General features: G+C 72.1%; 107 protein-coding genes. 64 read left to right on the top strand and 43 right to left on the bottom strand.

Annotation, left to right across the window (positions count from 1 at the left end):
* The first annotated feature begins 233 nt into the window (after nt 1–233).
* The 5 genes from CRP29_RS13315 to CRP29_RS13295 all read left to right on the top strand — a co-directional run bounded on the left by CRP29_RS13315 (nt 234) and on the right by CRP29_RS13295 (nt 3,859).
* Nucleotides 234–569, top strand: coding sequence for a hypothetical protein (locus CRP29_RS13315; protein WP_137160525.1), 336 nt, complete (start codon nt 234–236; stop codon nt 567–569).
* A 787-nt stretch (nt 570–1,356) separates the two neighbouring features.
* Nucleotides 1,357–1,989 (top strand): DUF305 domain-containing protein, encoded by a 633-nt coding sequence (locus tag CRP29_RS13310; RefSeq protein WP_097195480.1) that lies wholly within the window; start codon nt 1,357–1,359, stop codon nt 1,987–1,989.
* Nucleotides 1,901–3,043: a F510_1955 family glycosylhydrolase gene (locus CRP29_RS23715; RefSeq protein ID WP_342745227.1), complete on the top strand. Its 1,143-nt coding sequence runs from the start codon at nt 1,901–1,903 to the stop codon at nt 3,041–3,043. Before CRP29_RS13310 ends, CRP29_RS23715 begins: the two co-directional genes overlap by 89 nt.
* A 176-nt stretch (nt 3,044–3,219) precedes the next feature.
* Nucleotides 3,220–3,525: a metal-sensitive transcriptional regulator gene (locus CRP29_RS13300; RefSeq protein ID WP_097195479.1), complete on the top strand. Its 306-nt coding sequence runs from the start codon at nt 3,220–3,222 to the stop codon at nt 3,523–3,525.
* 67 nt (nt 3,526–3,592) lie between these two features.
* Complete coding sequence (locus CRP29_RS13295) at nt 3,593–3,859, top strand: heavy-metal-associated domain-containing protein (protein ID WP_097195478.1); 267 nt, start codon at nt 3,593–3,595, stop codon at nt 3,857–3,859.
* Between the two features lie 118 nt (nt 3,860–3,977).
* On the opposite strand, the gene CRP29_RS22770 is transcribed toward CRP29_RS13295, so the two are convergent.
* On the bottom strand, nt 3,978–4,277 hold the full coding sequence (locus CRP29_RS22770; RefSeq protein WP_176522908.1) for a hypothetical protein: 300 nt from the start codon (nt 4,275–4,277) through the stop codon (nt 3,978–3,980).
* A gap of 42 nt (nt 4,278–4,319) precedes the next feature.
* Between CRP29_RS22770 and CRP29_RS13290 the strand changes: the two genes are divergently transcribed.
* The 3 genes from CRP29_RS13290 to CRP29_RS22765 all read left to right on the top strand — a co-directional run bounded on the left by CRP29_RS13290 (nt 4,320) and on the right by CRP29_RS22765 (nt 7,032).
* A complete protein-coding gene (locus tag CRP29_RS13290) occupies nt 4,320–6,335 on the top strand; it encodes a heavy metal translocating P-type ATPase (RefSeq protein WP_217991581.1) in 2,016 nt (671 codons plus the stop codon).
* A 114-nt stretch (nt 6,336–6,449) separates the two neighbouring features.
* Nucleotides 6,450–6,623, top strand: coding sequence for a CsbD family protein (locus tag CRP29_RS13285; RefSeq protein ID WP_097195477.1), 174 nt, complete (start codon nt 6,450–6,452; stop codon nt 6,621–6,623).
* Between the two features lie 253 nt (nt 6,624–6,876).
* The gene (locus CRP29_RS22765; RefSeq protein ID WP_176522951.1) at nt 6,877–7,032 is read left to right on the top strand and encodes a hypothetical protein; all 156 of its coding nucleotides are present in this window, start codon (nt 6,877–6,879) and stop codon (nt 7,030–7,032) included.
* A gap of 63 nt (nt 7,033–7,095) precedes the next feature.
* On the opposite strand, the gene CRP29_RS13280 is transcribed toward CRP29_RS22765, so the two are convergent.
* The 4 genes from CRP29_RS13280 to CRP29_RS13265 form a co-directional block, all read right to left on the bottom strand.
* A complete protein-coding gene (locus tag CRP29_RS13280; RefSeq protein ID WP_097195476.1) occupies nt 7,096–7,503 on the bottom strand; it encodes a YkvA family protein in 408 nt (135 codons plus the stop codon).
* Nucleotides 7,504–7,532: 29 nt separating this feature from the next.
* The gene (locus CRP29_RS13275) at nt 7,533–8,480 is read right to left on the bottom strand and encodes a cation diffusion facilitator family transporter (RefSeq protein WP_245852770.1); all 948 of its coding nucleotides are present in this window, start codon (nt 8,478–8,480) and stop codon (nt 7,533–7,535) included.
* 215 nt (nt 8,481–8,695) lie between these two features.
* Nucleotides 8,696–9,100, bottom strand: coding sequence for an ArsR/SmtB family transcription factor (locus CRP29_RS13270; RefSeq protein ID WP_097195474.1), 405 nt, complete (start codon nt 9,098–9,100; stop codon nt 8,696–8,698).
* Nucleotides 9,101–9,218: 118 nt separating this feature from the next.
* Nucleotides 9,219–9,578: an ArsR/SmtB family transcription factor gene (locus tag CRP29_RS13265; protein WP_097195580.1), complete on the bottom strand. Its 360-nt coding sequence runs from the start codon at nt 9,576–9,578 to the stop codon at nt 9,219–9,221.
* 179 nt (nt 9,579–9,757) lie between these two features.
* Here CRP29_RS13265 and CRP29_RS13260 point away from each other — a divergent pair, with 179 nt between their 5' ends.
* Complete coding sequence (locus tag CRP29_RS13260; protein WP_097195579.1) at nt 9,758–11,701, top strand: heavy metal translocating P-type ATPase; 1,944 nt, start codon at nt 9,758–9,760, stop codon at nt 11,699–11,701.
* A gap of 181 nt (nt 11,702–11,882) precedes the next feature.
* Here CRP29_RS13260 and CRP29_RS13255 read toward each other — a convergent pair whose 3' ends face one another.
* Nucleotides 11,883–13,244, bottom strand: a complete 1,362-nt coding sequence (locus tag CRP29_RS13255) for a sensor histidine kinase (RefSeq protein ID WP_097195473.1) — start codon at nt 13,242–13,244, stop codon at nt 11,883–11,885.
* Entirely contained in the window at nt 13,241–13,915 is a 675-nt protein-coding gene (locus CRP29_RS13250) for a response regulator transcription factor (protein ID WP_097195472.1), read from the bottom strand. The genes CRP29_RS13255 and CRP29_RS13250 overlap by 4 nt, the downstream gene beginning before the upstream one ends.
* Nucleotides 13,916–14,006: 91 nt before the next feature.
* Between CRP29_RS13250 and CRP29_RS13245 the strand changes: the two genes are divergently transcribed.
* The 4 genes from CRP29_RS13245 to CRP29_RS13230 all read left to right on the top strand — a co-directional run bounded on the left by CRP29_RS13245 (nt 14,007) and on the right by CRP29_RS13230 (nt 17,606).
* Nucleotides 14,007–14,828 (top strand): COG4705 family protein, encoded by an 822-nt coding sequence (locus tag CRP29_RS13245; protein ID WP_097195471.1) that lies wholly within the window; start codon nt 14,007–14,009, stop codon nt 14,826–14,828.
* 210 nt (nt 14,829–15,038) lie between these two features.
* Entirely contained in the window at nt 15,039–16,295 is a 1,257-nt protein-coding gene (locus CRP29_RS13240; RefSeq protein WP_176522950.1) for a ferredoxin reductase family protein, read from the top strand.
* 7 nt (nt 16,296–16,302) lie between these two features.
* Nucleotides 16,303–16,746 carry an FMN-binding protein gene (locus CRP29_RS13235; protein ID WP_097195469.1) on the top strand — a complete coding sequence of 148 codons (444 nt, stop codon included), beginning with the start codon at nt 16,303–16,305 and terminating at the stop codon, nt 16,744–16,746.
* An 83-nt stretch (nt 16,747–16,829) separates the two neighbouring features.
* Nucleotides 16,830–17,606: an FAD:protein FMN transferase gene (locus CRP29_RS13230; protein WP_176522949.1), complete on the top strand. Its 777-nt coding sequence runs from the start codon at nt 16,830–16,832 to the stop codon at nt 17,604–17,606.
* A gap of 208 nt (nt 17,607–17,814) precedes the next feature.
* On the opposite strand, the gene CRP29_RS13225 is transcribed toward CRP29_RS13230, so the two are convergent.
* The gene (locus CRP29_RS13225; RefSeq protein ID WP_245852769.1) at nt 17,815–18,195 is read right to left on the bottom strand and encodes a response regulator; all 381 of its coding nucleotides are present in this window, start codon (nt 18,193–18,195) and stop codon (nt 17,815–17,817) included.
* Nucleotides 18,196–18,641: 446 nt separating this feature from the next.
* On the opposite strand from CRP29_RS13225, the gene CRP29_RS13220 reads away from it, so the two are divergent.
* The 5 genes from CRP29_RS13220 to CRP29_RS13200 all read left to right on the top strand — a co-directional run bounded on the left by CRP29_RS13220 (nt 18,642) and on the right by CRP29_RS13200 (nt 23,304).
* Nucleotides 18,642–19,280 carry a phosphatase PAP2 family protein gene (locus CRP29_RS13220; RefSeq protein WP_176522947.1) on the top strand — a complete coding sequence of 213 codons (639 nt, stop codon included), beginning with the start codon at nt 18,642–18,644 and terminating at the stop codon, nt 19,278–19,280.
* Nucleotides 19,281–19,414: 134 nt separating this feature from the next.
* Nucleotides 19,415–20,077, top strand: coding sequence for a response regulator transcription factor (locus CRP29_RS13215; RefSeq protein WP_245852768.1), 663 nt, complete (start codon nt 19,415–19,417; stop codon nt 20,075–20,077).
* Nucleotides 20,070–21,515: a sensor histidine kinase gene (locus CRP29_RS13210; RefSeq protein WP_101541093.1), complete on the top strand. Its 1,446-nt coding sequence runs from the start codon at nt 20,070–20,072 to the stop codon at nt 21,513–21,515. The genes CRP29_RS13215 and CRP29_RS13210 overlap by 8 nt, the downstream gene beginning before the upstream one ends.
* A 253-nt stretch (nt 21,516–21,768) precedes the next feature.
* Nucleotides 21,769–22,329 (top strand): PepSY domain-containing protein, encoded by a 561-nt coding sequence (locus CRP29_RS23580; protein ID WP_097195464.1) that lies wholly within the window; start codon nt 21,769–21,771, stop codon nt 22,327–22,329.
* Between the two features lie 219 nt (nt 22,330–22,548).
* Nucleotides 22,549–23,304 (top strand): ABC transporter permease, encoded by a 756-nt coding sequence (locus tag CRP29_RS13200; RefSeq protein ID WP_217991597.1) that lies wholly within the window; start codon nt 22,549–22,551, stop codon nt 23,302–23,304.
* Between the two features lie 223 nt (nt 23,305–23,527).
* Here CRP29_RS13200 and CRP29_RS13195 read toward each other — a convergent pair whose 3' ends face one another.
* Together CRP29_RS13195 and CRP29_RS13190 are read right to left on the bottom strand one after the other, a co-directional pair.
* Nucleotides 23,528–23,812 (bottom strand): hypothetical protein, encoded by a 285-nt coding sequence (locus CRP29_RS13195; protein ID WP_097195462.1) that lies wholly within the window; start codon nt 23,810–23,812, stop codon nt 23,528–23,530.
* A gap of 328 nt (nt 23,813–24,140) precedes the next feature.
* On the bottom strand, nt 24,141–24,647 hold the full coding sequence (locus CRP29_RS13190; RefSeq protein WP_281256803.1) for a DedA family protein: 507 nt from the start codon (nt 24,645–24,647) through the stop codon (nt 24,141–24,143).
* 497 nt (nt 24,648–25,144) lie between these two features.
* On the opposite strand from CRP29_RS13190, the gene CRP29_RS13185 reads away from it, so the two are divergent.
* The 3 genes from CRP29_RS13185 to crcB all read left to right on the top strand — a co-directional run bounded on the left by CRP29_RS13185 (nt 25,145) and on the right by crcB (nt 27,734).
* Nucleotides 25,145–26,056: a metallophosphoesterase family protein gene (locus CRP29_RS13185; protein WP_097195461.1), complete on the top strand. Its 912-nt coding sequence runs from the start codon at nt 25,145–25,147 to the stop codon at nt 26,054–26,056.
* Between the two features lie 896 nt (nt 26,057–26,952).
* Nucleotides 26,953–27,372, top strand: coding sequence for a fluoride efflux transporter FluC (locus CRP29_RS13180; RefSeq protein WP_097195460.1), 420 nt, complete (start codon nt 26,953–26,955; stop codon nt 27,370–27,372).
* Nucleotides 27,369–27,734, top strand: a complete 366-nt coding sequence (gene crcB / locus CRP29_RS13175; RefSeq protein ID WP_097195459.1) for a fluoride efflux transporter CrcB — start codon at nt 27,369–27,371, stop codon at nt 27,732–27,734. Before CRP29_RS13180 ends, crcB begins: the two co-directional genes overlap by 4 nt.
* A gap of 82 nt (nt 27,735–27,816) precedes the next feature.
* On the opposite strand, the gene CRP29_RS13170 is transcribed toward crcB, so the two are convergent.
* From CRP29_RS13170 to CRP29_RS13130, 8 genes are all read right to left on the bottom strand, one after another.
* Nucleotides 27,817–28,878, bottom strand: a complete 1,062-nt coding sequence (locus CRP29_RS13170; protein ID WP_097195458.1) for a helix-turn-helix domain-containing protein — start codon at nt 28,876–28,878, stop codon at nt 27,817–27,819.
* Entirely contained in the window at nt 28,875–29,270 is a 396-nt protein-coding gene (locus tag CRP29_RS13165) for a hypothetical protein (RefSeq protein ID WP_097195457.1), read from the bottom strand. The genes CRP29_RS13170 and CRP29_RS13165 overlap by 4 nt, the downstream gene beginning before the upstream one ends.
* A gap of 360 nt (nt 29,271–29,630) precedes the next feature.
* Nucleotides 29,631–30,407, bottom strand: coding sequence for a sulfite exporter TauE/SafE family protein (locus CRP29_RS13160; protein ID WP_097195456.1), 777 nt, complete (start codon nt 30,405–30,407; stop codon nt 29,631–29,633).
* A gap of 243 nt (nt 30,408–30,650) precedes the next feature.
* Complete coding sequence (locus tag CRP29_RS13150) at nt 30,651–32,810, bottom strand: MMPL family transporter (protein WP_097195454.1); 2,160 nt, start codon at nt 32,808–32,810, stop codon at nt 30,651–30,653.
* Between the two features lie 53 nt (nt 32,811–32,863).
* Nucleotides 32,864–34,243: an MBL fold metallo-hydrolase gene (locus tag CRP29_RS13145; RefSeq protein WP_097195453.1), complete on the bottom strand. Its 1,380-nt coding sequence runs from the start codon at nt 34,241–34,243 to the stop codon at nt 32,864–32,866.
* A gap of 58 nt (nt 34,244–34,301) precedes the next feature.
* Nucleotides 34,302–34,607 (bottom strand): rhodanese-like domain-containing protein, encoded by a 306-nt coding sequence (locus CRP29_RS13140; RefSeq protein ID WP_097195452.1) that lies wholly within the window; start codon nt 34,605–34,607, stop codon nt 34,302–34,304.
* Nucleotides 34,608–34,628: 21 nt separating this feature from the next.
* The gene (locus CRP29_RS13135; protein WP_097195577.1) at nt 34,629–34,895 is read right to left on the bottom strand and encodes a metal-sensitive transcriptional regulator; all 267 of its coding nucleotides are present in this window, start codon (nt 34,893–34,895) and stop codon (nt 34,629–34,631) included.
* Between the two features lie 104 nt (nt 34,896–34,999).
* Nucleotides 35,000–35,413: an ArsR/SmtB family transcription factor gene (locus CRP29_RS13130; RefSeq protein ID WP_097195451.1), complete on the bottom strand. Its 414-nt coding sequence runs from the start codon at nt 35,411–35,413 to the stop codon at nt 35,000–35,002.
* Between the two features lie 132 nt (nt 35,414–35,545).
* On the opposite strand from CRP29_RS13130, the gene arsB reads away from it, so the two are divergent.
* The 4 genes from arsB to CRP29_RS13110 are packed head-to-tail and all read left to right on the top strand — an operon-like array spanning nt 35,546 to nt 38,251.
* Nucleotides 35,546–36,670, top strand: a complete 1,125-nt coding sequence (gene arsB / locus CRP29_RS13125; protein ID WP_097195450.1) for an ACR3 family arsenite efflux transporter — start codon at nt 35,546–35,548, stop codon at nt 36,668–36,670.
* Entirely contained in the window at nt 36,667–37,320 is a 654-nt protein-coding gene (locus CRP29_RS13120) for an arsenate reductase ArsC (RefSeq protein WP_097195449.1), read from the top strand. Before arsB ends, CRP29_RS13120 begins: the two co-directional genes overlap by 4 nt.
* A 14-nt stretch (nt 37,321–37,334) precedes the next feature.
* Entirely contained in the window at nt 37,335–37,769 is a 435-nt protein-coding gene (locus CRP29_RS13115) for an arsenate reductase ArsC (RefSeq protein ID WP_097195448.1), read from the top strand.
* Complete coding sequence (locus tag CRP29_RS13110; protein WP_097195447.1) at nt 37,769–38,251, top strand: arsenate-mycothiol transferase ArsC; 483 nt, start codon at nt 37,769–37,771, stop codon at nt 38,249–38,251. The genes CRP29_RS13115 and CRP29_RS13110 overlap by 1 nt, the downstream gene beginning before the upstream one ends.
* Here the strand turns inward: CRP29_RS13110 and CRP29_RS13105 are convergent.
* Both CRP29_RS13105 and CRP29_RS13100 read right to left on the bottom strand, forming a co-directional pair.
* Nucleotides 38,216–39,553 carry an MFS transporter gene (locus CRP29_RS13105; protein ID WP_097195576.1) on the bottom strand — a complete coding sequence of 446 codons (1,338 nt, stop codon included), beginning with the start codon at nt 39,551–39,553 and terminating at the stop codon, nt 38,216–38,218. The genes CRP29_RS13110 and CRP29_RS13105 overlap by 36 nt on opposite strands.
* Nucleotides 39,554–39,593: 40 nt before the next feature.
* Complete coding sequence (locus CRP29_RS13100) at nt 39,594–41,117, bottom strand: FAD-dependent oxidoreductase (protein ID WP_097195446.1); 1,524 nt, start codon at nt 41,115–41,117, stop codon at nt 39,594–39,596.
* Between the two features lie 384 nt (nt 41,118–41,501).
* Between CRP29_RS13100 and CRP29_RS13095 the strand changes: the two genes are divergently transcribed.
* Complete coding sequence (locus tag CRP29_RS13095; RefSeq protein ID WP_097195445.1) at nt 41,502–41,858, top strand: ArsR/SmtB family transcription factor; 357 nt, start codon at nt 41,502–41,504, stop codon at nt 41,856–41,858.
* Between the two features lie 585 nt (nt 41,859–42,443).
* Here CRP29_RS13095 and CRP29_RS13090 read toward each other — a convergent pair.
* Together CRP29_RS13090 and CRP29_RS13085 are read right to left on the bottom strand one after the other, a co-directional pair.
* On the bottom strand, nt 42,444–43,019 hold the full coding sequence (locus CRP29_RS13090) for an RES family NAD+ phosphorylase (RefSeq protein WP_176522945.1): 576 nt from the start codon (nt 43,017–43,019) through the stop codon (nt 42,444–42,446).
* Between the two features lie 2 nt (nt 43,020–43,021).
* Nucleotides 43,022–43,414 (bottom strand): antitoxin Xre/MbcA/ParS toxin-binding domain-containing protein, encoded by a 393-nt coding sequence (locus tag CRP29_RS13085; RefSeq protein WP_097195443.1) that lies wholly within the window; start codon nt 43,412–43,414, stop codon nt 43,022–43,024.
* Between the two features lie 145 nt (nt 43,415–43,559).
* Here CRP29_RS13085 and CRP29_RS13080 point away from each other — a divergent pair, with 145 nt between their 5' ends.
* The 3 genes from CRP29_RS13080 to CRP29_RS13070 all read left to right on the top strand — a co-directional run bounded on the left by CRP29_RS13080 (nt 43,560) and on the right by CRP29_RS13070 (nt 46,262).
* Entirely contained in the window at nt 43,560–44,795 is a 1,236-nt protein-coding gene (locus tag CRP29_RS13080) for a hypothetical protein (protein WP_097195442.1), read from the top strand.
* A gap of 17 nt (nt 44,796–44,812) precedes the next feature.
* Nucleotides 44,813–45,043, top strand: a complete 231-nt coding sequence (locus CRP29_RS13075; protein WP_097195441.1) for a DUF2188 domain-containing protein — start codon at nt 44,813–44,815, stop codon at nt 45,041–45,043.
* Nucleotides 45,044–46,001: 958 nt separating this feature from the next.
* Nucleotides 46,002–46,262: a hypothetical protein gene (locus CRP29_RS13070; protein WP_217991579.1), complete on the top strand. Its 261-nt coding sequence runs from the start codon at nt 46,002–46,004 to the stop codon at nt 46,260–46,262.
* Here the strand turns inward: CRP29_RS13070 and CRP29_RS13065 are convergent.
* The 4 genes from CRP29_RS13065 to CRP29_RS13050 all read right to left on the bottom strand — a co-directional run bounded on the left by CRP29_RS13065 (nt 46,259) and on the right by CRP29_RS13050 (nt 51,061).
* The gene (locus tag CRP29_RS13065) at nt 46,259–47,182 is read right to left on the bottom strand and encodes a tyrosine-type recombinase/integrase (protein WP_097195439.1); all 924 of its coding nucleotides are present in this window, start codon (nt 47,180–47,182) and stop codon (nt 46,259–46,261) included. The two genes, CRP29_RS13070 and CRP29_RS13065, sit on opposite strands and share 4 nt — an antisense overlap.
* Nucleotides 47,183–47,231: 49 nt before the next feature.
* Entirely contained in the window at nt 47,232–48,305 is a 1,074-nt protein-coding gene (locus tag CRP29_RS13060; protein WP_097195438.1) for a DNA polymerase domain-containing protein, read from the bottom strand.
* A 37-nt stretch (nt 48,306–48,342) separates the two neighbouring features.
* Nucleotides 48,343–49,917 (bottom strand): alpha/beta hydrolase, encoded by a 1,575-nt coding sequence (locus CRP29_RS13055; RefSeq protein WP_097195575.1) that lies wholly within the window; start codon nt 49,915–49,917, stop codon nt 48,343–48,345.
* Between the two features lie 70 nt (nt 49,918–49,987).
* Entirely contained in the window at nt 49,988–51,061 is a 1,074-nt protein-coding gene (locus CRP29_RS13050; protein WP_097195437.1) for an ATP-dependent DNA ligase, read from the bottom strand.
* 103 nt (nt 51,062–51,164) lie between these two features.
* On the opposite strand from CRP29_RS13050, the gene CRP29_RS13045 reads away from it, so the two are divergent.
* A complete protein-coding gene (locus CRP29_RS13045; protein WP_097195436.1) occupies nt 51,165–51,506 on the top strand; it encodes a GYD domain-containing protein in 342 nt (113 codons plus the stop codon).
* On the opposite strand, the gene CRP29_RS13040 is transcribed toward CRP29_RS13045, so the two are convergent.
* The 3 genes from CRP29_RS13040 to treZ all read right to left on the bottom strand — a co-directional run bounded on the left by CRP29_RS13040 (nt 51,503) and on the right by treZ (nt 54,677).
* Complete coding sequence (locus tag CRP29_RS13040) at nt 51,503–52,105, bottom strand: NUDIX hydrolase (RefSeq protein ID WP_097195435.1); 603 nt, start codon at nt 52,103–52,105, stop codon at nt 51,503–51,505. The genes CRP29_RS13045 and CRP29_RS13040 overlap by 4 nt on opposite strands.
* Before the next feature lie 87 nt (nt 52,106–52,192).
* Nucleotides 52,193–52,924 (bottom strand): dihydrofolate reductase family protein, encoded by a 732-nt coding sequence (locus tag CRP29_RS13035; protein ID WP_097195434.1) that lies wholly within the window; start codon nt 52,922–52,924, stop codon nt 52,193–52,195.
* Between the two features lies 1 nt (nt 52,925).
* Nucleotides 52,926–54,677 (bottom strand): malto-oligosyltrehalose trehalohydrolase, encoded by a 1,752-nt coding sequence (gene treZ / locus CRP29_RS13030; RefSeq protein ID WP_097195433.1) that lies wholly within the window; start codon nt 54,675–54,677, stop codon nt 52,926–52,928.
* Nucleotides 54,678–54,810: 133 nt separating this feature from the next.
* Between treZ and CRP29_RS13025 the strand changes: the two genes are divergently transcribed.
* On the top strand, nt 54,811–55,443 hold the full coding sequence (locus tag CRP29_RS13025) for a ribonuclease FAU-1 family protein (protein WP_097195432.1): 633 nt from the start codon (nt 54,811–54,813) through the stop codon (nt 55,441–55,443).
* On the opposite strand, the gene CRP29_RS13020 is transcribed toward CRP29_RS13025, so the two are convergent.
* The 3 genes from CRP29_RS13020 to glgX all read right to left on the bottom strand — a co-directional run bounded on the left by CRP29_RS13020 (nt 55,430) and on the right by glgX (nt 60,864).
* Nucleotides 55,430–56,302, bottom strand: a complete 873-nt coding sequence (locus tag CRP29_RS13020; protein ID WP_097195431.1) for an MOSC domain-containing protein — start codon at nt 56,300–56,302, stop codon at nt 55,430–55,432. The genes CRP29_RS13025 and CRP29_RS13020 overlap by 14 nt on opposite strands.
* 87 nt (nt 56,303–56,389) lie before the next feature.
* On the bottom strand, nt 56,390–58,756 hold the full coding sequence (gene treY / locus CRP29_RS13015; protein WP_097195430.1) for a malto-oligosyltrehalose synthase: 2,367 nt from the start codon (nt 58,754–58,756) through the stop codon (nt 56,390–56,392).
* A complete protein-coding gene (gene glgX, locus CRP29_RS13010; protein WP_097195429.1) occupies nt 58,753–60,864 on the bottom strand; it encodes a glycogen debranching protein GlgX in 2,112 nt (703 codons plus the stop codon). Before glgX ends, treY begins: the two co-directional genes overlap by 4 nt.
* A gap of 428 nt (nt 60,865–61,292) precedes the next feature.
* Between glgX and uvrB the strand changes: the two genes are divergently transcribed.
* The 8 genes from uvrB (at nt 61,293) to CRP29_RS12970 (ending at nt 71,449) form a co-directional block, all read left to right on the top strand.
* A complete protein-coding gene (gene uvrB / locus CRP29_RS13005) occupies nt 61,293–63,410 on the top strand; it encodes an excinuclease ABC subunit UvrB (RefSeq protein WP_097195428.1) in 2,118 nt (705 codons plus the stop codon).
* A 16-nt stretch (nt 63,411–63,426) separates the two neighbouring features.
* Nucleotides 63,427–64,845, top strand: a complete 1,419-nt coding sequence (locus tag CRP29_RS13000; protein ID WP_097195427.1) for an alpha/beta hydrolase domain-containing protein — start codon at nt 63,427–63,429, stop codon at nt 64,843–64,845.
* Nucleotides 64,846–65,080: 235 nt separating this feature from the next.
* Nucleotides 65,081–66,094 carry a TerC family protein gene (locus CRP29_RS12995; RefSeq protein ID WP_097195426.1) on the top strand — a complete coding sequence of 338 codons (1,014 nt, stop codon included), beginning with the start codon at nt 65,081–65,083 and terminating at the stop codon, nt 66,092–66,094.
* Complete coding sequence (locus CRP29_RS12990) at nt 66,091–66,579, top strand: hypothetical protein (protein ID WP_097195425.1); 489 nt, start codon at nt 66,091–66,093, stop codon at nt 66,577–66,579. The genes CRP29_RS12995 and CRP29_RS12990 overlap by 4 nt, the downstream gene beginning before the upstream one ends.
* Nucleotides 66,580–66,590: 11 nt before the next feature.
* On the top strand, nt 66,591–67,685 hold the full coding sequence (locus CRP29_RS12985) for a TerC family protein (RefSeq protein ID WP_097195424.1): 1,095 nt from the start codon (nt 66,591–66,593) through the stop codon (nt 67,683–67,685).
* Nucleotides 67,686–67,730: 45 nt separating this feature from the next.
* Nucleotides 67,731–69,053, top strand: a complete 1,323-nt coding sequence (locus tag CRP29_RS12980; protein ID WP_097195423.1) for an MFS transporter — start codon at nt 67,731–67,733, stop codon at nt 69,051–69,053.
* A gap of 52 nt (nt 69,054–69,105) precedes the next feature.
* Nucleotides 69,106–71,112 carry a S9 family peptidase gene (locus CRP29_RS12975; RefSeq protein ID WP_097195422.1) on the top strand — a complete coding sequence of 669 codons (2,007 nt, stop codon included), beginning with the start codon at nt 69,106–69,108 and terminating at the stop codon, nt 71,110–71,112.
* 37 nt (nt 71,113–71,149) lie between these two features.
* Nucleotides 71,150–71,449: a hypothetical protein gene (locus CRP29_RS12970; protein WP_097195421.1), complete on the top strand. Its 300-nt coding sequence runs from the start codon at nt 71,150–71,152 to the stop codon at nt 71,447–71,449.
* 9 nt (nt 71,450–71,458) lie between these two features.
* Here the strand turns inward: CRP29_RS12970 and CRP29_RS12965 are convergent, their stop codons facing one another.
* A complete protein-coding gene (locus tag CRP29_RS12965; RefSeq protein ID WP_097195420.1) occupies nt 71,459–72,121 on the bottom strand; it encodes an MBL fold metallo-hydrolase in 663 nt (220 codons plus the stop codon).
* Between the two features lie 49 nt (nt 72,122–72,170).
* Here CRP29_RS12965 and CRP29_RS12960 point away from each other — a divergent pair, with 49 nt between their 5' ends.
* From CRP29_RS12960 to CRP29_RS12895, 14 genes are all read left to right on the top strand, one after another.
* Nucleotides 72,171–73,685 carry an amidase gene (locus CRP29_RS12960; protein ID WP_097195419.1) on the top strand — a complete coding sequence of 505 codons (1,515 nt, stop codon included), beginning with the start codon at nt 72,171–72,173 and terminating at the stop codon, nt 73,683–73,685.
* A gap of 151 nt (nt 73,686–73,836) precedes the next feature.
* Nucleotides 73,837–76,728: an excinuclease ABC subunit UvrA gene (gene uvrA / locus CRP29_RS12955; RefSeq protein ID WP_097195418.1), complete on the top strand. Its 2,892-nt coding sequence runs from the start codon at nt 73,837–73,839 to the stop codon at nt 76,726–76,728.
* Nucleotides 76,729–76,824: 96 nt separating this feature from the next.
* On the top strand, nt 76,825–77,559 hold the full coding sequence (locus CRP29_RS12950) for an SDR family NAD(P)-dependent oxidoreductase (RefSeq protein ID WP_097195417.1): 735 nt from the start codon (nt 76,825–76,827) through the stop codon (nt 77,557–77,559).
* Nucleotides 77,560–77,711: 152 nt separating this feature from the next.
* Nucleotides 77,712–78,020: a hypothetical protein gene (locus CRP29_RS12945; RefSeq protein ID WP_097195574.1), complete on the top strand. Its 309-nt coding sequence runs from the start codon at nt 77,712–77,714 to the stop codon at nt 78,018–78,020.
* 138 nt (nt 78,021–78,158) lie between these two features.
* Nucleotides 78,159–80,219: an excinuclease ABC subunit UvrC gene (uvrC, locus tag CRP29_RS12940; RefSeq protein ID WP_097195416.1), complete on the top strand. Its 2,061-nt coding sequence runs from the start codon at nt 78,159–78,161 to the stop codon at nt 80,217–80,219.
* Nucleotides 80,216–81,172, top strand: coding sequence for an RNase adapter RapZ (rapZ, locus tag CRP29_RS12935; protein ID WP_245852767.1), 957 nt, complete (start codon nt 80,216–80,218; stop codon nt 81,170–81,172). Before uvrC ends, rapZ begins: the two co-directional genes overlap by 4 nt.
* A complete protein-coding gene (locus CRP29_RS12930) occupies nt 81,172–82,143 on the top strand; it encodes a gluconeogenesis factor YvcK family protein (RefSeq protein ID WP_217991578.1) in 972 nt (323 codons plus the stop codon). Before rapZ ends, CRP29_RS12930 begins: the two co-directional genes overlap by 1 nt.
* A 139-nt stretch (nt 82,144–82,282) precedes the next feature.
* Nucleotides 82,283–83,257, top strand: coding sequence for a DNA-binding protein WhiA (gene whiA, locus CRP29_RS12925; protein ID WP_304457087.1), 975 nt, complete (start codon nt 82,283–82,285; stop codon nt 83,255–83,257).
* A 203-nt stretch (nt 83,258–83,460) separates the two neighbouring features.
* Nucleotides 83,461–84,465: a type I glyceraldehyde-3-phosphate dehydrogenase gene (gene gap / locus CRP29_RS12920; protein ID WP_097195415.1), complete on the top strand. Its 1,005-nt coding sequence runs from the start codon at nt 83,461–83,463 to the stop codon at nt 84,463–84,465.
* 2 nt (nt 84,466–84,467) lie between these two features.
* The gene (locus CRP29_RS12915) at nt 84,468–85,661 is read left to right on the top strand and encodes a phosphoglycerate kinase (protein WP_097195414.1); all 1,194 of its coding nucleotides are present in this window, start codon (nt 84,468–84,470) and stop codon (nt 85,659–85,661) included.
* Between the two features lie 15 nt (nt 85,662–85,676).
* On the top strand, nt 85,677–86,504 hold the full coding sequence (gene tpiA / locus CRP29_RS12910) for a triose-phosphate isomerase (protein ID WP_097195413.1): 828 nt from the start codon (nt 85,677–85,679) through the stop codon (nt 86,502–86,504).
* A 52-nt stretch (nt 86,505–86,556) separates the two neighbouring features.
* Nucleotides 86,557–88,350, top strand: a complete 1,794-nt coding sequence (locus CRP29_RS12905; RefSeq protein WP_097195412.1) for an ABC transporter substrate-binding protein — start codon at nt 86,557–86,559, stop codon at nt 88,348–88,350.
* A gap of 90 nt (nt 88,351–88,440) precedes the next feature.
* Entirely contained in the window at nt 88,441–88,674 is a 234-nt protein-coding gene (gene secG, locus CRP29_RS12900) for a preprotein translocase subunit SecG (RefSeq protein WP_097195411.1), read from the top strand.
* Between the two features lie 120 nt (nt 88,675–88,794).
* Nucleotides 88,795–89,136 (top strand): RNA polymerase-binding protein RbpA, encoded by a 342-nt coding sequence (locus CRP29_RS12895; RefSeq protein WP_097195410.1) that lies wholly within the window; start codon nt 88,795–88,797, stop codon nt 89,134–89,136.
* Nucleotides 89,137–89,139: 3 nt separating this feature from the next.
* Here CRP29_RS12895 and CRP29_RS12890 read toward each other — a convergent pair whose 3' ends face one another.
* From CRP29_RS12890 to tkt, 7 genes are all read right to left on the bottom strand, one after another.
* Nucleotides 89,140–89,331: a hypothetical protein gene (locus CRP29_RS12890; protein WP_097195409.1), complete on the bottom strand. Its 192-nt coding sequence runs from the start codon at nt 89,329–89,331 to the stop codon at nt 89,140–89,142.
* A 165-nt stretch (nt 89,332–89,496) separates the two neighbouring features.
* Nucleotides 89,497–90,309, bottom strand: a complete 813-nt coding sequence (gene pgl / locus CRP29_RS12885; RefSeq protein WP_097195408.1) for a 6-phosphogluconolactonase — start codon at nt 90,307–90,309, stop codon at nt 89,497–89,499.
* Complete coding sequence (locus CRP29_RS12880; RefSeq protein WP_097195407.1) at nt 90,306–91,343, bottom strand: glucose-6-phosphate dehydrogenase assembly protein OpcA; 1,038 nt, start codon at nt 91,341–91,343, stop codon at nt 90,306–90,308. Before CRP29_RS12880 ends, pgl begins: the two co-directional genes overlap by 4 nt.
* Before the next feature lie 64 nt (nt 91,344–91,407).
* The gene (gene zwf / locus CRP29_RS12875; RefSeq protein ID WP_097195406.1) at nt 91,408–92,925 is read right to left on the bottom strand and encodes a glucose-6-phosphate dehydrogenase; all 1,518 of its coding nucleotides are present in this window, start codon (nt 92,923–92,925) and stop codon (nt 91,408–91,410) included.
* Nucleotides 92,926–92,978: 53 nt separating this feature from the next.
* Nucleotides 92,979–94,583 carry a glucose-6-phosphate isomerase gene (locus CRP29_RS12870; protein ID WP_097195405.1) on the bottom strand — a complete coding sequence of 535 codons (1,605 nt, stop codon included), beginning with the start codon at nt 94,581–94,583 and terminating at the stop codon, nt 92,979–92,981.
* Nucleotides 94,580–95,686: a transaldolase gene (tal, locus tag CRP29_RS12865; protein ID WP_097195404.1), complete on the bottom strand. Its 1,107-nt coding sequence runs from the start codon at nt 95,684–95,686 to the stop codon at nt 94,580–94,582. The genes CRP29_RS12870 and tal overlap by 4 nt, the downstream gene beginning before the upstream one ends.
* A gap of 55 nt (nt 95,687–95,741) precedes the next feature.
* Nucleotides 95,742–97,976, bottom strand: coding sequence for a transketolase (gene tkt, locus CRP29_RS12860; protein ID WP_097195403.1), 2,235 nt, complete (start codon nt 97,974–97,976; stop codon nt 95,742–95,744).
* Nucleotides 97,977–98,314: 338 nt separating this feature from the next.
* Between tkt and CRP29_RS12855 the strand changes: the two genes are divergently transcribed.
* Together CRP29_RS12855 and CRP29_RS12850 are read left to right on the top strand one after the other, a co-directional pair.
* The gene (locus CRP29_RS12855) at nt 98,315–99,271 is read left to right on the top strand and encodes a heme o synthase (protein WP_097195402.1); all 957 of its coding nucleotides are present in this window, start codon (nt 98,315–98,317) and stop codon (nt 99,269–99,271) included.
* A gap of 7 nt (nt 99,272–99,278) precedes the next feature.
* Entirely contained in the window at nt 99,279–99,563 is a 285-nt protein-coding gene (locus CRP29_RS12850; protein WP_097195401.1) for a hypothetical protein, read from the top strand.
* 65 nt (nt 99,564–99,628) lie between these two features.
* On the opposite strand, the gene CRP29_RS12845 is transcribed toward CRP29_RS12850, so the two are convergent.
* On the bottom strand, nt 99,629–100,573 hold the full coding sequence (locus CRP29_RS12845; RefSeq protein ID WP_097195400.1) for a COX15/CtaA family protein: 945 nt from the start codon (nt 100,571–100,573) through the stop codon (nt 99,629–99,631).
* Between the two features lie 154 nt (nt 100,574–100,727).
* Here CRP29_RS12845 and CRP29_RS12840 point away from each other — a divergent pair, with 154 nt between their 5' ends.
* Genes CRP29_RS12840 through CRP29_RS12805 form a run of 8 tightly spaced genes read left to right on the top strand, consistent with a single transcriptional unit; the run spans nt 100,728 to nt 107,708 of the window.
* Nucleotides 100,728–101,546: a helix-turn-helix transcriptional regulator gene (locus CRP29_RS12840; protein WP_245852766.1), complete on the top strand. Its 819-nt coding sequence runs from the start codon at nt 100,728–100,730 to the stop codon at nt 101,544–101,546.
* Entirely contained in the window at nt 101,543–102,982 is a 1,440-nt protein-coding gene (sufB, locus tag CRP29_RS12835; RefSeq protein WP_097195398.1) for a Fe-S cluster assembly protein SufB, read from the top strand. The genes CRP29_RS12840 and sufB overlap by 4 nt, the downstream gene beginning before the upstream one ends.
* A complete protein-coding gene (sufD, locus tag CRP29_RS12830) occupies nt 102,982–104,313 on the top strand; it encodes a Fe-S cluster assembly protein SufD (RefSeq protein WP_217991577.1) in 1,332 nt (443 codons plus the stop codon). The genes sufB and sufD overlap by 1 nt, the downstream gene beginning before the upstream one ends.
* Before the next feature lie 2 nt (nt 104,314–104,315).
* Nucleotides 104,316–104,684, top strand: a complete 369-nt coding sequence (locus tag CRP29_RS12825) for a Rieske (2Fe-2S) protein (RefSeq protein ID WP_097195397.1) — start codon at nt 104,316–104,318, stop codon at nt 104,682–104,684.
* 13 nt (nt 104,685–104,697) lie between these two features.
* On the top strand, nt 104,698–105,486 hold the full coding sequence (gene sufC / locus CRP29_RS12820) for a Fe-S cluster assembly ATPase SufC (protein WP_097195396.1): 789 nt from the start codon (nt 104,698–104,700) through the stop codon (nt 105,484–105,486).
* The gene (locus CRP29_RS12815; protein WP_097195395.1) at nt 105,483–106,793 is read left to right on the top strand and encodes a cysteine desulfurase; all 1,311 of its coding nucleotides are present in this window, start codon (nt 105,483–105,485) and stop codon (nt 106,791–106,793) included. Before sufC ends, CRP29_RS12815 begins: the two co-directional genes overlap by 4 nt.
* A 10-nt stretch (nt 106,794–106,803) precedes the next feature.
* Nucleotides 106,804–107,313 (top strand): Fe-S cluster assembly sulfur transfer protein SufU, encoded by a 510-nt coding sequence (gene sufU / locus CRP29_RS12810; RefSeq protein WP_097195394.1) that lies wholly within the window; start codon nt 106,804–106,806, stop codon nt 107,311–107,313.
* Complete coding sequence (locus CRP29_RS12805; protein ID WP_091763705.1) at nt 107,310–107,708, top strand: metal-sulfur cluster assembly factor; 399 nt, start codon at nt 107,310–107,312, stop codon at nt 107,706–107,708. Before sufU ends, CRP29_RS12805 begins: the two co-directional genes overlap by 4 nt.
* Nucleotides 107,709–107,775: 67 nt before the next feature.
* Here CRP29_RS12805 and CRP29_RS12800 read toward each other — a convergent pair whose 3' ends face one another.
* Nucleotides 107,776–109,581, bottom strand: coding sequence for an SCO7613 C-terminal domain-containing membrane protein (locus CRP29_RS12800; RefSeq protein ID WP_097195393.1), 1,806 nt, complete (start codon nt 109,579–109,581; stop codon nt 107,776–107,778).
* A gap of 66 nt (nt 109,582–109,647) precedes the next feature.
* Nucleotides 109,648–111,846 carry a DUF2157 domain-containing protein gene (locus CRP29_RS12795; protein ID WP_097195392.1) on the bottom strand — a complete coding sequence of 733 codons (2,199 nt, stop codon included), beginning with the start codon at nt 111,844–111,846 and terminating at the stop codon, nt 109,648–109,650.
* Nucleotides 111,847–111,976: 130 nt separating this feature from the next.
* On the opposite strand from CRP29_RS12795, the gene CRP29_RS12790 reads away from it, so the two are divergent.
* Nucleotides 111,977–113,578, top strand: a complete 1,602-nt coding sequence (locus CRP29_RS12790; protein WP_097195391.1) for an ABC-F family ATP-binding cassette domain-containing protein — start codon at nt 111,977–111,979, stop codon at nt 113,576–113,578.
* Nucleotides 113,579–113,737: the final 159 nt, after the last annotated feature.

Genomic DNA, 113,737 nt, shown 5'->3' with positions numbered 1-113,737 from the left:
AGGATCGCGACGGGCAGCAAGACGTCGAGCCTCGCCGGTGACGCCCGCGAGCGCTCCGCCGTCGGCGACGGAGCGCAACTATTACCGCAGATGCATGAGGTGTGTCAGGTAGGAGGGGGTGGGGTGACGCCTGCTCCGGTCGTCGGGCGGTTGGGGTGACGCTCGCGTCGGAGCCGTGTCATGAGGCCGTGTGACGATCCGGCGGTCGATCAGCTGAACGAGCGGAGGAAGCGGTGGCCAGAACGGTGAGTCGGCAGGCGGCGGCGTTGACGAAGGCCCGGGAGCGACGACGGGCGCTGGACGCCGCCCGCGATGAACACGACCGTCGGGTCGAGGAGGCGACGGCGGACGCGCTGGTGGCCCTGGAGGCGCGAAGCGAGGCCGAGCAGGCCTTGGCGGCAGCGACGGCGGCGCTCGGCGAGACGCTGCGCTTGTTGCTCGCTGAGGACGTGCCCGCAGAGCGGGCGGCCGCCCTACTGGAGCTGGACACCGCCGAGGTTCGGCGGCTGACGAAGGCGACTGAACGGCTGGCGACCGCTCCGGCGGAACGAGTGGGACAGGGATTCTGAGTGGCGCAGAGGCAGCCAAAGTGACTCCGGTGGGCCGCCTGATGAGCGGTCGAGGACTCGCTCGCCGTGCCGCTACACGCCCGGTTCGCGGCCGGGCTGCCACCGAAGACCTTGCCCAGCGTGCCGGCGTGCGCTCGGGCCGACCGCATCCGATGTGACGGTCAGCGGAGTCGTGGCGGTTCGAAGCGGCGCAACCCGGAGGCGGCTGTCAGACCCTAAGCGGCCTAGTAGCCTGAGCCCAGTCGTTGGGGGGTGGTATGTCGGCGCGACGCATGTGGGCGCTGCTACTGCTCGCTGCTGTCTTCAGCATGCACGGGGTCCAGTGCATGGCGACCGACGTCGCCGGTCACGGGATGACCGAAGCAGGACCCGTCCCGTCTGCTCTGTCCGCGCAGGCGGCGGAAATCGACTCAGCTCTCGCCGCCGCACCTCACCTGTCGCCCGCGACGATGTCTGCTGCAATGACGATCGCCGTCGCCGCCGATCTCTCCGCGGACGGTTCTCCGCCCCACGGCTCGGCCTTGATGGCGGTCTGTCTGGCCGTGGTCCTCACCGGCGTGAGTGCGCTGGCTGCTGCAGCGCTGATCGGTCGAGCATCGACATCGAGCGTTCGCGCTCGGCTCCTTGTCCGTTGTGGCACACCGGGTGGTCGAGGGTCCCTCGACCACCGGACTTGTCCGCTCTCTGTCTTCTGCGGATCTAGGCCGAATGCTCTGACCCGACTCCGCCCATGGCTCAGTCGGGTCCTACGCGCACGCCTAAGACCTACAACCGCAGGAGAATTCTGATGACTCGCAAGACCGCACGACTCGTCCGCCTGGCCGGCGGACTCATGGCAGGAACCGTCGTTCTCGCCGGCTGCTCCGGTGGGAGCAGTGACACCAGCGCCGACAGCGGTGCCGAGCGCAGTGCCAGCGCCACCAGCTCCGCCAGCGCGACCACCTACAACGAGGCCGACGTCGCGTTCGTCCAGGGCATGCTCCCGCACCATGAGGGGGCCCTGCGCATGGCTCAGCTCGCCGATGGTCGGGCCGCGGACCCGAGGGTGATCGATCTGGCGGATCGCATCGAGGAGGCGCAGGGGCCGGAGATCGAGACGATGACCGGCTGGCTTCAGGAGTGGGGCGAGCCGCTGCCCGATGAGGACATGGGCGGCATGGATCACGGCTCCGGTGGCATGGACATGGAAGGGATGTCCGAGGAAGACATGACGGCGCTGGACTCTTCTTCCGGCGCCGAGTTCGATCGCATGTTCCTGGAGATGATGATTCCGCACCACCAGGGCGCGGTGGAGATGGCCGAGACGGAAATCGCCGAGGGTTCCGATCAGGATGCCGTCGAGATGGCTCGGGAGATCGTCGAGTCTCAGACGGCTGAGATCGAGGAGATGCAGACGCTGCTGGCCGAGTTGGACGGCTGACGCCGCGACGGGTGGCGCTGTTCCGGCTGCGGGACAGCGCCACTCGTCGACAGCTCTGCGCGCTCCAGGCCACCGGGCCGGAGCGCTCCCTCGCCGTCAGCCTCTCCGTCTCGAAGGACCACCCCATGCGCGCTGGCCTGCGTCGCCCAGCTACATCGGTTCATGCGTCTCGCCGTCTCGCGATGGCTCCCGTCCGTGGGATCGCGGGAGCGATTTCTGTGGCGGCCGCCTCCGCGCTGCTCGTCGCGGTTGCACCTCCTCGTCCGCGCAGTCGGAACCCGAGGCAGCTGGAGCAACGGTCGGCATGCTGCCGTCGAGCCACATCCACGGTGTCGCGATCGACCCAGCTGACGGACAACTGCTCCTGGCCACGCATGACGGGCTTTTCGAAGTGGGCGACGACGGAGAGTCGACCCATATTGGGCCGGTCATCGACCTGATGGGCTTCGCTGTCCGCGGACCGGGGCACTTCCTCGCCTCCGGGCATCCCGGACCGGACGTGGACCTGCCAGAGCCGGTCGGGCTGATCGAGTCGACGGACGGCGGCCGGACGTGGGAACCGCGATCCCGGCAGGGCGAGTCCGACTTCCATGCGTTGACGGTCAGCGACGCGGGGGTCCTCGGTTACGACGGCTCCCTCGTGCGTAGCGCCGACGGCGACGAGTGGGAGCAACTACTGATACCGGCAGCTCCGGCAATACTCGCCGCGGCCCCCGACGGGCGGACGATTCTCGCCACGACTGAACAGGGTCTCCTCACCTCCGTCGATGGCGGCAGCTCCTGGGTCCGGAACGACGGGGCGCCGCTCCTCCAGGTGGTCGACTGGGCTGACGACGGCTTGAACGTCGCGGGGGTGGACCCGTCCGGTTCGGTGTGGACGAGCTCGGACGGAGCCGTGACCTGGCAGGCGGGGCCCAGGCTGGGATCACCCCCGCAGGCAGTGGCGGCGACCTCCTCGGCGGGGGGCTCGCTGCGGATCGCCGTCGTCACGACCACGGCGCTGATGGAGTCGCACGACGGCGGACTCACGTTCGATGTCGTCCTGGGGGAGTGAGCCATGAAGGGGCGCCATGCGCCTTGCGCGTGGCCGGGCAGGCCCCCGGTTCCGTGCCGCCCGGATCCTGCTCGAGGAGGTGCTGAGAGGGCCTTGCGCTCTAACCCCCAGGGGGTATAGCGTCAGGCTTGCAGATACCGGTAGGGGGTATTTGCGAAGCGTGCAGGAGGACGACCATGGACCGCGCAGATGCCGGCAGTTCGCACGGCTACATCCAGCGCCAGGACGACTACCTCAAGCGCCTTCGCCGGATCGAAGGACAGGTTCGAGGCCTCCATCGCATGGTCGAGGAGGAGCAGTACTGCATCGACATCCTCACGCAGGTGTCGGCGACCACGAAGGCTCTCCAATCAGTCGCGCTCGGACTGCTCGAGGAGCACATGAGCCACTGCGTTGTGCGGGCGGCCGCAGCCGGCGGCGCCGAAGCCGACGAGAAGATCCGCGAGGCGACCGAGGCCATCGCCCGTCTGGTCCGCTCCTGAGACGGAACCACCCGAACCAGCACCCACGGCAATGCACGCCCACAAGGAATCGAAAGGACCACCCGAGATGAGCACCGCCACGTACAAGGTCGTCGGCATGACCTGCGGCCACTGCGTCAACTCCGTGACCGAAGAGGTCGGCCAGGTTCCCGGCGTCACCGACGTCAACGTCGACCTCGCCACCGGTGGACTCACCGTCAGCACGGTGGCCGATGTGGACGACGGTGCCGTGCGCGCTGCCGTCGAAGAGGCCGGCTATCAGGTGGCCGAGCCGGCCAACCTGCTCGCAGGGGCCAGTGGCCAGACGTCCGGGTGCGGCTGCGGCTGCAGCTGACAGTCTGCGCTCGGAAGGCGCGGTCGCGGGGCACCGCCAGGGTCGCCGGCGGAACCGCCACCGGCCGTCCCCCTGGAACCTCGGCAGCACCCCTAGCCGGATAGTCGGCACGGGGGGCTCATCGGATCGAAGACTCTCGACGCGAAGGTGCAAGGTCATGTCTGATCGCACGAGCCGTTCTGGTCACCAGCACTCGGGGCACGGGGATGAAGCCATGCCGGGAGTCGATCACGGATCCACCCACGGGCAGGGCATGCCGGACGCGGCCGACGCGGACGTCGTCGGTTCGGAAGTCGAGGATCCACTGAGCGCAGCGGCCGGGCACACCGGCGACGCTCACGGCGATATGCCTGCCGGGCACGAAGGCGGGCATGAAGGCGGGCACGGGGACCACGGCGACACAGGCGGTGGCGGGCACGGCGGGCACGGTGGACACGGCGGCGCCCACGACCACGTGGCGATGTTCCGGCGGTTGTTCTGGATCATGCTGGCGCTCGCGGTGCCGACGGTGCTGCTCAGCGACATGTTCGCCTCGATCGTCGGCTACTCCCTGCCCGACGTCCCCGGCCTGACGTGGGTCGCCCCGGTGCTGGGCACGGTGATGTACGTCTGGGGCGGGCGCCCGTTCCTCACCGGCGCCGTCGGGGAGATCCGGGCCCGCAAGCCCGGGATGATGCTGCTGATCGGCATGGCGATCACGGTGGCCTTCGTCGCGTCCTTGGGTGCCAGCCTGGGCGTGCTCTCCCACGAGCTGGACTTCTGGTGGGAACTCGCACTGCTGATCGTGATCATGTTGCTCGGGCACTGGCTCGAGATGCGCTCGTTGGCGCAGACCTCCTCCGCGCTGGACTCGCTGGCCGCGCTGTTGCCCGACGAGGCGGAGAAGGTCGAGGGCGACCGCGTCGTGACCGTCTCCCCGGCCGAGCTGGTCACCGGCGACGTGGTCGTCGTCCGGCCGGGCGGGCGCGTGCCGGCCGACGGCGAGGTCGTCGAGGGCACCGCCGACGTCGACGAGTCGATGATCACCGGCGAGTCGAAGCCGGTTCGTCGGGCTCCGGGCGACTCGGTGGTGGCCGGCACGGTGGCCACCGACACCGCGATCCGGGTGCGGGTCACCGCCGTGGGGGAGGACACCGCACTGGCGGGCATCCAGCGACTGGTCGCCGAGGCGCAGTCCTCCTCGACGCGTGCGCAACTGCTGGCGGACAAGGCTGCCGGATGGCTGTTCTGGTACGCCGTGGTGGCGGCGGTGATCACCGCGGTCGTCTGGTCGGCCTTCGGGGCTCCGGAGAGCGCGCTGGTCCGGGTCATCACCGTGCTGGTCATCGCCTGCCCGCACGCGCTGGGCCTGGCGATCCCCCTGGTCGTGTCCATCTCGACCGAGCGCGCCGCCAAGGGCGGTGTGCTGGTCAAGGACCGCGCGGCGCTGGAGCGGATGCGCACCATCGACACCGTGCTGTTCGACAAGACCGGGACGCTGACCAGGGGTGAGCCGGCGCTGAACCACATCGCCACCACCGGCGCCCCCGAGGACGAGGTGCTGGCACTGGCCGCCGCGGCGGAGGCCGACAGCGAGCACCCGCTGGCCCGGGCCATCGTCGCCGCAGCGCGGCACCGCGGGCTGAGCATCCAGTCGGCCACCGACTTCCGGGCGTCGGCCGCCGTCGGGGTGACCGCCACCGTCGACGGTCGCACCGTGGCCGTCGGCGGCCCGCACCTGCTGACCGAGCACCACCTGCCGTCGTTGCCCGCCGCGGAGCCGTGGGTCGAGGCCGGGGCGACCGTGCTGCACGTCCTCGTCGAGGGAAGTGTCGTCGGGGCGCTGGCGCTGGCCGACGAGATCCGTGAGGAGTCCCGGGAGGCGGTCGACGCCCTGCACCGCCTCGGCGTCGAGGTCGTGATGATCACCGGGGACGCCGAGCCGGTCGCCCGGTCCGTGGCCGCCGAGTTGGGCATCGACCAGGTGTTCGCCGGCGTGCGGCCGGAGAACAAGAGCGAGAAGGTCGCCGCGCTGCAGCACCAGGGTCGTGCGGTCGCCATGGTCGGCGACGGCGTCAACGACGCTCCCGCCCTGGCGCAGGCCGACGTCGGCATCGCGATCGGCGCCGGCACCGACGTCGCGATCGCCTCCGCTGGGGTCATCCTGGCGTCCGACGATCCCCGTTCGGTGCTCTCGGTGATCCAGCTGTCCCGGGCCGGCTACCGGAAGATGCAGCAGAACCTGTGGTGGGCGGCCGGCTACAACCTCGCTGCCGTTCCGCTGGCCGCAGGCGTGCTCGCCCCGGTCGGTTTCGTCCTCCCGATGGAGGTCGGCGCGATCCTCATGTCGCTGTCCACCGTCGTCGTCGCCCTCAACGCCCAACTGCTGCGGCGCCTCGACCTGAGCCCCGCGGCGAGCGTGGCCGCGGCCGGGACGGGTGGGTCGCCGCGCCGGGAGGCGGCTGCCAAGGAGCCGGCCGCACTCGGAGGTCGCTGATCTGTTTCTTGCAGTGGCCTACTCATCCAGGGCCCCATCGGGACTTCTTTACGCCCGCATGACGATCCGGGGCATGCGGGTTGGCGGCCCCGCCCCCCGGGGTACGCATTGCCCATGAGTGGAATGGACAAGGCGAAGAACAAGATCGAGGAGCTCGGCGGTCAGGGTAAGGAGGCTGCCGGAAAGGCCACCGACGACAAGGACCTGAAGGCTGAAGGCGAAGCGGATCAGGCGAGCGGAAACCTGAAGCAGGCCGGCGAGAAGGTCAAGGACGTCTTCAAGTCCTAGTCCGTGGTGGCCAGCGGCGCCGCGGCCTGTCGGGGGTGCCGTCTTTTGGAGGACGGCGGTCCGTCGTGCTCGACTTCTCTGGGCAGGATGCCCGGCTGTAGGCGGCTCCCGAGGTTCGCGGCCGCGTCGTCGCGTGACCTCGTGGCGCACCGAGGGACTCTCGCGTGACGATCCGGTCAAGATCACGGGGAGATGTGAGTGACGCGGCGAACGCGAGCATCAGCTCCAGAACTACTCCGAAAGGAAGATCAACATGCTCGGCTTCATCGCGCTACTCCTCGTCATCTGGCTGGCCGTCGCGATCATCGGCGCTGTGGTTGAGGGTTTCCTCTGGCTACTTGTCGTCGGCGTCGTTCTGTTCGTGGCCACCGCTGCCTTCGGCTGGGTCAAGCGGCGCACCTCCGTGTGATCCCCGCCCTAGTCTGCGGCGGGCACCCGGCCCGATTCCGCTGGCAATAGGTGAGGCGATGCTTCACATGGGCAGTCGGGTGGCCCGACGCAGGGCGGCCAGGCCGCCAGGCGTGCCAGGCCAGTTCCGGATGAGCGCGTCCGGGCCCGCTCGCCGGACGACAGAGCGAAGCACCATTGCTACGACAATCGCGTCATCGGCGTAGCCGAGCACCGGGATGAAGTCCGGTACGAGGTCTATCGGTAGGGCCAAGTAGCCCAGCAGCAGCCAGAGCCGTATCCGGACTCCGCGCGGCAGGCCGGCGTCGCTGGCCAACCGGCGTAGCAGTCGCAGGACGTCGGGGAGCAACCGCAGCAACTCGCGCAGCCGCCGGTCCTCCGGGCGGGTGGACCACAGGACGGCGACGAGGACCAGCCAGCACAGCACCAGGCCGCCCAGACCTCCGATCAACGCCCATGCCCAACCTGGCATCCCCGACTCCCCTCAGCCCCTCCGCGCGGTCAGGTGCCTGGGGCGCCGGCGACCGTTGGAGACGCCCGATGGTGGGCCAGCGCCGCGTGGTGATCCTGTCCGCCGTGGTCGAGCGGGCTGACGTGCACGGTGGCGTCGACCAGGCGGGGAACGTCGTGCAGCAGTCGGTGGTGGACGTCGACGGCGATCGCGTGGCCCTCGACGACGCCGATCGCCGGATCGACGAGCACGGCGGCTTCGGCCCGGATGCGATGCCCGGTCCAGCGCAGGCGCAGGCGCTCGATGCCCAGCACCCCGGGGGTGGCGGTGATGCTGGTCTCGGCGGCGTCGACGAGCTCGGGCTCGACGGCGTCCATCAGTCGCCGGTAAATCTCGGTCGCCGCGCCCTTGAGCACGAACAGGATCGCCACGGTGATGCCGAGGCCGACGAGTGGGTCGGCCAAGGGGAACCCAGCGAGAACACCCAGGGCGCCGAGCACGACGGCGAGCGAGGTGAATCCGTCGGTGCGGGCGTGCAGGCCATCGGCGACCAGCGCCGCGGAGCCGATCTTCCGGCCGACGCGGATCCGGTAAAGCGCGACGAGTTCGTTGCCGGCGGCGCCGATGAGGCCGGCCGCGATGACGACGCCGACGTTGCTGATCGGCTGCGGGTCGAGCAGTCGCCGGACGGACTCGTAGCCGGCAACCACAGCGGACACGGCGATCATGACGACGATGAAGACGCCGGCGAGGTCTTCCGCGCGGTCGTAGCCGTAGGTGTAGCGGCGAGAGGCCGCGCGACGACCGAGGACGAAAGCGATCCACAACGGGACGGCGGTCAGCGCGTCGGAGAAGTTGTGGATCGTGTCGGCCAACAGGGCCACCGACCCGGTGAAGAACACGACGACCGCCTGGGCCAGCGCGGTGACCAGTAGTGCGACCAAGCTGATCTTCAGCGCACGCACACCCTCCTTGCTGGCCTCCAGCGCGGAGTCCACCGAGTCAGCCGAGTCGTGGCTGTGCGGCCGGAAGACCGTCCGGAGCAGTCCCTTCAGTCCTCGCGGGTGGTCATGTCCATGCGAATCGTGCCCGTGCCCGTCGCCGTGGCCGTGGTCGTGGTCGTGGGACGCGTGGCCCGGCAGGTCGTCGTGGTCGTGCCCGGAGGGGCGGCCCCGCTCGGGTTCGTGAGCGTGACTGGGCTGGCTGGGAGAAATCATGGCGTGTCCACCCCGGTTGCGGAGCTCGGCTGCGGGAGGACGGTGACGCCTGCGTCGGCACGGTGGTGCTCGGGGATTCCGGTGCTCGCGTGTTCGGCGTTGTCGAGCGCATCGGTGACGAGCCGCGCGATGTGCTCGTTCTCCAGGCGGTAGTGGATCTGCGTGCCTTCCCGACGGGTGCGCACCAGTCGGCTCATGCGGAGTTTTGCCAGATGCTGGGAGACCGACGCCGGGAGCTTCCCGACCTCGGCGGCCAGCTCGTTGACCGACAACTCCCGGTCGATGAGTGCCCAGAGGAGCTGGATGCGTGTGGCGTCGGCCAGCATGCGGAAGACCTCGACGGCGAGATCGACCTGGTCGTCCGGGAGCGGACTACGTAAAGACCGATTACCTGCATCCATACGCGGATAGTAGACGACGCATCCCGCCGGAGTTGCTGACGCAAGGGCGGTAGGCCGAAGGCTGATTCCCGTGGACGCTCGGTCGGTAGGTCGCCGGTCTGCGTGTCGCAGGCGGAGGTCAGTCCGCGTCCGTCTGCCGGTCGGGGGCGCCCAGGCGGAGGTGCTCGGCGTGGTACACCGCCTCGTCCAAGAGTTGGGCGACGTGGTCGTCATAGAGGGCGTAGGAAATGTTGCGGCCCTCGCGTCGACTGTCGACCAGCCCCAGGTGGCGCAGCAGGCGCAGCTGCTGGGAGACCGCCGACTGCTCCATGCCGACGGCGGCAGTGAGCTCACTGACCGTCGCCGGACCTTCTCGCAGTCGGCTCAGGATGAGCAGTCGACTTGGAGTGGCCAGCGCCTGCAGCGTCTCCGCCACCGTCTTTGCCGCTGCCAGGTCCAGGCGAGCGGCTCGTCCGCGGCCATCAACCTCGTGCCCCATGGAGCCACTGTAGAGCCGACGCATGAACACCTGTTCATCTGTGCCTACAGTGGGACGAACTCATCCCTCTGACCCCGGGAGCTCCGGTGTCCTCCACCCTGTCCAGCCCGCCCCGGGATGTGGCTCGCGCGACCCCCGCAGGCCGGAACTCGCGCGCACAGCTGTGGGGTGTGCTGTCCATGGCCGAGGTGCGCTGGGCCGCCGCGGCGGCGGCGTTGTTCGCACTCGGTGGAGCGTTCCAGCTCGCCGGGGCGCCTCCGGTCGTCTGGTGGACCTTGTACCTGGCCTGCTACGTCACCGGAGGCTGGGAGCCCGCGTTGGCCGGGCTGCGGGCGCTGCGGGAGAAGACACTCGACGTCGACCTGCTGATGATCGTCGCCGCGCTGGCCGCCGCCGCGATCGGGCAGGTGTTCGACGGGGCGCTGCTGATCGTCATCTTCGCCACGTCGGGCGCGCTGGAGGCATTCGTGACCCGGCGGACCGCCGATTCGGTGCGTGCGCTGCTCGACCTGGCGCCGGAGCGGGCCACCCGGCTGGACGGCGCAGACTGCGAGGAGATCGTGGACACCGCCGAGCTCGCCGTCGGTGACGTGGTCCTGGTCCGTCCCGGCGAGCGGGTCGGTGCCGACGGCGAAGTGCTCGAGGGTGTCAGCGAGGTCGACCAGGCATCCATCACCGGCGAGCCGCTGCCGGTCCTCAAGGAGTCAGGCGACCGGGTCTTCGCCGGCACCCTCAACGGAACCGGGGCCCTGCGGATCCGCGTCGACCGGGCCGCTGCGGACTCCGTGGTCGCCCGGATCGTCACCATGGTCGAGGAGGCGTCGGCGACCAAGGCCCGGACCCAGCTGTTCATCGAGAAGGTCGAGCAGCGCTACTCGGTGGGCATCGTCGTCGCGACCCTGGCGCTGGTCGGTATCCCGCTGGCGGCCGGGGCCGCGTTCGAGCCGACCCTTCTGCGGGCGATGACGTTCATGATCGTCGCCTCTCCCTGCGCGGTGGTCCTGGCCACCATGCCGCCGCTCCTGTCGGCGATCGCCAACGCAGGCCGCCATGGGTTGCTGGTCAAGTCCGCGGTGGTGATGGAGAAGTTCCGCGAGATCACGATCGTCGCCTTCGACAAGACCGGCACCCTCACGGAGGGGACGCCGCGGGTCGCCGAGATCCGGCTCCTGCCCGGAACAGGCCTCGACGCCGACGAGCTGCTGGCTCTGGCTGCCGCGGCCGAGCGCCCGAGTGAGCACCCGCTGGCCCGCGCGGTGGTGGCTGCCGCAGCCGAGCGCCGGCTCGAGCTGGCCCACGCCCAGGAGTTCTCGTCCGCGCCTGGACGCGGCGTCACCGCCACCGTGGACCGCCAGGTCGTCCGGGTCGGTTCCCCGGCGCTGCTGCGGGATTCGCCGGCTCCCGGCGGGGGAGGGGACCCGGCGTGGGCGACCGTCACCGAGCTGGAGGCGGCCGGACGCACCGCCGTCGTCGTACTCGTCGACGACCGGGCGGTCGGGGTCCTCGGTCTGGCCGACCGGCTTCGGCCCGACGCGCAGGCGACCGTCCGGGCGCTGACCGCGTTGACCGGCGCCACGCCGGTGCTCCTCACCGGCGACAACCCGGGCGCCGCTCGCCGGCTGGCCGAGGAGGTCGGGATCACCGATGTTCGCGCCGGGTTGCTTCCGGCCGACAAGGTGGCCGAGGTCCAGGCGCTGCAGGCGGCCGGGCACCGGGTCCTGCTCGTGGGTGACGGCGTCAACGACGCCCCGGCCATGGCCACGGCCGACCTCGGCGTGGCGATGGGTCGCCACGGCTCGGACCTCGCCCTGGAGACCGCCGACGCCATCGTCGTCCGCGACGAGCTGGCCATCCTGCCGAAGATCATCGATCTGTCCGGCCGGGCGCACCGCGTGGTCAAGGCCAACCTGATCATTGCCGCAACCGTCATCACGGTCCTGGTCACGTGGGACCTCCTGTGGCTCCTTCCGCTGCCACTCGGTGTCGCCGGACATGAGGGCTCCACCGTGCTCGTCGGCCTCAATGGACTTCGCCTCCTGCCTGCCGCAGCGTGGCGGCGGGCCGGGCGCGATGCGGCTGCTACGCCTCTGACAACGCAGCCGGTGCTGGACGGGCGGACGTGATGGCCCACCGCAAGCGCGTCAGCTGCTGTCGCTCGACCCCGCGCTGCGTCGGCTGCCCGGTCCTGCGGCTGCGAGCCGACCGTCGGCGCCAGACGCCGTCGGGAACGACCGCGCGCAGCATTGGGCCACCGTCCGCGAAGGGTTCTAGGGCTGAGGAACGGTGACTCCTGGCACGGCCGGGTTAGCCCGGTGGAAAAGTCAGCCTGACCTGGCCGCCCGACGCGGAGGCCGTCGCCTGGGCCGTGCCCCCGGCGGCAACCACAAGCCGTCGGACGAGCGCGAGCCCGAGTCCGGCGCCCGGGTGACCATCTCCAGCATCACCGCGGAACCCCGGTTCGAAGGCCCGCTCGGCGATCTCTTCGGTCATCCCGGGACCGTCGTCGATCACGGTGACGGCGATCCGACCCTGCTCGCGTGAACCGTGGATGGTCACCTGAGTTCGGGCGTACCGGATGGCGTTGTCGACCACCGGTGCCAGTGCGCGTTCGAGTACGTCGCCGTCGACACCCACGATGAGACCGGCCGGGCAGTCGACGACGACCGGCGTCCCGTCGCCCAGCCTGTCGAGTTCTGTGAGCCGGACGAGGATCTCATCGAGCCGGGACCGCGCGTCGTCCAGTGAGTTCATACTCCGCGCGGCCGTCATCATGGTGTCCAAGATCGACCGCATCGACCGCGTCGACCGGTCGATCGCGAGGTGGGCGGTCTGGAGCGCCGTGGCATCGCGCGGCTGCGCGATGAGAAGGTCGACCTCTGCCTGAATTCGGGCCAACGGCGTGCGCAGTTCGTGGGAAAGTTCTTCCGAGAATCGCTGCTCGTGGCGAATGACCGCGGCGAGCCGATCCAGAAGCTGATCGAGAGTCTCGGCCAGTTCGGCGAGCTCGGCCGGGCGTGGTTCAGATCCGAACCGGCGCTCTACGTCTTCGGCGCTCCATCGTCCGGCCTGCACGCTCATCTGCTGGACCGGTCGCAGCGCACGAGTCACGTTGGCGCGCAGCACGACGTGCACGATCACCATCAGTACGACCGCTACCCCGACGCTGCCCAGCAGGGCGAGCCGCTGCACCTGGTCGTAGGGGGACATGGACGAGCTAGTGACCACGGCGGCCACCTGCTGACCGTTCTCGATCACCGGCAGGCACAACAGGCGCAATGACTCCCCGGCCTCCAGGTCCCGGGTCCCGGCACAGGCTCGGGAAAGGCCGGCGGCCTCCGCATCGAGCGCTGGGCTGCTGCCCGGCGGGCGTTCCACGATCGAGCCGTCGCCGGTGAAGATCCACGTGCCGACGTCCAGGGCCCGATCGTCCCGGGTCTCCAACACCGACACCTTGCCGTCGACGGCGACCTCGACGGTGAGGGCGGTGGCCTCCGCCCTGGCGCGAAGAACATCGTCGGCCTGGGCGGCGAGCCCTCGAGCGAGCAGGATGTTGGCGCCCACGGCGAGCAGTACCACCCACAGCGCCACCACGAGGGAGGCCGACCAGGCCAGTCGGCTGCGCAGGCTGGTGCGCCCGGACGGGCGCAGCCACCCCAGCCACGTCATACGAACGTGTATCCCACGCCGTGTGCGGTCTGGATCGAGCGACCCTCACCCGCAGCGTCGACCTTCCGGCGCAGCCGCGCGACGTACTGATCCAAGGTGTTGTCCGCGACGCGGGCGCCGTCCGGCCAGCCGGCGGCCAGTAGCTCCCGCCGGCGAACGACCTCGCCCGGGCGGCCCATCAACGCCGCCAGCACGCGGAACTCCGTGGGGGTCAGTCGCTGTGTGCCGGCCGGCCCCAGCAACGCATGGGAGACCGGGTCCAGGGACAACCCGCCCGCGCCGGTCGTCGCCGGTGCGGACCGTCGCAGCGCGACCCGTAGGCGAGCCACCAGCTCGCTGACGTGGAACGGCTTGGCCAGGTAGTCGTCGGCGCCAGCGGCGAAGCCCGACAGCACGTCGTGCAACTGGTCCCGCGCGGTTAGGAAGAGCACCGGGCTCGTCACCCCCCGTGCCCGCAGGGCCTGGCAGACGTCCCGGCCGTCAGAATCGGGCAGTCCGATGTCGAGCACGACGGCGTCGAAGGGCTGCCGCTGCACCGCGGCCAGAGCCCCAGCCCCGTCGCCAGCCGTCACCACGGTCAGCCCATGCTCACGAAGGCCACGAGCCACCAGGTCGCGGAGCTGAAGGTCGTCCTCCACGACGAGGACACAGACCTGGCCGGCGACGGGCACGACGCCATGATGGCCCTACTGCTTCCGATGGCCTCGAATTGTGGGGTAGCTGTTCAGGTCGTGTGCAGGAGCGCGGCGCGACGCTGCGCCCATGGACACCACCCGAGCTTCCTCTCAGACAGCACGCACGCTGCTCAACAAGGTCCCCGAGGTCACCATCTGGTTCTGGGTGATCAAAATCCTCGCGACGACGGTGGGGGAGACCGCAGCCGACTATCTCAACGTCACGCTCGGCTTCGGCCTGACCGGAACGACCGTCGTCGTCGGCGCGGTCTTCCTCGTCGTGCTGGGATACCAGTTTCGTGCCCCGCGCTACGTGCCCCCGCTGTACTGGGCGACCGTTGTCCTGATCAGCGTCGTCGGCACGCTGATCACCGACAACCTCACCGACAACCTCGGGGTGCCGCTGGAGGTCACCACGGCGGCGTTCGCTGTCGCGCTCGCTGCCGTCTTCGCCGCCTGGTACTCGGTGGAGAAGACGCTGTCGATCCACAGTGTCGTCACCCGTCGACGCGAGGCCTTCTACTGGCTGGCCATCCTGGTCACCTTCGCGCTCGGCACCGCTGCCGGTGACCTGGTCGCCGAGCGGCTGGGTGTCGGATTCTGGTTGTCAGCGCTGCTGTTCGCCGTCCTGATCGGGGCCGTCGCGGCCAGCCACCTGGTGTTCAGGGCGAACGCCGTCCTTGCCTTCTGGATCGCCTACGTGCTCACCCGGCCTCTGGGCGCCTCGCTGGGTGACGGCTTCTCCCAGCCGACGGCTGACGGCGGCCTGGGGATGGGGACGACGCTGACCAGCGTGGTGTTCCTCGCCGCCATTCTGGCGGTTGTGTCGTATCTGGCTGTGAGCAAGCGTGACCAGCTCCCCCCGGTGGACGTGGACGAACTGGCAGTCGAGTCCGGCCGGCGCCGCTGACCCGGGTTGTTCTCAGCGGATCCTCAGCGTCGCGTGCACACCATGTCGTCACCACCGGGCCCCAGACGGTTCTCCTAGGAGCAGGGCATGGCAGCAGCGACCGTATCTGCCGGACCCCGGATCACAGTCGTGTCCGGTGGGAGTCCAGCGGGCCTGCGGCAATGGCCCGCTGGACTTCTTCTTCTCCTCTGGGGCGCGAACCTGGGCGCCGTGGCCGCGCTAGGGGTGGCCCGGCTGCCGGTCGACCTGCAGCTCCCCGGCGGCCTGGCCACCTGGGCAGGGCGGATGACCGGGCTTCTCGCCGAGGTGCTGGTCCTCGGCATGGTGCTGCTCGCTGCCCGTATCCCGTGGCTGGAGAAGGGAGTCGGCCAGGACCGCTTGCTGCGCTGGCACCGGAGGCTCGCACCGACCGCCCTGGTGGCGCTCGTCGCCCATCCGCTGCTGCTGGCCCTTGGCTACGGCCGCGGTCTCGGGGGCTGGTGGCCGGCGTTGTTGTCGCTGGGCAGCACGACGCTGGACGCGGTCGCCGGAACAGCGCTGTTCCTGGTCGCTGCGCTCACCTCGGTCCGCTTCGTCCGTCGTCGCCTGCCTTACGAGGGGTGGCACCTGCTGCACCTGATGACCTACGCGGCCGTGTTGCTCGCCTTCGCTCACCAGCTCTCGGCCGGGTCGACCGTCCTGCAGGGCGCGCTGGTGCGCGGGTGGTGGACCGCTCAGCTCGTTCTTGTGCTCACCGCGGCCACCGTCTTCCGGGCCGGGCTGCCGGTGCTGCGATCGGCGCGGCATGGCCTGCGCGTCACAGGGGTGCGTCGGGAGAGCCGCGATGTCGTCACTGTCACCGTGGCCGGCCGCGACTTGGGCCGCCTGACCGCCCGCGGGGGACAGTTCCTCGTCTGGCGGTTCGTGGACACCAGGCACTGGTGGCGCGCGCATCCCTTCAGCCTGTCCGCGGCCCCGACGGGCAAGCAGCTCCGGCTCACCGCGCGCGAGATCGGCGACGGCACACGCGCTCTCGCCCGGCTCCGGCCCGGCACCCGCGTGCTGGTCGAAGGCCCATACGGCGTCCTCACCGCCGCCGCCCGGACCCGGGACCGCGTGCTGCTGATCGGTGCCGGTCTCGGCATCGCGCCGATCCGCGCGCTGCTGGAGGACCTGCCCCCGTATGTCGATGCCGTCGTGGTCAACCGCGCCTCCACGCCCGTGGACGCGGTGCACCAGGGCGAACTCAATGCCTTGGCTGACTCGCGGCCCGCGACGACGGTGCACCTGGTAACCGGGTCCCGCAGTGCCGCCGATGACCCGGCCGGCCCGCTCGGCGCCTGGCAGCTCCGGGCACTCGTGCCCGACTTGGCCACCCGTGACGTCTACCTCTGCGGGCCCCCCGGCTTGACCGCCCAACTGCTCAGCACGCTGCGGCAGCTCGGCGTCCCCGCGGGCCAGATCCACGCCGAATCCTTCTCCCTGTGAGGAACTCATGATCCGACCTCTCGTCCTGACCATCACCGGCGCCGCGATCGGGCTGGCCGCCGTGCTCCCTCTGGCCCGCACCCAGATCGAAGCCGTCACCGCCGACGTCGGTGTCCAGGTCAGCCCCGTACCCGGCCAGAGCGGTAGCGCCTCCGGCTCGACCCAGGTGACCGCGACCGGCCCGACCATCGGTACCCGCTACGGGCCGGTCCAGGTGAAGGTCACGGTGACCGGCACCAAGCTCACAGCCGCCACCGCCGTACAGCTACCAGACGGCGACGGCGAGTCCCGGCAAATCAGCGCGGCAGCCGGTCCCCGCCTGGACGCCGCCGCCGTGGCCGCGCAGGACGCCGGCATCGACACGGTGTCCGGCGCCTCCTACACCAGCGCCGGGTACCGGCGCAGCCTTCAGGCGGCGCTGGACATGGCCCGCTCGGCGGCGACCCCGTGACCGGGAGGGCCGTCAAGCTCGGTCCCGCCTTTCCCGGCACTGTCACCGGACGGATGCACGTTGAAGCGGTCATGGGGACCGCGGTGACCATCGACATCCGCGATTCCCGGATCACCAAGTCGGTCCTGGACCGTGCGCTGTGCGCCGCGGTCCGTGTCCTCTACGAGGCGGACCGCACCTTCTCCACCTACGACCCCGGCAGCTGCGTCAGTCTCCTCAGGCGGGGAGAGGTCACAGCCGAGCAGTGCCCTGAGGTGGTCAGCAGGGTGCTGGACCTGTGTGCCACGGCGTGGAAGCACTCCGATGGGTGGTTCGACCCCTGGGCCATGCCAGGCGGCCTGGACCCGACCGGACTGGTCAAGGGTTGGGCTGGGCATCGTGCCCTACGCACCCTGGTCGATCACGGGGTTCGCCACGCCGTCGTCAACGCCGGCGGGGACCTCGTCGTGACCGGGAACGCTTCGGGGCGTGTCGACGGCTCCGGCTGGCGCATCGGCGTCATCGACCCTCAGAATCCGGGCCGCGTACTGGAGACGATCTCCGCCACCGACGTGGGCGTTGCCACCTCGGGCGCGTACGAACGCGGGCCACTCGGCTTCGACCCTCACGCCCAGCGCCCCGCCCAGCGTCTCGCGTCCGCCACGGTGATCGCCCTGGATCTGGCCCTCGCCGACGCGTACGCGACCGCCGCCGTGGCCCAGGGGCCGGCCGCCCTGGGCTGGTTGGCGCCACTGCCTGGTGTCCGCGCCGTGCTCGTTACGCATGACGGAACCGTGTTTCGCACCCGCCCGGTCGAGGGGCAGAGCGGTCGACCCGGTCCACCGCTCCGGGTCAGCCCCGCCGTCGTCAGGAGCCGGTGACGGTCGTCAGCAAACCCCTTAGCCAGGACGGCAGATAACGGCTGAACCGACGCAAGCTCATGACTGTCGTGGTCCAGGTGACGAGAGACGTCAGCGGACTCAGCAACCCGATTCTGACTGTCATTCACCAGTCCGGTGGTCCGGTGGTCCGCGTCACCGCCACGCCGAAAGGCAACAGTTCGGTCAGGACTGCGAAGCGTCCAGGGCGTTACGCGGAGCCCGGCCAGGCAGACCCGCCGGAGTGGACGCGTTGGACCGCGCGGATCAAATCGGTCCCGCGGCATCCTTTGGCCAGGAAGCCGGTCGCGCCTGCGGCACGCGCGGCCTGGACGACGCTGTACCGGACGTCTCCACTGAACATGAGCACCGTGAGACCGGGGTGTCGCTCCGTCAGCAGCCGCGTTGCCTCCAGCCCGGACATGGCAGGCATGGTCACATCCATCAGAACGACGTTCGGTCGCAGCTGCTCGACCAGGTCGAGGGCCTCACGTCCATCGGTTGCCTGACCGACGACGGACATGCCATCCACGGTGTTGAGCAGTTCGGACACCGCCGTACGAACGAGAAGGTGGTCGTCGGCGACCAGCACGCGTATGGACGGTTTCACGGGTGATTCGCCCCTTCCGAGTCGGCTGCTTGGCGATCCTCCGCGCGGCCGCTGAGCGGAAGCTGAGAGGGCCCTGCTCGGGGTCGATCGCCGAGAAATGTCCTCAGCGCCTCCTCAGCGAACGTCCGACACGGTGGGCTCCGTCATCGGCACATGTCGCGATCGCGAGGAGGTGCCGCCCATGAACGCAAAGTCGAACGGTCGGGTGCGGGCATGACCGGTGTGGAGAGCATCGTGCCGGGGTTGCCGCCGGCGCTGGCCGGTTCGGAGCAGGTTCCGGCGGTAGGCGTGAGCACTGCGGGGACGGCATGAGCGGGCTCGCGACGCCAGTGGCTCACCGCGTCTCTGCGGCCGAGCCCTCCGGCCGAGGACCGGCGACGCCACGGCTTGCCGGAGCGGCAGCCCTCGGAGCGTCGGCTGGGGCGCTGTTGACCTGGTGGCTGGTGGCGACGCAAGTATGGGTCGGGCGGTGGGACGCCGTCGTGCTTCACGAGGCGGCAGCCGAGCGGCTGCCGTGGTTGACCCCGATCGCCCTCCGGTTCACCGATCTCGCCGGCACGACAATTCTTCCCGTCCTCGTGGGCGCAGCGGTGACCGTGCTGGCGGCGGTCCGCAGAATCCGTGCGGCCGCCGCTCTGACCGTCGCCCTGGTGGGATCGGCCGTCGTAGTCTTCGGAATGAAGCTGCTCGTGGCCCGGCCCCGTCCACCCGTGTCCCTGATGGCTGGGCCCGTGGAGCAGAGTTTCTCCTTCCCGTCCGGGCACACGACAACGGCCACCGCCGTGCTGATCGTGGGAGCGGCCCTCATCGCCCGGGCAGCGCACCGGCCCGCCGTCCGAATCGCGGCCTGGTCGGCAGCAGTCGCGGGGGTGGCAGGAGTGGCCGCCTCACGGGTGTACCTGGGTTACCACTGGCTGACCGATGTGATCGCAGCGACATTGCTCGGGGCCGCGGTTGCGGCGATGACCCTGCTGCTGCTTCCACGCCGACCTGCTGACGAGTATCGGCAGTGGGCCCGCTGTCGGACCACCGAACCGGACTACCGCCGGACCAGGCCAGCGCCATGAGCAATGCTTCGACGCGCAGGCTGCCACGGCGCCACGTGTCGCCGAGAGGGAACTGATCACGGCTCTCAGCCGACCCTCAGGAAAGGCCGGTCACACTGCACCGAACAGGGAGTGTGGAAATGAGAGTGCTGTTGGTGGAGGACGAGGTCCGCCTGGCCGAGAACGTCCGCCGCGGACTGAGTGCTGAGGGATTCGTCGTCGACGTGGTGCACAACGGCACGGATGGCCTCTTCAACGCCGAGGTCAACAGTTACGACGTCGTCGTGCTCGACATCATGCTGCCGGGACTCAACGGCTACGAGGTGTGCCGGCGCATGCGCGCTTCGGGTGTCTGGACCCCGGTGCTGATGCTGACGGCCAAGGACGGTGAGTACGACCAGACGGACGCCTTCGACCTGGGGGCCGACGACTACCTCACCAAGCCGTTCTCGTTCCTGGTGCTGGTCGCGCGCCTTCGGGCACTGATCCGTCGAGGCGCCCCGGTTCGCCCGGCTGTTCTGGCCGCCGGTGACCTGACCCTCGATCCGGCCACGCGCACGGTGCGCCGTGCGGAGGAGGAGATCACCCTGACGCCGCGTGAGTTCGGGCTCCTGCACTTCCTGATGAGGCACCGTGGCGACGTGGTCTCCAAGCCCGACATCCTCGAGTCGGTGTGGGATGCCAACTACGAGGGTGACGACAACGTGGTGGAGGTCTACATCGGCTATCTGCGGCGAAAGATCGACCAGCCGTTCGGGCGGCATGCGATCGAGACGATCCGCGGGGCGGGCTACCGGCTGGCGGCCGGGGGTGGGTGAGGCGGTCCCCAAGCCCGGCTGGCGGGCGGCGCTCGGTCGGTTCGGTGGGGTGCGGGTCCGGGCCGCGTTGGCGGCCACGATCGTGGTGGCTCTCATCCTGGCCGTGGCCGCCGTCGCGTTCGTGGTGCTGCAGCGCCGGCAACTCGAGTCGACCCTGAGCGATGTCGCGGCGCAGGAAGCCGCGGCGGTGGCCTCCGACGTCGCGACCAACGGCGCTGCGGCGGCCGCACCGACGCCGGCAGGGGGTAGTGAGCGCGCCCTGTTCCAGGTGGTCTCCGCTGACGGAGTCGTCGTTGCGTCGAGCCCCGCCATCTCAGGTGAACCGCCGGTGGTCGGTGCCCGCCCGGCCCCCGGGGAGACCGTCGCCCTTCGCGCGGACTCCTTGCCGATCGAGGAGGATGAGCCCTTCGCGGTCGTGGTGCTCGGCGTCACCGGCCCGGACGGCGACGCGGTGGTCATCAGCGCGCAGAGCCTGGAGAGCGCTGAGCGGGCCACCGACGTGCTGGTCGGCCTCCTGGCTCTGGGGTACCCGGTCCTGCTCGTCCTCGTCGCGGGCACCTCGTACTGGCTGACCGGCCGGGCACTGGCCCCCGTCGAGGCTATGCGCCGTCGGGTTGCCGGGATCACGGCCACGGATCCGTCCGCTCGGGTGCCGGTACCTCCGTCGCGGGACGAGGTCGCCCAGCTGGCTACGACCATGAACGCCATGCTCGAACGGCTCGCGACGGCGGCCGAGGCGCAGCGGCGGTTCGTCGCCGACGCCTCCCACGAACTGCGCAGCCCGCTGGCAACCATTCGTGCCGCGCACGAGATCGCCGCGGTTCACCCCGACGCCAGCGACTGGTCGACCGTCAACACCGACGTGCTGTTGGAGGTGGCGCGCCTGGAGCGGCTCGTGGACGATCTGCTCTTCCTGGCCCGGTCCGACGAGAGGGGTCTGCATCCGCAATCGGAGGACGTTGATCTCGACGACCTGGTGAGCGCTGAGGCCGGTCGGCTGCGCCGCACCACCGGCCTGCGGGTCACGGTCCATGCGGCGCCCGTGCGGGTCGTCGGAGACCGGCACCAGCTCAGCCGCGCGCTACGAAATCTCGTCGACAACGCGGCGAGACACGCCACCAGCAGCGTGGAGCTCCGAACCGACGGGCGTACGGGCCGCGCGCTCATCGATGTCGTCGACGACGGGCCGGGCGTCCCGGCCGCGGAGCGGGAGCGGATCTTCGAGCGGTTCGTTCGCCTGGACGCCAGCCGTCAGCGTCCTGCCGGGGGCGCCGGTCTGGGCCTGGCGATCTCCCGGGAGGTCGCCCGTGCCCATGGTGGCGAGCTGTCCGCCCTCGAGCACGCCGGGGGCGCGCATCTCCAGCTGCGCCTGCCCCTGCCGGCGGAGCCCTCTTTCCCCACTGGTCGGCCCGGGATCGACGAGGACGACGTCGGCTGACGAAGCCGGGCCCTTGGAGCTGACTTCGTGGGGCGGCCCGGCGATCGTCCATGGAGAACTGGGCCGGATGTCCGGCGCGCGGAAGGCCGGGTCCCGGTCATGACCGGGACCCGCGGCCACGGGATCGGCCGCCGCGTTCGCGCTGGTGAGCCGCTTGTGAGGGCTCTCAACTGTTCTCAGGGTCTCCACAGCAGCCGAGTCGCACTGTGAGTGCATCGGCGCCACCCCGGCGCCCTGTCACACAGGAGGACACATGAACCTCAACATGGACAAGCGCAAGCTGGCGGCGGCCGGTCTGCTCACCGCCGTCCTGATCGGTGGCGGTGCGTCGATCGCCGCTGCCTCGGACAACGGCTCCGCACCGGCGACCAGCTCCGCGGTCGGACAGGAGGAGCCCGACGGCGAAACCAACGACGGTCCCGACGGCGGTCCGGGCAGCGAGCAGGAGGACCAGGACCCGGCGTTCACGGGCAGCGTGGCCGCGCCGGCGGAGACCGAGCAGGCCGACGGGCAGGAGAGCTCGGGCAGTGAGGACCAGGAGCAGGCGTCGCTGCAGGCACTGGCCACGCTGACCCCCCAGCAGGCCGAGCAGGCCGCGCTGGCGGCAGTTCCGGGCACGGTGGCCGAGACCGACCTGGACAACGAGAACGGGTTCGTGGTCTACAGCGTGGAGGTCAACGGCGCTGACGGCACGGTCACCGAGGTGGTCATCGATGCCGGCAACGGCGACGTCCTGGCTCAGCAGGCCCAGGACGCCGGCGACCCGGCCGACGGCGCCGACCAGCCCGAGGGTCCGAACGACGTGCAGGACTGATCGGATCTCTTCCCACTGGACCACGGCGGCCCCCGAGCGCTCGGCGCTCGGGGGCCGCCGTGCGTCCGCTTCATGTCCCGCAGGAAGCTCTGCGACGGGTGGGGCCCGACCTCCGCTTCCGGATGGAGCCTGGGCTGTGCTCGTGGTCGGGGTGAACGGTGCCACCGTTGAGCGGCTGGCTCGAGCGGAGCTGCCGGTAGCAGGAACAGGGAGTCGACGATCGTCACGCTGAGCTGGGCACTCGGGGCTGTCCTGCTGATCCTGGTCGCGGGCGCGGCTACGGCCGCCGCGCTTTCCGGCCTCGGCCAGACCCGGCCCATCGTGGTCGCTGCTGCTCGAGCGGTGCTCCAACTGGCCGCCGTGTCCGCCGTCCTGGTCGCTGTCGTCCGCTCCTTGTGGCTCTCGGCCGTCTTCGTCTTGGTCATGCTCACCGTTGCCGCAGTCACGTCCGCCCGGCGGGTGACTGGGACCCGGCTGCGGTCGCCGGGGGGAACCTCCAGCGCTGTGACGATCGTCCTGCCGATCAGCGCTGGAGCCCTGCCCGTCGTTGGGCTGGTGGTGGCCACCGGAACTGTGCCTCTGGCTGGGGAAGCCCTCATCCCGATCGGTGGAATTCTCATCGGCGGCGCGATGACTGCCACCTCGCTGGCAGGACGCCGGCTGTTCGACGAGCTCCAGCAACGCCGGGGCGAGGTCGAGGCTGCCCTCGCACTCGGGTTTCTGCCCCGCGATGCCGTCCTCGAGGTGGTGCGTCCGGCCGCTGCTACCGCACTGGTCCCTGCGCTCGACCAGACCCGCACCGTCGGACTGGTGACCCTGCCCGGCGCCTACGTCGGTGTCCTCCTCGGCGGAGGAAGCGCGGTTCAGGCCGGCGCCGCCCAATTGCTCGTCCTCGTAGGGCTGCTCCTGGCGGAGATCGTCGCCATCTGGGTCGTCACCGAGCAGGTCGCTCGCGGGCATCTTCACCGGCTATGAAGAGTGATATGCGCGCCCCTTCCGGAAGGACGGGGTCGGATGGCACCGCGGAAAGAGTCATGAGGGCGCGGTCAGGCGTCTACCAGCCCACCCCAGAATGGCGCCGTGGCAACGCACTTGAGTCTTGCCCGCTGGCACATGCGTTCGCTGGCGTTGATTGATGCATCCGCGCGGGGCATCGCGGCGCGCTGAGGCGACAAAGAGGGCCGCCAGACCCAGGGGCTCAGGAAGTTGGGCGGCGCACGATGATCTCGCGTTGGCGGCAGCGACCGTAGTACCGGAAATACAGCGATTGGGTTCCCGCCAAGTGGCTGACCGCCCGGTTGGCCGCCTCCTCGTCTGGGACGCGGATCCAGACTGCTGAGCACCCGTCGTGGGCGTATCGCACGTAGAGGTTGGTGCTTTCCTGGTCGGCGGTCAGGGCGCGTGCCATGCGTCGGAGCATGCCGTGCTGCGCCGTGTAGCACTGGTAGTCATAGAGGATTTGCTCACCGGTGTAGACCCTCACGGCCTGCCTGCTGAACCCGGCTCCTCGCAGGGCGGTGACCGCTCGGCCAGCGTGGTCTGCATCCTTCAGGACAGCAAGTAGGAGGCCTCGGGGGCTCGAGAACCAAGGGGGGAGCGAAGGAGTTGGGGTTTGCCCGACGGATGGTCGTGACCACGCTGCTAGAAATCAACGGTCAGCCCTCCCCGACGATCGGAGTTGCGGTTTCTTGTCTCGTCACGGTTCCAGGCGCTAGCTGAGACCCCGATGAGAACGCGTCGGGCGATTCGCTGATCGCGGGCAGTCGCGACGTGTGGGGCCGAAGAGATCCCTACCGATACCCATTGTTCGGTCACTGGGGAGTAGGTCGGCGGGTGCGGAGCCGGCGGACGACGATGACGACAAGGGCCAGGCCGATGAGACCGATGGCGGCATTGTTGATGTAGCTGCTGTACGCGCCGATCTGCTGCCACCGGCTGCCGAGCGCGTATCCGAGCAGGACGAACAGTGAGTTCCACAGGGCACTACCGATGGTCGTGTACAGGGTGAACTTCAGTAGCGGCATGCGTTCGACGCCGGCCGGGATGCTGATGAGGCTGCGTACGACGGGTACGAACCGGCCGATCAGGACCGCTTGCCCACCGCGACGGGCGAACCAGCGCTCAGCCCGCTGGACGTCGTCGATCGAGATCAGCGGTAGTCGATCGGCCACTCGGAGCAGTCGCTGCCGGCCGAAGACCGCGCCCAGTGCGTAGAGCACCAGCGCGCCGGCCACCGAACCTGCCGTGGCCCAGACGATCACCGCCACGACACTGAGTTGACCTTGTCCAGCAAGGAATCCCGCCAGAGGCAGCACCACTTCGCTCGGGATGGGGGGGGAAGAGGTTCTCCAGCGCGACGATCGCGCCGACACCCGGGCCTCCCAGACTGGTCATGGTGTCGGCGGCCCATCCCGCGAGACCGGTGAGGTTGTCGCTGCTGGACCCGGAAGTGGCCTGTACCAGCACAGTCATGCGCCCATCTCCTTGTCGGCTCGCGTGCGCCGGACTCATCTGCTTCTAGGTCGTCATTCGCAGTCCGCCGTGGAGAGCGCTGGATGCATGCTCAAGCTGCCGCAGTGCACCTGAGAGCTCGCTGAGAGCCATGGGGCGTTCCTCGGCCGCGGAGGGCTGCCTTTCGCGCCAGCTCCGGGGGCTGACCTCTCATCGCACGTCCCCACCGACCGGATCTCCCGGTGCCGGCACTCCGCTCGACGGGCACTACTGATGGAGCGCTTCGCCAAGGGACGGATGTGTACCGAGCGACCCGGACGGCGTCCTCAGCGCGCTCTCAGCGGCGGTCGAGGAGGCTGCTCCCATGAGTCGTCGACGCGCCAGCGGCATCGTCGGCCTCCTGGTGGTCCTCGGTCTCGTCGGATACCTGCTGGTGTCCCCGCCGTCGGCCCTGACGGCCCTGCTCACCGGGGACCGCCCGTCGGCCATCGCCGGCCAGGAGGTCCCGGCGATCGAAGGAGCACCCGACGTCCGCATCGCTGTAGCGGGGGACACCGGGACCGGCACCGCCGCCGAGGAAGCCACCGCCCAGCGCATGGCGGCGGAGAGTCAGCAGCGGCCCTACGACGCGCTGTTGCTGCTCGGTGACCTGATTTACGACGTCGGCGACGCCACGCTCGTCGACCGGGTGGTCACCGAGCCGTTTTCGCCAGTTCTGGACGGCGGCGCGCAGCTGCTTCCGGTGCTCGGGAACCACGACTACGGCAGTGGGGAGCAGCAGCAGATCCTGACCGCTCTCGGCGCTGATGCCCCCTGGTACGCGGCACAGGTCGGGTCGGTGCGGATCCTGGTTCTGGACTCCAACCGGGTAGGAGACCCTCAGCAGACGCAGTGGCTCCGGGAGACGCTCGCCGCTCCGCAGGCGGCCGGAACCTGGACCGTTGCCGCCATGCACCATCCTGCCTACTCCGCTGGCCACCACGGATCCGACTTGTCAGTGCGCGAGGCATGGGGCCCCCTGTTCGCGGACGCCGGAGTTCCGCTGGTACTGGCCGGCCACGACCACGACTATCAGCGCTCGACACCGCAGGACGGGGTGACCTACGTCGTCTCAGGAGCCGGCGCCTCGACGCGCCGCGTGGGGCACGAGGACTTCACCGCGGTCAGCAGCGCAACGCTTCATTACCTGGATCTCCTCGCCTACGACGACCACCTCGTCGGCCGGGCCATCGACCAGCAAGGCAACCTCCTCGACTCCTTCACCATCACGCGGTAGGAGATGGACGCTCTCTTGTCTTGCCGGTGTTTGAGCAGATTTGGACAGGTCGCCGGTGAAGCCGTCACTCACCGACAACATCCCTCAGTTGCGAAAGTGATTATTGGGTTGGGAGATCGGTAGCGGGCAAGCCGTGCATCGTGGCATTACGTGACTCACCACGCCGGAGCTGGACGACGTGCGCAGGGCTGCCACCGCCCCGCGCATGCCCGCCGATCCCGCGTAGCTGCACATCCTGTGGGCGCGCATGCGGGGGCGAGTCGTCCGCCGCGTCCCTCACCTGCCTGCGGGCGTCACGCCGACTGTCGTGAGTCAGCACGTCTCCAAGCTGCGCTTGGCCAGTCTTGTCGCGAACAGACGGGGAGGGACGTTCGTCTTCTGCACACTGGCCGTCACCACATCGGTGAACTCGTCCGGCAGGCGCTCACCCAGGCGACCATGAAGCCAGCCTGACTGAGGCTCATCAGCAGGCTTCGGCGCACGTCCCGGGTGCGGCCGCGGCACGATCGCGTCGCCGACCCCGGTGCGGCCGCGGTCCGCACCGTCGGCACGGTATGCAACACGTCCTGAAGGGCGTCGTCGAGGTTCCATGGACAGCCGCGACACGAGCGGCAGTCGTTGCAGTCTGGGCGGTCGGACTTGCCACCGTAATTTCGATAGTGGGCGCCTGCCCAGCCACCTCAGCGTCATAGTGTTCGGTCGGCTGGAGCGGCGCCCCCTGCTGCCGGTGCGCCGCTGCTCCGGCCGACCCTCAGGTTCGTCTGCGCCGCCGCACGCTGGAACGGGGAGGGAGTGGGCTGATGAGTACTGAAGGGCCGGCGTCGACACGACCAGTTGATTCCGACGTTGATCTTCACGTTGACGAGCAGCAGCGACCGAAGATTTGGGATCCGGCCGTGCTGGCCACCATCGCGGCGGGCGGAGTGCTGGGTGCAGAGGCGCGCTACGGGCTGACGGTGGCCCTACCGCATCAATCGGGGCAGTGGCCGTGGGCGACGTGGCTAGTCAACATCAGCGGCTGCTTCCTCATCGGGGTTTTGATGGTCGTGATCATCGACGTGATGACGCCGCATCGGCTGGTCCGTCCGTTCCTCGGGGTCGGCGTTCTCGGTGGGTTCACGACCTTCTCCACAGCGATGGTCGACGTCCAGCAGTTGGCGCTTGCCGGCCACGGCGCCACCGCGTTGGGCTATATGGCGGCCACCGTTCTCGCCGCCGTCATCGCGACCTTCCTCGGCGCGCACGCGACCCGCATATGCGCACGGTGGGGACGGAGTCAGACGCGAACGGTCCGTACCTCCGATGGTGCTCAATGATTGTGCTCTGGGTGGCCCTGGGTGCCGCTGTCGGCGCTCCGGCCCGATACCTCACCGACCGGGCGGTGCAGACCCGGCACGACAGCGTGTTCCCGTGGGGGACGCTCGCTGTGAACGTCGTCGGCTCGTTCATCCTTGGAGGGCTCGCCGCGTTGGGCAGTCACGTCTCCCCGGCGGTCAGCGCTCTGATCGGCGTGGGCTTCTGCGGTGCGCTCACCACATACAGCACCTTCAGCTACGAGGTGCTGCGACTGCTGGAGGAGCATGCTCGCTTCTACGCCCTGGCCAACGTGCTGGTGAGCCTGCTCGCCGGTTTCGGCGCCGTCGCCCTCGGGTGGTCCGTCGCCTCCTGGCTCGCCTGACCGGCGGCGGTGAGACCCGATCGGCTCGAGCACGCCCTGACGATGTAGCCAATCCGGATACCGATGCGCGACAGCGTGGCGTTTATGCGGCGTTGATGGACGCACGCCGGCGGGAGATCGTGCGTTTGGTGGTGGCGAGCTGTTGGGCGATGTCACGAATGGACTTGCCGCGCTCGGTGAGGCGCCGGACGACCTCGTCCTGCTCAGCAACGGTGAGGTGTTCGAGGCGGACGCCGTCGCCGGCGAGAGCGCGCTCGATGGCGATTTCGTCGATGTTGTCGGTCGTCACTGCGTGCTCAGTGAGCTGGGGGTCTGGGTCGGCGTCGATGTCGTCCCAGGCCAGCGGCGGCAGCCAGCCGCGTTCCGCGGCGAAGGCCCGGGCGGCGTCGACGACGGCGCGCTGGTCCTCGGTGGACTGCGGTGGGCGCAGGTCCCACAGCTGTTCGTAGAGGGCGCTGACGTCCCGCGCGGTCTGTGCGGTGACCGAGTTGCTGATCATGCTACGTCGGAGGCCGGCGGAGCTTCGGCCGAGCCTGGCGGCCAGTTCGTCGTGTGGCCAGCCCACGGCAGTCAGGGCCTGCAACCGCCGACGAGTGCCCGTGGCGACGACGTGACTGCGCGGCGCCCGGTTGGCCTGGTCGATCCCGATGCGCAAGAGCCGCTGGGCGGTCTCGGGCCGGACCCGCCGGATGCCTGGGTTGCCGTGGCGTTGTGGGGCGGCCAGCTCGCGGACGTGGCTGGTGGAGATGCCGGCGAGCACGGCGATCTGTTCGACGCCGATGCCGGCGGCGCGGAGATCTCGGATGTGCTCGCGCACCGGGGCCGCGTCGACGAACGGGCGCCATCGGCCGAAGGTCTGCGCGCGGTGCACGGCGCGGCCGGCCGCGGTGTTGGCGGCTGTGCAGTCGGTGCATCTGCAGCAGTCCTTCACGTACGCGACACGGGTCCCGTGCGCATGCCCTGCGCGCGGATGAATGCAGTCCCGCCTCACCCGACCCTGAGCACGCTGGACCCGGCGACGCGCGCGCTCAATGGCCTGTCGGTGCTTCGCACAGGAATGGCGCGTGTGATGGACGTCGGCGAGGGCGTCGCTGGCGTATGTGCCGCTGTAGCCGCAGGCCGGGCAGGTTCGGGTGGCGCTCATGACGTGCCCTGGCGGGAGGCGGCGATGGGCTGTCGGACGTCGATGGGGCAGCGACCGGCTACACCGGCCTTGGCAAGGACGTCCTCGATCCAGTCGGTACGGAGGCTGCCCGAATCTCCGACGTGGTCGTCGAAGGCCATGGCCGTGAACTGCTGGGCGGTATCGGCCCACTCCCGGTCGGACAGGAGCCGTTCGAGGTGGGCCTCGACGGTGCGCCGGTCGACGTAGGCGATGCTGGCGCCGAGGACGTCGGCGAGGTCTGTGAGCAGCCGGTGGGTGTCGCCGCCGCAGCGATCGACGAGGTCTTGCAGCCCGCCGCGGTAAGCAGCAGGCCCGTGGGACGGTGCCGGCGCACGGGCTGTTGTCGTTTGCCCTCCCCGCTGACCGCACATCCCTGCTCCCGCTGGCGAGTAGTCGCGCTCACCGGGAGAAGGCGCTATTTCGAGCTCTTTGGTGACACCCCGCCGAGAATGAGGACGAGACGGTGCTCGACCAGATCCGCCACGAAACTGCCGTCACGGTGAGCCGGTTGCCGGGCTGACGTGGCCGCACCCGAGGTGGTCGGCAATCTGACGGGAGCAGGCCAGCGGTCGTCGAGTCGGGTTGCGCCGGCTTCTCACCGCTGGTGTTGCTGGGGTCGCGCAAGCAGCCCTGGGGGCAGGGGACGACCGCCGGATCGCCGGCGCTCGGATGGGCTGGTGGCCCGCGGCGGAGCAGGTCGACAGTGGGGGACGGGAGATCGTCCGGAAGGGTCAGGCGAACAGGTCGACGGTCAGCTGGATTGCGATGAGACCGGCGACGGTGAGTACCAACCAGGCAAACCATCGGCGCAGCCGGTCCGTGTGGATGCGCGCGCCGACGCGTCCGCTCACCATGGCGGCCACGACGGCCGCGCCGGTGAAGGCCAGGGTGACCGGTACGTCGACAGTCGCCTCTCCCGCGTGCGCAGCGAAGCCGGCGGTGGAGTTGATGGCCACGACGACCAGGGACGTGCCGATGGCGGTGGACATCGGCAGGCCCAGGGCCAGCACGAGTACCGGGATGATGAGGAAGCCACCACCCACGCCGAGCAGGCCAGTGAGGAAGCCGACCACGAGTCCGCCGGCCAGCGTGCGCGGCAGGCAGCGGCGCCAGTTCACCCGGCCGCCGTCCACGGCGCACGCGGTGCCGGTTGCCGGCTTCTCCTGCAGCATCCGCACCCCGGCGCCGACCATGAGCACGGCGAACAGGGCCAGGGTCAGCTCGTCGGGCAGCACCCGGCTGACCGCGGCCCCGGCGAACGCGGTGACCGCTCCCGCCGCGCCGAACAGCACCCCGATCCGCCAGCTGATCTGCCGCGCGCGCAGCCGGGGCACGACCGCGACGACGGCGGTGATGCCGACCACCAGGAGCGAGGTTGCGACCGCCTGTTGCAGGTCTTGGCCCGCGAGGTAGACCAGCGCCGGCACCGCGAGGATCGAGCCACCTCCTCCCAACAGCCCGACGAGGGCGCCGATGACGAGGCCGATGGCGATCGTCAGGGCGATCATCGGGCTGCCGGGGCGACGGGGGGTGCCATCAGCGGCGACCGAAGACCCGGCTCAGCCAGCTCCCGGACCGCTGCTGTCGGGGGTGCCCGGGGCAGCGCTGTGCGCCGGGGACGCGGGCCATGACCTGGTCGACGTGCTGGCCGCATCCGGCCCAGGTGGTCTTGCCGCAGGTCTTGCAAGGAACTGCTCGGCACATGTTCGTTCTCCTCGTGATCGATCGGTGTAGGGGCCGTTCGCCACCCGTCAGTCGTGGGCGAAGCGGATTCTCGGCAGGACCCTGGTGAGCCACGTCGGGCTCCACCAGGCGGCCGCGCCGGTGAGCCGGAGCATCACGGGCAGCAGCACGAGTCGGACGAGGAAGGCGTCGAGGAGGACGGCGACGCCGAGGATGATCCCCATCTCCTTGGGCGGCAGTGGCCCGGACAGGGCGAAGGTGAAGAACACCGCGACCATGACGGCGCCGGCGGCGAAGATGACCCGGCCGGAGTGCGCCAGAGCCCCGATCATCGCCTCGCGCGGGTCGCCGGACCGCTCGTAGTGCTCCTTGGCGCTGGCCAGGAGGAACACTGTGTAGTCCATCGCGATGGCGAAGATCATCGCGAAGAAGAACACCGGGGCCCAGGCGTCGAGGAAGCCCTGGCTCTCGAACCCGAACAAGCCGGACCCGATGCCCTCCTGGAACACCAGGCGGGCGACCCCGAAGGCCGCGGCGGTGGACAGCAGGCTGGCCAGGGTGCCGAGCAGGGAGATCAGGGGCGCCTGCAGGGCGATCAGCAGCAGCAGGAAGCCCAGCACCAGCACGACCCCGATGACCAGCGGCGTCGACTCGTCCAGCTGGGCCTTCAGGTCCAGGTTCTCCACCGCGGCACCGCCGACCAGGGCGGAGTCGGGCAGGTCGGCGCGCAGCCGATCGACCAGCGTCGACAGGACGGGGTCCGAGGGGTCCATCGTGGGGACGGCCTGGATCATCGCCAGCTCGGCGCCGTCCGACGCCGGCATCGCGGGCAGCACGCCGGCCACGGCCGGGTCCGCGCCGAGGACGGCGGAGGCCGCCGGGGCGTCGTCCGGGTCGAGGACGACCTGCAGCGTCCCGGGGGCGCCGTCCCCGAAGGCCTCCTGCACCCGGTCGTAGCCGACCCGCGCGCTGGCTTCGGCCGGGAGCACCTTGATCGAGGGCATCGCCGTCTTCAGGCCGACGATCGGCGCGGCGAGGGCGAGCAGAACGAGCAGCGAACCGATGCCGTAGACCAGCGGTCGCTTCCACAGCCGCTCGCCCCAGGCGGCGAAGCGGGGGGAGCGGTGCTCCCCGGTGCGCACCCAGGGCAGCGCGATCCGGTTGATCTTCAGGTCCAGCTTGAACAGGACCAGGGGGAGCAGCGTCAGTGTGGCGGCGAGGACGAATACGACGGCGAGCATGATGCCGCCGGCCATCGACCGGAACGACGGCGAGGGAACCAGCATCACCGCCGACAGCGAGACGAGCACTGTCGCGCCCGAGAGCAGGACGGCCTTGCCGGCGGTGTCCATGGTCTCTGCGACCGCCCGCACCGGCGAAGCGCCCCCGCCCATCCGTGCGGCCCGGTAGCGCACCACAAGGAAGAGCGCGTAGTCGATCCCGAGAGCCAGGGCGAACATCATGGCGAAGTTCATGGCCCATATAGAGACCGGGACCAGCTCGTTGATCAGCACCAGAGAGCCTGCCGAGGCGACCAGGCCGGCCAGGGTGAGGATCAGCGGCAGACCGGCGGCGACCAGCGCGCCGAAGGCGAGCACCAGGATGCCCAGGGTCACCGGCCAGGAGAGCATCTCCGACTTGAGCATCGCGTCCAGGTTGGCCTCGTTGAAGTCAGACCACAGCAGGGACGCCCCAGTCGGGTTGACCTCCACCGACCCGGTGGACAGCGCCTGCAGGGGTGCCTTGAGGTCGTCGGCGACCCGCACCATCTCGTTCGTGTCGGCGCCGGCGCCGGCGAGCAGGACGGCGGTGCTGCCGTCAGCGCTGAGCGTCGCGCCGGGCTGTGGCTGGAGCACGTCGCCGATGCGTTCGTCGGCGGTGAGCAGGTCGGTGGCTCGGGCCAGCACGTCCGCGCCTTCGCCCTCGGTGACCGCGCCCTCGGGGCTGTGCACGACGACCTGGATGGCGGAGCTGGCGTTCCCGCCGAAGTGGTCTACGGCGAGCTCGCGGACCGTGACGGACTCCGAGCCGTCGGCCTGCCAGCCGGCTCCGGACAGTGCGGCCTCGACGCGGGGGGCGAAGAAGCCGAGTCCGACGATGAGCAGCAGCCAAACGACGGTCGTCGTCTTGGCGTGTGCGGTGACCCAGACCCCCAGCCGCCCGAGCGGACCCAGGCGGAACGAGGCGGATGGGAGGTCGGGCTGGCGGCTGGGGGCCGTCGTGGTCACTGGTGGGTCGCTTTCGTCCGATGGAAGGGCTGCGGCCGGAGACGGCCGCCAGGTCAGCGGGTGGCGGAGTCGTCGTGCAGGCCGACGGCGGCTGCGCCGGTGTCGGGGTCGCCGTAGCCGCCGTTGACCAGCACCGGCCGGCGTCCGGTGCGGGCGAGCAGCGAGGCGGCGATGGAGGCGCGGTAGCCCGAGCCGCAGTACACCCACACGTCGCCGTCGGGGACCTCGTCGATGCGGTCGGCCAGCTCGTGGATCGGGATGTGCAGTGAGCCCTGCACTCCGCCTCCGGCGCGCTCGTCGTCGCGGCGCGCGTCCACGACGGTCAGCTGCGAATCGGCGGCCATGGCGGTGGCCAGGCCGGAGAAGTCGCTGACCGGGTGGGAGGCCAGCTCCTGGTCGGTGGCCAGCTGCTCGGGGCTGCCGACGGCGGCGCCGGCGAGCCGGTCGATGCCGATGCGGACCAGCTCGCGGCGGGCGTCAGCCACCTGCTCTTCGTTCTCCCCGATCAGAGTGATCGGGGCGCCCCACGGGATGAGCCAGCCGACGTAGGTGACGAAGTTGGCAAGGGCCAGCTCAAAGTTCAACGCACCGGGCAGGTGGCCTGCGGCAAATGCGGTGCGGGTGCGCAGGTCGATGACCCACTCGCCGGCCGCCAGCCGGCCGGCCAGCTCCTCGGGGTCGACCAGCCGCGGCATCGACAGATCCACCGGCGCCGGGCCTGCGGCGTTGCCCGGGCCCATGCGCCCGTACCAGGCCGGGATCGCGGTGAGGCCGGCGATCAGCTCATCGACGAAGGACTGCTCGTCTCGGGTCAGCGCCGGGTTGACGGCAACCTGCTCGCCGACCGTGGAGGAGTCCCCGCTGGTCGGGGTGGCCGCGCAGAACGAGCCGAAGCCGTGGCTCGGAAACACCGGGGTGCCGTCCGGCAACTCGTCGGCCAGTCGGCGCACCGAGTGGTACTGCGCGTGGGTGAGCTCGTCGGTGTGCTCGGGACCGACCAGGTCCGTGCGGCCGGTCGAGCCGTAGAGCATCGAGCCCCCGGTGAACACGGCCTGCTCGGCAGCGCCGGCGTCGGTGAGTACGTAGCTGACGTGGTGGTGCGTGTGCCCGGGGGTGTGCAGCACGCGCAGCCGCATCGGGCCGGCCTCGAGGACGTCGCCGTCGGCGGCCGGCACCCGGTCGTAGGCGACGGTGTCACCGGCGGGGACGACGTAGTCGGCGCCCACGGTGCGGGCGAGCTCGAGCCCGCCGGTCAGGTAGTCGTTGTGCAAGTGGGTCTCCACGACGAGCGAGATGCGCACGGCCCGCTTCTCGGCGAGCGCGAGCACCCGGTCAATGTCGCGCTGGGGATCGACGACTACACCGACCCCGCTGTCGCTGACCAGGTAGCTGCGGTCGCCGAGTCCGGTGGTCTCGATGATGTCGATCTGCACGGAAGCTCCTTAGTACGGTACGGGGTAGGGGTATCAATCAAGCAAATGCTGGGCGTTGTCAGGCGGTCGGACGGCCTTCGGCGATCCACTGCGTCATGCCGCCGTCGAGGTTGGCCACGTCGTAGCCCTGTCCGGCGAGAAACTGTGCGGCTTGCGAGCTGCGCCCGCCACTGCGGCACACGGTGATGACCGGACGGGCGCGGTCGAGCTCGAAGGCGCGCGCGGACAGCTGGCCCAGCGGGATGTGGATGCTGCCGGCGATCCGTCCCTCGGTGAGTTCGGCGGCTTCGCGGACGTCGAGGACGACGGCCTCGGTGCGGTCGGCGGCCTGGGCAGGGGTGAGCTGGGGGATCTGCTGGTTCATAGGAACTCCAGGGGGTGACGGTCAGGCGAGGGAGAGGAACAGGCGCTCGAGCTCGCGCAGGTCGACCTCGCGCGACTCGCCGTCCTCGTTGGTCGAGCAGTAGCGCATCCCGGTCGAGACGACGGCGAAGCCGGCCTTGCTCAGCGCCTTGGATGCGGCGGCGAGCTGAGTGACGACGGCCGAGCAGTCCCGCCCATCTTCGATCATGCGGACGATGCCGCCGATCTGGCCCTCGATGCGCTTGAGCCGCTTGACGACGTCGGCGAGTTCGCCCTGGGGGATGTCCACGACGTCCACCCTACATACCCCTGGGGGTATGCGCCAGGTTGGAAAAGGTGACGTAGGAGCCAAGCGGATGGCGTCTGCTGAGCGGACTCCAGGAGTGGCGCCGGTCAGGCGCGCGCGGCTGAGGTGGCGGTCGGTCCGCCGGGCGCGCCGGTAGAGCTGAGCACACCGGACAGTGAGTCGAGGGCGCCTGGGATCAGGGCGTAGTACGCCCACACGCCGCGCTTCTCCCGGGTGAGGAACCCGGCGTCGACGAGCACCTTGCAGTGGTGGGACACCGTCGGCTGACTGAGGCCCAGCGGCCCGGTCAGGTCGCACACGCACGCCTCGCCGGTGCTGCTGCCGGCGATCAGGGACAGCAGTCGCAGCCGAGCGGGGTCGGCCAGGGCCTTGAGCGTCTGGGCGAGCGCTACGGCGTCATCGAGGTCGAGGCCACCGGCCAGCGGGGCCGACGCGCATGCGGCTGCGTCGGTCGGCTGGTCCAGCACGGTCAAGGCCGTCCGAGTTCGACTGCTGTTCACCTGGCCAGTGTGCCCGGGAGATTGACGCCTGTCGATGCCTCGGGCACAGTCATCGACGACGGTCGATGGCTGCCGCGCCTGGTGTGCGGGCGTCGCCCGGGACCCGCACCGAACGAGAGGCCCGCCGAATTCATGAGTGACACCGTCGCGGAGACCCCGCAGCCGAGCACCGACGTCGGGACGCCGGTGATGGCGCGGCTGTCGATGCTGGACCGGTTCCTGCCGGTCTGGATCGTCGCCGCCATGGCGCTCGGCCTGGCGCTGGGCCGCTGGGTCCCGGGCGTGGACGACGCCCTGTCCGCCATCGAGGTCGGCAACGTCAGCCTGCCGATCGCGGTGGGCCTGCTGCTGATGATGTACCCGGTGCTGGCCAAGGTGCGGTACTCGGAACTGGACCGTGTCACGGGCGACCGGAAGCTGCTCATCGCGAGCCTGGCGCTCAACTGGGTCCTCGGGCCCGCGCTGATGTTCGCGCTGGCCTGGGCGCTGCTGCCCGACCAGGCCGAGTACCGGACGGGGCTCATCATCGTGGGCTTGGCCCGCTGCATCGCGATGGTGCTGATCTGGAACGACCTGTCCTGCGGTGACCGCGAGGCGGCCGCCGTGCTGGTCGCCATCAACTCGGTGTTCCAGATCGTCGCCTTCGCCGTCCTGGGCTGGTTCTACCTCCAGGTGCTGCCCGGCTGGCTGGGCCTGGAGACGACGTCGGCGGAGTTCAGCTTCTGGGCGATCGTCCTGTCGGTCCTGGTGTTCCTCGGCATTCCGCTGGTCGCCGGCTACCTCACCCGCACGATCGGCGAGCGACGCCGCGGCCGCGACTGGTACGAGGAGCGCTTCCTGCCCCGTATCGGGCCCGTGGCGCTCTACGGGCTGCTGTTCACCATCGTCATGCTGTTCGCGCTGCAGGGCGACGCGATCACCTCGAACCCCTGGGACGTCGCCCGCATCGCGCTGCCGCTGCTGGCCTACTTCGCGCTGATGTTCGGCGGCTCTTTCCTCCTCGGCATGCGGCTTGGGCTCGGCTACGCGAAGACCGCGACGCTGGCGTTCACCGCCGCGGGCAACAACTTCGAGCTGGCCATCGCCGTCGCCATCGGCACCTTCGGCGTGACCAGCGGGCAGGCGCTCGCCGGGGTCGTCGGCCCGCTGATCGAGGTTCCTGTCCTCGTCGCCCTGGTCTACGTGTCGCTGTGGGTGGCACGGCGCTGGTTCCCCGGCGACCCCACCGTTCCCGCCACCGTTCGGAGTTCGCGATGACCGAGAAGTCCCTGCCGGGCCTGCTCACCCCCGAGGCCGCCCTGCACCGGCTGGCCGATGACCTGGCCGCCCGCTTCACCGGGGTGTTCGCCCGGGAGACCGTCGACAGGTACGTGTTCGAGTCATACACCGCCCTGCGCCGCACCGCGAAGGTCACCACCCACCTGCCCGCGCTCACCGCCCGGTTCGCCACCGAGCGGCTCACCGCCCTCGCTCAGGCCAAAGGCGCCATCACCACCGGCGTGCCCGAGGTCTTGTTCGTGTGTGTGCACAACGCCGGCCGCTCCCAGATGGCCGCCGGTCTGCTCAACGCGCACGCCGCCGGACAGGTGCACGTCCGGTCCGCCGGCTCGCTGCCCTCGGCGCAGATCGACGACGCGGTGACCGAGGCGATGGCCGAGGTCGGCGTCGACCTCGATGCGGAGTTCCCCAAGCCGCTGACCGACGACGTCGTGCAGGCCGCCGACGTGGTCATCACGATGGGCTGCGGCGACGCCTGCCCGGTGTACCCCGGCAAGCGGTACCTGGACTGGTCCGTTCGCGACCCCGCCGGGCTGAGCGTCGGGGAGGTCCGCGCGATCCGCACCGACATCGACACCCGGGTCCGTGCCCTGCTGGCCGAGCTCGTTCCGTCCGCCACCCTCAGCTGAGAGGCATTCCTTCCGTGTCCGAGAAGCCCAGCGTCCTGTTCGTCTGCGTGCACAACGCCGGCCGATCCCAGATGGCCGCCGGCTGGCTCACCCACCTCGCCGGGGACGCCGTCGAGGTGCGGTCAGCCGGCTCACTCCCGGCAGACCAGGTCAACCCCGCCGCGTTGCAGGCGATGGCTGAAGTCGGCATCGACATCTCCACCGCACGGCCCAAGGTGCTGACCACCGAAGCGGTACAGGCCTCCGACGTGGTCATCACGATGGGCTGCGGCGACGCCTGCCCGATCTTCCCCGGCAAGCGGTACCTGGACTGGGAGCTGGAAGACCCGGCCGGGCAGGGCGTCGACGCCGTCCGCCCGATCCGCGACGACATCGAGGGCCGCATCCGCGGACTGCTGACCGAGCTCGGCGTGCCGGCTGCGACCGCCGGCGCCGCACACACTGGCTGATGCGCGCCGGACAGCACGCAGCCGCAGGCTCGCCGCAGGCCGCGCCGCGGGTGCTGTTCGTGTGCGTGAAGAACGCCGGCAAGTCCCAGATGGCCGCCGGGCTCATGAACGCCGCCGCGGGGGACAGCGTCGACGTCACCTCGGCCGGCACACGGCCCGGCGAGGCAGTCAACTCCCTGTCGGCGCAGTCGCTGCTGGAGGTCGGGGTCGACATCACCGGCGCCCGGCCCCGCCCAGTCACCGCTGACCTCATCGCCGCCGCCGACGTGGTCGTCACCCTGGGCACCGAGGCCCGCATCGACGACGACCTGGTCGCCGCGGCCGCCCAGCTGCAGCCGGGGGCCCGGTTCGAGACATGGGTGACCGGCGAACCCTCGAGCAGGGGCATCGACGGCATCGAGCGGATGCGGCTGGTCCGCGACGACATCGCCGCCCGCGTCGACGATCTACGCGACCGTCTGCTCGCCACCCACGCCGGCTGAGAGGGGCTCGCCGGGCCGTCGGCCGCCGTGAGCGGCGGCGACGAGCACCGTCCCGAACGCCACCAGGCACGCCAGTGCGGTGAGCGCACCGGTGCGGGATCCGACGATGTCGGTCAGTGCGGCACCGCCGAAGGGAGCCAGGGCCGCGGCCGCGGTGATGGGGGCGGCGAACGCCCCGGCCAGGGACCCATAGCGGGCCGGCCCCCACTCCTCGGCGACGACCGTGGCCTGAAGCAGGGTGCCGGCCCCGCGGACCGCGCCGACCAGCACCGCCACAGCAATCAGCGCCCACGCCGGTCCCGGCACAGCAGCCAGCAGGCCGATGGCGGCCGCCGACGCGGCGACGATGACCACCGCCCGGGTCGCCGGCCCGGTGCGAGCGGTCAGCGGGGCATAGCCGAGTCGACCCAGCAGCTGGCCGGCGCCCAGCAGACCCAGGGTGGTCGCAGCCAGCGAGGCCGACATGCCGCGTTCGGTCAGCAGCGGGATGAGCAGCGTGACGCTGGTTGCGTACAGCCCGAACGCGGTCAGCGTCAGACCGCCGGACAGCAGCCAGAACGGCCGGCTGGTCAGCACCGCCCGTACCGCACCATCGCTGGCCGGAGCCGGCCCGCCGATCTCACCGGGGCGCTCAATGGGAGCAGAGGGGGCGGCGGCAGCCGCAGCCCCGGGCCAGGGCCGGCGCAGCCCCATCAGGTGCAGCGGCACGGTCGCTACCCCGAGCACACCGGCGAGTACCAGGTAGGTGCTGCGCCAGCTCAGCTGCTCCAGCAGCAGGCTGGTCAGCGGCGCGAAGACGGTGCTCGCCAGCCCGGCGACCAGGGTCAGCGCGGTCAACGCGCGCACCCGGTGCGGGCCGTACCAGCCGGTGAGGGCGGCGAACGCCGGCTGGTACAGGGTTGCTGACATCGCGACGCCGGCGACCAGCCACGCCGCGAAGAACCAGCCCAGGCTCGGAGCCAGCGCGACGGCGGCCATGGACGCCGCCGCCAGCACCGAGCCGGCGGTCATCACGGGACGCGGCCCGAACCGGTCCAGCCACCGCCCCATCGGGATGCCGGCCAGCGCCGAGACGACCAGCCCAGCGGTGAACGCACCCGTTGTCGCTGCGGTCGACCAGCCGGTGTCGGCGGTGATGGTCGTCAGCGCGACTGGGAACGCGTAGTACTGCACGCCCCAGCTGACGATCTGACCCGCCGACAGGACCGCGACGATGCGCCATCCCGGGAAGGCGTCTTCGGCCGCGGGGGTGCCCGTCGCGGCCCGGCGTGCAGCCGGCGCCAGCTCTTCCCGCGATGTCACCTGGCCAGGCTGCCCGATCTGCGGGGCCGGCGCCGGGAGGTCAGCCGCAGCACGAGCCGCCGGCCTGGCCACGCACCTCGGCCAGCGGCAGCACCCCGCCGTCGGTGTCGGCGGCCCGGCCGCCTTCGACGCCGGTGGCGAAGCCGACCCGCGCCTCGCCGTTGGCCCACGCGGCGTGCGCGGCGTCCACCTCAGCCGGAAGCTCAGCCGCCGGCGCGGTGCCGCAGCAGCTGCCGCCGGCCGTCGTCAGGTCGTCGGTGAGCGGGAGGCTCACGGAGCAGACACCGGTCTCGGGGAGCACCAGCTGCACCTCGTCGGCGGCCGCGTCGTCACCGGCCAGGTGCGCGGCGATGGAGCGGACCTGCTCGTTTCCGGTGGTGATCAGGAACGTCGGCGCGCGCCCGTAGGACTTCATCCCGACCATGTAGAAGCCCGGGTCCTCCGGGTGAGCGAGCTCGCGGTGGCCGTGCGGGGGCACGGTGCCGCAGGAGTGGAAGGCAGGGTCAACCAGCGGGGCCAGCTGGCGAGGAGCGTCCAGGCCGGCGTCGAGGTCGAGGCGGACCTCGCTGAGCATCGCCACATCCGGCCGGAACCCGGTCGCTGCGGCGACGTTGTGCACACCTTCGATGCGCTGCTCACCCTCGGCGGTCTGCCCGACCACGGTCACCGTGCCGTCGCCGGTGAGTTCCAGGCCGGTGATGGAGAACCCGGCCTGGTGCTCGATGGCGCCGGAGACGACCAGCGACCGCAGGTCGGTGCCCAGCTTGCCGCGGTCGGGTAGCTCATCGGCCTCGCCGCCGCCGAACAGCCGGCGGGCGTCGGTGCCGCGGATGGCCCACACGATCTCGGTGCCGGCCGCCGCTCGGGCCAGCTGCGCCAAGCTCAGCAGCGTGTTGGCCGCCGAGTGACCCATGCCGACCACAAGGGTGCGCCGGCCGGCGAACCGGGCCCGGTCGGTGCCCAGCACGTCGGGCAGCGGGCCGACCAACACGCCGGCGGCCTCAGCCTCGGGCTCACCGACCGCGGGCAGTCCGGAGGCGCCCAGCGGGTTGCGCTGCCCCCAGGTGCCCGAGGCGTCGATGACCGCGGCGGCCCGCACATCGCGAACCGTGCCGTCGCGGTCCTGCACCCGGACGAGGAAGGGCCGCTGCTCGCGGCCCAGGGTGCGGGACTTGTCCAGGCCCTCGCGGGTCACCGCCACCACCCGCGCACCGGTACGGACCACGGCGTCGCCGAGGACGGCGGCCAGCGGGGCGAGGTAGCCGGCGACCACTTCGGCACCGGTCGGCGGGACGTCTCCGGCCGGGCGCGTCCAGCCGGTGGGGGCGAGCAGTTTCTCCGCGGTGGGGTCGACGATGTACTGCCACGGCGTGAAGGTGCGGATGTGTCCCCAGGCGCGCATCGCGGCACCGACGTGGTCGCCGGCCTCGAGCACGAGCGGGGTCAGGCCCCGGTCGGTGAGGTGGGCGGCCGCGGCCAGGCCGACGGGGCCGGCGCCGATGACGATGGCCGGCAGGTCGGTCTGCCGAACGAGGGTGCTTGCGGGGGCGGGTGTGCTGGTCACGGGGACGGTCCTCCGGTCGGTGGGTCAGGCGGTCGCGCAGCAGGCGGGGGAGACGCTGCGGCGGAGTCGGGCGGTGGTGTCGAACGCGCGGCGGGCGGCACGGGCCAGGTGCTGGGGCGGGAGCAGGCGGCGATGCCGGCCAGGCGGGCGGTGCTCGCCTCTCGGCGCAGCTCAGCCGCAGGTCTCGGTCAGCAGCTCCAGGGCGTAGGCGGCGGTTGCGGCGCGGCTCCTCCCTCACTCCCAGCAGTGAGGCCGAGAGACGACCTGCTGGCGTGCGCGTCATGCGGCGGTACATTGACGTCTGTCAATACGAAGCACCGTGCCTGACGTATTGATAGTTGTCAATGTCTTGCGGGGCGAAGCGCCTGAGTTCAGGAGGAACGGATGGCCGTGCACGAGCTTCCAGTGCTCGACCAGCCAGAGGTGGTCGCCTGCTGCGCGCCCCTGGCATCGACGCTGCTCAGCGAGCCGGACGCCGAGACGCTCGCCCGGCAGTTCGCTGCACTGGGCGATCCCGTGCGCCTGCGGTTGGTGTCATTACTGGCCACCGCCGAGGGGGGCGCGGTGTGCGCATGCGACCTGGTCCAGCCCGCGGGCCGCAGTCAGGGCACGGTGAGTTCGCACCTCGCCAAGCTGCGCGAGGCCGGCATCGTGGTGAGCGAGAAGCGGGGGCGCAACGTCTGGTACGCCGTCGTCCCTGCCGCACTGGAGAACCTCCGCGGCGCTCTCGCGCCCCGCTGACGGAGCGTCGCTGGACGTCGAGAACCCTCGTCGGCGAAACCCGGCTTCGGGCTGCCGGTGAGGGCCTGTCCTGTCGGTGCCAGCCGCATCTCGTCGAGGTCACGCCTTGGCCAATAGGGGGGTGCAGGAGGGCGTCGGCCGGGCGGGAACTAAGTCAACCCGCTCTTGCCTTGTGACTACGGCGGACGAGGCAGCTGGCAACGTCAGCCGGCCAGTCCGCAGAAAGTCCGCAAGAAGTCCGCAGAACGTCTAGTTCTGATCGCAGGTGGGGGACTGCTGCACGAGTTGCCGTCCGCTCGCTGGTCGGCCTCGTCCTGGCGAAGGTTGCGGGCTCCGGTCGCACGGGCGACAGCATCGCGGTTTGCCAGAACCGCGGCGGGTCGCCAGGATCCGTACGCCGTCCAGCACGCCCCCTAGCTCAACGCTTGCGCCGTCGGAGGCGCAGCGCCGCAGTCACCAGTTGGGTCTTGAACGACTACCGCGCCAGGTAACGCACCGCCCTCTAGTTGGCGGCCGCTGGCGGGTCAGGCCAGGGCAGGCGGGTGTTTGGCTGGCGAGGCTAGAGGAGGTGTATTCGACCGCGGGTCAGGATTCGGCCGGGCGTCCCCGGTGGACCGGGTTCAGGAGGCGGAGGGTGCGCGGGTCAGCGGGCAGGGTCTCCCACGTCTCCTCGGCTTCGACCTGTAGCGCCCCCGCGAGGGTCAATCGCTCACGGAAGAGCGCCAGCGTTTCGCCCAGGCCCGTAGCCGAGGGGGCAAGTACTGCTTGGATTTCCAGTTGGTGAGCGGCGGCGGCCACCCGCTGACAGGCTTCGTAGTCATCGACTGGTGATCGGACGTCGTCCTCGGTGAGGCCGACGGCAGCTAGGTTGGCGGTGACGGTGAGGTCGAGGACTTGGTCCACAGTGACGGTCACCGTGTATAGCCTTCGGGGCTGCACCTGGTCGGCGGGAATGCCGTATTCCTCCACCAGGTGCCGGTAGGCCTCGACCGTGACTGCCGACACTGGGCGGCCTAGGTAGATGACCGGAAAGTTCTCTCCCCAGCGCCCTTGATCTCCGCCGGCGAACGCGTCACGGTTGAGGGCCGCATGCCGGTAGAACGTCCCCTCGACACGGACCAGACTGACGGCAGCAACCCGCTCGGCCGTGGACCTCTGCACGGTCAGCGGACCTTCGGTCCGCCGGCCAGGCGCTGCACCAGTTGCAGCACGGTCTGGAACTCACCAGTTTTCAGGACGTCGAGTGGGCGCCTGCCCTGCAGAGCCCGCTGAGGGGAGTGCAGCCAGATCTCCACGCCCTCGGGGCGGTAGACGTCGGACAGTTCCTCGATCACGTACTGCAGTTCCAGTAGGCGGTCTCGCTTGGCGCCTTCGGGGCGGGCGGTGCCGGCAGCCCACTTCTGGATGGCGCGCTCTCCGGCGCCGACGATCTCGCCGATCTCCATCAATGTCAGGGCACGGCGGGTGTCAGCCACGACGTGCCGGTAGACCGGGGAGTCAGCTGACTCCTGTGGAGTCGCCGGTGACGCCGCCGAGGCGGCGCGGGTGGTGCTCATGGGTGGTCCTCCTGAACGGCGGCCGGTGGCTGTCCGGCTTGCCGTCTCGACCATAGAGGACGGTCAACATTCACCGCTAGGTGCATCTGATAGTTCGTGTTAGCGTTCATCCCTGTGGGCGATGTCCGCCCGTGGGAGGTGCGACGTGGACCTGCTGATCCGAGCCGGGCGCGAGGACCACAAGGTGATCGAGAGGCTGTGCGCACCGGCCACGGCCGGTCTGTGGACCCCGCGTGCCCTGCCGCTCACTGGGGTGGTCACCGACGCGCACGTCGCCGTTGAGCGGCCCAGCCTCCGTGAGACTGCCGAGCTGGCTGCGATCCCATTCCTGATTGACCCGCTCACGCCGCTGCTCACCGACGAGCAGGTTCCGGGCAAGGGCTGGGCTGGGCTGCCCTACGCCCACCCGGAGAAGGTGTCGGCCGCCGACCTGAGTCACCACGCGCTGCAGGACGAGCTGATCGACCAGGTGATCGCCTTTCAGCGGGAGCAGGGGGCGACCGTCCTCATCCCGCCCTACCTCTACGCCGATCGGCGCAACAGCGCCTGGTTGGACATCAACCACAGCCTGCTCAAGCGCACCGCCCGCTACCTCGAGCGGCAACGTATCGACCTGCCTGTCGCGCCGATTTTCGCAGCCTCCCTCCACCAGTTTGCCCCCCAGGCCACCTGGGCGGCCGGCTTGGACCCCTTCCTCGCCCTGGCTGATGAGATGAACACCCGCTACGTGGCCGTCTCCTACTCCTGGAGCGAGCAGCGCAAGGCCAGTTATCAGGCGGTGGCCATGCTGATGACCGCGGTGCAGCACGCGGTCAGCGGTGGACGGCGCCGGGTGCTGCCCTGGCGACAGGGGCTCTACGGCGCCGCTCTCACCGGCGTGGGTGCCGCGGGCTATGAGACCGGCCCCGGACATGCAGAGGCAGGGCACTACCCCCAGCTGATGGCCCGCCGCCGGCCCACCGACAAGCCGAAGAAGGGCGGGGGCGGCGAAGCCAACGTCTACTTCAGCGCCTTCGGTCGCAGCGTCGACCGCAAATCATCCGGTGCGATCCTCTCCAACCGCCTCCTTCGTGCCCAACTCGTCTGCCCGGAGAACTCCTGCTGCCCCGACGGCGCGACCAGCATGACCACCGACTGGCGTGAGCATGCAGTCCGAGCCCGACACCGAGAACTGGTGGACATCGAGCGAATGCCGGCATCGGCGAGTTGGCGACTCAACAAGATTGCCCGTGACGCCGAGCAGGCAGCAGGCCACGCGCGAGCAGCCAACGACGTCCTGCAGGAAAAGAAGATCAGCTGGCAGTTGCCGGTGGACACCTACCGGCACGTCGGTGAGGTCGCCGACGACATCCGGGCCAGCCTGGCCCGGCGTGCCGCTTGATACGAGGAGGAGTAGCGATGGCCAAGGGTGACGTGCACACGGTCCCGCATGGCGAGGGTTGGGCGAACAAGGTCGAGGGCAACAAGCAGGTCTCTAACACTGCCGCCACCAAGGCCGAGGCGCAGAAGAGCGGCCGAGAGATGGCGGTGAAGCGGGACGCCGAGCATTTGGTGCACAAGAAGGACGGCACCATCGGCGAGCGCAACACCTACCCCCGCAGCCGAGACCCTAGGAAGTCCCGCGGATAAGATCATGGGGACGCCGGCCCGTCGAGGGGGGCATCTCAAAGCAGCCGGACTCAAGGACCGACTGCTCGACCTGATTCCGGAGACGTGGGCAGAAGTTCATCGATCGTGATCGCGAGGCTGGTGATTTAGCTGTGAAACGCGGCTGGTCTGGCAGTCCCGGTATGGATCGGCGGTACTTGTAGTCGCCCGAGGTGGCGCTGGCCAGCCCACCGGTGACCAGCGGATCGGTGGCACTGAGGGCGACGGTCGACCCGCATGCCGACTCAGGGTACGGCGACGTGCGACGTGCGACCTTCGGTCTTGTGTCCGGCTGGTCGAGAAGCCAGTTGTGGTAGGGGGCGCAAGTGGGTTGGCGCGGATCCCGCGGCATCTGGACGGGCCGGGAGTCCGCACGGGAGGGGGTAGAGAGTCCCCGTCGCTGTTGCGGGACCCGGCGACAGGCACTCTTTAGGCACCCAATACTCCCGCAACCAGCCGTCACAAGTCGTCCCAGCCAACGTTTCGATCCGGCTCTGACCTGCGTATTCAACGCGGGCCAGCGCGTGCAAGCGCCTCAAGATCAAATCGGTGGATGATTGATCCGAGCAGCAACAGGGTGGCAACTCAGCCCGACGTCGCGGCCCAACTCCCACAAGCGAAGTGCTCGCTCGCTACGGGGACCGTTGGCGTACCCCCGGGAGCCTGCAGTGGTGTCACCGCTCACGCCGCAACGCACCTTCACGAACGGACGATGTCACCCCGTACGCATCGCTTGTCCGAGCAGCGTCACCCCCGGACTTTCAGCGTTGGCTGATCGGCGGCTTCCGCGCGGCTGTCACCAATCCGGCTGATTCGGCGCCTTCTAGAGGTGACCCGTCGCCTGCCGAGGCAGCGGGCGGAGCTCTCCGGAGGAGTCATGACCGAGCCTGCCCGCGAGCCGAACCCGGCATCCGGCGACAGCCGAGCCAGGGACCGTGCCGTGATTGCGCGCATCGCAGCGGCCGAGCGGTGGGCGCGGACGTCCGACCGGGTGGCGGCGACCGAACCGGCCCGGCGCGGACTGCGGGCTCGGTTCGAGCGGGAGGCGGACCCCGACGGCATCCTCGATTCCGTCGAGCGCGCTCGCCGGGGCCACGCCCTCATGACCGCGCACATGCTGCGTCTGGCCCGGGCGTCCGCGCAGGCCCGGGCGTCGGCGCAGGCGCGGCGGACGGCTGCCGGACGCGACCGACGTCGTTAGAGCTGGTCGCCGAGGGCTAGTCGGCGGTGCGCCTCGTGCGCTCGTTCGACGGCGGTCGAGGCGGCATAGCGGGACAGCATCTCGTCGCTGCGCCACCCGGCCAGCATCATCAGGTCCCGCTCCTGCCCGCCGCCGACGAGCCAGCGGTGGGCGAAGGTGTGCCGGAAGCGGTGCGGATGCACCCCCTCGACCCCCGCCTGCCGGCTGCGCACCTCGAGCACCTCGCGGATCCCGTCGACGGTCATGGGCCCGCGCAAGCCGAGCAGTAATTTCGGTGAGCTCGCCCGGGCGTGCAGCGCGCGCACCCGCAGATAGCGGTCGATCGACTGCCCTGTCCTGGCGCCGAACGGCACCGCTCGCGGCCGGGAGCCCTTGCCCATGACGTAGGCGACCTCGCGGTCCAGGTCGACGTCTTCGAGGGTGAGCCCGCACAGTTCGGAGACCCGGACGCCGGTGTCCAGCAGCAGCCGCAGGATCACCTCGTCGCGTCGCCCGAGGAAGATCGGGCGAGCAAACGTTCCGGGACGTCCGCGGCCGACGGCGCACGTCTTGAGCAGGGCTGTGATGTCGGCGTCGGTGAGGATCGGCACGGGCTTGTCTGGGGCGGTGGCGATCTCGATGCCCTCGGTGGGTGCCTTGTCCACCTCTCCTTCGACGACGAGCCACCGGCAGAAGCGGCGCATGCCCCGCAGGCGCGTGGCCACGGTGCTGGGCTGGCAGGTCTCGGCCAGCTCGGCCAGCCAGGCGCTGATCGCATGCCGCGTTAGCTCGTCCAGGGTCTCCGGTCGGTCGTGCTCGGCCAGCCAGCGGCTGAAGTAGCGGACGCTCTGGCTGTACAGCTCGATGGTCCGCGGCGCCTTGCTGGCCGCGCGCAGGTGCCGACGAAAAGACGCAAGAAGGTCTTCCAGCCGCACCGCCATGCCGGGAGGTTATCGGGCGAACGAGCGGTGCGCTACCCGTGGTGAAGCATCAGTTAGCGGTATTTTCGCTGGTAGGACGCTTGGCGCGGCTGGGCTGCACACGCATCGGCTCGCCCGGCATCTTCGGGTAGTCGGGCGGATAGGGCAGATCGCCCAGACCGTCGTCCGCGGCCTGGCGCTCGGCCAGCTCCAGCAGCGGCTCGATGCCGAAGGCGTGGTCGGCCAGGCCGGCGTGCTTGTCGCCGACCGCCCGGAAGCGGGCGGGCATGGTCAGCACGTCGAAGTCGAACGGGGTGACGTCGGGCAGCTCGTCCCAGTCGACCGGCGCGGACACGGGGGCGTGCGGCTTGGGCCGGATCGAGTACGCCGAGGCGATCGTGCGGTCCCGGGCCATCTGGTTGTAGTCGATGAAGATCTTCTCGCCGCGCTCCTCCTTCCACCACGACATCGTCACGCGGTCGGGCAGCCGGCGTTCCAGCTCCCGACCGAACGCGATGACCGCCCGGCGCACGTCGGTGAAGGTCCAGCGCGGCTGGATCGGGACGTAGACGTGCACGCCCCGGCCGCCGGAGGTCTTCGGCCAGCCCTCCATGCCGAACTCGTGCAGCAGCTCGCGCACGTGCGGGGCGACCCACACCGCGTCGGAGAAGTCGGTGCCGGGCTGCGGGTCGAGGTCGATGCGGATCTGGTTGGGCTGCTCGACGTCGGACTTGTCCACCGGCCAGGGGTGGAAGGTCAGCGTGCCCAGGTTGGCGCACCAGGCGACCACGGCCACCGAGTCCGGCGCGATCTCGTCCGCCGTGCGCCCGCTGGGGAAGGTGATGTGCGCCGTCGGCACCCACTCGGGCGCGTTCTTCGGCACCCGCTTCTGGTAGAACGCGTCGCCGCTGTTGTCCACCCGGGTGGAGATGCGGGCGCCCTCGAAGACACCGCCGGGCCAGCGCTCGAGCGTCGTCGGCCGGTCCTTGAGCGCGAACAGGATGCCCTCGCCGACCGCGACGAAGTACTCGACGACGTCGATCTTGCGGATCCCCTTCTCCGCGAAGTACGGCTTCTCCGGGTTGGAGACCCGCACCTCGTGCCCGGCGACGTCGAGGATCACCGCGTCCTTGCTGCTCGCCATCTGCCTGCGGTTCCTTCCCTCGGCCGGGGGCCGAGTGTCACGCAGGGCAGGTGAGCCCGTCCAGCGGAACCACCAGGTCGATGAGGTAGGCGTTCACCGCGTCGTTGACGCACTGGTTCTTCGGGTAGGCGGTGTGGCCCTGGCCCTGCCAGGTCAGCAGGACGCCCGCGGTGAGGTCCTCGGCGAGGTCCACGGCACCGGGCAGCGGCGTCACGGGGTCCCCGGCGTTGCCGACGACGAGGATCGGCGCGCTGCCCTCGGCGTCGCGCTCGGGCAGCGGCGTGCGGTCGGCCTCCCACGGCGTGCAGGTGAAGAGCCCCGCAGCCGAGCCCGCGCCGAACAGGGGGTACTTCGCGTCCCACTCGGCGGCCAGCCGGCGCACGTCCGCGGCCTCGATCTGCTCGTCGGTGTCGGCGCAGTTGATCGCAACGTTGGCGTCGAGCAGGTTGGAGTAGGTGCCGTCCTCGAGCCGGCCGGAGTAGCTGTCGGCCAGGGAGAACAGCCCGGCGGCGTTCCCGCCGCGGGCCGCGGCCAGCGACTGCGACAGCTGCGGCCAGGTCCGGGTGTCGTAGAGCGCGGCCTGCACGGCGGTGAGCACGACACCCGGCGTCGCCTGGCGCGTCTCGCCCTCCTCCGCGCTCGGGATGGGGGCCTGCGACGCCTGGAGCATCAACTCGTCCACGAAGAGGCGCGGGTCCGCGCCCAGGGGGCAGCCGGCGATGAGGCTCAGGCAGTTCTGCGCGAACGCGTCGAAGCCGGCCTCGAGCCCGGCCGCGCTGGCCTCGGCGGAGGCCCGCAGGTCCTGGTCGGGGTCGACGGCGGCGTCGAGGACGAGCGCACGGACCCGGTCGGGGAAGAGCTCGGCGTAGGTCGAGCCCAGCGTCGTGCCGTAGGAGTAGCCGAGGTAGGTCAGCTGCTCCTCGCCGAGGGCCTCGCGGAGCAGGTCCATGTCGCGGGCGGTGTCGACGGTGTTGAACGCGCCGAGCGCCGCGGGGGACTCGTAGCGCTCGGCGCAGCCCTCGGCCACCTCGGTGGCCAGGGCGAAGGTGTCGTCGAGCTGTTCGGCGCTCGTGGGCTGCGGCTCGGAGGCGATCAGCCGGTCCTTGGTGTCGGCCGGGATGCACTCGACGGCGGCCTCGGACAGGCCGACGCCGCGCGGGTCGAAGCCGACCAGGTCGAAGCGGCGCAGGACGTCCTCGGGCAGGGTCAGCGCCAGGCCGATGGCCGCGTCGACGCCCGACGCACCGGGGCCGCCCGGGTTGATGACGAGCGAGCCGATCCGCTCGGTCTGGCCGGGGTGCACGGCCCGGATGACCGGGATCGGCAGCGTGTCGCCCGCGGCCTCGTCGTAGCTGATCGGCACGCTCACCTGGGCGCAGTCGAAGGACAGCCCGCGCTCGCTGCCGGGCCGGCCGGCGATGAGCGGCTGCAACTGCTCGTCGCAGTCGGTCCACTCGATCGGCTCGGCCGTCGGCTCGGCCGGGGCGCTGGTCGGGGAGGTGGTGGCCTGCTCGTCGTCGCTGCCGCCGTCGGACGTGCAGCCGGCCGCCAGGAGGGTCATGGCGGCGAGCAGGCTGGGCAGGACGGCTCGCCGGCCGGGGTGCAGACGCATGATCACGAGCCTAGGAGCCTCGCGACGCCCGTGCAGACGATCACCCCCCGCCCGGACCCCGATCCACCCGTCAGGGCGTCTCCAGCACCTCGGTCAGGTCGTAGCGCACCGGGACGTCGAGCTGGTCGTACGTGCAGCTGAGCGGCTCGCGGTCGGGCCGCCAGCGCAGGAACTGCCCCGTGTGACGAAGTCGACGGCCCTCGAGCTGGTCGTACTTGATCTCCACGACCAGTTCGGGGCGCAACGGCACCCAGGAGAGGTCCTTCTTCGCGTTCCACCGGCTGGTGGCCCCCGGCATGCGGTTCTCCCCGTCCTGCTGGACCTGGGCGTTGGCCCAGTCCTGCCACGGGTGCCCGTCCAGCGCCTCGGCCCGGTACGGCGCGAGCTCCTCGACCAGCTCCGCGCGCCGCTTCATCGGGAAGGACGCCGCGACGCCGATGTGCTGCAGCCCGCTGTCGTCGTACAGGCCCAGCAGCAGCGAGCCGACGATCGGGCCGCTCTTGTGCCAGCGGAAGCCGGCCACCACGCAGTCGGCGGTGCGCACGTGCTTGACCTTGGTCATGAGCCGCTGGTCGGGGCCGTAGGGCAGGTCGGCCCGCTTGGCGACGACGCCGTCCAGGCCGGCGCCCTCGAAGGTGTCGAACCAGCGCTGCGCGGTCGCGGCGTCCTCGGTGATCCCGGTGAGGTAGACCGGCGGCCGGGTGCCGGCCAGCGCCGTCTCCAGCTTCCGCCGGCGCTCGGCGAACGGCCGGTCGAGCAGCGACTCGTCGCCGAGGGCGAGCAGGTCGAAGGCGACGAACGACGCCGGCGTCTGCTCCGCCAGCAGCCGCACGCGGGACTCGGCGGGGTGGATCCGCTGCAGCAGCGCCTCGAAGTGCAGCCGGTCGCCGGCCGGCACGACGATCTCGCCGTCGACGACGCAGCGCTCGGGCAGGTGCGCCTTGACCGCCTCGACGACCTCGGGGAAGTAGCGGGTGAGCGGGCGCTCGTTGCGGCTGCCCAGCTCCACCTCGTCGCCGTCGCGGAAGACGATGCAGCGGAAGCCGTCCCACTTGGGCTCGTAGAACAGCCCCTCGCCGGTCGGCAGCGTCGTCGCCGCCTTCGCCAGCATGGGCTTGACCGGTGGCATCAGCGGCAGGTCCATGCCGGTCAGTCAAGCAGCCGCACCTGCCGCGTGCGGAGGTCTCGACCCGGTCGGCCGCTGCTCCTAGCCTCGGCACGGCGGGGGGCGACCGGGAGGCACGACCATGCCGCTGTACCTGACCCGTTTCCGCTACACCCCGGAGACCTGGGCGATGCTCATCGCCGAACCCGAGGACCGCCGCCGGGCCGCGACCGCCTACATCGAGTCCGTGGGCGGCTCCCTGCACGGCTTCTGGTACGCGTTCGGCGAGTGGGACGGCTTCACGCTGTGGGAGGCGCCGGACGACGTCGCCATGGCAGCCGTCGCCCTGGCCATCGGTGCGGGTGGCGCGCTGGGCGCGATCGAGACGACCGTGCTGCTCACCGTCGAGCAGACGCTCGAGGCGCTGGACCGCGCGCAGGCCGTCGGCTACCGGCCACCGGGCGCACCGCGCACCGACGGCTAGCGCCAGGCGAAGACCGGCTGCTCGTAGCCGGCCACCCGCTCGACCTCGCCCCGGCAGGCGATCCGGCAGAACTGGTGGACCACCGCCGCCGTCGGGGCGTGCACGAACCCGCCGAGCAGCGGCAGCTTGATCACCGGGCCGTCGGATTCGGGGATGGACTCGAACACCGGGTCGACGTCGAGGTCGGCCAGGGGCACCTCGAACACGGCGGCCACCTCGGGCTCGGACCCGGCGAACCCGTCCACCGGGCCGGCCCAGCAGACCACCGGCGTCATCACGTAGCCCGAGCGCGTCACGTAGTCGTCGAGCAGGCCCAGCACCGCCGAGCCGGCCAGGTCGAGACCGATCTCCTCGTGCAGTTCGCGCAGCGCGCCTTCCACCGGGCCCTCCCCGGCGTCGAGCCGGCCGCCGGGCAGCGCCCACTGACCGGCGTGCGCGCGCAGGCCGGCGGCGCGGCGGGTGATGACCAGCGTCGGGACGGCGTCGGCCACCGTGACGCACAGTGCGACCGCCGCCTGCTTCAGCTCGGGGCGCTCGACCGCGACGCGGGGGAACCCGCCGATCCGCTCCGCGACGACGTCCCGGTCCAGCGCTGCCATGCCTGCTCCTCGTCGATCTTGCCGTGGCGCGGACTTCCTGCACCGAAAGTCCCGGACTTTATGCACCGAAAGTCCGGGTTCGGTCGACTACCGGGCGCCGGCCACCCGGTAGCGGGTGAACAGCACGCCGTCCTCCTCCAGCAGCTGGCGCAGCTCCAGGCCGACGGGGGCCGGCAGGCCGTCGGGCAGCAGCCGGTGCGCCGCGCCCACCAGCGCGGGCGCGATCGTCAGGTCCAGCTCGTCGACCACCCCGGCGGTCAGCGCCGCGCGCAGCAGCTGCGGCCCACCCTCGCACGTCACCTGCGCCAGGCCCCGCTCGGCCAGGGCTGCCACCGTGGCGGGCAGGTCGACGTCGTCGTCGCCGCAGACCAGCACGGTGGCGCCGGCGGCGGCCAGGGCGGCGCAGCGGCCGTCGTCCGCGGCGGCGCAGGTGACCACGAGCGTCGACGGGTCGGCGGCGAGCGCGGACCCGGGGTCGAGCGACGCCCGCCGGCTGACAACGGCGATCGGCAGGGTCGCCGGCCCGCCGATCGACGCCCGGAGCCGGCCGACGGCGGAGTCGGGGAGCACGGGCCGGTAGCCCTCGGTGGTCGCGGTGCCCGCCCCGACGAGGACGACGTCGGCCAGCGCGCGCAGCGTCCGGAACACCCGCTTGTCGCCGGGGGAGCCCAGGCCGGCGCTGCGCCCGTCGACGCTCACCGCGCCGTCCAGCGAGGCGACGAAGTCCATCCGCAGCGACCGGCCGGCCGGGAGCCGGTAGGCCTCCACGAGCGCGGCGTCGTCCAGCTCGGCCGAGGGCTCCGGCAGCAGGCGGCGCACGTCAGCGGGTGCTGAGCACGGCGGCGCTCTCCGGCGGCAGGGTGACCGTGCTCCGGTCGATGCTCGGCAGCTCGCCGGTGGCGAAGAGCACCTCGCCGACGGGCACGTCCAGGTCGATCTCCCGCGGCTCCTCGGCGAGGTTGACCACCACCCGCAGCGAGCCGCGGTGCACCACCATCCAGCGGTCGGCGTCGTCCCAGTCGACCTCGACGCCGGTCAGGTCGGAGTCGACCAGGTCGGGGTGCGCCCGACGCAGCGCCAGCAGCGACCGGTGGACGGCGAGCAGCCGCTCGTGCGGCTCCTGCGACAGCTCCGACCAGTCCAGCGTGGACCGGGTGAACGTCTCCGGGTCCTGCGGGTCGGGCACGACGTCGGCGTCCCAGCCGTGCTCGGCGAACTCGCCGATCCGGCCCTCGGCGGTGGCCCGGCCCAGCTCCGGCTCGGGGTGGCTGGTGAAGAACTGCCACGGGGTGCCGGCGCCCCACTCCTCGCCCATGAACAGCATCGGGGTGAACGGGCTGGTCAGGGTGATGGTGGCGCCGATGGCGAGCTGCGCGGGGGAGAGGGTGGCCGAGATCCGGTCACCGACGGCGCGGTTGCCGATCTGGTCGTGGTCCTGCAGGTAGCCGAGGAACTTCCAGCCCGGCAGCGTCGCGGTGTCGACCGGGCGGCCGTGGTGGCGGCGCCGGAAGCTCGACCAGGCGCCGTCGTGGAAGAAGGCGCCGGTGAGCACCTTGGCCAGGCCACCGAGCCCGGCGTCGGCGAAGTCGGCGTAGTAGCCCTGGCCCTCGCCGGTCAGGACCGAGTGCAACGAGTGGTGGAAGTCGTCGCTCCACTGCGCGGTCAGGCCGAGGCCGCCGGCGACGCGCGGGGTGACCATGCGCGGGTCGTTGAGGTCGCTCTCGGCGATGAGGGTGAGCGGCCGGCCCACGGCGACCGACAGCTTGTCGACCTCCTGCGCCATCTCCTCGAGCACGTGGGTGGCGCGCTCGTCGACCAGCGCGTGGACGGCGTCGAGCCGCAGGCCGTCGACGTGCATGTCGCGCAGCCACATGAGCGCGTTGTCGATGACGTACCGGCGCACCTCGTCGGAGTCGGGGCCCGAGAGGTTGATCGAGTTGCCCCAGGTGTTGGCACCCTCCGCGAACACCGGGAAGAACTCGGGCAGGTAGTTCCCGGACGGGCCGAGGTGGTTGTAGACGACGTCCTGGATGACGCCGAGGCCCTGCTGGTGGCAGGCGTCGACGAACCGCTGGTAGGCCGCCGGGCCGCCGTACTCCTCCTGCACCGCGTACCAGAGGACGCCGTCGTAGCCCCAGTTGTGCGTGCCGTTGAAGCCGTTGACCGGCAGCAGCTCGACGAAGTCCACGCCCAGGCGGACCAGGTGGCCGAGCCGGCCGATCGCGGCGTCGAGGGTGCCCTCGGGGGTGAAGGTGCCGACGTGCAGCTCGTAGACGACGCCGCCGGCCAGCGGGCGTCCGGTCCAGGCACCGTCGTTCCACTCGTAGGACGCGGGCTCGTACCGCCGCGAGAGGCCGTGCACCCCGGCGGGCTGGCGCCGCGAGCGCGGGTCCGGGCGGGGCGTCTCGTTGTCGTCCAGCAGGTAGCCGTAGTCGGACTCCGGGCTCGCCTCGACCTCCGCGTGCCACCAGCCGGCGTCGTCGCGGGTCATGTCGTGCACGGCGCCGTCGACCTGGACGCGCACCCGCTCCGGCAGTGGTGCCCAGACGGCGAACTCGACGGGTGCGGACATGCGGGGGCCTCCGGGGCGGTGCGCTGGGGTGGGGCGGCCGTGCGGCCAGCCCGGATCATGCCCGCCGGGCAGCGGGTCAATCGCACCCGCGGTCAGAGGTCGACGTCCCGGTACGAACCTCTAGCCTCGCGCCATGCCGGACCCGACCGTCGTGCTCCCGGAACGCTTCGCCGTCGGCAGCACCGTGCGGCGCCGGGAGGTTCTGCACGGCCGGCCGTGGATGGAGCACCCGGTGACGGTGATCCACGACGGGGATGACTGCCTGGCGGTCCTGCTCGAGTCGGGTTCGCCCTTCGCCTTCTTCGAGCATCCGTTCGGGCGGCATCCGTGGAGCAGGTTCGAGGCGTGGAGCGGGAGCACCGTCCTGCAGGTCCAGCGCGAAGGCGACGCCCACTCCGCGTGGAAGTTCTTCGACGAGCGGGGCGACTTCACGCACTGGTACGTCAACCTCCAGGAGCCGTTCGCCCGCCACGTCGACCGTTGCGGAGGCGGCGCTTTCGACACGGCCGATCACGGCATCGACATCGTCCTCCCGGCGGACGGCTCCCCCTGGCGGTGGAAGGACGTCGACGACCCGGACGTGATGGTGGCGGCGGGGCGGATCACCGGCGTGGAACGCGATCGCATCCGAGCGGAGGCGGACTCGATCGCTGCCCGGCTGGACGCGGGGGACCGGTGGTGGTCGCCGTGGGAGGGGTGGAGACCTGGCGACCCCAGCCCGGAACCCGCCTCGGCCGAGCGGGGCGGTGCGCTCAGGCGAGGGTGACCGGATCCCCGGTGCGGACGACGCCCTCGGCGGCGACGTCGGCGTAGACCCCGGCGCACGCCCAGGTGCCCAGGCCCGGGATCTCGCGGCGGTGGTGGCGGGCGACGGTGCGCAGGGTGCCGCGGTCCTCGGGCAGGTCGCCCTGGGCCAGGGTGGTCATGACGCAGCGCATCGTCAGCATGGCGACGCCGGCGCGGGCGGTGTCGCCGAGGCAGACGCTGCGGCCGACCCACTCGTCCTCCACGAAGCCGGTGTCGGTGCCACCGACCAGCACGTTCGGGCGGTAGCGCAGCACGTCGAAGTCGCTGCCCTCGCCCAGCTCGGTCAGCCGGTCGAGCGTGCCGCGGGTGAGCAGGTGCAGCGCGGCCAGGTCGAAGAAGGTGCCGGGCGGGGCCATCTGGCCGAGGTCGATCGCGCTGACCGGCTCGGTGCCCTCGAAGGCGTGCGTCGTCCCCTGGATGAACTCGGCCGGCGCCAGCCCTTCGATGTCGGGCCACTGCTCCTCGAACCGGCTGCCGGCCGGCACCTCGCTGGTCAGCCGCACCGGCCGGCCGACCAGGCCGGACAGCACCGCGTCGGTGCCGGCGGCGTCGCTGAGCAGCTCCGTCCCGTCCGGCATCGTGAGGACGACGGGAGGCACCGCGCTACCGGGGGACGGCTCGGTGACGAACCGGGCGGAGAGGCCGAGCAGCGCCCCCCACTTGCGCGGGTGCTTCGCGCTGGCGACCGTGCCGTCGGCGGGGTCGACCAGCGCGTAGGCGCGGTCGCCCAGCAGTCCCCGGCCGGTCAGCCGTGCCTCCTCCACCTGCTCGCCGAGCAGGGACTTCACCGGGAAGCGGTAGAGCGCGTCGATGTGCACGCGCGCATCTCACCACGAGCGCCGACGAGATCGGCGATCTCGCGCGTTTCCGCCCCCCCGGAGCGCGCGAGATCGCCGATGTCGTCGCTACTCGCGGACGAGCAGGGCCACCGGCAGCCGGGCGAGCAGCACGTCGGCGGCGATGCCGGCGACGTCGGAGACGAACCGCTCCCCGGTGAGCAGGTCGCGCCAGGCGCCGGTCGGCAACTGCAGCGCGGTGTCACCCCAGCCCGTCCGGGCCAGCCGCGCCGGCAACCGGGTCGCCACGACGACGACGCCGTCCTGCTCCGGGGTGCCGCGGTCGTAGGCGACCAGGTGCTCCGCCGCGGACCCCGTCACCGTCAGCGGGGCGTAGCCGCTGAACAGCTCCGGGCGGTCCCGCCGGGCGCGCAGCACGCGCGAGGTCACCAGCAGCTTGGCCGCGCCGCTGTCGTCCACGGCCGGCACCGGGCCGGCGTCGAGATCGGCCAGCAGCCGGCGCCGCAGCTCGTAGTCGACCGGACGCCGGTTGTCCGGGTCCACCAGCGAGAAGTCGTACAGCTCGGTGCCCTGGTAGACGTCGGGGACGCCGGGCATCGTCAGCTGCAGCAGCTTCTGCGTCAGCGAGTTCGACCAGCCCAGCGGCGTGATGCGGGCGACGAACGCCTCGATCTCCGCCGTCGTCGTGGGGTCGTCGAACGCGGCGTCGACCAGCGCGTGCAGCTGCGCCTCGAACGCCTCGTCCGGGTCGGTCCACGTGGTCGACGTGCCGGCCTCGCGCGCCGCCTTCTCGACGTAGGCGTGCGCCCGCTCCCGCGAGAGCGGCCAGGCGCCGATCAGGTTCTGCCAGACCAGGTGCGCCATCGGGCGGTCGGCCAGCGGGTGCCGGGCCAGCCAGCCGCGGACCAGCGTCGCCCACTCCGACGGCAGCTCCGCGAGCACCGCCAGGCGGGCGCGGACGTCCTCGCTGCGCTTGGTGTCGTGCGTGGACAGCGTCGTCATCGCCTGCGGCTTGACCGCGAGCCGGTGCTGCTGCGCCGTGTGGAACCCGTCGACCGTGCCGCCGAGGTGCGCGGGGTCGCCGCCCACCTCGTTGAGCGCGACGAACCGGGACCACCGGTAGTAGGCGGTGTCCTCGACGCCCTTGGCCATGACCGGGCCGCTGGTCTGCTCGAAGCGGGTGGCCGCCTCGGTGCCCGCCTGCGAGAGGACGCCGTAGAGCGCGTCGACGGCCGGCACCAGGTCCGGCCGGCGGGCCCGGACGGCGGCGACCGCCCGGTCCAGGTGTTCGCGGCCGTCGGGCAGGTAGCTGCGGTAGACGCCGAACGTGGCGAGCAGCTCGGCCAGTGCCTCGGTCTGCTCCGCGCGGTCCACGCCCGGCAGCTCGCCGACGACCCGCACCAGCCGGGCCACCTCGGAGCCGAGCATCCCGTCGGTGACCTCGCGCTTGCACAGCCGCACCAGCTCGGCGTAGTCGACCGCGCGGCCCTCCAGCTCGGTGTCCAGCGCGGTCAGCGCGGGCTCGCCGGCCGGGTCGATCAGCACCCGGTCGACCTCGGTCAGCGCGTCGTAGCCCGTCGTCCCCGCCGTCGCCCAGCCCTCGGGCAGCTCCTCGCCGGGCTCCAGGATCTTCTCGACGACGGTCCAGCGGCCGCCGGACTCCTTCGCGAGCCGGTCGAGGTAGCCCCGCGGGTCGGCCAGGCCGTCCGGGTGGTCGATCCGCAGCCCGTCGACGGCGCCGTCGCGCACGAGTTGCAGCACGAGCTCGTGGGTGGCGTCGAAGACCGCCGGGTCCTCCGCGCGCAGTCCGGCGAGGGTGTTGATCGCGAAGAACCGGCGGTAGTTGAGGTCGGAGTCCGCCCGCCGCCAGTCGACCAGCTCGTAGTGCTGGCGGTCGTGCACCTCCTGCGGGGTGCCCTCGCCGGTGCCGGGCGCGATCGGGAAGCGGTTGTCGTAGTAGCGCAGCTCGCCGTCTCCGCTGCCCCCACCCTCCCGGCCGACCAGCTCCAGCTTCTGGACGTCGTCCGCGGAGCCGAGCACCGGGATGCGCACCCTGCCGCCGCCGTGGTCCCAGTCGATGTCGAAGGCGGCGGCGTGCGCCGACGCCTGCCCGTGCTGCAGCACGTCCCACCACCAGGGCGCGGCCGACGGGTCGTCGATGCCCATGTGGTTGGGCACCAGGTCGAGCACCAGCCCGAGGCCGTGCTCGTGCAGCGCGGCCACGAACCGGTCGAAGGCCTCCCGCCCACCGCGGGCCTCGTCGATGTGCGCGTGGTCGACGGTGTCGTACCCGTGGGTGCTGCCCTCGGCCGAGCGCAGCAGCGGGGAGGAGTACGCGTGCGTTACGCCGAGATCGGCCAGGTAGCCGGCCACCCCGGCGGCGTCGTCGAGCCCGAAGCCGGCGTGCACCTGCAGCCGGTAGGTCGCCGCGGGAACGCCCCGGCGACGCTCGCCGGGGTCCTGCGCGGCGGTCACTCCGCGGGCCCGGTCAGCACGACGATCGAGCGGCCCTGCACGGTCACCGTCTCGCCGGGCTTGACCTCGAGCGGCTCGACCTCGTCCATCTCCGCGGTGTCGAGGACCGTCGTCCAGGACCGGGAGTAGTCGTCGCTGGGCAGGGTGTACTCGATCGCCTCCGGGGATGCGTTGAAGGCCAGGTAGAAGTGGTCGTCCTTCACGTACTCGCCGCGCTCGTCGGTCTCGCGGATGCCGACGCCGTTCAGGTAGACCGCCATCGACTTGGCGTAGGCGGCGTCCCAGTCCTCGTCGGCCATCTGCTCGCCGGCGGGGGTGAGCCAGGCGATGTCGGGCACCGGGTCGCCGAGCCCGCGGCGGACCGGGCGGCCGTGGAAGAACCGGCGTCGGCGGAACGTGGGGTGGTCGCAGCGGAGCTTGGTGACCATCTTGGTGAACTCGAGCAGGCCCTGGTCGACGTTCTCCCAGTCGACCCAGGTCAGCTCGGAGTCCTGGCAGTAGCCGTTGTTGTTGCCGCCCTGCGAGCGCCCGAGCTCGTCGCCGTGCAGGAGCATCGGCACGCCCTGGCTGAGCATCATCGTGGCGATGAAGTTGCGCCGCTGCTGGGCGCGCAGCTGCAGGATGTCCGGGTCGTCCGTGGGGCCCTCGACGCCGTGGTTCCAGCTGCGGTTGTGGCTCTCGCCGTCGTTGTTGCCCTCCCCGTTGGCCTCGTTGTGCTTCTCGTTGTAGGAGACGAGGTCGTCGAGGGTGAAGCCGTCATGGGCGGTGACGAAGTTGATGCTGGCCATCGGCCGCCGACCCGAGTGCTGGTACAGGTCCGAGGAGCCGGAGATCCGGTCGGCGAAGTCGCCCATCGTGCCGCCCTCGCCGCGCCAGAAGTCGCGCACGGTGTCGCGGTACTTGCCGTTCCACTCGGTCCACAGGGCCGGGAAGTTGCCGACCTGGTAGCCGCCCTCGCCGACGTCCCACGGCTCGGCGATCAGCTTCACCTGGCTGACGACCGGGTCCTGGTGGACCAGGTCGAAGAAGGTGGCCAGCCGGTCGACGGCGTGCAGCTCGCGGGCCAGGGCTGAGGCGAGGTCGAAGCGGAAGCCGTCGACGTGCATCTCGGTGACCCAGTAGCGCAGCGAGTCCATGATCAGCTGCAGCGATTGCGGCGTCCGGACGTTGAGCGTGTTCCCGGTGCCGGTGTAGTCCATGTAGAACTGCTCGTCGCCCTCGACGAGCTTGTAGTACGTGCGGTTGTCGATGCCGCGGAACGACAGCGTCGGGCCCATGTGGTTGCCCTCGGCGGTGTGGTTGTAGACGACGTCGAGGATGACCTCGATGCCCGCCTCGTGCAGCGCGCGCACCATCGCCTTGAACTCCTGGACCTGCTGCCCGGAGGAGGTGTCGCTGGCGTACTCGTTGTGCGGGGCGAAGAAGCCGATCGTGTTGTAGCCCCAGTAGTTGCGCAGGCCCTTCTGCTGCAGGGTGTCGTCCTGCACGAACTGGTGCACCGGCAGCAGCTCGATCGCGGTGATGCCCAGATCGGTGAGGTGCTCGATCGTCGCCGGGTGGGCGACGCCGGCGTAGGTGCCGCGCAGCTCCTCGGGGATCCGCGGGTTGGTCATCGTCAGGCCCTTGACGTGGGCCTCGTAGATGACGGTCTTGTTGTAGGGCGTCCTCGGCGGGCGGTCCACGCCCCAGTCGAAGAACGGGCTGACGACGACGGACTTCGGCATGTGTGCCGCCGAGTCGTCGTCGTTGCGCTCCTTGGTCTCGAAGTCGTAGCCGAACACCGACTGGTCCCAGTCGATCTGGCCGTCGATCGCCTTCGCGTACGGGTCGAGCAGCAACTTGTTCGGGTTGCAGCGCAGCCCCTGGGCGGGGTCGTGCGGCCCGTGCACCCGGAAGCCGTACTTCTGGCCGGCGTGGACGCCCGGGAGGAAGGCGTGCCAGACGTAGCCGTCCATCTCGGGGAGGCGGATGCGCTCCTCGTTGCCCTCGTCGTCGAAGAGGCAGAGCTCGACCTTGTCGGCCACCTCGCTGAAGATCGCGAAGTTGGTGCCGGTGCCGTCGTACGTGGCCCCGAGGGGGTAGGCACTGCCGGGCCATACCTGGGTCATGGACTGGTTCCTCCTGCTGCTTGCCCCGCACAGGGGGCGGGGCCTCTCTCCGGGACGGTGCTGGAGGAGGCCGGGACGGGGCGACCGTACGGCGGTGCCCCTGTCCGGGCCCGCGCACACCTGGGATCGGTGTGACCTCGTCGGGCGCTCCGGAAAGCACGGACGGGATCGCACGACGGCGCCCTCGCGGGGGGCCCGCGAGGGCGCCGTGCGCGGAGCGCCGGGCCGACCTCGCCCGGGGGGTCCGGGTGGCGCTGGCCCGAGGGGATGCTCCTGCGAGGCGGGACGCTAGGACCACCTGAGGGCCTCCGCAAGTACCTGCCACGGGACCGTTGCGTCCGGATCGGCGCAGGTCCCGGCGGGGTGAGCAGGGCGTCGCGGGCTCGCGACCGCGCGTTCTGTCGTACCGCCGTCGTACCGTCGTCCCCGTGCCCACGACCACCGACATCAGGCCCACCCAGGGCCGCTTCCGCGTCGTCAGCGAGTTCGAGCCGGCGGGTGACCAGCCGGCCGCGATCAAGGCGCTGGCCGAGCGGGTGAACGCGGGCGCCCAGGACACGGTGCTGCTCGGGGCGACCGGTACCGGCAAGTCGGCGACGACGGCCTGGCTGATCGAGCAGGTGCAGCGCCCGACCCTGGTGATGGCGCCGAACAAGACGCTCGCCGCGCAGCTGGCGAACGAGTTCAAGGAACTGCTGCCCGACGCCGCCGTCGAGTACTTCGTCTCGTACTACGACTACTACCAGCCCGAGGCGTACGTCCCGCAGACCGATACCTACATCGAGAAGGACTCCTCGATCAACGAGGAGGTCGAGCGGCTGCGGCACTCGGCAACGAACAGCCTGCTCACCCGGCGCGACGTCATCGTCGTCTCGACCGTCTCCTGCATCTACGGCCTGGGCACGCCGCAGGAGTACGTCGAGCGGGCGCTCAAGATCGGGAAGGGCGAGGAGCGGGACCGCGACGAGCTGCTCCGCACCCTGGTCACCGAGCAGTACACCCGCAACGACCTCTCCTTCACCCGCGGCACCTTCCGGGTGCGGGGCGACACGATCGAGGTCTTCCCGGTGTACGAGGAGCTCGCCGTCCGCATCGAGATGTTCGGCGACGAGGTCGAGCGGCTGTACTACCTCCACCCGCTGACCGGCGAGGTCGTCCGCGAGGTCGAGGAGCTGTTCGTCTTCCCGGCCAGCCACTACGTCGCCGGGCCCGACCGCATGGAGCGGGCGATCCGCAGCATCGAGGCCGAGCTCGAGACCCGACTGGCGGAGCTCGACCGGCAGGGCAAGCTGCTGGAGTCCCAGCGGCTGCGCATGCGCACGACCTACGACATCGAGATGATGCGGCAGGTCGGTTTCTGCTCCGGCATCGAGAACTACTCGCGGCACATCGACGGCCGTGCCCCCGGCAGCGCCGGCGCCTGTCTCATCGACTACTTCCCGGACGACTTCCTGCTGGTCATCGACGAGTCGCACGTGACCGTGCCGCAGATCGGCGGCATGTACGAGGGCGACATGAGCCGCAAGCGCACGCTGGTCGAGCACGGCTTCCGGCTCCCGTCGGCGATGGACAACCGCCCGCTCAAGTGGGAGGAGTTCACCGACCGGATCCACCAGACCGTCTACCTCTCGGCGACGCCCGGTGACTACGAGCTGGGCAAGGTGCAGGGCGACGTCGTCGAGCAGGTCATCCGGCCGACCGGCCTGATCGACCCGGAGGTCGTGGTCAAGCCGACCAAGGGCCAGATCGACGACCTGGTGCACGAGATCCGGCTCCGTACGGAGAAGGACGAGCGGATCCTGGTCACCACCCTGACCAAGAAGATGTCCGAGGACCTGACCGACTACCTGCTCGAGCTCGGCATCAAGGTGCGCTACCTGCACTCCGAGGTGGACACGCTCCGCCGGGTCGAGCTGCTGCGCGAGCTGCGCCAGGGCGAGTACGACGTGCTGGTCGGGATCAACCTGCTCCGCGAGGGGCTCGATCTGCCCGAGGTGTCCCTCGTGGCGATCCTCGACGCCGACAAGGAGGGCTTCCTCCGGTCGGGCAAGTCGCTGATCCAGACCATCGGCCGCGCGGCGCGCAACGTCTCCGGCCAGGTGCACATGTACGCCGACAAGATCACGCCCTCGATGGCGCAGGCCATCGAGGAGACGAACCGGCGGCGCGAGAAGCAGATCGCCTACAACACCGCGCACGGGGTGGATCCGCAGCCGCTGCGGAAGAAGATCGTCGACATCCTGGACGGCATCTACAAGGCCGCCGAGGACGCCGACGCCGCGACCGAGCTCCTCGGCGGGTCGGGGCGTCAGCAGTCCCGCGGGAAGTCGCCGGTCCCCGGGCTGTCCTCCAAGGGCAAGGCGAAGGCCGGGTCGATCGACGTCCAGGGCCTGCCGCGGGCCGAGCTGGCGGACATGATCCAGACGATGAACGAGCAGATGCTCTCCGCGGCGCGGGAGCTGCAGTTCGAGGTCGCGGCGCGGTTGCGCGACGAGCTGACCGAGCTCAAGAAGGAACTCCGCCAGTTCGACGCCGCGCACGCCTGATCCCGGAGCCGCCCGCATGACCCGTCCGTCGGCGATCACCGCTGTCCAGGCCACCACCGCCCCGATCGAGCTGGGCGGGCGCACCTGGCAGCGGACGACGGGCACGGTGCACGGTGTCGTCGACCCGGGGGAGCGGGTGGCCGGTCTGGCCGAGCTGCCCGCCGACGAGCAGGGGCGCCACGTCTACAGCGCCGAGTTCGAGGTGATCGCCCCCGCCGGGGGCGGCGACCTCGTCCTCGTCGACGCCGAGAACCGGGGCCGCCCGGCCGTGCTGGTCAGCGTCGAGCAGGTCGCGCTCGGCTCGGCCGACAGCTCCCCGGCGACGGCGGTCTACCGGCCCGGCCGGGGCACCGGCTTCCTGTGCGAGCACGGGTTCGGCTACGCCCGCGTGCAGTGGGAGACCGGGATCGCCGCGGGCGTCCCCGCCACGGCACAGGGCATCGGCCAGGTCGTCGTCCGCGACTTCGGCCGGCTGCTGACCGGCCGGGTCGAGGACGCCCCCGAAGGGCCGGCGCTGCCGCGGTTCCGCGCGTCGATCCTGGCCGGCATCAGCCAGAGCGCGTGGTTCGTCACCACGCTGGTGGCCGAAGGCTTCAACGTCGACCCGCTGAGCGGCGGCCGGGTCTTCGGCGCAGCGGTGGCGGTCTCCGGCATGGGCAACTGGCTGGCGATCAACCAGCTCGCGGGGGAGGAGGAGCAGCGTCCCTACCTCCTGGAGAACGCGGTGCCGCTCGGCTACGAGCAGGTGCTCACCCGCCCGGACAGCGATCCGCTGTTCGTCGACGTCGCCACCTACACCGACTACTACCGGCTCCGGGCCAGCGTCACCGCGCAGGCGCACGGCGGCCACGACGTGCCCCGGTACGACTGGCCGGCGCCGCACGCCGGGCGCACCTACCCCGACGCGGTCGTGTTCGGCGCGCTCGGGTGCAACGGCGGCATCGAGGTCCCGCGCAACCCGATCTCCTACGAGCCCTACCTGCGCAGCCTGCTGGCCGACGTGGCCGACGTCCTCCGCGGCCGGGACGCAGAGCTGCCCCCGACGGCGCTCTTCGACCTGGTCGCGCCGCCGGAGGGGGCCACGGTCAACGAGCTGCCCGGGGTCGAGCTGTCGGTGCCCGCGGCGGACGAGGACACCGGGCAGCCGCTCGGGGGCGTCCGGTTCCCCGACGCGGCCGTCCCGCTGGGCCGCCCCCTGCCCGTGGCATTGAGCCCGGTCGGCACCTCGTCGATCACCGACGTGTGCGGCAACTGGGGCGGCTGGCAGCCGTTCTCCGCCGACGAGTTGCGCGAGCGGTACGGCGACGTGGACGGATACCTGACGCGGTACGCCGCGGCGGTCGACGAGCAGATCGACGCCGGATACCTGCGTGCCGCCGAGCGGGACCGGATGCTCCGGCACGCCCGCGCGGCCTTCCTCGCCACCGGCGCCTGACCCGGCGGCCGGCCACGCGGCCGGAAACGATCCGGAAGGCCGGGAACACAGCCGGTCACCGGGCCGTTGGGGCCAGAGGATGCGCTCAGCGAGCGCGTCCGTGGAGGGGAGTATCCCTGCGCGGCGAGGTCGTCAATACGGGGTTCCATGACCCCCGGCCCGCCGGTCGCCGCCTCTGGTGGCGGTGGGAGAGACCTCCGGTACTGACGCTTCGCCAGTCATCGGAGGCTTTTCCTTGGACGTCCCCTTCTGGGTGTGGGCTCTCACCGTCGGCCTGATCGTCGGCATGCTGCTGTTCGACCTCATCGGCCACGTGCGGACGCCGCACGCGCCCACGCTCCGCGAGTCCGCGATCTGGTCGGGCGTCTACGTCGGCATCGCCGTCGTCTTCGGGCTGCTGATCTTCTGGTTCTACGGCGCGCAGTTCGGCGGTGAGTACTTCGCCGGCTACATCACCGAGAAGAGCCTGTCGATCGACAACCTCTTCGTCTTCGTCCTCATCATGGCGAGCTTCGGGATCCCCCGGGAACTGCAGCAGAAGGTGCTGCTCTACGGGATCACCTTCGCGCTGGTGCTCCGCACCGTCTTCATCCTGGTCGGTGCCGCCGCCATCGAGAACTTCAGCTGGGTCTTCTACCTCTTCGGCGCCATCCTGATCTACACCGCCTGGGTGCAGGCCCGGTCCGGTGGCCACGACGGCCACGAGGACTACAAGGAGAACCTGCTCCTGCGGGGCGCGAAGCGGGCCTTCCGGACCACGGACGAGTACCACTCCGACAAGCTGTCCGTCCGCATCGACGGCAAGCGCTACATCACTCCGCTGGCCATCGCGCTGATCGCCATCGGCAGCGCCGACATCCTCTTCGCCGTCGACTCGATCCCGGCGATCTTCGGCCTCACGCAGGAGACCTACCTGGTCTTCGCCGCCAACGCCTTCTCCTTGCTGGGCCTGCGGCAGCTGTTCTTCCTCATCGACGGCCTGCTCGACCGGCTGGTCTACCTCTCCTACGGCCTGGCCGTGATCCTCGGCTTCATCGGCGTGAAGCTGGTCATCCACGCGCTGCACACCAACGAGCTGCCGTTCATCAACGGCGGCGAGCACATCACCGTGATCCCGGAGATCCCGACCTGGCTGTCGTTGAGCGTCATCCTCGTGACGCTCGTGGTGACCACGGTGGCCAGCCTGGCGAAGAACCGCCGCGACAGGGACGAGCGGGCCGCGCTCGCGGCCGGGTCGGACCAGCGGTGACCGCTCCCGCGACGTTCGCGCCGCTCGCCGTGCCCTCGATGGCCGGCGTCCTCGACCTGCTGGACGACCTCACCGGGTTGGCCGGCGCCGCCGAGGGGCTGCGCCGGCGGGTGGAGGAGCTGACGAACCTGCGGAGCGGCGAGCTGTCGACGCTGCTCGCGGTGGCCGGGGGAGCCGACCGGACGGTCGTCGTCGCCGAGCTGACCGGTCAGGTGGACGACGCCGCGGTGGCGACCCTGCGGGCCCTCCGCGCTCGTGGCCTCGTGACCGGCGCCGACGGAGTGCACCCGGGCGCCTGGCAGCTCACCGAGAGCGGCCGGGTGGTGCAGCAGCAGGTCGAGGGGCTGCGGATCCGCGTCCTGCACGGGATCGTCGGCGCGCTCGGCGAGGAGGCGGCCGGCGAGCTCCGGAGCTCGGTGCGGGCGCTCGCCGCGGTGCTCTCCGTCGAGGGTGCGTCGTCGGCGACGGCGCTCCGCGCACCGTAGAGTCTGGCCCCGTGGAGCTCCCCGTCTGGTTCGAGGTCGCGACGTTCGTGGGACTCACCGTCCTGCTGCTCGCGGACCTCGCCATCGTCGCCCGTCGCCCCCACGAGCCCTCCATCAAGGAGGCCAGTCTCTGGGTCAGCTTCTACATCAGCCTGGCGCTGGTCTTCGGCCTGCTGATGCTGGCGTTCACCAACGGCACGTACGCGACGGAGTTCTACGCGGGCTGGCTCACCGAGTACTCGCTCTCGGTCGACAACCTCTTCGTCTTCGTGATCATCATGGCCCGCTTCCAGGTGCCGCGGAAGTTCCAGCAGGAAGCGCTGATGATCGGCATCATCATCGCGCTCGTCCTGCGCGGGATCTTCATCCTGCTCGGCGCCGTGGTGATCGAGCGGTTCGTGTGGGTCTTCTACATCTTCGGCGTCTTCCTGATCTACACGGCGTTCAACCTCGTCCGGCACCGCGACGACGACGAGGACTACGAGGAGAACGCGTTCATCCGGCGGATGCGGAAGGTCCTGCCGATCACGCAGGACTACCACGGCGCCAAGATCCGGGTGAGCGAGAACGGCAAGAAGATGTGGACGCCGATGATCGTGGTCATCCTGGCGCTCGGCACGACGGACCTGATCTTCGCGCTGGACAGCATCCCGGCGATCTTCGGTCTGACCCGCGAGCCGTTCATCGTCTTCACGGCCAACGTCTTCGCCCTCATGGGCCTGCGCCAGCTGTACTTCCTGCTCGGCGGTCTGCTCAAGCGGCTGGTGTACCTCTCGCTCGGCCTGGCGGTGATCCTGGCCTTCATCGGCGTGAAGCTGATCCTGGAGGCGGTGCACGAGAACCAGTTGCCCTTCGCGAGCGAGCGGGAGCCGATCGACAGCATCCCGGAGATCCCGATCTGGCTGTCGCTCTCGATCATCCTGGGCGTCCTGCTCATCGCCACGGTCGCCAGCCTGCTCAAGACGCGCGGCCAGATCGCCACCCCGGGGGCGCCGGACGTCGACACCGAGACGGCGCGGTCGGTGGCCACCGGTGGGCCGGAGGCCGCCGCCAAGGCGGAGGCCCGCCTCGCCGAGGAAAAGGGCGAGACGCGCAACCCGCGCTAGTCGCCTGCGGAACAGACCCCGGCCCCGGCGGGTTGGGGGCTGTTCGTGGGTGAATCGACGGACGCCGGCCGCGTCGCCGGACTCGTCGGTCTGCTCTTCGGTCTCGCCGGGATGGGCAGCGCGGCCGTGGCGGTCACGCTGCCGGCCATCGCCGCCGACCTCGACCTCACCACCGGCGGGGTCTCCTGGGTCATCAGCCTCTACGCCCTCATGCTGGCGGTGGCGACCGCGGTCTACGGGCGGGCCGCCGACCTCGCCGGCATCCGGTTGCCCCTGCTGGTCGGCATCGGCCTCATGGCCGGCAGCGCCGTCCTCGGCTGCTTCGCGCCCAGCATCGAGGTGCTGCTGGCCGCCCGGCTGCTGCAGGGCATGGGCGCGGCCGCGGTGCCGGTCCTCGGCATGGCCATCGTCAGCGCCCGCTACGACGGCGCCGTCCGGACGACCGCGCTCGGGAAGGTGGCCGGCACGGCCGCCGCCGTGAGCGCCCTGGGCCCGCTCGCGGGCGGCCTGGTCGCGGACCTCGCCGGCTGGCGGGCCGTCGTGGCGCTCCCCGCCCTCGGCCTGCTGGTGATCCCCGCGCTGTGGCGGGCGCTGCCCACCCAGGGGACCGGTGCCCGGCTCGACGTCCTCGGCGCGGTGCTCGTGGCCGCGACGGCGGCGGGGCTGGTGCTCCTCGTGCAGTCGCCGGCGTCGGGGGTCGCGGTGGCGACGGCGGGCGCCCTGCTGCTGGGGCTCGGCGTCCCGGCAGTCGCGGCGCGGGTACGGCGGCGGCCGGAGGGCTTCCTGCCGCGCACGGTGATCCGGGAGCCCGTCGTCGTCCGCAGCGCACTGGCCGCGTCGGCGGTGCCGGCGGCCTGGTTCGCCCTGCTCATCGCCGTGCCGGCGGTCCTCGCCGCACGCGGGTGGACACCGCTGCAGGTGGGGCTGGCACTGGTGCCCAGCGCGCTCACCGGTTTCCTCGCCCCGCGCCTCGCCGGTCCGCTGCTGGCGCGTCTCGGGCCGGGCCGCTCGCTGGTCACCTCGGACGCGACCGCGGCGGTCGCGCTGGCCGTCGCCGCGCTGGGCGCGGCGCTCGGCTCGGCGGCCGTCCTCGTCACGGCGGTGATCCTCGTGACGCTCGCCTTCGGGCTGGGCCAGCCGGCCCTCATGGCGGCCGTGGGCGACGCCGTCCCGCCCGACGTCCGCGGGGTGGCCCTGGGCATCGCCACGCTCGTGTTCCTCGTCGGCGGGGGCGTGGGCTCCGCCGTCGTCGGCGGGGCCGGGGAGGTGCTCGGGATCGACCGGAGCCTGCTGCTGCTCGCGCTGCTGCCCCTGCTCGGCAGCCTGGCGCTGGTGAGCACCCTCCGCGCCCGGCCGGTCCCGACCTGAGCCTCGCGGGCCCGGAACGGGCCGGCACGGCCACCGACTAGCGTCGATTCCCATGCGCCCCGACGACCTCGCGCTCCTCCGCACGCCGGGCGTCCCCACTGTCTCCCCGGACGGCCGGATGGCGGTCGTCGCCGTGGAGCGGCTCGACCTCGGGGCCGACGAGTACCGCGGTCAGCTCTGGGCCGTCCCCACCGACGCGTCGGCGCCGGCCCGGCCGATCAGCGCCGGTCACCGGGACAGCGCGCCGGCGTTCTCCCCGGACGGCCGGTGGATCGCCTACCTGGGCGCCGAGCGCGGCGGGCAGCCGCAGATCTGGCTGCTGGCGACCGCCGGCGGCGAGCCCCGCCGGCTCACCGACCACCCGCTGGGCGCCGGTACCCCGGTGTGGTCCCCGGACTCCCGGCGGCTGGCCTACGTCGCCCGCGTGCCCGAGCACGGGCGCTACGGCACCGTCGAGGGGATCGGACCCGAGGCGGAGCCACCCCGGCTGATCACCACGCTGCAGTTCCGGGAGGACGGCGTCGGGTTCGTGACCGACCGCCGCAGCCAGGTCTTCGTCCTCGACCTGCCGCCGCACCGGCACGACGACGCGGCGCCCCTGCCCGAGCCGGTGCAGCTGACCTCCGGGGACGCCGACTGCGCCGACGTCGCCTGGCGGCCCGACGGCGCCGCCGTGGCGTTCGTGTCGGCCCGGCATCCCCGCGCCGACCGGGACCTGGTGCGCGACGTGCACGAGATCGGCACCGACGGCACCGGTCTGCGCCGGGTCACCGGATCGCGGGGTCGGTGCGCCGGCCCCGCGTACGGATCCGACGGCACCCTCTACGTCACCGCCGTCCCCGACCTCGGAGTCGACGGGCTGGACGTCGTCGCCCGGTCACCCGTGCCCTGCCGGATCGCCGACGACGGCGCGCTGCACCCGCTGCTCGATCCGGAGGCGCACCACCGGGGTGACGACACCCCGGCGACCGTGCTCGCGGACGGCGCCCTCCTCGTCGGGGTGGAGCGGCGCGGCTCGGTCGAGCTGCTGCGCGTGCCGCTGGACGGCGGACCGGCGGAGGTGCTCGTCGACGGGCCGTTCACGGTGCGCGGCATCGCCGCCGGGGGAGGGGTCGTCGTCGCCACCGTCGCGCACGACCGCTCGGCCGGTGAGCTGGTCGCGCTGTCCGGGGGCGGGCGGCGGCTGCTCACCGCCTTCGGCCGCGAGCTGGGCGCCACCGGCCGGCTGCACCGGATGCGCGAGCGCACGGCGACGGCCCCCGACGGCTACCCCGTGCACGGCTGGGTGACCACGCCGCCCGGTCCGGGGCCGCACCCGGTGCTGCTGACCGTGCACGGCGGACCGTTCAGCCAGTACGGGTGGACGTTGCTCGACGAGACGCAGGTGCTCGTCTCCGCCGGCTACGCGGTGGTGCAGTGCAATCCGCGGGGGTCGTCGGGCTACGGGGCGGAGCACGGGCGGGGGATCCGCCACGGCTGGGGCGGGCTGGACGCCGCGGACGTCCTCGCGTTCCTCGACGCTGTGCTCGAGGACCCGGCCCTGGACGCCGACCGGGTCGGGGTCACGGGGGGCTCGTACGGCGGCTACCTGACGGCGCTGCTGATCGGCCGCACCGACCGGTTCGCCGCGGCGGTCGTCGAGCGGGCGTTCACCGACCCGGTGAGCTTCGTGGGCTCCGGCGACACCGGCTGGTACCTCGTCGACCAGTACCTGGGCACCGACCCGGCGCGGCTCGCGGAGCAGAGCGCGCTCGTCGCCGCCCCGGCCATCACCACGCCGACCTTGGTGGTCCACGCCGAGCAGGACTGGGCCACGCCGCTGGAGCAGGGGCAGCGCCTCTACGTCGAGCTCAAGCGTCGCGGCGTCCCCTCGGAGCTGCTGCTCTTCCCCGGCGAGGGGCACGACCTCTCCCGATCGGGCCGGCCGAGGCACCGGCTGGCGCGCTTCGAGCACGTCCTGCGGTGGTGGGCGCGCTGGCTTCCGGCGGAGGTCGACTCCCCGCTCGACGACGGCGACGGCGACGGCGACGGCGACGGCGACGGCGACCTGGTGCCCTGACGCGCCGCTCCCGGACGCCACCCCTCTACGGTGAGGCATGGCGCTCATCTATCCCGTCCTGGCGGATGCACCCGAACCCGACGAGGAGGCGCTGCCCGACTTCGCCGAGCTCGCCGCGGACCTCTCCGACCAGTGGCTGGTGGAGGTGACGGTCGGAGAGGACGGCGACGAGGGCTGCTTCGGCCCGCTGACCGCCCGCGCCGCCTGGGATCTGGCGGTCGGCGTGGACCAGCGCCGTCCCGGCTGGAACGTGTCGATCCTGCCGCTCTACCTGCCCGGCACCCCTGACGAGCTGGCCGCCGCCTTCGACGAGGACGACGAGGTCGCCGGGGTCTGACGGGCCGGCTCACCAGCCGCGGGCGCGCCACTCCGGGAGGGACGGGCGCTCGGCGCCCAGCGTCGTGTCGCCGCCGTGGCCGGGGTAGACCCACGTCTCGTCGGGCAGCGCGCCGAACAGCCGCTGCTCGACGTCGTCGATCAGGCTGGTGAACCGGGCGGCGTCCTGCTGGGTGTTTCCGACGCCGCCGGGGAACAGGCTGTCGCCGGTGAAGACGTGGGTGCCCGCGTCGCCGGCCCCGCGCCAGACCAGCGCGATGCTGCCGGGGGTGTGCCCGCGGAGGTGGACGACCTCCAGCGACTGCTCGCCGACGGCGACGGTGTCGCCGTGCTCGATCGGGCGCTGCACCGGCACCGGCAGGTCGGCGGCGTCGGCCGGGTGGGCGACCGTCACCGCGCCGGTCGCCTCGACGACCTGGGGGAGAGCGCGGTGGTGGTCCCAGTGCCCGTGCGTGGTGACGACGGTGCGCAGCGGGGCGTCGCCGACGAGCGCCAGCAGCGCCTCCGGCTCGGCAGCCGCGTCGATGAGCAGCGCCTCCCCGGTCGCGGTGCAGCGCAGCAGGTAGGCGTTGTTCGCCATCTCGCTGACCGCCAGCTTGCTGATCGTCAGCCCGGGCAGCTCCCGGACGTCCGGCGCTCCACCGACCTCGACGTTCCCGGTGTACGAGCTCATCTCCGGCCTCCGTTCGAAAACTGTCGGCGTCCGCCGTTACGGTCCAGGCATGGACGCTAGCGGAGGTCTCGGCCTGCCCCCGATCGAGTTGCGGGCCGGTGACGGGAGCACGGGCCGTCCCGTTCCCTGGGCGGCGGATCCCGAGGGCACGCCCAGCGACCCGTCCCTGGTCGGCCTGACCGCGGCGGAGATCGCCGCCCGCGTGCGGTCGGGGGAGATCACCGCCGTGGACGTGGTCCGCGCCCACCTCGACCACATCGCGGCCGTCGACGCCCGGATCGGGGCCTTCCGCGTCGTCCGGCGGGACGCCGCCCTGGCCGAGGCCGCGGCGGTCGACGCCAGCCTCACCCGCTTCGCGCTGCCGCTGGCCGGTGTCCCGGTCGCGATCAAGGACAACGTCGCGGTCGCGGGGGAGGTCTGCACCGACGGCTCCCCGGCCCGCCACGGCGAGCCGGAGCGCAAGGACCACCCGGTGGTCACCCGGCTGCGCAAGGCCGGCGCCGTGGTCGTCGGCATCACGCGCGCGCCGGAGCTCTGCCTCTACGCCGCCACCGACGGGCCGGGCACGGTCAGCCGCAACCCCTGGGACACCGCGCTCTCGCCGGCCGGCAGCTCCGGGGGCAGCGCCGCCGCCGTCGCCTCGGGTTCGGTGCCGATCGCCCACGGCAACGACGGCATGGGGTCGCTCCGGCTGCCGGCGGCCGCCTGCGGGCTGGTCACGCTGAAGCCCGGCAGCGGCGTCGTCCCCGGCGGCATCGGCGCGGACGACTGGTCGGGCATGGCCGTCAACGGCGCCCTGGCGACGACGGTGGCCGACCTCGCGCTCGCGCACGCCGTCCTGGCGGGGGAGACGCCCGCGCCGCAGCCCGCCCCCGAGCGGCCGCTGCGCATCGCCGTCAGCACGCGCTCCCCGGTGCCCGGGGTCGGGGCCGACGCCGCCACCCGCGCGGTGGTCGACGCCGTGGTCGCCGAGCTCGAGGGCGCCGGGCACACCGTCGTCCGCCGCGACCCGCCGATCACCCCGGGCGCCGCGGCGGGGGCGCTGGTCCGCTGGATGGCCGGGGCCGAGGACGACGCCGAGTTCCTGGGCATCGACCGGCACGAGCTCCAGCCCCGCAGTCGCAGCCACGCCCGTCTGGGCCGGATCGTCCGCCGGCTCGGCCTGGTGCGACCACGCACCCAGGAGCGCTTCCGCCAGCGGATGGTGGAGTTCTTCGGCGACGTCGACCTGCTGCTCACCCCGGTGACGACGGGCCCGCCGCTGGCCGCCCGGCCGTGGCACGAGCGGTCGTTCCTGGCCAACATCACCGCCAACGCGCGCTGGGCGCCGTGGACGGCGGCCTGGAACCTGGCAGGCCTCCCGGCCGCGGTGTTCCCGGGCGGCAGCCGCCCCGACGGACCGCCCGTGGCCGTCCAGTTCGTCGGCCCCCCGGGGGCCGAGGGACGACTACTCTGGCTGGCCGGAGAGCTGGAACGCCGGCTCCCGTGGCGCCGCTACGCGCCCGTCTTCGACCCGACCGTGCCCGTCCCCGACTCTCCGGATCAGGCGACCACCGCGACCTGAGCCCGCTCGCCCGGACGGGCGCAGGTCACACCGCGGAAGCGGACGACCACGACCGGCACGGGCGTTGCACCCAGCAGTTCCGCGGCGCCCTCCGGTGCGGCCGCAGCAGCACCAGCACCCGCGACATCCACCAGCGACCGACAGGGATCACATGGACCGGCTCGTCGTCCGCGGCGCCCGAGAGCACAACCTCAAGGACGTCCACCTCGACCTCCCCCGTGATGCGCTCATCGTGTTCACGGGCCTCTCCGGCTCCGGCAAGTCGAGCCTCGCCTTCGACACGATCTTCGCGGAGGGTCAGCGCCGCTACGTCGAGTCGCTGTCGGCCTACGCCCGCCAGTTCCTGGGCCAGATGGACAAGCCCGACGTCGACTTCATCGAGGGCCTGTCGCCCGCGGTGTCGATCGACCAGAAGTCGACCAACCGGAACCCGCGGTCGACCGTCGGCACGATCACCGAGGTCTACGACTACCTCCGTCTGCTCTACGCCCGCGCCGGCCAGCCGCACTGCCCCAACTGCGGCAAGCCGATCTCGCGGCAGACGCCGCAGCAGATCGTGGACCAGGTGCTCGGCATGGAGGAGGGCACCCGCTTCCAGGTGCTCGCCCCCGTCGTCCGCGCCCGCAAGGGCGAATACGTCGACCTGTTCAGCTCGCTGCAGACCCAGGGCTTCTCCCGCGTCCGGGTCGACGGCGTCGTGCACTCGCTCACCGAGCCGCCGAAGCTGAAGAAGCAGGAGAAGCACTCCATCGAGGTCATCGTCGACCGCCTCACCGTCAAGGAGAGCGCCAAGCGCCGCCTGACCGACTCGGTCGAGACGGCGCTGGGCCTGGCCGGCGGGCTCGTCGTCCTCGAGTTCGTCGACGTGCCCGAGGACGACCCGCAGCGCGAGCGCACCTTCTCCGAGCACCTCGCCTGCGTCGACGACGGGCTGTCCTTCGAGGCGCTCGAGCCGCGCTCGTTCTCGTTCAACTCGCCGTTCGGCGCCTGCACCGAGTGCACCGGCATCGGCACCCGGAAGGAGGTCGACCCGGAGCTGGTCGTCCCCGACCCCGAGAAGAGCCTCGCCGAGGGCGCGATCGCCCCGTGGTCGAGCTCGATGAGCAACGAGTACTTCAGCCGGCTGCTCAGCGGGTTGTCCCAGCAGATCGGCTTCTCCATGGACGAGCCGTGGGAGCGGCTGCCGGCCAAGGTGCAGAAGGCGATCCTGCACGGCTCGCCGGACCAGGTGCACGTCCGCTACAAGAACCGGTACGGCCGCGAGCGCAGCTACTACGCCGCCTTCGAGGGCGTGCTGCCCTTCCTCGAGCGCCGGCACGACGACACCGACAGCGACTACATGCGGGACAAGTACGAGGGCTACATGCGCGACGTCCCGTGCCCCGTCTGCCACGGCACCCGCCTCAAGCCCGAGATCCTGGCCGTGAAGCTCGAGGGCCGGTCGATCGCCGAGGTCACCAACCTCTCCATCGGCGAGGCGTCGCAGTGGCTGGGCGCGCTGGAGCTCGGGGAGCGGGAGCGGGTCATCGCCGACCGCGTGCTCCGGGAGATCCAGGCCCGGCTCTCCTTCCTGGTCGACGTCGGCCTGGACTACCTCTCGCTCGATCGTCCGGCGGCGACGCTGGCCGGTGGCGAGGCGCAGCGCATCCGGCTGGCGACCCAGATCGGGTCCGGCCTGGTCGGTGTGCTGTACGTGCTCGACGAGCCGTCGATCGGGCTGCACCAGCGGGACAACAGCCGGCTGATCGAGACGCTGATCCGGCTGCGCGACATGGGCAACACCCTGATCGTCGTCGAGCACGACGAGGACACCATCAAGGTGGCCGACTGGGTGGTGGACATCGGCCCGGGCGCCGGCGAGCACGGCGGGGAGGTCGTGGTCAGCGGCACGGTCGCCGACCTGCTGGCCAGCGAGCGGTCGATCACCGGGCAGTACCTCTCCGGGCGCCGGTCCATCGAGATCCCCGAGAAGCGCCGCGAGCTGACGCCGGGCCGCGAGCTGGTCGTCAAGGGTGCCCGCGAGAACAACCTGCGCGGCATCGACGTGGCCTTCCCGCTGGGTGTCCTGGTCGCCGTCACCGGGGTCTCGGGGTCGGGCAAGTCGACCCTGGTCAACGACATCCTCTACACGACGATGGCCAACAAGCTGAACCGTGCGCGCATGGTCGCCGGGCGGCACCGCACCATCACCGGCCTCGAGCACCTCGACAAGGTCGTGCACGTCGACCAGTCGCCGATCGGCCGCACCCCGCGCTCGAACCCGGCCACCTACACCGGGGTCTGGGACCACGTCCGCAAGCTCTTCGCCCAGACGACCGAGGCGAAGATGCGCGGGTACCTGCCCGGCCGGTTCTCCTTCAACGTCAAGGGCGGGCGCTGCGAGGCGTGCTCCGGCGACGGCACGCTGAAGATCGAGATGAACTTCCTGCCGGACGTCTACGTGCCCTGCGAGGTGTGCAAGGGGGGCCGGTTCAACCGGGAGACCCTCGAGGTGCACTACAAGGGCAAGACGGTCGCCGAGGTCCTGAACATGCCGATCGAGGAGGCCGCCGACTTCTTCGCAGCCATCCCGGCGATCGCGCGCTACCTGCGCACCCTCACCGAGGTGGGCCTCGGCTACGTCCGGCTCGGCCAGCCGGCCACCACGCTCTCCGGTGGTGAGGCGCAGCGGGTGAAGCTGGCCAGCGAGCTGCAGAAGCGGTCCAACGGCCGCAGCATCTACGTCCTCGACGAGCCGACCACCGGCCTGCACTTCGAGGACATCCGCAAGCTGCTGCTGGTCCTGCAGGGCCTGGTCGACAAGGGCAACTCGGTCATCGTCATCGAGCACAACCTCGACGTCATCAAGAGCGCCGACTGGCTCATCGACATGGGCCCCGAGGGCGGGTTCCGCGGCGGCACGGTCGTGGCCGAGGGGCCGCCGGAGTTCGTGGCCACCGTGCCGGAGAGCCACACCGGCCGGTACCTGGCGAAGATCCTCGACGAGGACGCCGTCGCCGCGGCGGCCGCGCCCAAGAAGAGGACGCGCAAGAAGGCCAGCTGAGGCCGTCGACGGCGCCCGCTCCCGCACCCGGGGGCGGGCCCCGTCGCGTCACGGGCCCCGTTCCCCCGTCGGTGCCGGGCGCGACAGACTGCGCGCATGGACCTCACCGACCACGTCGTCATCGTCACCGGCTCGAGCAGCGGCATCGGCGAAGCCGTCGCGCGCAGGCTGGCGGCCGCGGGCGCGCGCATCGTCGTCAACTCCGCCTCCTCCGTCGAGGCCGGGGAGCGGCTGGCCGGCGAGCTGGGGGAGTCCTGCTACGTGCAGGGGGACATCTCCGACCCCGGCACGGCGCACGGGCTGGTGGCGGCGGCCCAGGACCGCTGGGGCCGGCTCGACGGGCTGGTCAACAACGCCGCCGTCACCGCCGACGTCCCGCTCGCGGACATCGAGGGCGTCACGGTCGACCACTGGAACCGCGTGCTGGGCGTCAACGTCGTGGGGACCTTCCTCGTGTCGCAGGCCGCGCTCCCGCTGCTCCGGGCCGCCGAGGACGGCTGGATCATCAACATCACCTCGATCGCGGGCATCCGCCAGACCGGCAGCTCGCTGCCCTACGCCGTGTCGAAGGCCGCCGTCGACCACCTGACGACGCTCCTCGCCAAGCACGCCGGCGGCCGGGTGCGGGTCAACGCGGTGGCCCCGGGTCTCGTCGCGACGCCGTGGACCGAGACCTGGGACCAGATCAAGGAGGGCGTGACGGCGATGGCTCCCCTGGAGCGGGTCGCCACGCCCGGCGACATCGCCGACGCCTGCGTCGGGCTCATCGGCACCCGCTACGCCACCGGCCAGACCCTGCTCGTCGACGGCGGGCTCGGTCTCGTGCTCTGACCCGGTGCCGCCGGGCCGGACGCCCGGTCCTCGCCGTCAAGACGCCGCTCCGGCGAGCCGGGCCCGTGCGCTTGTGATCGTGGTCACTCCGGGTCTATCCTCCGTGTGACTGATGTCACTGAGGGCCGCCCATGGCCCACGAGGAGGCCGCGATGAGCGCGCTCACGCCCGACTGCGACCCCGACATGAGCCACTGCGGTCAGCCGTGGCAGGGCAAGAGCGGCCCCGGGGCGAGCATCCTGTCCGTCGCCGTGCTGCTCACGATCCTCGGCGTCTCGCTGGCCGTCGTGGCCACGCGGGCCGTCTCCGACGCCTTCGACTTCGTCGCCGTCCCGATCGCGCTGATGGCGGGCGTGTCGCTGGTCCGCCGCGTCGCGCGCTCGGCCGCCCCCGCGGTCCGGGCCGCGTCGGCCCGCGTGCCGCGGGGCGTCACCGTGCGCCGCTCGCAGCCGGCGGGCTGACCCCGACCGAACCCACACCCCCGTTCCGGGGCCCGCCGAGCGGGCCCCGGCTGACGGCTGTCCGGCCTCGATGTGACGCGTGGGGCGGCCGGGCCCCGGCCTCGGCGGCGTGTCACCCCTCCGACCTAATCTGGTCGCATGGCCGACCCCTCCACGTACCGCCCTGCGGTCGGCTCGATCCCGGAGAGCCCCGGGGTCTACCGGTTCCGGGATGTCGGCAGCCGGGTCATCTACGTCGGCAAGGCCAAGAGCCTCCGCCAGCGGTTGAACAGCTACTTCGCCGACGTCGCCGGCCTGCACCCGCGCACCCGGCAGATGGTCACGACCGCGTCGAGCGTCGAGTGGACCGTCGTCGGCACCGAGGTCGAGGCCCTCCAGCTCGAGTACAACTGGATCAAGGAGTTCGACCCCCGCTTCAACGTCCGCTACCGCGACGACAAGAGCTATCCGTCGCTGGCCGTGACGCTGAACGAGGAGTACCCCCGGCTGCAGGTCATGCGCGGGCCCAAGAAGAAGGGCGTCCGCTACTTCGGCCCCTACGCCCACGCCTGGGCCATCCGCGAGACGCTCGACACCCTCACCCGCGTCTTCCCGGCCCGCACCTGCTCCAACGGCGTCTTCAAGCGGGCCGGGCAGATCGGCCGGCCCTGCCTGCTCGGCTACATCGGCAAGTGCGCCGCGCCCTGCGTGGGCCGGGTCAGCGCCGAGGAGCACCGCGGGATCGTCGACGACTTCTGCGACTTCATGGCCGGCCGCACCGAGCAGATGATGAAGCGGCTCGAGCGCGAGATGGCCGCCGCGTCGGAGAACCTGGAGTTCGAGAAGGCCGCGCGGCTGCGGGACGACCTCGGCGCGCTGCGCCGGGCGATGGAGAAGCAGGCCGTCGTCCTCGGGGACGGCACGGACGCCGACGTCGTGGCCTTCGCCCAGGACGAGCTCGAGGCCGCCGTGCAGGTCTTCCACGTCCGCGGTGGCAGGGTCCGCGGTCAGCGCGGCTGGATCGTGGACAAGGTCGAGGAGGTCACCACCGGGCAGCTGGTGGAGCAGTTCCTCCTCCAGGTCTACGGCGGCGTCGACGAGCAGACCGGGGTCGGTGAGGCGGGGGAGGCGGTGCCCCGCGAGGTGCTGGTCCCCGAGCTCCCCGACGACGCCGACGTCTACGTCGAGCTGCTGGAGGAGCTCCGCGGCGGCAAGGTCTCGCTCCGCGTGCCGCAGCGCGGCGACAAGCGCAGCCTGATGGAGACCGTCGAGCGGAACGCGAAGGAGTCCTTCGCCCGGCACCGGGTGAAGCGCTCCAGCGACCTCACCGCCCGTTCGCTCGCGCTCAGCGAGCTGCAGGAGGCCCTGGAGCTGCCGGATGCGCCGCTGCGGATCGAGTGCATCGACGTCAGCCATGTGCAGGGGACGAACGTGGTGGCGAGCATGGTGGTCTTCGAGGACGGTCTGGCGAAGAAGTCCGACTACCGCCGGTTCTCCGTCACGAACGGAACCGACGACACCGCGGCGATGGCCGAGGTCGTCCGCCGGCGCTTCGCCCGGCACGTGAAGGACGAGCAGGACCGCCGCGACGAGCAGGGCGTCGCGGCGGAGGAGGGGCGGCCGCGCCGGTTCGCCTACCCGCCGAACCTCCTGGTCGTCGACGGTGGCGCTCCGCAGGTCGCGGCCGCGGCCCGGTCGCTCGAGGAGCTGGGCGTGGTCGACGTCGCGATCTGCGGGCTGGCCAAGCGGATGGAGGAGGTCTGGTTGCCGGGCGACCCGGACCCGGTGATCCTGCCGCGCACCTCCGAGGCGCTCTACCTGCTGCAGCGGGTGCGGGACGAGGCGCACCGGTTCGCGATCACCTACCACCGGCAGAAGCGGTCCACGACCATGCTGGTCTCCCTGTTGGACGACGTCCCGGGGCTCGGCGAGACACGGCGAAAGGCGCTCATGAAGGAGTTCGGATCGCTCAAGCGGCTGCGGGCCGCCACGGTGGAGGAGCTGATGGCCGTTCCGGGCATCGGCCGGCGCACGGCCGAGGCGGTGCAGGCGGCGATCGCCGAGCCGGCCGACCCGGCCGGTGTGGCCGACCCCGGTGGCGCGGCCGGCCCTGCCGACCCCGCCCTCGAGACGACGACGGCGCCCTCCGGCCCGGCGGAGCGGGGCACCCCCCGGTCCGGTGCCGGCCGCACCGCCGAGGTCGGGCGGGTGGCGTCATGAGTGATCCGCGGACCAGCGCGCCCACGGCCGGTCTGCCCGGTCCCGGGCCGACGACCGCCGGCGTGCCCGGCCTCGACGGGGCCAGCACCGAGACGCAGCCGCTCGAGGTCGTGGTCGTCACGGGCCTCTCCGGGGCGGGCAAGAACAGTGCCGGCCGGGTGCTCGAGGACCTCGGCTGGTTCGTCGTGGACAACCTGCCGCCGGCGCTGCTGCTGCCGATGGTGGAGCTCGGTGCCCGCGGTGACCTGCGGCGGTTCGCCGCGGTCGTGGACGTCCGCAGCCGGGCCTTCACCAGCGATCTGCAGGAGGCCATCCGCGTCCTCTCCGAGGCCGGGCACCGCCCGCGGGTGCTCTACGTGCACGCCCGCGACGAGGTGCTCGTGCGGCGGTACGAGTCCAACCGGCGCGAGCACCCCCTGCAGGGCAACGGCACGCTCGTCGACGGCATCACCGCCGAGCGGAACCTGCTCACCGGCATCGCCGGCGAGGCCGACCTCTGGGTGGACACCAGCGACCTCAACGTGCACCAGCTGCGCGCGACGATCGAGAACGCCTTCGCCCGCGAGGGCCAGACGCCACCGCTCACCGCGACGGTGATGAGCTTCGGGTTCAAGTACGGCGTCCCGCTGGACGCGGACCTCGTCGTCGACGCGCGGTTCCTGCCGAACCCGCACTGGATCCCCGAGCTGCGCCCCTTCACCGGCAAGGACCCGGGCGTCCGGGACTACGTGCTGGGGCAGGAGGACGCCGCGGAGTTCCTCGACCGCTACACCGAGGTGCTGCGGCTGCTCGTGCCCGGCTACCGGCGCGAGGGCAAGCGCTACCTGACGCTGGCGGTCGGCTGCACCGGCGGCAAGCACCGCAGCGTGGCGATCAGCGAGGAGTTCGCCCGCCGGCTCACCGCCGACGGCATCGCCGCCGTGGCCAGGCACCGCGACCTGGGCCGCGAGTAGTGGGCGCCGGGGGGCTGCAGGACGGCCGACCGCTCCGGGTCGTCGCGTTCGGGGGAGGGCACGGGCTGGCTGCGTCGCTGGCCGCCTGGCGGCGGCTGACGGACGACGTGACGGCGGTGGTCACCGTCGCCGACGACGGCGGCTCGTCCGGCCGGATCCGCCGCGAGCTGCCCGTGCTGCCGCCGGGGGACCTCCGCATGGCCCTGGCCGCCCTGGCCGGGGCAGGGGAGCGGGAGCAGTCGCTGGCGGCGCTCCTGCAGCACCGGCTCGGGGGCACCGGTGGGCTGGCCGGCCACTCGGTGGGCAACCTGCTGCTGACCGGTCTGGTCGAGCTGCACGGCGGCGACACCGTGCGGGCCCTCGACGAGCTCGCCGCCCAGCTCGGCGCCTGCGGCCGGGTGCTGCCCATGGCCGACGTGCCGCTGGACCTGGTGGCTCGCGTGGAGCCGGTCGACCGGGAGGACCACGCGCAGGTGCGCACCATCCGCGGGCAGGTGGCGATCGCCACCACCCCGGGCCGGGTGCGGGAGATCCGGCTCTCCCCGGCCGACCCGCCGGTCCACCCCGCCGTGCTCGAGGCGATCGCCGCGGCCGACGTGGTCTCCTTGGGTCCCGGTTCCTGGTACACCTCGGTCCTGCCGCACCTGCTGGTCCCGCAGCTCCGGGCGGCGCTGACCGCCGCGGCGGCGAAGGTGGTGGTGGTGCTGAACCTGGAGCCACAGCCCGGTGAGACGGACGGGTTCTCACCGGAGGAGCATGTGACCGTGTTGCAGGCGCATCTGGGCGGAGTGCCGTTGCACAGCGTGATCGCCGATGCGGACTCGGTGGTTGACCGCCGTGGTCTCCTGTCTGCGGTGCGCACGTGCGGTGCCGAGCTCGTCCTGGCGCCGGTTGCGGAACTCGACGGTGCGCCCCGGCACGATCCGGTGCGTCTGTCCGCCGCTCTGGCCTCCGTGGTCGGGGTGCGCTGAACGAGTAGAGGCTTCCGGCCGGGTATGCGACGCACGGACCTGGCCGGTACGAGGGGGAAGAGGGGACGCCGCTCATGGCGACAACCCGGGGGACGACGACGGGTAGCCCCGTAGCTACGTGGGGGTGGACGACGTGGCAATGACCGCCATGGTGAAGGACGAGCTCTCGAGGGTGGAGTGCACGAAGACCTCCGAGCGCAAGGCGGAGGTCACCGCGCTGCTGCGCTTCTCGGGCGGCCTGCACATCGTCGGTGGCCGGGTGGTCATCGAGGCCGAGCTGGACACCGGCTCGGTGGCCCGACGGCTGCGGCGTGACATCAGCGAGGTCTACGGCTACACGAGCGGGGTGAGCGTGCTCGCCGGCGGCAACATCCGCCGCGGCGTGCGGTACCTCGTGCGCATCGCCAAGCACGGCGAGGGCCTGGCCCGGCAGACCGGGCTGGTCGACCAGCGCGGCCGCCCGGTGCGCGGCCTGCCGCCGGCCGTGGTGTCCGGCAGCATCAACGACGCCGAGGCCGCCTGGCGGGGCGCGTTCCTGGCGCACGGCTCGCTCACCGAGCCCGGCCGGTCCTCCTCGCTGGAGGTGACCTGCCCCGGTCCGGAGGCGGCCATGGCGCTCGTCGGCGCCGCGCGCCGGCTCGGCATCGCCGCCAAGGCGCGCGAGGTCCGGGGTGCTGACCGCGTGGTCGTCCGGGACGGCGACGCGATCAGCGCGCTGCTGACCCGCATGGGCGCCCACGACGCCGTCATGGCCTGGGAGGAGCGGCGCATGCGCCGCGAGGTCCGGGCGACGGCCAACCGGCTGGCCAACTTCGACGACGCCAACCTGCGCCGCTCGGCGCGGGCGGCCGTGGCGGCCAGCGCCCGGGTCGAGCGGGCGATGGAGATCCTCGCCAACGACGCCCCCGAGCACCTGCTCGTCGCCGGCCGGCTGCGCCTGGAGTTCGGTCAGGCCTCGCTGGAGGAGCTCGGCCAGCGGGCCGACCCGCCCATGACCAAGGACGCCGTTGCCGGGCGCATACGGCGTCTGCTGGCGATGGCAGACAAGCGGGCGAAGGACCTGGGCATCCCGGACACGGAATCCGTCGTCACCGACGACATGCTCACGCAGTAGCGACCGTCTCCCGTCGAGATCGCCGATCTCGCACGTCTTCCCTCCGGGAACCGTGCGAGATCGGCGATCTCGCCGTTCCGGGTGGTTCCCGCGCACGACCGTGCGCCGGGGCCGGGCGCGGCAGATAGGGTTTGCGGCAGCGAGGTCGTGCGGTGCGCGCGACCCGGTGACGCGACAACGCGAACTCGACGTGGAGGTCTGCAGTGACGGTCCGAGTAGGCATCAACGGTTTCGGCCGGATCGGCCGCAACTTCTGGCGGGCCGTCGCGGCCAGCGGCCAGGACATCGAGATCGTGGCGGTCAACGACCTCACGAGCAACGAGGCTCTGGCACACCTCCTCAAGTACGACAGCATCCTGGGCCGCCTGCCGCAGGAGGTCGTCGCCGACGGCGACGGCATCACCATCGGCGGCACCAAGATGAAGGTGCTCTCGGAGCGCGACCCGGCCAACCTGCCGTGGGCCGACCTCGGCGTCGACGTCGTCGTCGAGTCGACCGGCTTCTTCACCAAGGCCGCCGACGCGCGCAAGCACGTCGACGCCGGTGGCGCGAAGAAGGTCATCATCTCCGCGCCGGCCAGCGACGACGACATCACGATCGTCATGGGCGTCAACGACGAGCTCTACGACGGCTCGCAGACGATCATCAGCAACGCCTCCTGCACCACGAACTGCCTGGCGCCGCTGGCGAAGGTCCTCAACGACGCGTTCGGCATCGAGCGCGGCCTGATGACGACCATCCACGCCTACACCGCCGACCAGAACCTGCAGGACGGCCCGCACAAGGACCTGCGCCGCGCCCGCGCCGCCGCCCTCAACATGGTGCCGACGTCCACGGGCGCCGCCAAGGCCATCGGCCTGGTCATCCCCGAGCTCAAGGGCAAGCTCGACGGCTACGCCATCCGCGTCCCGGTCCCGACCGGCTCGGCCACCGACCTCACCGTGCAGCTCAAGCGCGAGGCGACCGCCGAGGAGATCGACGCCGCCTACCGCGAGGCCGCCGCCGGCCCGCTCGGGAAGTACCTGACCTACACGTCGGACGAGATCGTGTCCTCGGACATCGTCACCGACCCGTCGTCCTGCATCTACGACGCCAAGCTGACCAAGGTCTTCGGCAACATGGTCAAGGTGCTCGGCTGGTACGACAACGAGTGGGGCTACTCCAACCGCCTCGTCGACCTCACCTCGCTGGTGGGCAAGTCCCTCTGACGATGCGCTCTCTCGACGATCTCCTCGCCGAGGGCGTCTCGGGTCGGCGCGTGCTCCTACGCGCCGACCTGAACGTCCCGCTGGACAAGCAGACCAACCAGATCACCGACGACGGCCGGATCCGCGCCAGCCTGCCCACCGTGCAGGCCCTGCGCGAGGCCGGCGCCCGGGTGATCGTGGCCGCGCACCTCGGCCGGCCCAAGGGCACGCCGGACCCGCAGTTCTCCCTCGCGCCGGTCGCGGCGCGGCTCGGTGAGCTGCTGGGGACGACGGTGCCGCTGGCCGCCGATGTCGCCGGCGACGACGCCCGCGCGAAGTCGGCGGCCCTCGGCGACGGCGACGTCCTCCTGCTGGAGAACGTCCGCTTCGAGGCCGCCGAGACGTCCAAGGACGACGCCGAGCGGGGCGAGCTGGCCGACCGGTTCGCCGTACTCGCCGATCTCTACGTCGACGACGCGTTCGGCGCGGTGCACCGCAAGCACGCCTCGGTGTTCGACGTCGCCCAGCGGCTGCCGCACGCGGCCGGCTGGCTGGTCGCCCGCGAGCTCGAGGTCCTGACCCGGCTGACCACCGACCCCGAGCGCCCGTACGTGGTGGTCCTCGGCGGCTCCAAGGTGAGCGACAAGCTGGCCGTCATCGAGGCGCTGCTGCCCAAGGTCGACCGGCTGCTGGTCGGCGGCGGGATGTGCTTCACCTTCCTCGCCGCGCAGGGCCACGGCGTGGGCGGCTCGCTGCTGGAGGCCGACCAGGTCGAGACCTGCCGCCGGCTGCTCGCCGCGGCCGGCGACCGGATCGTCCTGCCGGTCGACGTCGTCGCCGCGACGGCGTTCAGCGCCGACGCGGAGACCAGCGTCGTCCCGGTGGAGCAGATCCCCGACGGGCTCATGGGCCTCGACGTCGGCCCGCGCACCGTCGAGGTGTTCGGCGCCGAGCTCGGTGCCGCGCACACCGTCTTCTGGAACGGCCCGATGGGCGTGTTCGAGCTGGCGCCGTTCCAGGCGGGCACCCGGGGCGTGGCGCAGGCCGTCGCCGCCGTGGCCGGGCTGTCGGTCGTCGGTGGCGGGGATTCCGCCGCCGCGGTGCGGCAGCTGGGCCTGGACGAGGCCTCCTACGGCCACATCAGCACCGGCGGCGGCGCGTCGCTGGAGTACCTCGAGGGCCGGGAACTGCCGGGCCTCGCGGTGCTCACCGACTGAGCGGGGAACGACGCAATGGCACGCACCCAGCAGCCCCCGGCCCGTACCGGCCGGCGGCCGTTGATCGCCGGCAACTGGAAGATGCACCTCACCCACCTCGAGGCCATCGGGCTGGTGCAGAAGGTCGTCTTCTCGCTCAAGCCGGCCGAGCTCGAGGCGGCCGAGGTGGTCGTCGTCCCGCCGTTCACGGCGCTGCGCAGCGTGCAGACCCTGGTGGCCGGCGACAAGCTGGCCATCGGCTATGGCGCCCAGGACGTCTCTGCGCAGGACTCCGGCGCCTACACCGGTGAGGTCAGCGGCGCGATGCTCAGCGCGCTGGCCTGCACCTACGCGGTGGTGGGGCACTCGGAGCGGCGGGCGTACCACGCCGAGACCGACGACGTCGTCGGCTCGAAGGTGCGGGCCGCGCTCCGGCACGGGCTGGTGCCCATCGTCTGCGTGGGGGAGGGCCTGGAGGTCCGCAAGGCGGGGGAGCACGTCGCGCACTGCACCGCCCAGCTGGACGCCGCGCTCGAGGGCCTCACCGCCGAGCAGGTCGCCGGGGATCCCGCGGCCGGCGGCGTCGTCGTGGCCTACGAGCCGGTGTGGGCGATCGGCACCGGCGAGGTGGCCACCCCCGAGGACGCGCAGGAGGTCTGCGGCGCACTGCGGGCGCGGCTCGCCGAGCGATTCGGGCCGGAGACGGCCGCCGTCGTCCGTATCCTCTACGGCGGGTCGGTGAAGGCCGCGAACACGGCCGGGATCCTGGCCGGGCCGGACGTCGACGGCGCTCTCGTCGGTGGTGCCAGCCTGGACGCCGACGAGTTCGCACAGATCTGTCGAAGCGCCGCCGAGGCCAGCTAGTCCCACGCTGACCGCCGCCGGCCGCACAACCGGGGGCGGGAACGCACACGTCGTGAACGAGACGCTCGAACGACTCACCCGGCGTCTGCCGTCCTGGGCGCAGGGACGGCAGGGGCGGGCGGTCCTGGCGGCGGCGGTCCTGGTCGTCGTCGTCCTGGTGCTGGCGGTCAGCTGCCTCGGCGGCGCGGGCGGCCGCACCGACGTGCCTGCGGTCGAGGGCGAGCCCGACGGCGGAGTGACCGGCGTCCGCGCGCCGTCGGAGACGGCCGGCGGCACGTTGCGGGTGGTGGCCGGGGAGGTCGACAGCCTCGATCCCCAGCGGTCCTACACCCCCGGGATGTGGAACCTGATGCGCCTCTACACCCGCACCCTGGTCACCTACTCGTCGGAGCCCGGCCGCACCGACGAGCTCGTGCCGGACCTCGCCACCGACCTCGGGACCGTGTCCGAGGACGGGCTGAGCTGGACGTTCACCCTGCGCGAGGGGGTCAGGTTCGAGAACGAGCTCCCGATCACCTCCCGCGACGTCAAGTACGGCATCGAGCGGTCCTTCGCCGCCGAGGTCATCGTCGGCGGGCCCACCTACGTCGTCGAGCTGCTGGACGACCGGGCCAACCCCTATGCCGGCCCGTACCAGGACGAGGCCCCGGACCGGCTCGGGCTGGCGTCGGTGGAGACCCCCGACGACCGGACGATCGTGTTCCGGCTGCGCACCGCCTCGCCCCAGTTGCCCTACGTGCTGGCGCTGCCCTCCAGCAGTCCGGTTCCCGCCGAGGCGGACACCGGCGGCGACTACGGGATCGACCCGGTCTCCTCCGGGCCGTACGCGATCACCTCCGTCGACGTCGCCACCGGCATCCAGCTGGACCGCAATCCCCAGTGGGATCCGGCGACCGACGACGTCCGCACCGCCCTGCCCGACCGCGTGGTGGTGCGGTACGGCCTCTCGGGGGTGGAGCGCGACCAGGCCCTGCTGGCCGGCTCGGCCGACGTCGACATCTCGGGGTCGGGTGTGCAGGCGCCCACGACCGCCCGGCTGGAGGGCGAGGACGGCGAGGAGCTGCGCGCCCGGGTCGACGACGTGGCCACCGGTGCGATGCGCCTGCTCGCCCTGCCCACCGACGTGGCGCCGTTCGAGGACGTCTCCTGCCGCGCTGCGGTGGCGGCCGCGGTCGACCGCCGGGAGCTGCAGGAGGCCTTCGGCGGCGCGGGGAACGCGGACCGCGTGTCCCGGTTGTGGACCGGGGCGCTGGGCGGCGGCCCCGAGGATCCCGACCCCGGACCCGATCCCGACGCGGCGCGGCGCCACCTGGAGGAGTGCGGCCGGCCCGAGGGCTTCGCCACGGTGCTCGCCGTACCGGACGGGCCCGCGAGCGCGGACGTGGCCGACGTCCTCGTGCGGCAGCTGGGCGCCGTGGGCATCGAGGTGGAGGTGCGCCCGCTGGACCCCGCCACCTACTACGCCAGGGACGTCGGCAACCCCGACAGCGTCGCGGCGAACGGTTACGGCATCCTCCTGGTCACCCGGACCCCGGACTTCCCCACCCCGGAGTCGCTCCTGGGGCCGCTGGTCGACGGGCGGAGCATCCGCTCGGTGGGCAACACGAACTTCGCCCGGCTGGCCGACCCTGCGATCGACACGCTCATCGACACCGCGCGGGCGGCCGGCATCGGCGATCCGGCGCGGGACGCCTGGCGGGCGGTGTCCGCCGCGGCCGAGGAGACCGCCGGGTACGTGCCGCTCGCGGAGCCCCGGGTGCAGCTGGTCGCCGGCCAGCGGCTGCGCAACGGCGTGGTGATGGAGGCCTACAACGGCTACGACCTCGCCACGGCCGGCATCCGCTGACGACGGCGTACCGGTGACCGCCCGCCGGTCGGTTAGGCTCGGGGACGAGATCCGGTGCCCGTCGCCGGTCCCGAGCCTGGAGAGGTCTTGATGGAGGTCGTCCTGAACGTGCTGCTGGTCCTCACCAGCACGCTGCTCGTGGTGCTCATCCTGCTGCACCGCGGCAAGGGCGGCGGCCTGTCCTCGATGTTCGGTGGCGCGGCGTCCGCGTCCCTGTCCGGGTCGTCGGTCGTGGAGAAGAACCTGAACCGGCTCACGATCTTCACGGCCCTGATCTGGACCGTGTGCATCGTCGGGCTGGGCCTGCTCGTCAAGGTCGGCTGAACCGCTCCGCTTGGCCGCAGATCGCGTGCGAAACGTGATCGGAGATCGCCCCTCCAGGCCCTAGACTTCGCCCGCGGTGGTGATCTGCCACACGCTCGGGTCGGAGATCAGGGGGCGCTCGTGGCTGGTGGCAACGCGATCCGGGGCAGCAGGGTCGGCGCAGGTCCGATCGGCGAGGCGGAGCGGGGCGAGTCCGCACCCCGGCGCCGGCTGCCGTTCTGGTGCGCCAACGGACACGAGACGCGGATCGCCTTCGCCAGCGACGCCGACGTCCCCGAGCTGTGGGACTGCCCCCGCTGCGGGCTCCCCGCCGGGCAGGACCAGAGCAACCCGCCGCCGGCCCCGCGCAACGAGCCCTACAAGACGCACCTGGCCTACGTCCGGGAGCGCCGCACCGACGCCGACGGCGACGCCCTCCTCGAGGAGGCGCTCACCCGCCTCCGCGCCCGCCGCGGGGCCTGACGTTCAGTCCGCGTGGCGCGTGCGCCACGCGGCGGCGGCCACGTCCCAGTAGTAGCGGGGCGGCCGCGCCCGGGGTGCGGCGCGTCCGGGGGTGGCCGGCGCCGGGGTGGTCGTCCCCAGCGTGACGAGGTCGTCCGCTGCGCCGGGACGCGGCGTCGGCAGGATCGTCGCGGTGCGCTGCTCGGTGGTGGTCATGGGCGGACCCCTCCTCCCGGCGCCGGGGGCTCCCGGCCTCGTGAGCGTCAGGGTGGGGGCTGCCCGGCACGCACGACAGCGCCTTCCGTCGTCCACCGCCGACGGGCACGGCCCGCCGTCACCGCTCGTGGCGCTCCCGGTGCACCCGGACGAACGGATCGAGGATCAGGAACGTCCCGGGAGCCTGCTCGCCGCGGCCACGTCGAGCAGCCACCTCGTGGCGCGGATGCCGTGCACGCCGGCGGCCGGGAGATCCCGCGGGTTCTCGCCCGACAACGCCCGGGCGACCGCCTCGGCCTTGCCCTCACCCTCGACCACGAGCCACACCTCGTCCGCCGCGGCGATGGCGCCGAAACCGAGGCTGACCCGCGTCGGCGGAGGCTTCGGGCAGTCGCGGACGGCGAACACCGGACGCTCGTCGCTCACGGCGGGCGAGTCCGGGAAGATCGAGGCCACGTGCCCCTCGGGCCCCATGCCGAGGAGCAGCACGTCGAAGCGCGGCACGGCGCCGTCGTCGCCCGCCGCGGCGGCCAGCTCGCCGGCGTACCAGGCGGCGGCGTCCTCCGGCTCGGCGAAGGAGCCGTCCGAGGGCGGCATGGCGTGCACCCGCGCGGGGTCCACGCCGACGCCGTCCAGCAGTGCGCGCCGCGCCGCCTTCTCGTTGCGCTCGTCGTCAGCGGCGGGGACGAAGCGCTCGTCGCCCCACCACACGTCCACGGACCCCCAGTCCACCGTCTCGCGCACCGGTTCGGCGGCCAGGGCGGCCACGTGCTCCAGGACGGCGATGCCGATGGAGCCCCCGGTCAGGACGACCGAGGCGGTGGCGCGCAGCGTCTGCGCCGCGGCCAGCCGGGCGACCAGGGCCTCGGCGACGCTGCGGGCCAGCCGGTCGGCGTCGGGCTCGATGACGACGTCCGGCGCCGGGTGTTCGGACGCGGCCAGCCGCCGGGCTGCCTCGTCGCCGGGGGAGAGGCTCACGATCCGCTCCTCGCTGCCGGGGTGTCGTCCCGTTCGTCGTCGTCCTCCGAGGGATCGAACCACACGTGCCCGCGCTCGGGGGACCGCTCGGTGAGCCCGGTCAGCCCCGTCGCGGACTCGAGGGCGTCGCTGTAGGGCTCGTCCGGGTCGAGCCGGCGCAGCTCCTCGCTCAGCAGGTCACCCAGCGCGCGGGCGGGCAGCGCCACCGTCCCATCGGGGCGGTTGGGCTGGGAGATGATCGCGCCGCCGCGGTGGTCGGCGGTGATCCGGACCTCCTCGTCCTGATCGAGCTGCAGGACCACGGATTCGACCCCGCTGGGGCCGGCGTGCTGCGTGCCGTCGGTGACCTCGATGCTGCAGCCGCAGCGCGAGGAGATCCAGCCGGCCAGCAGTTGCGCGGTGGCGTTGTGCGGATCGCCCTCGATCCGGCCGCCGATGATGCGCACGGCGTCGGCGCGGCGGCCGGCGACCGAGTCGACGGTCGAGGCGAGGACGGCCCGCCACGCGGTGCTGCGGGTCCAGGTGAGGTCGGTGTCGCCGGGGACGTAGTCCTCGCCCCGGATGCGCAGCGCGGCCCGCGGGTCGGGGGCCAGCGAGGCGTCGGTGATCCGGCGGTCGGCGATGACGGCCAGCGCGTCGGTGGCCAGCCGCTCCGGCGGCGCACCGTGCCACCAGGCGACGACAGGTGCGTCGGCGGCCAGCAGCGGGAGCACCACGGATTCCGAGTGCAGGGCCAGCCGCCCGTACATGCGCAGCACGACCGCCTCGCCCGGGCCGAGCCGACCGCCGATCTGCACCTCGGCGTCCAGCCGCGGCACCGGCGCCTCGATCTGCCGGCGGACCACGATGAGCACCCGGCAGGGATGCATCTCGGCCGCGTAGGTGGCGGCCTCCTCGGCCTCGGCCACCCGGGTCTCGTCCGCGACGACGACCAGGGTGAGCGCGACCCCGGAGAGGACCGCGCCGCCGGTCCGCCGCTGGGCGGCCAGCTCCTTGACCACGGCCGAGCCGGTGGTGTCCCACAGCGTCGTCACGGTCGCTCCTCTGCTCGGGGTGCCGCGAAGGGGCAGAAATGGCCATTCCTGCCCTGGGTGCGGGTCACGGTCGCCGCCACTGGCGCTTCTCGGCGGCGAGCATCTCGTCCGCGGAGCGCGGCCCCCACTCACCGGCGCGGTACGGATCGGGCTCCGTGCCCGCCCAGAACTCCTCGAGCGGGTCGATCACCGCCCAGGAGGCCTCCACCTCCGCGTTGCGCGGGAAGAGCGTCGCATCGCCGAGCAGGACGTCGAGGAGCAGCCGCTCGTAGGCCTCGGGCGAGGCCTCGGTGAACTGCTCGCCGTACAGGAAGTCCATCGAGACGTCGCGGACCTCCATGACGCTGCCGGGCACCTTCGAGCCGAACTTGAGGGTGACCCCCTCGTCCGGCTGCACCCGCACGACCAGCTGGTTGTTGCCCAGTTCCTCGGTGTCGGTGTCCGCGAAGGGCAGGTGCGGCGCGCGCTTGAACACCAGGGCGATCTCGGTGACCCGGCGCGGCAGCCGCTTGCCGGTGCGCAGGTAGAACGGCACCCCGGCCCAGCGCCGGGTCTCGACGCCGAGGCGGACGGCGGCGAAGGTCTCGGTGGTCGACCGGGGGTCGACGCCCTCCTCCTGGTGGTAGCCGAGGGCGCGCTCACCGGCCAGCCAGCCCTGCTCGTACTGCCCGCGGACGGCGAAGGTCCGCAGGTCGTCCGGAAGGGAGATGGCGCGCAGGACCTTGAGCTTCTCGATCCGGATCTGCTCGGCGGAGAACTCGACCGGTTCCTCCATCGCGGTGAGCGCCAGCAGCTGCAGCAGGTGGTTCTGCAGCACGTCCCGGGCGGCTCCGGTCTCCTCGTAGAAACCGGCCCGTCCGCCGATGCCGACGTCCTCGGCCATGGTGATCTGCACGGAGTCGACGTGATGGCCGTTCCAGACCGGCTCGAACAGGGTGTTGGCGAACCGCAGCGCCATCAGGTTCTGGACGGTCTCCTTGCCCAGGTAGTGGTCGATGCGGAAGACGTCGTCGGCACCGAAGACCGAGTCGACCAGCTCGTTGAGCGCGCGGCTGGAGGGGAGGTCGGTGCCGAAGGGCTTCTCGACGACCACCCGCCGCCAGCGGTCGGAGGTGCTCTCGGCCATCCCGGTGCGCTGCATCTGCTTGAGCACGGTCGGGAACATCGCCGGCGGGATGGAGAGGTAGAACGCCGCGTTGCCGCCGATGCCGTGGCTGCCCTCGAGCTCGGCCAGGGCGCCGGCGAGCTCGTCGAAGGCGTCGTCGTCGTCGAACGAGCCCTGCACGAAGCGGACGCTCGTCGCCAGCCGCTGCCAGACCTCCTCCCGCCAGGGAGTGCGCGCGTGCTTCCGGGCGGCCTCTCGGGCGAGGTCGGCGAACTCCGTGTCGCCCCAGTCGCGGCGGGCGAAGCCGAGCAGCGCGAAGTTGGTCGGCAGCAGGCCGCGGTTGGCGAGGTCGTAGACCGCCGGCAGCAGCTTCTTGCGGGCCAGGTCGCCGGTGATGCCGAAGACCACCAGGGCGCACGGCTCGGGAACCCGCGGCAGCCGCCGGTCACGCGGATCGCGCAGCGGGTTGGAGATCATGTCCGTCCTCGTGGTCCTCGTGGTCGGCGTGGGACTGCGCTGCGGCGGGTCGGTCAGGCGAGCGCGGCGAGGAGCTGGCCGATGCCCGCGGCCCGGTCGGTCAGGTGCAGGTGCAGGAGGGGCCGGCCGCGGTCGGCCAGGGCCTTCCGGTCGCCGGCGGCCTGGGCGGCCTGCAGGCCGCCGAACGTGAACGGCCGCTCGGGCACCGGGAGGTCTGTGCCGATCGCCCCGGTGACCTGCAGGAAGGCACCCGCCTGCGGGCCGCCCTTGTGGTACTGGCCGGTGGAGTGCAGGAACCGGGGCCCCCAGCCGAAGGTGACGGCGCGGGCGGTGCGGGCGGCCAGCGCGGAGCGCAGGTCGGCGGCGCTGGCGTCGGCGAGCCGGTCCAGGTAGGCCATGACCGCCAGGTAGCCGCGGTCGGGGACGGCGGCCAGCAGCGCGTCGAGGGCCAGCGCGACGCCGTCGTGCGCGCTGAGGTCGACGCCGTCGAGCACGCCACCGCTGCCGCGCACCTCGATCGCGCCGATCGTCGCGAGCGGCTGCTCGTCCGGGAGCCCCGCGTCGAGGATCGCGGAGGTGTTCTCCTTGCTCTCGGTCACGTTGGGCTGGTCGAAGGGGTTGATGCCCAGCACCCGGCCCGCCACGGCCGTGGCGTACTCCCAGCCCAGGAACTGGGCGCCCAGCGGGCCGGTGACGGCCAGCGACGGCGCCGCGGGTGGCGCGTCGGTGCCGACCAGGGCCAGCAAAGTGTCGTCGGCGGCGGACCCGGGGGCGGTGGCCGACTCGAGGACGACGGGCAGGATGCCGCGGCCCTCCTTGCCGGTGGACTCGGCGACGAGCTGCTCGGCCCAGTCGCCGAAGCCCTCGATCCCGGAGCCGCGCTGCGTGTCGGCCAGCGCGAGCTTGTCGCGGCCCTGCGCGGCGGCAGCACCGAGGACGAGCCCGAGCTCGAACGCCGGGTTGTCCGGCTGGGCCAGCTGCTCGGCCAGCTCCTCCGCGTCGTCCAGCAGCGCGCCGACGTCCACGCCGGCCAGCGCCGAGGGCACCAGACCGAACGCGGTGAGCGCGCTGTAGCGGCCACCGACGGTCGGGTCGGCGAGGAAGACGGCACGGGCGCCCATGGCGGCCGCGGTCTCCGACAGCGGCGAGTCCGGGTCGGTGACGACGACGAACCGCGCCCCGACCTGGCCTTCGTCCAGGCCGGCCTCGGCGAACGCGGCCTGGAACGCGCGGCGCTGGCTGTCGGTCTCGACCGTGCCCCCGGACTTGGAGCTGATCACGACGACGGTGCGCTCGAGGTCGGTCATCGCGGCGGCGACCTGGCCCGGGTCGGTGGTGTCGAGCACGACCAGGGGCACCCCGGCGGTCCGGCAGATCACCTCGGGCGCGAGCGACGAGCCGCCCATTCCGCACAGGACGACCCGGTCCAGGCCCTCGGCCTGCAGCTGCTCGCGCAGCTGGGCCAGCTGCTCGACCAGGGAGCGCGACGAGGTGGGCAGGTCCAGCCAGCCCAGCCGGATCGCCGCCTCGCTCTCGGCCTCCGGCCCCCACAGGGTGGCGTCCTTGCGGGCCAGCCGGGCGGCGACGTCGTCCGCGGTGAGCCGGCTCCGGACGTCGTCGGGGACCTCGATCCCCTCGACGTGGACCTCGAAACTCACTTCTTGTCCTCCAGCTGCGTGCGCACCGACTCGGTGAGCTCGTCCCAGGAGTCGACGAACTTCTGCACGCCCTCGTCCTCCAGGACCCGGAAGACGTCGTCGAGGTCCACGCCGGCGTCGGCGACGGCCTGCATGACCCCGGCCGCGTCGTCGTAGGACTTCTGCACCGGGGTGCCCGGGCTGCCGTGGTCGGCGTAGGCCATGAGCGTCTTCTCCGGCATGGTGTTCACCGTGCCGGGGGCGATGAGCTCGCTGATGTAGAGCGTGTCCGGGAGGTCGGGGTTCTTCACCCCGGTGGAGGCCCAGAGCGGGCGCTGCGGGCGGGCACCCTTCGCCTCGAGGGCCGCCCAGCGCTCGGAGGAGAAGACCTCCTCGTAGGCCTGGTAGGCCAGCTGGGCGTTGGCGACGCCGGCCTTGCTCTTCAGGGCGGCGTCCGCCCCCGCCTTGTCCAGCCGCTTGTCGATCTCGGTGTCCACGCGGGACACGAAGAACGAGGCGACCGACGCGATGCCGGACAGGTCGGCCTGCGGGTCGTCGGCCAGCCGGTCCTCGAGGCCGGACAGGTAGGCGTCCATGACCTCGCGGTAGCGGTCGGGGCTGAAGATCAACGTGACGTTGACGCTGATGCCCTTGCCGATCGAGGTCCGGATGGCCGGCAGGCCGGCCTCGGTCGCCGGGATCTTGATGAACAGGTTCGGCCGGTCCACCAGCCACCACAGGTGCGCCGCCTCGGCCGCGGTCGCATCGGTGTCGTGCGCCAGGCCCGGGGCGACCTCGAGGGAGACCCGGCCGTCACCCGGCCGGCGGTCGGCCACGGGTGCGAGCAGGTCGCAGGCGTCCCGGACGTCGGCGCCGGTGATGGTCCGCAGCGCCTCCTCGACGCTCACCTGCCGGACGGCCAGGGCGTGCAGCTGGTCGTCGTAGGACTCCGACCCGCTGATCGCCGCGGCGAAGATCGTCGGGTTGGTGGTGACGCCGACGATCGAGTGCTCGTCGACCAGCGACTGCAGGTTGCCGCTGCGGATGCGGTCGCGGGACAGGTCGTCGAGCCAGACGGCGACCCCGGCCGAGCTCAGTTCGGCCAGCTTCTCGTTCTGTGCCATGACAGGAGCCCTCCGGGCGTGGTCGTGTGCGGCTGGCGGACGGTCGCTCGGGAGATCAGCGATCGCCGGTGGGGGAGTGCAGGACGCCCGACGCGTCGGGGCCGAGCGGTCCGGCCGGCTCACCGGAGGCTGCCTCGATGCTCTCGCGAGCAGCGGCGACGACGGCCTCGGCGGTGAAGCCGAACTTCTCGTAGAGCACGCCGTAGGCAGCGCTCGCGCCGTAGTGGTCGATTCCCACGATCCGCCCGGCGTCGCCGACGAAGTCGCGCCAGCCCTGGGGGATGCCGGCCTCCACGCTCACGCGGGCCCGCACGGTGCGCGGCAGGACCTCCTCGCGGTAGGCGCGGTCCTGGGCGGCGAACCACTCGACGCACGGGACGGAGACGACACGGGTCGGGATCCCGTCGGCCTCGAGCTGCTCGCGCGCGGCCATGGCGATCTGCACCTCCGAGCCGGTGCCCAGCAGGATGACCTGCGGTGCGCCGGAGGAGGCCTCGGCCAGCACGTAGGCGCCGCGGGCGGTGCCTTCGGCCGAGGCGACCTGCGACCGGTCGAAGACGGGCAGGTTCTGCCGGGACAGCGCCAGCCCGGCGGGCCGGTCGTTGTGCTCGAGGATGGTCCGCCAGGCGACGGCGACCTCGTTGGCGTCGGCGGGGCGCACCACGTCGAGGCCGGGGATCGCGCGCAGGGCGGCGAGGTGCTCGATCGGCTGGTGGGTCGGGCCGTCCTCGCCCAGGCCGATCGAGTCGTGCGTCCAGACGTAGGTGACCGGCAGCTGCATGAGCGCCGCCAGCCGCACGGCGCCGCGCATGTAGTCGGAGAAGGTGAGGAAGGTGCCGCCGTAGACGCGGGTGCCGCCGTGCAGGGCGATCCCGTTCATGACCGCCCCCATGGCGTGCTCGCGCACACCGAAGTGCAGGGTGCGCCCGTAGGGGCCGCCGGACCAGGTCTTGGTCTGACGGTCGGCCGGCAGGAACGACGGCTCACCCTTCACCGCGGTGTTGTTGCTCTCCGCGAGGTCGGCCGAGCCGCCCCACAGCTCGGGCAGCGCCGGGTAGAGCGCGGCGAGCACCTCGCCGGAGGCCTTGCGGGTGGCCACGCCCTTCTCGTCGGCCGGCCAGCTCGGGAGCTGCTCCGCCCAGCCGTCGGGCAGCGTGCGGGTGGTCATGCGCTCGAGCAGCGCGGCGCCCCCGGGGTTGGCCTGCTGCCAGGCGGTGAAGCGCTCCTGCCACTCGGCGTGCGCCGAGCGGCCGCGGTCGACGACCTTCCGGGCGTGCGCCAGCACCGAGGCGTCGACGTCGAAGGACGTCGAGGGGTCGAAGCCGAGGATCTCCTTGGTGGCCCGCACCTCGTCCTCGCCGAGCGCGGAGCCGTGGGAGGCGCCGGTGTTCTGCTTGTTCGGGGCCGGCCAGCCGATGATCGTGCGGAGCACGATGATCGACGGGCGGCGGGTCTCGGCCTTGGCGGCGGCGAGCGCCGCGTCCAGGGCGGCGAGGTCCTCGCCGTCGTCCACGTGCTGGACGTGCCAGCCGTAGGCCTCGTAGCGCTTGCCGACGTCCTCGGTGAAGGCGACGGTCGTGTCGTCCTCGATGGAGATCTTGTTGTCGTCGTAGACCAGGACCAGGTTGCCCAGCCGCTGCGTGCCGGCCAGGGACGACGCCTCGCCGCTGACGCCCTCCTCGAGGTCGCCGTCGGAGCAGAAGGCCCAGACGGTGTGGTCGAAGAGGCTCTCGCCCTCGGGGGCGTCCGGGTCGAGCAGGCCGCGCTCGCGGCGGGCGGCCATGGCCATGCCGACGGCGTTGCCGACGCCCTGCCCCAGCGGGCCGGTCGTGGTCTCGACGCCGGGCGTGTGGTTGACCTCGGGGTGACCGGGGGTGAGCGATCCCCAGGTACGCAGAGCGCGCAGATCATCCAGCTCGAGTCCGTAGCCCGAGAGGTACAGCTGCACGTAGAGCGTCAGGCTGGAGTGCCCCATCGACAGCACGAACCGGTCGCGCGCGACCCACTGCGGGTCGGTCGGGTCGTGCCGCAGCCAGCGCTGGAAGAGCAGGTACGCCGCCGGCGCCATGCTCATGGCGGTGCCGGGGTGGCCGTTGCCGGCTTGCTGCACGGCTTCCATCGCCAGGACGCGCGCGGTGTCGATCGCGGTGCGGTCGAGGTCGCCGAAGCCCTCGGGGAGGGTGGGGTGCGGCTGGTTCGGGGAGCCGGTGGGGGAGTCCGTCGCGGCCTCGGCGGGAGCCTCGGGCTCGGTGCTCTGGGTGTTCTCCGTGCTCGTGCTGTCCGGTGCCATCGTGGCTCGGTGCTCCCTCGGGTCGGGCCTGGCGGGCCGCCCGGGGAAAGGACTGCGCCCGGGCGGACGACGTGCGTCTGCAGCGACGGGCCGCGGCCCCTCCGGCCCGTTGCCGGACCGGGAGCGCGTCGTCGTCGACGTCGGCCCTACCCGCTGCACATGCAGCATCAACGCGATCAAGCCTAGCCGGGCGGAACCGGAGCCGCGCCCAGGGAGGAGGCCTCCGCGGGCTATAGTGGGCCGCGTTCCCATCCCCGGTTCGGAGTAGGCCCCTTCGTGCTTCCCGCCTGGCCTGCAGTGCACTGCTGCGAGCGCGCCGCCGCGTCCCAGGGCGTCCTGTGACGGCGCTCTCGGAGCGCTCCGCCGCCGCCTCGCGCCGGGAGTCCACCCGCTCGTCGACCGGCCGCACGGCCGTCGTGCGGCGCCGGGTGCTGGCCTTCGTGGGCCTCACCAAGCCCCGGATCATCGAACTGCTGCTGGTGACGACCGTGCCGGCGATGATGCTCGCCGACCGAGGCTGGCCGTCGCTGTCGCTGCTGCTGTTCACGCTGCTCGGCGGCACGCTCGCCGCCGGTGCGGCCAACGTCTTCAACTGCTACTTCGACCGCGACATCGACAAGCTGATGCAGCGCACGCAGAAGCGGCCGCTGGTCACCGGCGAGGTCACGCCCCGCGCGGCGCTGATCTTCGGCATCGTCCTGACGGTCACCTCGATCGCGCTGCTGCTCGCGACCACCACCGTGCTGGCCGCGGCGCTCGCGGCCGGGGCGATCTTCTACTACGCCGTGCTCTACACGATGGTGTTCAAGCGGCACACCCGCCGCAGCACCGAGTGGGGCGGGGTCCCGGGCGCGGCTCCGGTGCTCATCGGATGGGCGGCCGTGACCGGCTCCCTGGACTGGCCGGCCGTCGTGGTGTTCGGCATCGTCTTCGCCTGGCAGATGCCGCACTTCTGGGCGCTGGCCCTGCGGTTCAAGGACGACTACGCGCGCGCCGACGTCCCGATGCTGCCGGTGGTGACCAGCGAGCTCTCCGTCGGCCGGCAGTCGGTCGCCTGGGCGTACGTGACGGTCGCCGTCTCGCTGCTGCTGTGGCCGGTGGCCACCGACTACGGGATCGGCCTCGGCTACACCGTGCCCGCGGTGCTCCTCGGCGCCTGGTTCGTGCTCGAGTCGCACCGGCTGCTGGGCCGGATCAAGCGCGGCGGGGACATCAAGTCGATGTCGCTGTTCCACGTCTCGATCTCGTACCTGTCGCTGCTGATGGTCGCGATCATCGTCGACGCCATCGTCTGAGCCCACCGTGCGGCGCGACCTGACCAACGCGCGGATGGGGGAGCTGCTCGGGCTCGACTGGCGCACCTATTCGCTGCGCGTGAACGGCATCGCGGCGGCCGAGGTCGAGTCGCTGGTCGAGGCCGGCGCGCCGGTGGTCACCTACCTCGCGGGCGGGCACCTCGTATGGCACGACGAGGAGGACGCCTGGCCGGCCTGGGCCGACGCGCGCAGCGCCCCCGCGCGGGTCACCGCCAGTCGCTGGGAGTCGCCGGACGGATCAGTCGCGGTCGTCCTCGTCTGGCACGACTGACGTGGTGCGCGGACAGGCCGAACCGGTGACCGGAACGGCGCATCAGCGCACCTCGTCGGCGCGGGTCAGCGGGTGGCGGCGGCCTTCTCGGGAGTGGGGCTGACCGGGAGCTCGGAGGCGGGGCCGCGGACCGACCAGACCAGCCGCGCGGTGTAGGCGGTGATCAGCACCGCGCCCAGCATGTGCAGCAGCACGAGCGCGATCGGCAGCTCGGTGAAGTACTGGACGTAGCCGACGACGCCCTGCGCCAGCTGGACGATCAGCAGGTCGCGGGCGGCCCGGCGGACGCGGTCGGGGGAGTCGGTGGCGTAGAGGGCGACCAGCAGCGCGACGGTCAGGCCGAGCAGCAGGAAGACGACGTCGGCGTGCAGCTGGCTGATCAGCTCGGTGTCGATGCCGATCCGGTTGCCGGTCGGGATGTCGTTCTCGTCCACGTCGCCGCTGTGCGGGCCGCTGCCGGTGACGATGGTGCCGACGACGATGACGGCCGCCGTCGCGGCGGCGATGCCCCACGTGAGCAGGACGAACGGGCGGCGCAGCAGCGGCGGGCCGACGCCGGGTTCGCGCGAGCGCAGCCAGAGGGTCGTCGCGAGGGCGACCAGCACCGCCGAGACGAGGAAGTGCGCGGCCACCGTCCACGGGTTGAGCCCGGTGAGCACCGTGACGCCGCCGAGCAGGGCCTGCGCCGGGACGCCGAGGAAGGTGACGACGGCCAGCCGTCGGAGGTCCCGTCGCGGCGAGCGCCAGACGGCGACGACGGTGGCGATCGCGGCCGCGGCCACGACGAAGGTGAGCAGCCGGTTGCCGAACTCGATCGCCCCGTTGATCGCCAGCTCGTCGGTGCTGACGAAGCTCTCCTCGGTGCACCGCGGCCAGGTCGGGCAGCCCAGCCCCGAGCCGGTGAGCCGCACGGCGCCGCCGGTGACGACGATCAGGCCGTTGGCGACGGCGTTGACCAGCGCGAGGCGGGAGATGGTCGCGGGGGAGAAGGACGTGGGCAGGACCGGCACGCCTCCGATGCTAGGTGGCGGCGACCCGCCCGCCGCTCGCGCCGGAGTGCCGTCGGGCACGCCTGGGTGACGCTCGTCACGCGGAGGGCGACGGCCGACCACTTCTTAGGTTGACCTTGCTTGCAGGGTCCTCGATTTAAGACACACTCGTGTTGTGGAAAGCGCTGTGGCACCCCCGCGCTCGTCGGCCCCGGCCGACGACGGGCGTACCCGCGACCGCGTCAGCGCCCTGCTCCTCGAGCACGGGCCGCAGACCGCCACCGAGCTCGCCGCGCGGCTGGGCATCTCGCCGGCCGCCGTCCGCCGGCACCTCGACTCCCTGGTCGCCGCCGGGCGGATCGAGGAGCGGGTGGCCGGGCGGACCGGGTCCGACGGGCATCGCGGCCGCGGCCGCCCCGCCCGGCGGTTCCACCTCACCGACGCCGGCCGCTCCGCCTTCCCGCACGCCTACGACGACCTCGCGCTGACCGCGCTCCGGTTCGTCGCGGCCTCCGGTGGCCCCGACGCCGTCCGCACCGTCGCCGAGCAGCAGCTCGCCGGGCTCGAGGCCCGCGCCTCCAGCGCCGTCGAGAGCGCCGTGCGCGCGGCCGGGGGAGCGCCGGTGGACCGGGCCCAGGCCCTGGCCGCGGCGCTCACGGCCGAGGGCTACGCTGCCACGGCCTCCGCGATCTCCGGCGGGGGGCAGCTCTGCCAGCACCACTGCCCGGTGGCGCACGTGGCCGCGGAGTTCCCCCAGCTGTGCGAGGCCGAGACCGCGGTGATCGGCCGGCTCGTGGGCACCCACGTGCAGCGGCTGGCCACGATCGCCCACGGCGACGGGATCTGCACCACACACCTCCCAGGGCCCCTGCGTCCGGGGAACAGAACGGCCCCCGCACGCCCTGTACCTGGTGAGCGAGCAGCGCCCCACAGCGCGCCCACCGAACAGTCCAGCACTGCCCTCGCGAACGACCGGGAGAGGACGCCCGCATGACCAGCACCCAGCAGCCGGTGAGCACGCCGCTGACGCAGGACGAGCAGATCGATCAGCTCGGACGGTACGAGTACGGCTGGGCCGACGCCGACGTCGCCGGTGCCTCCGCTCGTCGCGGGATCGACGAGGACGTCGTCCGCGACATCTCCGCCCGCAAGAACGAGCCCGAGTGGATGCTCGAGCGCCGCCTCAAGGCCCTCAAGCTCTTCGGCCGCAAGCCCATGCCCGACTGGGGTTCCGACCTCTCCGGCATCGACTTCCAGAACATCAAGTACTTCGTGCGCTCCACCGAGGCCCAGGCGACCTCGTGGGAGGACCTGCCCGACGACATCAAGAACACCTACGACCGCCTGGGCATCCCGGAGGCCGAGAAGCAGCGGCTCGTCTCCGGTGTCGCCGCGCAGTACGAGTCCGAGGTCGTCTACCACCAGATCCAGAAGGAGCTCGAGGACCAGGGCGTCATCTTCCTGGACACCGACTCGGCCCTGAAGGAGCACCCGGAGATCTTCCAGGAGTACTTCGGCTCGGTGATCCCGTCCGGCGACAACAAGTTCGCGGCGCTCAACACCGCGACCTGGTCGGGTGGCTCGTTCATCTACGTGCCGCCGGGCGTGCACGTGGAGATCCCGCTGCAGGCCTACTTCCGGATCAACACCGAGAACATGGGCCAGTTCGAGCGGACGCTGATCATCGTCGACGAGGGCGCCTACGTGCACTACGTCGAGGGCTGCACCGCGCCGATCTACAAGAGCGACTCGCTGCACTCCGCGGTCGTCGAGATCATCGTCAAGAAGAACGCGCGCTGCCGGTACACGACCATCCAGAACTGGTCGAACAACGTCTACAACCTGGTCACCAAGCGGGCCGTGGCCCACGAGGGCGCGACCATGGAGTGGGTCGACGGCAACCTCGGCTCCAAGGTGACGATGAAGTACCCGGCGGTCTGGATGACCGGCGAGCACGCCAAGGGCGAGGTGCTCTCGATCGCCTTCGCGGGCGAGGGGCAGCACCAGGACGCCGGCGCCAAGATGGTGCACGCCGCGCCGCACACCTCCTCGACGATCATCAGCAAGTCCGTCGCCCGTGGCGGTGGCCGCACCTCCTACCGCGGCCTCGTCCAGATCGACGAGGGCGCCTACGGCTCCAAGTCGACGGTGAAGTGCGACGCCCTGCTGGTCGACACGATCAGCCGGTCGGACACCTACCCCTACGTCGACGTCCGCGAGGACGACGTCTCGATGGGCCACGAGGCCACCGTCTCGCGGGTCAGCGACGACCAGCTCTTCTACCTCATGAGCCGCGGCATGTCCGAGGACGAGGCCATGGCGATGGTGGTGCGCGGGTTCGTCGAGCCGATCGCCCGCGAGCTGCCCATGGAGTACGCCCTCGAGCTCAACCGGCTCATCGAACTGCAGATGGAAGGTGCCGTCGGCTGATGACCGACTCGACCACCGGTACGACCGACCTGACCACCCAGCCCGCGACCCTCGCCTCGGAGCTCTTCGCTCCGGGCGTGGGCGCCCAGGCGGGCCCGCCGACCACCCCGGCATCCGACACCGGCAGCGCCGGTAACGCGTCCCCGGGTGCGCACTCGCACGGTGGACCCACGCCGACCGGCTCGCCGCCGGAACGGCTCACCTCCACCGACCCGGACGTCTTCGGCGCGCCCACCGGGCGCGAGGAGACGTGGCGGTTCACGCCCATGAAGCGGATCCGTCCGCTCCTGGACGGCGCCGCCTCCGACGCGCGGCTCACCTGGACGACCGACCTGCCCGAGGGCGTCGAGCTGAGCCGCGTCGACGCCGGCGACCCGCTGATCAAGGGCCTGCCCGAGCCCGTCGACCGGCTGGCCGCCCTCACCCGCCAGCGGGCCGGTGGCGCCGACGTCGTCCGCGTGGCGAAGGAAGCGCAGCTGGACCGCCCGGTGACCCTGGCCCTGGCCGGCACCGGCGGCGACGACGTCGTCTGGGGCCAGCTCGTCATCGACGTCGGCGCGTTCGCCAAGGCGACCGTCGTCCTCGACCACACCGGCCCGGCGAAGTACTCCGGCGGCGTGACCGTGCTCGCCGGCGACGGCGCGCAGGTCACGCTGGTCTCGGTCCAGGACTGGGCTCCCGGCTCCGTGCACGGCGGGCAGTACGACGCCGTCGTCGGCCGGGACGCCACGTACAAGCAGGTCGTGGTCACCCTCGGCGGCGACCTCGTGCGCCTGGTCAGCAACGTGCAGTACTCCGGCACCGGCGGCCGCGCGGACCTCTTCGGCGTCTACTTCTCCGACCAGACGCAGCACCAGGAGCACCGGCTCTGGGTCGACCACGCCGTCCCGAACTGCACCAGCAACGTGCTCTACAAGGGTGCGCTGCAGGGTGAGGGCGCGCGCACGGTCTGGATCGGCGACGTCCGCATCCGCCCGGCCGCGACCGGCACCGAGACCTACGAGCTCAACCGCAACCTGGTGCTCACCGACGGCGCCCGCGCCGACTCGGTGCCGAACCTGGAGATCGAGACCGGGGAGATCGTCAGCGCCGGCCACGCCAGCGCCACCGGCCGGTTCGACGACGAGCAGCTGTTCTACCTCTGCTCGCGCGGCATCGACGCCGAGACCGCCCGACGCCTGGTCGTCCGCGGCTTCTTCGCCGACGTCGTCCAGAACATCGGGATCGACGCCCTCCAGGACCGCCTGATGGGCACCATCGAGACGCGCCTCGGTGCTGCGTTCTCGGACCCGGACCCTGCCTCTTCGATCCAGCCCGTCGAGGTCGCCTGACCATGGCCTTCGAACGCGTCTGCGGACTGTCCGACGTCCCCGAGAACGGCGCCCTGCGCGTCGAGCTCGCGGACATCGACGTCGCCGTCGTCCGCTTCGAGGGGCAGCTCTACGCCCTCGAGGACCGGTGCTCGCACGCCGACGTCCCGCTGAGCGAGGGGGACGTCGAGCAGTTCAACGGCGCCCCCACCATCGAGTGCTACCTGCACGGCTCGTGCTTCGACCTGCGCACGGGCGAGCCCACCAACCTGCCGGCGACCGAGCCGGTCGACGTCTACCCGGTCCGCGTGGAAGGGGAGGACGTGCTCGTCGACACCGAAGCGAACGCAGCGACGAGCGCCGTCCAGCCTTCCCGCGCGGCCGGCAACTGAGGAGCGAGAAGAAGTGTCCGTTCTGGAGATCCGCGACCTGCACGTCTCGGTCGGCGAGGGTGACGACGCCAAGGAGATCCTCCGCGGCGTCGACCTGACCGTCCGGTCGGGCGAGACCCACGCGATCATGGGCCCCAACGGGTCGGGCAAGTCCACCCTGGCCTACTCGATCGCCGGCCACCCCAAGTACACCGTCACCGGCGGCACCGTGACCCTCGACGGCGAGGACGTCCTCGCGATGACCGTCGACGAGCGCGCCCGGGCCGGCCTGTTCCTGGCGATGCAGTACCCCGTCGAGGTGCCCGGCGTCTCGGTGTCGAACTTCCTGCGCACCGCGGCCACCGCGATCAAGGGCGAGGCTCCCAAGCTGCGCACCTGGGTCAAGGACGTCAAGGCCGAGATGGAACTGCTCGAGATGGACTCCGCGTTCGCCGAGCGCAACGTCAACGAGGGCTTCTCCGGCGGTGAGAAGAAGCGCCACGAGATCCTGCAGATGCGCCTGCTCAAGCCGGCCATCGCGATCCTCGACGAGACGGACTCCGGTCTGGACGTCGACGCGCTGCGGATCGTCTCCGAGGGCGTCAACCGCACCCGCGAGGAGGGCGAGATCGGCGTCCTGCTGATCACGCACTACACGCGGATCCTGCGCTACATCAAGCCGGACTTCGTGCACGTCTTCGTCGCCGGCAAGGTCGTCGCCGAGGGCGGCGCAGAGCTGGCCGACCAGCTGGAGAACGAGGGCTACGCCGCCTACGTCAAGGACTCCAACGAGCTGGCCGCCGCGGAGGGCGCGCGCGCATGACCCAGACCGCCTCGCGTCCCGGCACGGGGGCGCTGAAGCCGCTTCCCCTGGACGTCGAGGCGATCCGGGCGGACTTCCCGATCCTGAGCCGCACGGTCCGGGACGGGAAGAAGCTCGTCTACCTCGACTCCGGGGCGACCTCGCAGAAGCCCCGCTCGGTGCTGGACGCCGAGCGGGAGTTCTACGAGCGCTACAACGCCGCCCCCCACCGCGGCGCGCATGCGCTCGCCGAGGAGGCGACCGGGCACTACGAGGCCGCCCGCGCCACCATCGGTGCGTTCATCGGCGCTCCGGAGCGGGAGATCGTCTTCACCCGCAACAGCACCGAGTCGATCAACCTCGTCGCCTACGCGCTGTCGAACGCCGCGACGGCGAAGGATCCGGCCTTCCGCGAGTACGCCGTGGGCCAGGGCGACGAGATCGTGGTCTCCGAGATGGAGCACCACGCCAACCTCGTGCCGTGGCAGCAGCTGTGCGAGCGCACCGGGGCGACCCTGCGCTGGCTCGGCCTGACCGACGACGGCCGGCTGGACCTCTCCGACCTGGCCACGGTGGTCAACGAGCGCACCAAGCTCGTCGCGATCACCCAGCAGTCGAACATCCTGGGCACCATCAACCCGCTGGGCGAGATCATCGCCCGTGCCCGCGAGGTCGGTGCCCTGGTGCTGGTCGACGGCGCGCAGTCGGTGCCGCACCAGCCGGTCGACGTCACCGAGCTCGGCGCGGACTTCCTGGTCTTCTCCGGGCACAAGATGCTGGGCCCGACCGGCATCGGCGTGCTGTGGGGCCGCTACGAGGTCCTCGACAAGCTGCCGCCGTTCATGACCGGCGGCTCGATGATCGAGGTCGTGCGGATGGAGGGCAGCACGTTCGCCGCCCCGCCGCAGCGCTTCGAGGCCGGCGTCCCGATGACCGCGCAGGCCATCGGCCTGGCCGCGGCGGTCGAGTACCTGCAGGCCCTCGGCATGGACCGCGTCGAGGAGCACGAGAAGCTCCTCACCGGGTACGCGCTGGAGAAGCTCGCCGAGATCCCCGGCGTCACCGTGATCGGCCCGCAGGACACCGTGGCCCGCGGCGGAGCGATCTCGTTCACCGTCGAGGGCATCCACCCGCACGACGTCGGCCAGGTCCTCGACGACCACGGCATCGCCGTCCGGGTCGGCCACCACTGCGCCTGGCCGGTCGTCCGGCGCTACGGCGTCCCGGCCACCACCCGCGCCACCTTCTACGTGCACACCGGGTACGACGACATCGACGCCCTGGCGGACGGAATTCGGGCGGCCCAGAAGTTCTTCGGAACGGTGTGAGGTCGCACTGATGCAGCTCGAATCGATGTACCAGGAGATCATCCTGGACCACTACAAGAACCCGCACGGGCGAGGTCTCCGCGAGCCCTTCGAGGCCGAGGTGCACCACGTCAACCCGACCTGCGGGGACGAGGTGACCCTCCGGGTGCACCTGGGGAGTGACGCCGCGGGGGAGCCGATCCTGTCGGACGTCTCCTACGAGGGCATGGGCTGCTCGATCAGCCAGGCCTCGATCTCGGCGATGTACGACCTCGTCCTCGGCAAGAGCGTGCACGAGGCCCTCGCCGCCGGCGACGACTTCATGACGCTGATGCAGGCCAAGGGCGACCCCGCCGTCGCCGAGAAGCTCGAGGACAGCCTGGAGGACGCGGTCGCGTTCGCCGGCGTCTCCAAGTACCCGGCCCGGATCAAGTGCGCGCTGATGAGCTGGATGGCGTTGAAGGACGCCTCCGCCCGGGCACTGTCCACCACGACTGCGCAGGCCACCCACCCCACCGCCCCAGCCGGAGGAACGCCATGAGCGCCGACAGCAGCACCGAGAACGCCACCCCCGCCACCGACGGTGCGCCGGGCGACCTGCCGGCCTACAAGTCGGCGCTCCTCGAGGACCTCGAGGAGGCCATGCGCGACGTCGTCGACCCCGAGCTCGGCGTGAACGTCGTCGACCTGGGCCTGGTCTACGGCCTCGACGTCGACGACAACAACATCGCGATCATCGACATGACGCTCACCTCGGCGGCCTGCCCGCTGACCGACGTCATCGAGGACCAGGCCCGCCAGGCCCTCACCGGCGGCCCCGGCCCCGGGCTCGTGGACGACATCCGGATCAACTGGGTCTGGATGCCGCCGTGGGGCCCCGACAAGATCACCGACGACGGTCGCGAGCAGCTGCGCGCGCTCGGCTTCCGCGTCTGAGCTCCGCCGCACGTCCGGACGCCCGTGCCCCCGCCGTGGGGGTGCGGGCGTTCGCCGTCCCGGCGCCTCAGCGGAGGTCGGCGAGGCGGGTCGCGAAGCCGGCGACCGGCCGGCGCTCCCGGTGCATCCCGATCGCCAGCAGCACGCCGCCCACGACCAGCGCGGTCGCCACCGGCCACGGCAGCGCACGGACGGCGAGGCCCAGGCCGACGACCAGCGCGGTCCAGGCGCCGACCACCAGCGGCGCCCGCCGGCCGGCCCTGGCGCCGGCGACCAGCACGACGGCGGCGAGCGCGAGCACGACCACCGCCCGCGGCACGTCGGGCCGGAGGACGGCGAGCAGCGCCGACGGCACGGCCGCGACGAGCAGGCCCGGCCCCCACGCCGCCCAGGAGCGGTCCCGCCCGAGCCCCCGCCCGTTCGCGGCCAGCAACCCCAGCGCGGCCGGCAGGCTGTAGGCCTCCACCGCGCCGGCGCCCGCGAGACCTGCGGCGATCCAGGCGGCGACCACGAGCTCGGCGGCCCCCACCCGCCAGGCGGCGGGCCGGTCGGCGTCCTCGGCCGGAGCCGTGGCCGGGCGGCCGCTCCACCACGCCCACGCGAGGGTCACCGCGCCCTGCACCGCCAGGTGCGTGGCGAGCCGCCCCGGCTGCCCGTCCCCGGCCAGCAGCACCGCGGCCGCGGCCGCGCAGCCCGCCGCAGCGGCCGCCGTCGCCCGGCGGGACTCCCGCTCGAGCCGGGCGGCGATGGCCAGCGACGCGACGAACAGGCCGGTGAGCAGGGCCGCCACCTGGGCCGGCGACGCCCAGCCGTCCGGCAGCCCGAACAGCGCGGCGGCGGCCAGGCAGCCGACGGCCGTCGGCGCGGCGACCGGGCGGTCGTCCCGCCGGGAGGCGCCCACCCACACCGTCGGGGCGGCGGTGAGCAGGAGCAGCAGGGCGATCTCCGACCAGTGCCGGCCGTCGAGGAGGCGGAGGACCGACAGGACGGCGAGCAGCACACCGCCGGTCAGGGCGACGGGCAGGAGGAGCCCGCGCCGCCAGCCGGACAGCTCGGCGGCCGCCGTGGCGGCCACCAGGACGCCGACGAACCCGCCGAACGCGACCGCGACCGGACCACCGGCGGAGCCCGCTCCGGTGACTGCCACGGCGGTCATCGCGCCGGCGAAGACCGGCACCAGCCGAGGTGGCCCGAGCAGCACGTCCAGGGGCTGCCGCAGCCGCGCCAGCAGGAGCCCGGCGGCAGCGGCTGCCACGAGCGCCGTCGCCGCCCAGCGCTCGGCCGGGCCAGCGGTCCAGGCCTCCCGGGAGCCGGTGAGGACGCCGGCGGCGAACCACGGCGCCGTCGTCAGCAGAGTCAGCCGGGCGACCAGGGGGCGGGCCCACAGCGCCACACCGAGGCCCACGAGCGAGATGCCCAGGAACAGCTCGGTGGTCAGCGAGTCGGGGACACCACCGAGCGACCGCAGGGCGGCCAGCTGCGCGGACGCCCACGCGGCCAGGGGCCAGGCGGCGGGAACGGGGGAGAGGAAGCGCAGCGCGAGGAACGCGCCCGCGAGAGCGAGCGGCGGCAGCGGGTTCCCGCCCGAGGCCGGGCTGCCGAGGTCGCTCCCGGCCAGCGCCAGACCGGCGGCGCTCGCGGCGAGGGTCTCGGCGGAGCTGTGCAGCCGGTGCCTGTCGGCGCGCACCGCGAAGCCGGCGGCGACCGCGGCGAGGGCGAGCACCAGGAGGCGGGCACCGGCGCCCCCGGAGGCGGCGACGACGGCGGCGCCGGCGCTGACCAGCAGCACGGCACCCACGCCGAGCAGCACCTGCGGCGGGCGCACCCGGGAGGGCAGGGGAGCGGGCGGCCGATGGGCGACCTGCTGGTCCATGACCGCCTCCTTCCCGGTCGGCGAGGCGTTCTCACCGTAGGGCGGCGCGCGAGCGCGGGCACCCGGTCAGCGCATCTGGCCGACCCAGGCCACGGCCTCCCGTGCCTGCTGCCGGCGCCGCTCGTAGGTAGCGCCGACGACGAGCAGCAGCAGACCGGCGGTGCCGAGGGTGATCCACCGGGGGAGCAGCGGGGCGTAGGGCGCGAGCCGCCCGACGGTGACCAGGAGCAGGACGCCCGCGCCGATGACGAACGGCGCCTGCCGGTGCAGCAGCGTGCCGGCGACGACGAGCGCGGCGGCGGCAGCGACGACCAGCACCAGGCGCAGCGCCGTGGGCTCTGCGACGACGACCAGCGCCGACGGCACCAGCGCGACGCCGCACGCCGCGCCCTCGGCGGCCCAGGACGGCGCACCCGAGCGCAGCGCCGGCACGGCCAGCACGAGCAGGCCGAGCGCAGCGGGCAGCGTATACGCCTCCGGTGTCTCCACGCCCGCACCGCCGACGGCGATCCAGGTCGCGACCACGAGGTCGGCCACCGCGACCACTGCGACCGGACGGCGTCCGGCGACGACGGCGTAGCACCCGGCGGCGATCCCGACGACGCCGAGCTGCAGGCCGACCTGACCCCAGGCCCCGGCGGAGGCGGACGTGGCCCCCGCCGCGAGCCCGGTCAGCGCACCGACCGCGGCGGCCGCGAGCTCCCCGGGGTGCGTCCGGCGGGCCGTCGCCACGGCGAAGGCACCGTCGGCGAGCAGCGCCAGGAGCAGCCCGGCGACGACGGGGGACAGCACGTCGTCGGCGGTGGCGAGCAGGATCGCCGTACCCGGCGCGAGCAGGGCGGCGGCGGTCGCGGCGGCCCGCAGCGCGGGGAGGAGTACTGCGGCCACCAGGGCGGGGACCGTCGCGGCGAGCGCGACGACGGCCAGTTCGCCGAAGCGCTCCGCCTCGACGAGCAGCAGGACGTGCGCGCCCACCAGGGGCGCGCCGCTCCCGATCGCACCGGCGGCGATCCGCGGTCGGTCGGGGAGCAGGGCCGCCACCGTCAGCAGGCCGAGCCCGAGAGCTGCCGCGATCCACCAGTCCTGGTTCCCGGCGTGCTGGAGGGAGCCGGCCAGGGCGAGGCCCAGCACGGCACCGACGAGGCCCGGCAGGACCGTGGCCGGCATCGTTCCCCAGCTGTGCACGGTGCGGCCCGTTCTCGCCGCCCACAGCACGAGGCGCCAGATCGCCTCGTCGGCCCCCACGCGGGGGCCGAACGTCAGCAGGGCACCTCCGGCCACGGCGAGGACAGCGGTGGATCCCCAGGAGTCAGCAGCGGACGATTCAGCGGCGAAACTCAGCCCCCAGAACACCCCGAAAAGGGCGAAGAGGCCGGCGAGCACGAGCGACACGGGCGCTAGCGACGGACGGAGACGGCGGGCGGCCACGAGATCGACCGCGACCAGGGCGAGGGCGAGTGCCGGACCCATGGGGCTGATGCGCAGGTCGTCGGGCAGCAGCACGAACGCGAGCGGCTGAGCGGCGAGCAGCGCGGTCAGGGGCCAGGTCGCGGTGCTGCGCGTCAACCGGCCCAGGCCCAGGGACACCGCGACGACGACCGCGCACGAGACGACCCACCAGATGCGGAGGCCGACGTCCTCCAGCTCGAACAGGCCCAGTGCCCGGGCAGCGCCCAGGTCGATCGCCAGCAGGGCGGCGCCTGCGGCGGCCAGCGCCTCCTCGGTCGCCCGCAACTGCCGGCGCGCGGCCCACGCGGAGCTGCCGCACGCCGCGACGGTGACGGTGAGCATCAGGCCGGCCTGGAACACCAGGCCGAAGCGGGTCCAGGCCACCGCGACGAACGTCAGCGCCGCAGTCACCAGCAGCAGGGCACCCAGGGCCAGCAGCACCTGCTGCGGGCTCAGCCGGCGAGGGGGCCGGGGAGGTGCGGGCGGAGCGGCGGCGGGCGGCGGCCCCTGCGGCACCCACGGCGGAGGGGCGGCGACGGGTGGGGTGAAGGGCGCCGGTGGGGGAGCGGTGGGCGGCTGCGGGGGCGCGGCCGCCGGACCGCGGGCGGCGCCGGGGGCCGCGGCGCGCAGCGACGCCAGCAGCGCGTCGCGGTCGCGGGCGAGCTCGCCGAGCGTCGTCCCGATGCGCGCGACCACGAGCGCGGCGTGCGCCGCGGCCGGCAGCCCGCAGGCCGGGCACGGCCCGGCGCCGACGTCCCCCGTCGGCCGGCCGCAGACCGGGCACGGCAGCCCCCACGCACGCGCATCCGGTCCCATGACCGCATCCTGGCTGCTCGGGGGCCTGCGCGGGCCGTCCGGCCCCGGAACACGCCCGGGCGGGGGATGCCGCCCATGTCACCCCGGAAACGTGGGGGTGATCGCACTCCGAGCGCCTACCCTGGGTTCAGTGATAACGACGACCGGCCTCGAGCTCCGCGCCGGCGCCCGCATCCTCATCAGCGAAGCGAACCTGCGCGTGCAGCCGGGTGACCGCATCGGGCTGGTCGGGCGCAACGGCGCCGGGAAGACCACCACCCTCACCACGCTCGCCGGTGAGCGGGTGGCGCACGCCGGCAAGGTGGAGATCAGCGGCGAGCTCGGCTACCTGCCCCAGGATCCGCGCAGCGGCGACCTCGACATCAGCGCCAGCGACCGCGTGCTCTCCGGGCGCGGGCTGGACGTGATCCGCAACCAGCTGGTCAAGGCCCAGGTCGCGATGGCCGAACCGGCCGACGACGTCGAGCAGGACCGCGCCGTCCGGCACTACGGCCGCCTCGAGGACCAGTTCGCTGCCCTCGGTGGCTACGCGGCCGAGAGCGACGCCGCCCGCATCTGCACCAACCTGGGCCTGCCCGACCGGGTGCTCGCCCAGCCGCTGCGCACCCTCTCCGGTGGTCAGCGCCGCCGGGTCGAGCTGGCCCGCATCCTGTTCTCCGACGCCGAGACGCTGCTCCTCGACGAGCCCACCAACCACCTCGACGCCGACTCGATCACCTGGCTGCGCGGCTTCCTGACCAGCCACCGCGGCGGACTGATCGTGATCAGTCACGACGTCGAGCTGCTCGAGGCCGTCGTCAACAAGGTCTGGCACCTCGACGCCAACCGGGCCACCGTCGACATCTACAACCTCGGCTGGAAGCGGTACCTCGAGCAGCGCGAGACCGACGAGCGCCGCCGCAAGCAGGAGCGGGCCAACACCGAGCGCAAGATCGACACGCTCAACGCCCAGGCGGACAAGATGCGCGCCAAGGCCACCAAGGCCAAGGCCGCGAAGAGCATGGACAAGCGCGCCGAGCGGCTGGCCTCCGGGCTCGCCGACGTGCGGGTGGCGGACAAGGTCGCGAAGCTGCGCTTCCCGACGCCGGCGCCGTGCGGCAAGACGCCGCTGTTCGCCGAGGGATTGAGCAAGAGCTACGGCTCGCTGGAGATCTTCATGGACGTCGACCTGGCCGTGGACCGGGGGACGCGGGTCGTCGTCCTCGGCCTCAACGGAGCCGGGAAGACGACGCTGCTGCGGATGCTGGCCGGCACCGAGCTGCCCGACACCGGCGAGGTCAAGGCCGGGCACGGGCTGCGGGTGGGCTACTACGCGCAGGAGCACGAGACGATCGACATGGACCGCTCGCTGCTCGAGGTCATGCGCTCCGCCGCGCCGGACAGCACCGACACCGAGCTGCGCCGCATCCTGGGCGCGTTCCTCTTCACCGGGGAGACCGTCGACCAGCGCGCCGGCACGCTCTCCGGTGGCGAGCGGACCCGGCTGGCCATGGCCACGCTGGTCGTCTCGGGCGCCAACGTGCTGCTGCTCGACGAGCCGACGAACAACCTGGACCCGGCCAGCCGCGAGCAGGTGCTCGAGGCGCTGCGGACCTACACGGGCGCGATCGTGCTGGTCACGCACGACGAGGGCGCCGTCCGCGCGCTCGATCCCGACAAGGTGATCATGCTGCCCGACGGCACCGAGGACGCCTGGAGCGAGGACCTCGCGGACCTGGTCGAGTTGGCCTGACGGCTCGCGCCGCAACCCCTCCGGTCCGAGCCGGCGCACCGGGCGGGGCCGGCGCCGCGGCATCGTTCACCGCCGCGACGCCGGGCCTCCACGCGCGGGCCACCCTCCCGCCGGGGACCCCGCGTTGGCTGCAGGGACGCGCACCCAGGACGGTCGGCC

Source organism: Blastococcus aggregatus (assembly GCF_900221005.1).
GTDB classification, from domain to species: Bacteria; Actinomycetota; Actinomycetes; order Mycobacteriales; family Geodermatophilaceae; genus Blastococcus; species Blastococcus aggregatus.
This window is presented reverse-complemented; position numbering and strand designations above follow the sequence as displayed.

Excerpts from the sequence above, each read along its gene's own strand:
- CRP29_RS13310 (WP_097195480.1), top strand. The coding sequence starts at position 1,357 with ATGACTCGCAAGACCGCACGACTCGTCCGCCTGGCCGGCGGACTCATG.
- CRP29_RS23715 (WP_342745227.1), top strand. The coding sequence starts at position 1,901 with ATGCCGTCGAGATGGCTCGGGAGATCGTCGAGTCTCAGACGGCTGAGA.
- CRP29_RS13300 (WP_097195479.1), top strand. The coding sequence starts at position 3,220 with ATGGACCGCGCAGATGCCGGCAGTTCGCACGGCTACATCCAGCGCCAG.
- CRP29_RS13295 (WP_097195478.1), top strand. The coding sequence starts at position 3,593 with ATGAGCACCGCCACGTACAAGGTCGTCGGCATGACCTGCGGCCACTGC.
- CRP29_RS13290 (WP_217991581.1), top strand. The coding sequence starts at position 4,320 with ATGTTCCGGCGGTTGTTCTGGATCATGCTGGCGCTCGCGGTGCCGACG.
- CRP29_RS13285 (WP_097195477.1), top strand. The coding sequence starts at position 6,450 with ATGAGTGGAATGGACAAGGCGAAGAACAAGATCGAGGAGCTCGGCGGT.
- CRP29_RS22765 (WP_176522951.1), top strand. The coding sequence starts at position 6,877 with ATGCTCGGCTTCATCGCGCTACTCCTCGTCATCTGGCTGGCCGTCGCG.
- CRP29_RS13280 (WP_097195476.1), bottom strand. The coding sequence starts at position 7,503 with ATGCCAGGTTGGGCATGGGCGTTGATCGGAGGTCTGGGCGGCCTGGTG.
- CRP29_RS13270 (WP_097195474.1), bottom strand. The coding sequence starts at position 9,100 with ATGGATGCAGGTAATCGGTCTTTACGTAGTCCGCTCCCGGACGACCAG.
- CRP29_RS13265 (WP_097195580.1), bottom strand. The coding sequence starts at position 9,578 with ATGGGGCACGAGGTTGATGGCCGCGGACGAGCCGCTCGCCTGGACCTG.
- CRP29_RS13260 (WP_097195579.1), top strand. The coding sequence starts at position 9,758 with ATGGCCGAGGTGCGCTGGGCCGCCGCGGCGGCGGCGTTGTTCGCACTC.
- CRP29_RS13255 (WP_097195473.1), bottom strand. The coding sequence starts at position 13,244 with ATGACGTGGCTGGGGTGGCTGCGCCCGTCCGGGCGCACCAGCCTGCGC.
- CRP29_RS13245 (WP_097195471.1), top strand. The coding sequence starts at position 14,007 with ATGGACACCACCCGAGCTTCCTCTCAGACAGCACGCACGCTGCTCAAC.
- CRP29_RS13235 (WP_097195469.1), top strand. The coding sequence starts at position 16,303 with ATGATCCGACCTCTCGTCCTGACCATCACCGGCGCCGCGATCGGGCTG.
- CRP29_RS23580 (WP_097195464.1), top strand. The coding sequence starts at position 21,769 with ATGAACCTCAACATGGACAAGCGCAAGCTGGCGGCGGCCGGTCTGCTC.
- CRP29_RS13185 (WP_097195461.1), top strand. The coding sequence starts at position 25,145 with ATGAGTCGTCGACGCGCCAGCGGCATCGTCGGCCTCCTGGTGGTCCTC.
- crcB (WP_097195459.1), top strand. The coding sequence starts at position 27,369 with ATGATTGTGCTCTGGGTGGCCCTGGGTGCCGCTGTCGGCGCTCCGGCC.
- CRP29_RS13170 (WP_097195458.1), bottom strand. The coding sequence starts at position 28,878 with ATGAGCGCCACCCGAACCTGCCCGGCCTGCGGCTACAGCGGCACATAC.
- CRP29_RS13165 (WP_097195457.1), bottom strand. The coding sequence starts at position 29,270 with ATGTGCGGTCAGCGGGGAGGGCAAACGACAACAGCCCGTGCGCCGGCA.
- CRP29_RS13160 (WP_097195456.1), bottom strand. The coding sequence starts at position 30,407 with ATGATCGCCCTGACGATCGCCATCGGCCTCGTCATCGGCGCCCTCGTC.
- CRP29_RS13140 (WP_097195452.1), bottom strand. The coding sequence starts at position 34,607 with ATGAACCAGCAGATCCCCCAGCTCACCCCTGCCCAGGCCGCCGACCGC.
- arsB (WP_097195450.1), top strand. The coding sequence starts at position 35,546 with ATGAGTGACACCGTCGCGGAGACCCCGCAGCCGAGCACCGACGTCGGG.
- CRP29_RS13120 (WP_097195449.1), top strand. The coding sequence starts at position 36,667 with ATGACCGAGAAGTCCCTGCCGGGCCTGCTCACCCCCGAGGCCGCCCTG.
- CRP29_RS13110 (WP_097195447.1), top strand. The coding sequence starts at position 37,769 with ATGCGCGCCGGACAGCACGCAGCCGCAGGCTCGCCGCAGGCCGCGCCG.
- CRP29_RS13095 (WP_097195445.1), top strand. The coding sequence starts at position 41,502 with ATGGCCGTGCACGAGCTTCCAGTGCTCGACCAGCCAGAGGTGGTCGCC.
- CRP29_RS13085 (WP_097195443.1), bottom strand. The coding sequence starts at position 43,414 with ATGAGCACCACCCGCGCCGCCTCGGCGGCGTCACCGGCGACTCCACAG.
- CRP29_RS13075 (WP_097195441.1), top strand. The coding sequence starts at position 44,813 with ATGGCCAAGGGTGACGTGCACACGGTCCCGCATGGCGAGGGTTGGGCG.
- CRP29_RS13065 (WP_097195439.1), bottom strand. The coding sequence starts at position 47,182 with ATGGCGGTGCGGCTGGAAGACCTTCTTGCGTCTTTTCGTCGGCACCTG.
- CRP29_RS13060 (WP_097195438.1), bottom strand. The coding sequence starts at position 48,305 with ATGGCGAGCAGCAAGGACGCGGTGATCCTCGACGTCGCCGGGCACGAG.
- CRP29_RS13055 (WP_097195575.1), bottom strand. The coding sequence starts at position 49,917 with ATGCGTCTGCACCCCGGCCGGCGAGCCGTCCTGCCCAGCCTGCTCGCC.
- CRP29_RS13050 (WP_097195437.1), bottom strand. The coding sequence starts at position 51,061 with ATGGACCTGCCGCTGATGCCACCGGTCAAGCCCATGCTGGCGAAGGCG.
- CRP29_RS13045 (WP_097195436.1), top strand. The coding sequence starts at position 51,165 with ATGCCGCTGTACCTGACCCGTTTCCGCTACACCCCGGAGACCTGGGCG.
- CRP29_RS13040 (WP_097195435.1), bottom strand. The coding sequence starts at position 52,105 with ATGGCAGCGCTGGACCGGGACGTCGTCGCGGAGCGGATCGGCGGGTTC.
- treZ (WP_097195433.1), bottom strand. The coding sequence starts at position 54,677 with ATGTCCGCACCCGTCGAGTTCGCCGTCTGGGCACCACTGCCGGAGCGG.
- CRP29_RS13025 (WP_097195432.1), top strand. The coding sequence starts at position 54,811 with ATGCCGGACCCGACCGTCGTGCTCCCGGAACGCTTCGCCGTCGGCAGC.
- glgX (WP_097195429.1), bottom strand. The coding sequence starts at position 60,864 with ATGACCCAGGTATGGCCCGGCAGTGCCTACCCCCTCGGGGCCACGTAC.
- CRP29_RS13000 (WP_097195427.1), top strand. The coding sequence starts at position 63,427 with ATGACCCGTCCGTCGGCGATCACCGCTGTCCAGGCCACCACCGCCCCG.
- CRP29_RS12975 (WP_097195422.1), top strand. The coding sequence starts at position 69,106 with ATGCGCCCCGACGACCTCGCGCTCCTCCGCACGCCGGGCGTCCCCACT.
- CRP29_RS12970 (WP_097195421.1), top strand. The coding sequence starts at position 71,150 with ATGGCGCTCATCTATCCCGTCCTGGCGGATGCACCCGAACCCGACGAG.
- CRP29_RS12965 (WP_097195420.1), bottom strand. The coding sequence starts at position 72,121 with ATGAGCTCGTACACCGGGAACGTCGAGGTCGGTGGAGCGCCGGACGTC.
- CRP29_RS12960 (WP_097195419.1), top strand. The coding sequence starts at position 72,171 with ATGGACGCTAGCGGAGGTCTCGGCCTGCCCCCGATCGAGTTGCGGGCC.
- uvrA (WP_097195418.1), top strand. The coding sequence starts at position 73,837 with ATGGACCGGCTCGTCGTCCGCGGCGCCCGAGAGCACAACCTCAAGGAC.
- CRP29_RS12950 (WP_097195417.1), top strand. The coding sequence starts at position 76,825 with ATGGACCTCACCGACCACGTCGTCATCGTCACCGGCTCGAGCAGCGGC.
- CRP29_RS12945 (WP_097195574.1), top strand. The coding sequence starts at position 77,712 with ATGAGCGCGCTCACGCCCGACTGCGACCCCGACATGAGCCACTGCGGT.
- uvrC (WP_097195416.1), top strand. The coding sequence starts at position 78,159 with ATGGCCGACCCCTCCACGTACCGCCCTGCGGTCGGCTCGATCCCGGAG.
- rapZ (WP_245852767.1), top strand. The coding sequence starts at position 80,216 with ATGAGTGATCCGCGGACCAGCGCGCCCACGGCCGGTCTGCCCGGTCCC.
- whiA (WP_304457087.1), top strand. The coding sequence starts at position 82,283 with ATGACCGCCATGGTGAAGGACGAGCTCTCGAGGGTGGAGTGCACGAAG.
- CRP29_RS12915 (WP_097195414.1), top strand. The coding sequence starts at position 84,468 with ATGCGCTCTCTCGACGATCTCCTCGCCGAGGGCGTCTCGGGTCGGCGC.
- tpiA (WP_097195413.1), top strand. The coding sequence starts at position 85,677 with ATGGCACGCACCCAGCAGCCCCCGGCCCGTACCGGCCGGCGGCCGTTG.
- secG (WP_097195411.1), top strand. The coding sequence starts at position 88,441 with ATGGAGGTCGTCCTGAACGTGCTGCTGGTCCTCACCAGCACGCTGCTC.
- CRP29_RS12890 (WP_097195409.1), bottom strand. The coding sequence starts at position 89,331 with ATGACCACCACCGAGCAGCGCACCGCGACGATCCTGCCGACGCCGCGT.
- zwf (WP_097195406.1), bottom strand. The coding sequence starts at position 92,925 with ATGATCTCCAACCCGCTGCGCGATCCGCGTGACCGGCGGCTGCCGCGG.
- tal (WP_097195404.1), bottom strand. The coding sequence starts at position 95,686 with ATGGCACAGAACGAGAAGCTGGCCGAACTGAGCTCGGCCGGGGTCGCC.
- tkt (WP_097195403.1), bottom strand. The coding sequence starts at position 97,976 with ATGGCACCGGACAGCACGAGCACGGAGAACACCCAGAGCACCGAGCCC.
- sufB (WP_097195398.1), top strand. The coding sequence starts at position 101,543 with ATGACCAGCACCCAGCAGCCGGTGAGCACGCCGCTGACGCAGGACGAG.
- sufD (WP_217991577.1), top strand. The coding sequence starts at position 102,982 with ATGACCGACTCGACCACCGGTACGACCGACCTGACCACCCAGCCCGCG.
- CRP29_RS12825 (WP_097195397.1), top strand. The coding sequence starts at position 104,316 with ATGGCCTTCGAACGCGTCTGCGGACTGTCCGACGTCCCCGAGAACGGC.
- CRP29_RS12815 (WP_097195395.1), top strand. The coding sequence starts at position 105,483 with ATGACCCAGACCGCCTCGCGTCCCGGCACGGGGGCGCTGAAGCCGCTT.
- sufU (WP_097195394.1), top strand. The coding sequence starts at position 106,804 with ATGCAGCTCGAATCGATGTACCAGGAGATCATCCTGGACCACTACAAG.
- CRP29_RS12805 (WP_091763705.1), top strand. The coding sequence starts at position 107,310 with ATGAGCGCCGACAGCAGCACCGAGAACGCCACCCCCGCCACCGACGGT.
- CRP29_RS12800 (WP_097195393.1), bottom strand. The coding sequence starts at position 109,581 with ATGGACCAGCAGGTCGCCCATCGGCCGCCCGCTCCCCTGCCCTCCCGG.
- CRP29_RS12795 (WP_097195392.1), bottom strand. The coding sequence starts at position 111,846 with ATGGGACCGGATGCGCGTGCGTGGGGGCTGCCGTGCCCGGTCTGCGGC.